Below are 115,343 nucleotides of genomic sequence, written 5' to 3'. Positions count from 1 at the left end.
AAGGCCGTTGCCCACTTCAGGAGCGCAGCGGGATCGGACAAGCAGGCCTTGCGCAACCGGCTGCGCGAACTGGCCCAGGCGCTGGTAGTGTCTGCCGAGGCGGGGCACCATTCCGGCGATACCCGCGACCTGATCCAGTTCGGCGTGAGCTACGTCGAAGCGTACCTGCACCGGACGCACTGAGGCGCTGCATCGTGCTGCAGCGCGCTGCATCGCCGGACAGGCGAGCGCATCAGACGGCCAGCGCCGGCGTGGCCTCGCCCAATATCACCACGCGGTTGCGGCCGTCGCGCTTGGCCAGGTAGAGCGCCTGGTCGCCGCCATGCAGGAAGGCGCGCAGGTCCGCGAACGGCCCGGCATCCCCGCCGCCGGCCGAACTGGTGGCAACGCCGATGCTGACCGTCAGCGTGCCGAGCGGGCTGGTCGCGTTCGGGATCTCCAGTGCCTGCACCGCATGCCGGATGGCCTCGGCGATCCTCGCGGCGCCGGCGGCCGGCGTGCCGGGCAGCAGGATCGCGAATTCCTCGCCGCCGTAGCGGCCGGCATAGTCGCCCGGCCGGCGGATCTGCTTCTGGATGCTGTCGCCGACCGCGGCCAGCGCATCGTCGCCGGCAACGTGGCCGTAGCGGTCGTTGAACTGCTTGAAGTGGTCGACATCGACCATCAGCAGCGACAGCGGCTGGCCGTCGCGCCATGCCCGCCGCCATTCCTTGTCGGCGGCGTCATCCAGCGCGCGCCGGCTGCCCAGGCCGGTCAGGCCATCGGTATTCACCATCAGGCGCAGGTGCGCCTCCATGTCGAGGCGGCGGCGCCACTGGCGCGACAGCAGCACCGCCAGCGCCACGATCAGCGCATCGACCACGGCAATCAGCCCGGCAAACCACCATGCGCGCTTGTACCAGGGGGCCAGCACGTCGTGGACCGAGAGCCCGACCACCACCATGAGCGGGAAGTCGGGCAGGCGCCGGTAGCTGTACAGCCGCCGCACGCCGTCGACCGCGGCGATGCCGATAAAGCTGCCTTCGGTGCCCCGCAGCAGCGGTGCAAAGGAAGGGCTGGCCGAGATATTGCGGCCCACCGACGCATCGTCGTAGGGGCGGCGCATGATGATGGTCCCGTCCGTGCGCAGCAGCGTCAGCGTACCGCCGCCGCCGAGGCTGACGCCATCGAACAGCTTGCGAAAGTAGTTCAGGCGCAGCGTGCCGACGACGATGCCGCGGAACGCGCCATCGGGCCCCGACACCCGCCGGCTCAGTCCGATGGACTTGTTCTGCGCGGTGAGCCGCGGCTGGAACGGCTGGCTGAGGAAGATGCCGGCGTTGGCGTCGTGCACGTGGGCCTGAAAATAGTCGCGGTCGGCAAGGTTCACGGCGCGCGGCGGCCATTGGTGCGAATCGAGCAGCAGGTTGCCGCTGGCATCGGTGGCCAGCAGCGAGCCCATGTCCTCGGCGTTGATGGAGCGGTCGAACAGCACGCGCTGGCGCAAGGCGGTCGGCAGCTGCATCACTTCCGGGTCCTGCATGGCATCGGCGACCCCGGCGATGGCGAACTGGTAGATATGCAGGTTGCGCGAGATGCTGCGCTCCAGCGTGAGCGCCAGATTGGCCGAGGCTTCGCTGGCGCCGGCCAGCGCGTCGCTGCGCATCTGGGCCAGTGCCGCGGCGCCCAGTCCGGCGATGGCAACCGCCAGGGCGATGGTCGCCGGGACGATCATCGCGGCGGGGTTCAGGCGTACGCGCAGGCGTCGTCTTGCAAGGTCGATCATGGAGGCGGGCGCTGCCGGTGCAATTTTTGCAGCATTGTAGTGCCCGCAGGTACCTCGGCCGCGCCGTGGGAAAAAATGTCACACCTGAGTTTAGCGGCCTGCAAATCGCTTCGAGGCGTGCCGAACCGGTTTCAAGTTACAAGTGCTGCCGCCTTCCGCCACCGCGATGAAGTCCTGGATCTGGCTAAGGCGCATGGCTGGCGCTCCGGGGGCGGCGTCAGTCCAGCGTGACCCCGGTGTCGGCGGTCAGCTTCAGCACCACCGGCAGGTAGGCGGTGTAGGCGCTGGCCGCCTCGGACGGCGTGTTGCCGATGGGCTCGGCGCCCATGTCCTCGATCCGCTTCGAAAACGCCGGGCTTTTCACCAGCGCGCTGACCTCGCGCCCCAGGCGGTCGATGATGGGCTGGGGTGTTTTGGCCGGGGCCATCAGCGTGATCGGCCCGGTCAGCCGGTAGGCGTCGTCGGGATAGCCGGCCTCGGCAAAGGTGGGCACGTCGGGCAGCGACCTGGCGCGGCGCGGTCCGGTCACGGCGATCGGCCGCAGCTTGCCGCCGGCAAAGTGCTGCTGCAGCGCGGTGACCGAGCCCACCGTGACGTTGACCTGGCCCGCCAGCAGGTCGGTCACCATCGGTCCCTCGCCGCGGTAGGGCACGTGCAGGATGTCGACACCATACTTCCTGGCCATGTAGGTCTGGATGGTATGCGGCTGGGTGCCCGGTCCCCACGAACCCATGCGCAGCTTGCCGGGCTCCTTCTTTGCAAAGTCGATCAGTTCGGCCACGGTCTTGACGGGCACGGTGGCATTGACCGCCAGCACGGTGCGCGCGGTGGCGATGTCGGAAATCGGGCGCAGGTCGGTGCGCGGGTCGTAGGGCAGTTTCTTGTACAGCGCCAGGTTGGCGGTGATCGGGCCGGGAATGGTCAGCAGCAGGGTGTAGCCGTCGGGCGCCGCCTTGGCCGCCTGGTCGCTGCCGATAATGCCGCCCGCGCCGCCCTTGTTCTCGACCACGATGGTCTGGCCGAGCCGCTTGCCGAGACCATCGGCCAGCGCGCGCGCCAGCGTGTCGGTCAGGCCGCCTGCCGGGTACGCCACCACCAGCCGCACGGGCTTGGTCGGGTAAGCATCTTCGGCGCCTGCGCCAGACGGCAGCAGGCACAAGGCCGCGGCGGTGATCAGCACGACACGCCGGCGGCGTGAAAAGGTGCGGTTTTTCATGTCTTGTCTCCTTTTCGAATCTGTGTCCGATGCCGGAGAACCTTATGGGCGGCACGCCGGAGGGGTCAACACGATGGCCTATATTTCCAATATGTGGAAATTGATTCCGCTTTTTGACACTCGATCACGCGCTGTCCCAGACTGGGTAAAGAGGAAAACGCCATGAACCTGCCGGTCGAACAATTCATTGCCGAACGCCGCCGCGAGGACCCGTCCTTCGGCGGCCTGCTGGCCAAGGGCTTTGCCCTGCTGCGTTGCTTTATCGACGAGCCGCGCCCGCTCGGCAACGGCGAGCTGGCGCAGCGGCTGCAGCTGCCGCGCGCCACCGTCTCGCGCATCTGCCGCACGCTGTTCGAGCTGGGCTACCTCGACTGGGATCCCAAGCTCGACAAGTACTTCGTCAGCGCCCAGGTGCTGGCGCTGGGCTATCCGTACCTGGCCGGGCTGCAGGTGCGCCACGTGGCCCGTCCGCTGATGCAGGCGCTGGCCGACCGCATCGAGGGCGCTGCGTCGATGGGCGTGGCGCACCGGCTCGACGTTACCTACCTGCAGTCCTGTACCCACAACGAGGGCACCCCGGCGCGGCCGGGAACCGGCGCCGTGCGCTCGGTGCTGAGCACGGCCATGGGCCGGGCTTACCTGTGCACCTTGTCGAAGGCGGAGTTCGAAAGCCTGATGGTGGCCGCCCGCGAGGAGCGGCCCGAGGAATACGCGGCGTTCTACGACACGCTGTGCCACAACGTGGCGCACTACCCCAAGCGCGGCTTCGCGCTCAACGAGGGCGATGCCGGCATCGGCGTGTACGGCGTGGGCGTCTATTCGCGCATCCGATACCTGAACCGCCCGCTGCTGTTCAACTGCGCCGTGCCCGGCTCGCAGGTGAAGCGCGGGATGATGGAAAAGAAGGTGGCGCCGCTGTTGATGGAGATGGTCCGCTCCATCGAGGCCGCCACCGGCCTGCGGCAGTAGCCGGCCAGGCCCGACTGAAACCATCCATAAAACAAGACCCGGAGACTGCCACATGGTTGACCTGAATTCCCTGCTGTACCCGCGTTCGATCGCGGTGGTCGGTGCTTCCACCCAGCCGGACAAGGTGGGCGGCATGCCGATCCGGCTGCTGCGCGAACTGGGCTATGGGGGGCGCGTCTATCCGGTCAACCCGTCCGCCGCCGAAGTGCAGGGCCTGCGCGCCTATGGCTCGCTGGCGGACATCGGCGAGCCGGTCGACCTGGCGATCGTGGCGGTGCCGGCCAGCGCCAGCCAGGACGTGATGGCGCAGCTGGCCGGCAACGGCACGCGCGCGGCGGTGGTCTTCACTTCCGGCTTCGCCGAAGCCGGCGAGGGCGGCGTGCGCATGCAGGACCTGCTGGCCCGCAGCGCGCGCGATGCGGGCGTGACGCTGCTGGGCCCCAACTGCCTGGGCGCGATGAACCTGCGCGAGCGCATGTTCGCCACCTTCTCGCCGATCCCGCTCAGCGGCGTGCCGCCGGTCGGCGAAGTCGGGCTGGTCAGCCAGAGCGGTGCCTTCGGTGCCTACGCCTATGCGCTGGCGCGCGAGGCGGGGCTGGGCCTGAGCCACTGGGTCACCACCGGCAACGAGGCCGGGCTGCAGGTGGCGGACGTGATCGCATGGCTTGCCAACGACCCCAACACCCGCGTGATCCTCGCCTACATCGAAGGCTGCCGCGACGGCGCGCGCCTGCGCCAGGCGCTGGCCGCGGCGCGCGCGGCGGGCAAGCCGGTGGTGGTTACCAAGGTCGGCACCACGGCGGCCGGCGCGCGCTCGGCGCAGTCGCACACGGCCAGCCTGACCGGCGAGGATGCGGTGTACCAGGCGGTGTTCGATGCCTACGGCGTGCACCGGGCCCATACGCTGGAAGAATTCTTCCGGCTCGGCTATGTGCTGTCGCGCGGCCGGCGGCCGGCGACCTGGCAACGCCCGGAAGGGAGCGGCGCCGCTGCCGCCACGCCGCTGGCGATCGTCACCGTGTCGGGCGGCGTCGGCATCATGATGGCCGATCGCGCCGAGCAGCTGGGTTTGCCGCTGCCGCCGATGCCGGACCTTGCGGCCGAGGCGCTGCGCACCGCGATCCCGTTCGCCAGCACTGCGAACCCCATCGACGTCACGGGGCAGGTGGTGGCGCAGCCGCGCGTGTTCATGGATGCCCTCGCGGGCGTCGCGCGCAGCGGCGCCTATGGCTGCGTGGCGGCCTTCCTGGCCGGCGGTGCCAATGCGCCGCGGCTGTGGCCGGAGCTGCAGCAGACCATCGGTGCGTTGAGCGAAGACACAAATGCCGCTCCGCTGCTGCTGGCCGGCATTGTCGACGACGACAAGCGCGCATGGCTGGAAGCGCGCGGGTGCCTGGTGTTCCGCGAGCCGGGTCATGCAGTGGAAGCCGTCGCCACGCTGGCGCAGGCGGCGGCGCTGGAATCCGCACGGGATACCTTGTCCGGGACCGGGCCGCGGCGCGAAGCGCGACTGCGCGGCCTGCCGCCCGAAACCACGGCGCTGTCCGAGTACGAGGCCATGGCTTTGCTCGCCGACGCTGGCGTGCCGGTGGCCCCGCACGGGCTTGCGCGCGATGCGGACGAGGCGGTGCGCATTGCCGAGGGCCTCGGCTATCCCGTGGTGGTCAAGCTGTGCTCGCGCGAGATCCTGCACAAGAGCGATGTCGGCGGCGTGGCCCTCGGCCTGGCCGATGCGCAGGCGGTGCGCTTAGCCTTCGCCCGCATGGCGCAAGCGGTCGCCCTGGCGCGCACCGGGAGCGGCGCGCCGGTGCCGTTGGAAGGCGTGCTGGTGGCGCGCATGGTGCGCGGCTGGGGCGAGGTGATGGTCGGCGTGCGGCGCGACCCGGTGTTCGGGCTGGTGGCGCTGGCCGGCATCGGCGGCACCGCGGTCGAGATCTTCCGCCAGACCGCCTGCGGGCTGGCGCCGCTGTCGCGCGCACAGGCGCGCGCGATGCTGCGCGCCAGCCGTGCCGCCGCGCTGTGCGAAGGACATCGCGGCAACCCCGACGTGGATCTCGATGCCGCCGCGCAGGTGCTGGCCACGGTGTCGCAACTGGCAGCCGGTCTGGGCGAGCGCCTGGACACGCTCGAGATCAATCCGTTCATCGTCACCGCGCAGGGGCTGGTCGCCGCCGACGCGGTGGTCACGCTTCGCCCGGACCGTCGTACTGATTCATAGCGACGGCGCGCAACGCGGTGGACAGGATGCCCGCACAGACGGGCGCCGCCCCGCGGCCAGACGCAGTACCTCAATCAAGACTGGAGACAAGCATGCAAAGGCACAAGCACTTGCCGGCGCGGCGCATCGCGCTGCGCGCGCTGGGCGCACTCGGCGCGCTCGCCGTGGCGCTCTGCGGGGTGGTATCCCCCGCGCACGCCGGCCCCAATCCCGGCCCCAATCCCGGCCCCAATCCCGGCCCCAATCCCGGCACCTATCCCGACAAGCCGATCCGGCTGGTAGTGCCGTTCCCGCCGGGCGGCGGCACCGATGTGGTCGGCCGGCTGCTGGCGGCGGGCCTGTCGAAGGAACTCGGCAAGACCGTGGTGGTGGAGAACGTAGCCGGCGCCACCGGCACCATCGGCTCCGCACAGGTCGCGCGCGCCGCGCCGGACGGCTACACGCTGGTGCTTGGCATCTCCGCCACGCATGCGATCGCACCAGCCATTTTCCCGAAACTGCCCTACGACCCGCTGCGCGACTTCGTGCCCGTCAGCCGGCTCTTCTACGGCGGCAACGTGCTGATCGCCGGCCCCGGCTTTACCGGCCGCGACCTGCCCGCGCTGATCGCCGCGGCCAGGCGCCCCGGTGCCGACCTGACCTACGGCTCGTGGGGCAACGGCTCCGGCGGCCATCTCGCCGGCGAAAGCCTCAACGTGCTGGGCGGCATCCGCCTGCGCCACATCCCCTATAAGGGCGTCAGCCCGATGCTGACCGACGTGATGGGCGGCACGCTGCCCGTGGCCATGTCCGACCTTGCCGGCACGCTGCCGCTGATCCGCAGCGGCAAGGTGAGGGCGCTGGCGGTTACCGGCTCCGAGCGTTCGCCGGCGCTGCCCGACGTGCCGACCTTTACCGAGGCCGGCGTGGCGTTCGGCGTGGACAGCTGGTTCGCGCTGTTCGCCCCCGCGCGCACGCCGGCCGAGATCGTCGACAAGCTTGAGCGCGCCACCGTCGCCGTCATGCGCGATCCCGCCATCAAGGCGCAGGCCGACGCGTTCGGCATGCGCTACAGCCCCCAGCCGCGCAGCGCCTTTGCCGCGCAGATGCGCAGCGATGTGCCAGCCTGGGCCACGCTGGTCAAGTCGAGCGGCGCGGCACAGGAATGAGCCGCACGCGTTCCCACAATTTCCGCCTATTTTTCCCGGAGCCCTGCATGAACCATCCCGCGCCACAGTTCTTCTCCGCACCCGTCTACAGCTCCAGCCAGGAAGCGCTGGTCGCCGCCGCCGCCATACCGCTGGCGATCTACGGCTATCCGCTGGTCGAAACGATCCGTACCTGCAAGCTGCAGACCGCAGTCAGCGAGGCCACCGGCTATGGCCGCGCCCCGGTCAACACGCTGTCGGCGAGCGAGCGCCAGTGGACGCATGAAGACCGCGACGTCGTCACGCCCGCCAATGACCTGCTGTATTTCTGCGGCTGGGCCAACCTGGCCGACGGGGCGGTCACGCTGCGCGTGCCGCCGCTGCCGAAGTGCGACCAACAGCGCGACCGCTACTACGTGGTGGAGCTGCTCGATGCCTGGACCAACAACTTCGAGAACCTGGGCCCGCGCACCGTGCCGGCCGAAGGCGGCACGGTGACGCTGGTCGGCCCCGGCCAGCACGCTGAAGGCGAGCATGTCGTGGCCTGTCCGACCTCGCTGGTATGGCTGCTGGGGCGCGTGCTGGTGCAGGGTCCTGACGACCTGGCCGCGGCCCATGCATTCGAAAGCGGCTTCGCGCTCGAGGCGCCGGGCAAGCCCATGCCGCAATGCGTGCGCGACTGGCGCGATACCGGCAACGAGGCGCTCGATTTCTTCCAGAACCTGTTCAATGCGTTGCGCGAGTACCCGCCCGCCGAGCGCGAGCTGGGCGCGTTCACGCTGCTGCGCAAGGCCGGCCTGAAGCTGGAGGGCGAGGTCGACGTCACGGCATTGCGCGCGGAAGTCCGCGCCGGCCTGGAGAACGCGTATCGCCAGGCCATGCAGCTGATCGAGGCGCATACGCGCAGCCAGGGCCGCAAGAGCTGGGGCTACAGCCTGAAGCTCGGCGTCTATGGCGACGACTGGCTGCAGCGCGCCTGCACCGCGATGAAGGGCCTGGGCGCGTTGCGCGCCGACGAAGCCATCTACGCGATGGCCGATTTCGATGCCGACAGCGAGCCCCTGCATGGGGCGCAGGCATACGAACTGAGCTTCCCGCCCGGCATGCTGCCGCCGGCGCAGGCGTTCTGGTCGGTCTCGCTGTACGGTGAGGGCCGCTTCTTCAGCGCCAACGAGATCGGCCGCTACGCCGTGGGAGACCGCACGCCCGGCTTGCGCATGGAGCCCGACGGCAGCCTGGTCATCCCGATCTCGCACCGGCGGCCGGAACAGGCCGAACAGGCCGACAACTGGCTGCCCGCTCCCGCGGGCCCGTTCTACCTGATCCTGCGCCTGTACCATCCCGCGCCGGCCTTTATCGCGGGCGAGTACCGCATTCCGCCGGTGCGCCGGGTTGCCTGAGGAGCGAGATTCCATGACAAAATCCGCCGATTCATCCGCCGATTCTTTCGCCGGTTCCCGACTGCCCGCGCTGGCCCGCGAGGCAGTGCTGTACACGCTGCCGCTCTACGAAATGGCGCGCATGCGCGCCGCCACCTGCCCGCGCCGCCGCCGTGAAGGCGCCTTTGCCGACGCGCGCCCCGACGGCACGCTGCGCTGGGTCAACCAGTTCTTCCACACGCGCCAGCTGCTCGGGCCGCAGCACCGGCAGGTGGTCACGCCCAACAACGACACGCTGTACAGCAACGCCTGGCTCGACCTGTCGCAGGGACCGCTGCTGCTGGAGGTGCCGGACAGCGCCGGCCGCTACTACGTGCTAGGGCTGCTCGATTTCTATACCAACCCGTTCGCCTACATCGGCAGTCGCACCACCGGCACGCAGGCCGGGCGCTTCCTGCTGCACGGTCCCGGCTGGCAGGGCGAAGCCCCGGCTGGCGCCACCGCCATCGCCTGTCCGACCGATGCGGTGTGGCTGCTGGGCCGGCTGCTGGTGGACGGCCCGGACGACCTGCCCGCGGTGCATGCGCTGCAGGACCGCTTCCGGCTGACGCTGCCGGACGGCGGCGACGCGGTGCGCGCGTACGATGTCGGCATGCAGCCCAACGAACACCTCGGCGCGTCGCCGCAGCAGGTGCGGCGCTATGCCGACGTGGTGAACCGCGCGCTGCGCGAGAACCCGCCGCCAGCAGACGAGGCGGCGACAGTGCAGGCCTTCGCCGCGCTCGGCCTCGGTGCCGCGAGCGAGGGCGTGCCGCTGAAGGAAACGCAGGTGGCGCTGCTGGCCGCTGCCATGGAGCAGGTGCTGGCCGAACTGGCCCGGCCGATGCCTTCCGCGCTGGGCGGCGGCTGGAACCTGCCGGTCGAGATCGGCGCGTCGTTCGGCACGCGCTATGCCGAGCGCGCGCAGGTGGCGCGCAACTACATCGGCGCGCTCGGCATGGAAGAGGCCATGTACATCATCGCCGATTGCGATGCGCACGGCCGCCCGCTCGACGGGAACGAGCCGCACGAGCTGGCGTTCCCCGCCGGCCAGCTGCCGCAGGTGGGCGCGTTCTGGTCGCTGACCATGTACGACAAGGGCGACTGCATGCTGGTGGAGAACCCGATCGCCCGCTATTCGCTGGGCGACCGCTCGCCGAGCCTGCGCTACGAGCCGGACGGCAGCCTGCGCCTGCACCTGGGCGCCGCGGCCCCACGCGACGCGGCGCGCCACGGCAACTGGCTGCCGGCGCCGGCAGGGCCCTTCTACGTGGCGCTGCGGCTGTACGTGCCGGGCGCGGCGCACCTTGGCAAGACCTTTTCGTATCCGGGGATCCAGGCCGTGGAGGCATGACGATGACTGCTGACAAGATATCGCGCAGGGACCTGCTGGCACGCATGCGCGACGTGATGCTGCTGGGCGCGGCGCCCGCGCTGGCGCCGCTGTCCGCGCTGGCGCAGGCGTATCCGGCGCGCACCGTGCGGCTGATCTCGCCGTATGGCCCCGGCGGGTCCAATGACACCTCGGCGCGGCTGCTGGCCGAAGCGCTGAGCCGCAAGTATGGCCAGCAGTTCGTGGTCGAGAACAAGCCGGGCGCCGGCACCCGGGTCGCCAACGAAACGCTGGCGCGCGCCGCCCCCGACGGCTACACGCTGCTGTGGGCCGCCGCGCCGTTTGCCATCAATACGGCGGCCGGGCTGCCGCAGCAATACGACATCCACAAGGATTTCGTCGCGGTCGGGCCGCGCGTGCTCGGCCCGGTGTTCCTGATCGTCAAGGCGGATTCGCCGGCGCGCTCGGTCGCGGATTTCGTCAAGCTGGCGCGCGCGAAAGCGGACGGCGTGACCTTTGCCTCGCCCGGCGCCGGGTCGGGGCCGCACCTGACGGCGGAACTGTTCGGCGCACAGGCGAAGTTCAAGGTGCTGAACGTGCACTACCGCGGCGATGCCACCGCCTACACCGAGCTGCTGGCCGGCCGGGTGGATGCCACGCTGACCGCCATCACGACGGCGCTGCCGTTTATCAAGGCGGGCAAGCTGCGGGTGCTGGCGGTTGCGTCGGAGCAGCGCACGCCGGTCTATCCCGATGCGCCCACGTTAGTCGAGCAGGGCTGTCCCGGCGTGACCGGCTACGGCTGGTTCGGCCTGATGGCGCCAGCCGGGACGCCCGCGGCGATCGTGCGCCAGCTCAACCAGGATGCCAGCGCGGTGCTGTCCGACGCGGATATGCGCAGCAAGCTGGCGGCGCTGGGATTGCAGCCCGAGCCGGGCGACAGTGCCGGATTTGCGCGGTTCATCGATGCGGAAGTGCGCAAGTGGGCCGCGGTGATCAAGGGCAATGGCGTGGTGCTGGAGTAGCGGCATGCACGCCACATGCGGGCGTGCATGTGGCGAGCCTGTTGCGTCCAGATGCGCGAGTGGAAGATGGGTAATCGCCCCGATCCGGACCATCGGATCGGTGCGCTGGTCAGCGAAGCCCATTTCGGTCCTTTCGGTCACGACTTTCCAGAGCGTGGACGAAGCCATCGCGCTGGCCCCATCTGGATCGACGTATCGGACCGGTCGGGCCACAGCTGAGTGACATGGCGAGCCATGCCCCGGGTCCCGTCCGGGACCGGGCATGGCGCTCGCGCGATGCCCGGTCGCGCCGCAACACACGTATCATGCGCGACTCGCCGGAGTCCGCTCCCGCATTTTTTCCTCCCATCGTCCCTCATGAGGTCATCCGTTCAATGCAAGCAGGTGTCATCCGAAGCAAGCGTCAGGCAACACTCATCGGGCTGATCGCGATCCTGTTATGGAGTTCGATCGTCGGCCTGATTCGTGGCGTCAGCGAAAGCCTTGGCGCAACCGGCGGCGCGGCCATGATGTATTCCGTTGCCTCGGCCTTGCTCTGGCTGACTGTCGGCTTCGTCAAGCCAGGTGAATTTCCCCGGCGCTACCTCATCTGGGGAAGCCTCCTGTTCGTTTCCTATGAGCTGTGCCTGTCCCTGTCCATTGGCTATGCCAACAGCGGCAGGCAGGCCATCGAGGTCGGCATGGTCAACTACCTGTGGCCGAGCTTTACCATGTTGTGCGCCATTGCATTCAACGGCCAGAAATCGAACCTGCTGGTCGTTCCCGGATTTGCGATTGCCGTCCTTGGCATTTGCCGGGTGCTTGGCGGCGACCAGGGACTGGACTTCGCCGGGATGGCGGCAAATATCCAGGACAACCCGCTCAGCTACGGGCTGGCCTTTGCGGGCGCCATGATCTGGGCGGCCTATTGCACCGTGACCAGCCGCATCGCCGGCGGCAAGAATGGCGTCACGCTGTTCTTCATGCTGACGGCGCTGGCGCTGTGGATCAAGTACTTCACCGGCGACGGCGGGGCAATGGTGTTCAGCTATGAGGCCATCCTGTACCTGGCGCTGGCAGCCTCCGCGATGGGGTTTGGCTACGCTGCCTGGAACGTCGGCATCCTGCACGGCAATGTCACGGTACTTGCCGGCGCCTCCTATTTCATCCCGGTCCTTTCCGCCGCGCTGGCGGCCATGCTGTTGCGCACGCCGCTGTCGATCGCATTCTGGAAGGGCGCATCCATGGTCTGCGCCGGCTCCATCCTGTGTTGGCTCGCTACGCGCGGGCAACGTGCCAGGGCACCGGCTTCGCCGGAACCGGGCGCAGCGCACGAGCGCGCCCACGGGCAGTGAAATCCATTCAATAACAGGACAAGAATATTGTTGTGCGTGTTGAGGCGCAGGCATTCGCGCAGGGCTCGGTGACCTTGTACGGGGTCTCCTCGAACCGGAACCAGCTGCTGCTGCGCACCGGGATCCGGCACTTCTTCTGAGCCGGTAATCCGTCGGGTCCTGCGCGTCAGGGATGCCAGGTCGACGGCTTTTCCAGCTGCATGGCGGGCCGCTGGCTGCCTGCCATCGCATACGACAGCTTGTTCGCGGCGTCGACCACGGTCTGCGCCAGCTCGAGCAACCGCGCTTCGCTGAGCCGGGAAGTCGGTCCCGAAATGCACATCGAGCCCAGCAGGCGCCAGTGCAATCCGAACACCGGCGCGGAGACGCTGGAGACCTCGGGTTCGCGCTCGCCGAGCGACAGGTGGAATCCGCGGCGCCGGATCATTTCATAGGGCTCGCCCGGCTCTCCCGAGAACGCCAATATGACCCGGCCGGGCGAGCCGCTGTCCAGCGGCAGTGCCGCGCCGATCCTGACGTGATGGCGGATGGCCTGCGGCCCTTCGACCCGGAGCAGGCAGGTGCGCTGCTGACCCTCGCGGATGTAGAACGAAGCGCTTTCGCCGGTCCGGATCGTCAGTTCCCGCAGGACCGGCTCCACCACTTCCTGCACATTGAACGTTGCCTGGTAGCACGCGCCCAGCCATCCCGCGGCGCGCCCCAGCCGCCAGTTGCCGTCTTCCTTCTGCACCAGGTAGTTGTCCGCCGCCAGCGTCCGGGCCAGCCGCAGCACGGTGGTCTTGTGGATGCCGGTGCGCCGGCTCAGTTCGGCCAGCGACAGGTGCGGGTCATTGACCCCGAAGGCTTCCAGCACGCGTAACGCGCGCGTCACCGCAATCACGGCGCTCGGCCCCTCATCGCCGGTTGAGGCGACCTGTGTATCACTTTTCCGGTTCATGACGCGAAATGCGGTGCACGGTATGAAACGGCATTGTATGACGTGAAACGGTCGACCACAATCCAATCACAACGAAGCCTCACAACGAAACCAGATTCGGAGACACCAATGAAGGCAATATCCCGTCGCGGCCTCCTGGCCATTGCAGGCATCCTGTTGGCATCCGCCACGGCTCATGCCGCGCCGCAGTATCCGAGCAAGCCCATCAGGGTCATCGTCCCGTTTCCCGCCGGCGGCGGCACCGACATCATCGCGCGGGAAGTGACCACTACCGTCGCCAGGTCGACCGGCTGGGTCTTTGTCGTGGAGAACAAGCCGGGGTCCGGCGGCAACCTCGGCGTGGACGCGGCAGCCAAGGCGCCTGCCGATGGCTACACCATTGCCCTGGGGCAGACCAGCAACCTTGCCATCAATCCCTCGCTGTACGAGCGGCTGCCGTACGACCCGCTGAAGGACCTTGCGCCGATCAGCCTGGTCGCTTCCGCGCCGCTGGTGCTGGTGACGCACGTCAACTCGCCGTACAAGACGATGAAGGACGCAATCCAGTCCGCCAGGGCAAAGCCCGGGTCGCTGAATTTTGCTTCGCCGGGCAATGGCACGGTGGCGCACCTCGGTGGCGAGCAACTGCAAGGCACCGCGAAAGTGAAGTTCACCCATGTGCCGTACAAGGGCGCGGCACAGGCGGTCAATGACCTGATGGGCGGGCAAGTCGACCTGTACATGGCGTCCGTGCCGACGCTGCTCGGGCATATCAAGAACAACAAGCTGCGGCCGCTCGCGGTGACCTCATCGAAGCGCCTGCAAGACCTGCCCCAGGTGCCAACCGTTGCCGAGTCGGGCTATCCCGGCTTCGAGACGGCGACCTGGTTCGGCTTCGTCGCGCCTGCCGCGACACCGAAGGAAATCGTGATGCGCCTGAATACCGAGTTCAACAAGGCGCTCAAATCCCCGGCACTCGCCAGCAAGCTGAACGAACAAGGGGCATCGGTGCTCGGCGGCACACCCGAAGCATTCACCGCGCTGATCAAGCAGGACATCGGACGCTGGGCGGCGGTCATCAAAGCCTCCGGCACAAAGCTGGATTGAGCGGCACCGTATCCAACCATTTCTCAAATTTCGCTGGAGTTCGTCATGGCTTTGCCCAACATCATCAAATCGTTCGATCGCGTACCCGCTGACATCATCGCGCGCGCCGCCAGGTTCCAGCCCGCTATCCTGTCGGATGTCGGCGGACGCCGCGGCGCCCTGCACGGCCGGATCAAGGCCCTGCGCCCGACCATGAAAGTCGCCGGTCCGGCATTCACTGTCGAAGTCCGTCCGGGCGACAACCTGATGATCCACGCAGCCCTGGCGCTTGCGCAGCCCGGCGACGTGCTGGTTGTGGACGGCAAGGGCGACCAGACCTCGGCGCTGATGGGAACCATCATGATGCATGCCGCCCGCCAGCGCGGCCTGGCGGGTGTGGTCCTCGATGGCGCCGTGCGGGACAGCCTCGAGCTGGACGACATGCAGTTCCCGGTCTTCTCGGTGGGCACGAATCCCAATGGTCCGACCAAGGAAGTCGGCGGCCGCATCGGACACCCGATTTCCGTCGGGGGCGTGACGGTGAACCCGGGCGACTATATCTGCGGCGATGCCGATGGCCTGGTCGTGGTGGAGCGCGAGAAGATCGAGGCCCTGCTCGACGCCGCGGCGAAGAAGGAAGAGGCGGAGGCCAGGCGCATCGAACAGATAAAGGAGGGCAATACCACCGCGCCGTGGCTGCTGGCATCGCTGGTGACCGCCGGCGTCCTGAAAGAGGGAGAAGCATTGTGATGAACCGGCCAGTCATTATCGTCACGGGTGCGGACCTGGCACCGGAAGCCCTGGCGCTGCTGGGCGACTATCAGGTCGTTTTCGCCGGCAGGACACCCCAGACCGCCGACCTCGTCGCGCTGGCAACGAAGCACAATCCTGTCGGCATCATCGTGCGCTATGGCGCCGTGACGGCCGAAGTCATGGACGCGGCCCCCGCCTTGCGGGTGATCTCGAAGCACGGCACCGGAACCGACACCATCGACAAGGCCGCTGCCGAGGCGCGCGGCATCAAGGTGACCGCCGCTGCCGGGGCCAATGCCGCGGCCGTTGCAGAACACGCGCTGGCGCTGATGCTTGCGTGCGCCAAGTCGGTGGTGCAACTGGACGCGCGCATGCATGCCGGCCACTGGGACAAAGCCACGCACAAGAGCCTGGAGCTGAATGGCCTGACCATCGGCCTGATTGGCCTGGGCGCGATCGGGCGGCGGTTCGCCAGAATGTGCGACGCCATCGGCATGCGCGTGATCGGCTTCGACCCGTTTGCCACGGACTTGCCGGACCATATCGAAGCCGTGCTGCTGGAAGAGATCTGGAGACGATCGGATGTCATCTCGCTGCAATGCCCGTTGACGGCCGAGAACAGGGAAATGGTCAATGCCGGCACACTGGCACAGTGCAAGCGTGGCGTGATCCTGATCAACACTGCGCGCGGCGGGTTGATCGACGAAGCGGCGCTGCTCGAAGCCGTCCGCTCGGGCCACGTCGCCGCTGCCGGCCTGGACAGCTTTGCGCGCGAGCCGATGCAGGTGCCGCATGCCTTCCAGGGAGAGCCGGGCTTCGTGCTCAGTCCGCATATCGGTGGCGTGACCAGCGCGGCCTACGTCAATATGGGTGTCGCAGCGGCGAACAATACCCTGGCGGTCCTGCGCAGGCTGGCCGAGCCGGCGCTTGGACCGCACTAGTCGCAGTACTCCCTGACAAGAACGTTCGCAAGATGGAGACAGCATGAAACAGATGAACATCGGAGCTGCGCTGCTCCGGGCGCTGGCACTTGCCGCGCTTGCCGCCATGTCGACGGCGGCGCAAGCCCAGGGGTGGCCAGCCAAGCCGGTCAAGATCGTCGTTCCTTACCCGCCTGGCGGCGCCGTGGACGCCGTCACCCGCAAGATGGCGCAGCGGCTCACCGAGCAGACGGGCCAGAGCTTCTATGTCGAAAACAAGGCAGGCGCGACCGGAACGATCGGCTCGGCCCAGGTTGCGCGCGCCGCGCCGGATGGCTACACGCTGCTCGCCAACGATACGACCTACGCGCTGTTGCCCCACATCTTCAAGTCGCTTCCTTTCGATGCCGCAAAGGACCTGCAACCTGTCGCGGCATACGTGTTCGCCCCGATGGGCGTGGTGGTCAAGGCTGACGGCAAGTACAAGACGCTGGCCGACCTGATTGCCGCGGCGAAGTCCGACGACAAGGTTTCCTACGGGTCGGGCGGGCCGGGCTCGACTCCGCATTTCGCCAGCGAAGCCTTGGGCCTCGCCGCGGGAACGCACTTCATGCATGTGCCATTCAAAGGCGCCGGCGAAGCAACCATCGCGTTGCTGAGCGGTACCGTCGACTTCCAGATGGCTTCTATTCCGGGCGTGATCGGACAGGTCAAGGGTAACAAGCTGGCGGTGCTGGCCGTCAGCGGCACGAAACGCCTGCCCGCGCTGGCCAACGTGCCCACCTTTGCGGAGGCCGGTGTCAAGGGCTACGGTGTCACCAATTTCACCGGCTTGTGGGCGCCCAAGGGCACGCCCGCCGACGTGCTGGAGCGAATCCAGAACGAGGTGTCCAAGGCGATGGCGACGCCGGACATGCAGGCCTATGCTGAAAGTATCGGTGCCGAGCCGGGCTATTGGGATGCCGGCACGTTCAGGACCGAAGTGGCCAGCAGGACCGCCTTCTGGGGGAAGGTTGCACGCGGGACGGGGTTTCAGAAGCAGTAATGGGCGCGCCGCTGCAACAGGACGATCAACAGGTGTCGAGACATGTTTCTACTGAATTCGCCGGTCATACGTGAAGCGTCGTCGTTCTCCAGCCTGCCTGCCCGCTATCGCCACCCGCGGCGAACCGAATGGTCCAGGGCGAACCAGGGAGGGCGCGAAAGCGATTCCTTCCTGGAAGGCCCCGTCTTCGACGATGCCGGCAACCTGTACGTCACCGATATTCCCAATGGCCGGATCTTCAGGATCGACCAGAAGGGCGATTGGGACCTGGTTGCCGAATGGGACGGCGAGCCCAACGGGATGAAATTCCTGAATGCAGGGTCCTTGCTTGTCACGGACTACCGCAACGGGCTGATGGAGGTTGACGTGCGAACGGGTACCGTCCGGCCGTACCTGCCGCGCCGGAATACCGAAAGCTTCAAGGGCGTCAACGACTTGACGCTGGACTCTCAGGGAAACATCTATTTCACGGACCAGGGGCAAACGGGGCTGCATGACCCTAGCGGCCGCGTGTATCGGCTGACTGGCGAAGGGCGCCTCGAACTGCTGCTTTCCAACGTGCCGAGTCCGAACGGCATCGTGCTGTCACCGGACGAGCGCTTCCTGTTCGTTGCCGTCACACGGGGCAACTGCGTCTGGCGCATGCCCTTGCAGGAGGACGGCAGCGTATCCAAGGCCGGGCAGTTCTTTACGTCATATGGTCCCAGCGGGCCGGACGGCCTCGCCATGGATGTCGATGGCCGCCTCCTTGTTGCCAATCCCGGCCTTGCCTATGTCTGGGTGCTCAATCATCGTGCCGAGCCGGTCGAGGTGATCCGTGGCACTGCTGGCCATTCGCTGACCAACGTCGCCTTCGGCGGACCCGATGCAAGCACGCTTTACGTGACCGATTCAACTGCCGGCGAGATTCTGCAGATTGGCATGTCGGTTCCCGGCGTGAGGCACCGGCACCTGGCCGGGTGAGCACCTGAGCGAGCGGACCGCGGCGTCACGGTCGACCGGCCTGGCACGCGCCGGGTTGATGAGGTAGCCGCCGCGCTACTTAAGCAATCTCTTATAGACCGGCAAAGAATCGCTGAATTTACCTTAAGTGAGCGGACGGATATCTTTGGGCGAAAGGCGTTGGTCCTGCCGCACGATTCTCCGGGTCGCTGTGCGCATGCCCACTGCCTTGCGATCAGCATTGCGGCCAAGGCGACGAGTCAGCTCAAGATGTCTCTTGCATCAGCCGCGGAACAATAAGCACAGAGGCTTCGGCGGACACGTCAGCAAGCCCGGCAAGGCGAGGAGACATGACAAGCACCACCAGTATCGGACGCCGGCGGTTCCTCAAGATTCTCGGCGCAGGCCCCGTTGCCGTCACGGCCTCGGCCCTGGGCATGGGTACGGCCTGGGCGCAGGCCCCCGCCGGCGTGCGCCCCTACAAGCTGCTGCGTGCGAAGGAGACGCGCAACAATTGCACCTATTGCTCGGTCGGGTGCGGCCTGCTGATGTATTCGCTCGGTGACGGCGCAAAGAATGCGAAACCCCGCATCTTCCACATCGAGGGGGATCCCGATCATCCGGTCAGCCGTGGCTCGCTCTGCCCCAAGGGCGCGGGGCTGCTGGACATTGTCCATTCAAAGAACCGGCTGCTGTATCCGGAATACCGCGCGCCGGGGTCGAAGGAGTGGGTGCGCATCAGCTGGGACGAAGCGACCAGGCGCATCGCCCGGCTGCTGAAGGACGACCGCGACAAGAACTTCATCGCGCGCAACGAGAAGGGCCAGCTGGTGAACCGCTGGCTGAGCTCGGGCATGCTCGCCTCGTCGGCGGCCTCCAACGAAACGGGGGTGCTCGACTTCAAGTTCGCCCGCTCACTCGGCATGCTGGCGCTGGACTGCCAGGCGCGCCTGTGCCACGGGCCAACGGTTTCGGCGCTGGGGCCGTCCTTCGGCCGCGGCGCGATGACGAACCACTGGGTGGACATCAAGAATGCCAATGTCGTCATGGTCATGGGCGGCAACCCGGCCGAGGCCCACCCGGTCGGCTTCAAATGGGTGATCGAGGCCAAGATCAAAAACAAGGCCAAGGTCATCGTCATCGATCCGCGCTTCAACCGCACGGCCTCGGTTGCCGATATCTTCTCGCCGATCCGGGCGGGGTCGGACACGGCCTTCCTGATGGGCATGGTCAACTGGCTTCTGCAGAACGACAAGATCCAGCATGACTACGTGCGCGCCTACACCAACGCGCCGCTGATCGTGCGCGAGGATTTCGGCTTCGACGAAGGGCTGTTCTCGGGCTTCAATCCCGAAAAGCTCGTCTACGACAAAGCCTCCTGGACCTATGAGCTCGACGCACGGGGAAACGCGAAACGCGATCCCTCGATGCGCCATCCGCGCTGTGTGCTGAACCTGCTGAAGCGGCACGTCTCACGCTACACGCCGGAGAAGGTCGAGGAGATCACCGGCGTCAGGAAGGCCGATTTCCTGCAGATCGCCGAGATCGTCGGCTCGTGCTCGGCGAAGGACAAGACGCTCACCTGGCTTTACGCGCTCGGCTGGACGCACCACACCGGCGGCGCGCAGATCATCCGCGGCGCGGCGATGATCCAGCTGCTGCTGGGCAATGTCGGCATGTCCGGCGGCGGCGTGAATGCGCTGCGCGGCCATTCCAACATCCAGGGCTATACCGACCTGGGCCTGCTGTCGCTGCGGCTGCCGGGCTACATGGACCTGCCCGCCGACAGGCAGCAGACGCTCAGGCAGTTCCTGGCCGATGCCACGCCGAAAGCGATGTTGCCCGACCAGGTGAACTACTGGAAAAACCTGCCGAAGTTTTTCGTCTCGCTGCAGAAAAACCTGTTCGGCAAACATGCCACGGCGGCAAACGACTGGGCCTTTGACCTGCTGCCGAAATGGGACCGCAGCTACGACATGCTGGCCTATTTCGACCTGATGTACGAGGGCAAGGTCAACGGCTACGTGGTCCAGGGGTTCAATCCGCTGGCGGCAATGCCTGACAAGAACAAGTCCTCGGCCGCGCTGTCGAAGCTGAAGTTCCTGGTGGTCATCGACCCGCTGGTGACCGAGACCTCCAACTTCTGGCGCAACGAAGGCAAGTTCAACGACGTCAGGACCGAGGAGATCATGACCGAGGTCTTCAGGCTGCCGTCGAGCTGCTTTGCCGAGGAAGACGGGACCGTCGTGAATTCGGGCCGCTGGCTGCAATGGCACTACGCGGGCCAGCAGCCGCCGGGCGAGGCGCGGCATGATCCGGCCATCCTTGGCGGCATCATGATGGAGCTGCGGCGGCTTTACGAAAAAGAGGGCGGCGCCTGCCCCGAACAGGTGTTGCACATGACCTGGGACGAGGAGACCTATCACGATCCCTGCAGCCCCCATCCCGAGGAAATGGCCAAGGAAGCCAACGGCTACGCGCTGGCGGATGTATTCGACGAGACCGGGAAAAAGATCCTGCGCAAGGGCCAGTTGCTGGATTCGTTCGCGCAACTGCGCGACGACGGCACCACCTCGAGCTACTGCTGGATCTTCACCGGCTCCTGGACCGAGGCCGGCAACCAGATGGCCAGGCGCGACAACACCGACACCGGTCTCGGCAACACGCCGGGCTGGGCCTGGTCCTGGCCCGCGAACCGCCGCATTCTCTACAACCGCGCCTCGATGGACGAGATGGGGAACCCCTGGGACCCCAAGCGCCAGATCCTGCATTGGAACGGCGAGACATGGGTGGGTGCCGACGTGCCCGACTTTCCGCTCACCGCGGCACCCGGCTCACCGATCGGACCTTTCATCATGCTGCCCGAAGGCGTGGGGCGCCTGTTCTCGGCCGGAGGCATGATCGACGGCCCTTTCCCCGAGCATTACGAGCCGGTCGAGAGCCCGATCGGGAAGAACCCGCTGCACGCAAAGGTCACCCACAATCCGACCGCACGCATCTTCCAGAACGATGCGCAGCGCATGGGCAACCGCACCGAGTTTCCCTATGTCGCCACGACCTATTCGATCACGGAATTGTTCCGCCACTGGACCAAGCACTCGCATCTGAACGCCATGCTCCAGCCCGAGCAGTTCGTCGAGATCGGCGAGAAGCTGGCCGCGGACAAGGGCATCGCCCATGGCGACACGGTGAAGATTACGACCAAACGCGGCTACATCACTGCCAAGGCGGTGGTGACCAAGCGCATGCGCACGCTCCAGGTGGCCGGGCAGGCGGTCGAGCAGATCGGCATCCCGTGCCATTGGGGCTTCGAGGGAGCGACGCGCAAGGGCTATCTCGCCAACACGCTTGCGCCTGGCGTTGGCGATGCCAATTCACAGACTCCGGAATTCAAGGCATTCCTCGTAAACATTGAAAAGATGGCGGGAGCACAGGCATGAACTCGCAGAACATCATCCGTCGCTCGGCCTCGTCGGAGCTGACACCGGCCCCTCGGATCCGTGACCATCAGATGCAAGTGGCCAAGCTGATCGACGTATCGACCTGCATCGGCTGCAAGGCGTGCCAGGTCGCCTGCAGCGAATGGAACGACCTGCGCGGCGAGGTGCAGGAGAATGTCGGCGTCTACGACAACCCGCGCGATCTGTCGCCCGACACCTGGACCCTGATGCGCTTTACCGAGCATGAGGACCAGGCGGGGAAGCTGGAATGGCTGATCCGCAAGGACGGCTGCATGCATTGCGAGGACCCCGGCTGCCTGAAGGCCTGCCCGGTGCCCGGCGCCATCGTGCAGTATGCGAACGGCATCGTCGACTTCCAGTCCGACCTGTGCATCGGCTGCGGCTATTGCGTGGCCGGCTGCCCCTTCGACGTGCCGCGCATTTCCAAGAAGGACAACAAGGCCTACAAGTGCACGCTGTGCTCGGACCGCGTCTCGGTCGGGCAGGAGCCTGCGTGCGTCAAGACCTGCCCGACCGGCGCCATCAGCTTCGGCTCGAAGGCAGAGATGCAGTCCCTCGCGGCCGAGCGCGTGGCCGAATTGAACGAGCGCGGCTTTGCCAAGGCGGGACTGTATGACCCGGCGGGGGTCGGCGGCACCCACGTGATGTACGTGCTGCAGCATGCCGATGACCCCAAGCGCTACGCGGGCTTGCCGAAGGACCCGAAGATCAGCACGGTCGTTTCGGGCTGGAAGGATGGCCTGCAACCTGGCGCGGCCGTCGTTGGCGCGGCGGCGGTCGTGGGCATGGCGGCGCATTTCATGGCGGTCGGCCCCAACACCACCGAATCGGATGGGCACCATGGCCCGGATGATGGCGCAGCATAGGCGGAGAGCGGAGATGGCGACCAACAACGATAGGATCTTGCGCACGAAGTTCGCCGAACGGCTGTGCCACTGGGCGATGGTGTTCTGCTTCTTCCTCGCTGCGGTTTCGGGTATCTCGTGGTTCTTCCCGATGGTGAGCTGGATGAGCGGATTCCTTGGCACGCCGCAGATGGCGCGGCTGCTCCACCCGTTCCTCGGCATCGCGGTTTTCGTTGGCCTTTGCTACATGTTCGTGCGCTTTGTGGGCTACAACATGCCCGCGCGCACCGACGCGATCTGGTTCCGCCGCGTCCGGGACGTGCTCCTGAACCGGCATGGTGGCGAACCGCTGCGGATAGGCAAGTACAACGCCGGCCAGAAGGTCTTGTTCTGGCTCATCATGGCTTCGATACTGGCCCTTCTGATCACCGGGCTGATCATGTGGCGCGCCTATTTCGCCGAGTATTTCCCGATTCCCGTGCTCCGCCTGGCGATCCTGGCCCATTCCGTCGCAGGGATCGGCCTGATCCTGCTGATTGTGGGGCACATCTATCTGGCCCTCTGGGTCCGCGGTTCGATCACTGGTATGGTGACGGGCTATGTTTCACGGGCCTGGGCCAGGCAGCACCATGACCGCTGGTATGGCGAGGTGAAGGCGAAAGAGGCGAAAGAGGTGGAAGCGAAGGGCCGTCGGTCATGAGCCCGCATCCGATGCCGCCAGGCGGGCTGCCATCGGGCGAGGCATCCCGGAATTTCGCGCCGCAGATCCAGCCAGACCTTGCCGGTCTTTACGGCCGCCGCGCCGCGCGCCTGCGCACGCTGGCCGAAGGCCACGATCACGCCGATTACCTGCGCTTGGCCGCCCGCGTGGCCGAGGTGCAGGCATCGCTTGTGCCCGAAGCCGGCGGATCCGGACCGGCAGGCGCCAGGGCCATTCTGCAGCAGGGGCATCTAGGTTTTCTGCTTGACCGGTTGATTGAGCGGCTTGCGCCCGATGTCCCCGCCCCGGTCGCCACGCATCTAGCGGTGCTGCGCGGCCTTCCGGACGAGGAGCGCCTCGGCGCGGCCCAGGCGCTGACCCTGGGTCGCTTCGACGCCGTCCCGGCGGCGATCGCGCCCTTCCTTTGGGCCGCGCTCTCGCTGCAACGCGCCAGCGCCGTGCGCGCCGCGCCCGTGCCCGTGCCCGGCTGTGGCCCTGCCGAGCACGCGTCTTGCCCGGCCTGCGGCAGTGCGCCTGTAGCAAGCCTGATCCTGACCGGCGATCGCCAGGGCTTGCGCTATCTGCATTGCGCGCTCTGCGAGAGCGCCTGGCACATGGTGCGGGCGAAATGCACCAACTGTGGTGCCGCTGCGGACCTTGACTACCTCAGCTTCGACACCGCCGAAGCCACGGTGCGCGCCGAATGCTGCGGCGTGTGTCACGGATACCTGAAAGTCATCTCACTGGAACGCGACCGGCAAGCCGAGGCCGTCGCCGATGATCTTGCCACGCTGGCCCTGGACCATGCCGTAACGGCGGAGGGCTATCAGCGCACCGGGTTCAATCCCTTCGCACTGCCGGCATGAGGACGGGATGCTGCCCGCTTTTTTAGCGGGCTTGTGCGGCGTCGGTGTCCGCGGTGGCGTCGCCCTCGGCGCCGTCAAGGTGCACATCGGCCATGCCGCCATTGATCCCGGGCTATGGGGGGACGCAACGGCTGCCACGGCTGGTGGGTACGACGCGGGCGCTGGATCTGATTACCTGAAGCGGGCGCACTCCGCCAGTACGGCTGCAGCCGTTGCCATGCCGGCGTCCTCGAAGCCATCGATGGCGATCTTCGAGAACGCCTGCAGGAAGTAGGCCGACTTCGCCGCAACCACGACATCGCAGGCCAGCGCGAGCGACGCGCCGCCACCCGCAGCCAGGCCGTTGACAGCCGCAACGCTCGGGACTGGCAGGCTTTGCAGCTTCATGACAAGAGGCTTGAAGTACCGCTCGACGTGAGCGCCGATATCGACGATCACGGCCGCGTGCGCGGACGCGTTGCCGCGCACCCTGAATCAAGCTGCAGACCTGCCAAAGGACCTGGATCGCCTTGACATCTTGATCGGCAATCCAGGCGCAAGTCGAACCTCAGACGCGTTCGAAGATCGCGGCAATGCCCTGCCCGCCGCCGATGCACATCGTCACCAGCGCGTAGCGGCCTTGCACCCGTTGCAGCTCGTACAGCGCCTTGACCGTGATCAGCGCGCCGGTGGCGCCGATCGGGTGGCCCAGCGAGATGCCCGAGCCATTCGGGTTGACCTTGGCCGGGTCCAGGCCCAGCGCCTTGGTCACGGCGCAAGCCTGCGCGGCGAAGGCCTCGTTGGCTTCGATCACGTCCAGGTCCGACACCTGCAGGCCGGCGCGTTCCAGCGCGATCTTCGTCGCCGGCACCGGGCCGATGCCCATGGTCTTCGGATCGACGCCGGCATGGCCGTACGAGACCAGGCGCGCCAGCGGCTTCAGGCCGCGGCGCTCGGCCTCGGCGCGCTCCATCATCACCACTGCGGCGGCGGCATCGTTCAGGCCCGAGGCATTGCCGGCCGTGACGGTGCCGTTTTCCTTGGCGAACACCGGCTTGAGCTTGGTCATGTCGTCCATGGTCGCGTCATGGCGCACGTGCTCGTCGGTGTCGAACGTCACATCGCCCTTGCGGCCCTTGCTCACCACCGGGACGATCTGGTCCCTGAAATAGCCGGCCTTGATCGCGGCGGACGCGCGGCGGTGCGATTCCAGCGCGGCTTCGTCCTGCTGCGCACGCGAAATGTCGTATTCCCTGGCCACGTTCTCGGCCGTGACACCCATGTGGATGCGGTGGAACGGGTCGTGCAGCGCGCCCAGCATCATGTCGACCAGGCCGGCGTCGCCCATGCGGGCGCCCCAGCGGGCCGCGGGCGCCAGGTACGGGGCGCGGCTCATGCTTTCGGCACCGCCGCCGATGGCGACGTTGGCATCGCCCAGCAGGATGGTCTGCGCGGCGCTGACGATGGCCTGCAGGCCCGAGCCGCACAGGCGGTTCACGGTCAGCGCGGGCGCGTTGATCGAAACCCCGCCGTTGACCGCGGCAACGCGGCCCAGGTACATGTCGCGCGGCTCGGTCTGGATCACGTTGCCGAACACCACGTGGCCGACGTCGTCGCCGGATACCTGCGCGCGGGCCAGCGCCTCGCGCACCACCAGCGCGCCCAGTTCGGCCGGCGCCACGTCCTTCAGGCTGCCGCCAAAGGTCCCGATCGCGGTACGGACACCGCTCACCACTACGACTTCACGCGTCATGCTCTAAATCTCCAATAGAAGGGGGCAAGTAACGATTACTTGCTGTAGACGTACACGCCGCGGCCGGTCTTGCGGCCCAGGTAGCCGGCAGCCACCATCTCGCGCATCAGCATTGCCGGACGGTACTTCGGATCGGCGAATTCGGTGTACAGCACTTCCATCACGGCCAGCATGGTGTCCAGGCCGATCATGTCGGCCAGCGCCAGCGGGCCGATCGGGTGGTTGCAGCCCAGCTTCATGCCTTCGTCGATCTCTTCGGGCGAGGCCAGGCCTTCGCCCAGCACGCAGAAGGCTTCATTGATCATCGGGCACAGGATGCGGTTGACGACGAAGCCCGGGCTGTTCTTGACCGTGATCGGGTACTTGCCCAGTTCCTTCGCCAGCGCTTCCACGGCGGCGTGGGTGGCGTCGCTGGTCTGCAGGCCGCGGATCAGTTCGACCAGGGCCATCACCGGCACCGGGTTGAAGAAGTGCATGCCGATAAAGCGGCCGGCGCGCGAGGTCACCGCGGCCAGCTTGGTGATCGAGATCGACGAGGTGTTGGACGCGATGATCACGTTCTCGCCGACGATGCCGTCGATCTGCCTGAGGATCTTGACCTTCAGGTCGTAGTTCTCGGTGGCGGCCTCGATCACGATGTCGGTGGCCTTGAGGTCGTCATACGACGTGCTGCCCTGGATGCGCGCCAGCGCATCGGCCTTCTGCGCCTCGGTCAGCTTTTCCTTCTTGATCAGCCGGTCCAGGCTGCCCGCCACGGTGGCCACGCCCTTCTGCACCGCGGCGTCGCTGATGTCGACCATCACCACGTTCAGGCCGGCCACTGCGCAGGCCTGGGCGATGCCATTGCCCATGGTGCCGGCACCGACGATGCCTACTGTCTTGATTGCCATGTCTTAACGCCTTAGGGTTTGAGAGTTTTGAAGTGTCTGGTGGAGTTGAGGCCATGGAGCTGCGGGCACAGCCCAGCCTGTCAACATAGCGTGCGATCGCAGTCACCGGATCGGGCGCTGCCTGGATGGCACGCACAGATTGCATGCAGGACGCCGTCGCGGACGTCGAAGCCGATGGAGGGCGGCACGGAATAAGCTGACGCAGGCCGCCGGCGGTCGCTATGTCTGGTGATCGTAGCGCCGCGGGGAGCGTTCGACACTACCCGAACCTGCCCATTCGTTGACAATTTCTGCCGCTTTTCCCGCAATGCGAAGCCGATTGCAACTGAGGCAGCCGGACGTCTGCCTTCAGTTTTGTCAGCCGATCAGGGGCAGGCACTTGCCAGGGCGCGTCGGTAGCCCGCCCGACCAGGAGCCACGCTACGCCGGATGCTCGGTCAGCCAGTGCCTGGCGATGTCTTCCCGGCGGCAGATCCACACGGCGTCATGGCCGCGTACGTCGTCAAGGAAGCGTGCCAGCGCCATGGCGCGCGCCGGATGGCCGCTGATGCGGGGATGCAGACCGACGCTCATCATCTTCGGCGCGCGCGCCCCCTCGTGCCACAACTGGTCAAATGCATCCCGCAGCGAGCGGTAGAAATCTTGCCCCGAGGCAAAGCCGTCAGGCAGCAGATAGCGCGCGTCGTTGTTGACCAGCGTATACGGGATTGCCAGCAGCGGTGGGGCGCTGCAGAGCCAGTACGGCAGGTCATCGTTGTAGGCATCCGAGCTGTAAAGGAACCCGCCTTCCTCATGGACCAGGCGCCGCGTGTTGGCGCTGACCCGCCCGGTGTACCAGCCTACCGGCCGCCTGCCGCAGGTGCGTTCGATTGCCGCGATGGTCAGGCGGATATGGCGCCGCTCCTCATCTTCCGGGACGTCCCGATAATCGATCCAGCGATAGCCATGCCCTGCAACCTCGTGTCCTGCCGCACTCAGTGCCTGTCCGATCCGCGGATTGAGCTCCAGCGCGCGACCGGCCGCGAACGCGGTCAGCGGCAGGCCGCGCTCGGCGAACAGATCCAGCAACCGCCAGACGCCGGCACGCGCTCCATACTCGTACATGCTTTCGACGCTCCAGTCGCGCCCGGCCTCACGCGGCGGCCGTCCGGGCAGTTCGTGCAGGTACGCTTCGGAGCGCATATCGCCGTTGAGGATGCACGATTCCGCGCCTTCCTCGATGTTCAGCACGAACTGCACCGCCACGCGCGAGCCGCCGGGCCAGCGTGGATGGGGCGGGGAGCCGCCGTAGCCGGCGAGGTCGCGTGCCTGCATCATCCCAGCTCGAAGGTAGTAATGCCGAAGATGCGCTTGTGCACCAGGCCCGGCGCAGGCCCCAGATACATGCGCGCGCAGCCGAAGACTTCCGCCATGCCGTGCCGATGGGCCAGCGCCATGGCCGCGGGGTGGTTTTCCGGGACATCGAGGAACAACGGGCCACCCGACGCAAAGGCGGCCAGGCGTTCGTAAAGCGCTTCGGCCGCTTCGGCGTCGTCGGCAAACAGCGGCCCGATCTTGCAGCCTTCCCCGCACCGGCGCACCACGCCGAATCCGCCCAGCCGTCCCTGTCGCAGACAACCGAGCGCAAGCCCATCCTCCTGCCGGATCCATCCGCGCAGGAAGGTCTCGCGCGCGGCGGGAAAGCACGTGCGGTCGTATGCCAGCACGTCGTCGAAGGGCACCGCTTCCAGCGGGACGATCACGTCATCCGGGCGCGACGCGTCCGGCGAGAGGGGCGATTGGGGCGGGCTATCCGGTACCTCGGCACGAAAGCGCAGATTGCGATGGGAGAAAACGAAGCCACCCCTGGCGTAGTAATCCTGCATCGCGAAAACGCCATCCAGCCCGATGGTGGCTCCGGGCCGCAGGCGGGCAATCAGCCGGTCTCGGCGCGCATGCCACAGCGCGTTGCCCAGTCCCCGGCCGCGAAAGGCCGGACGGACGATAAAGAAACCCATAAAGCCGAACGCGCCGCCGTAGGACGTGATCGCGCCGCCGCCGATCAGCTCCCCATCCAGCTCGGCTGCGATGAAAGCATCCGGATCCGTGGCCCAGAACAGCGCCGCGTCGTGAAGGCCGGGGTTCCACCCCTCGGTTGCCGCCCAGCCGATCAGTTGATCAAGCTCGGCGCGCGTCATGTTCCGAATCACCAGGTCGCCTGACATCGCAATCTGCTCCGTTGGCCGAGTCGCGGACTGCCGTTGCCGCGGCAGTCGCACCTCGTCACTTCAGGTCTATGTGTCTGGATGATAAGGCGCGTTCTCCGCTGTGGGAGCAACGGGTGGCAGTCCCTCGGTCGATGGGTGACCGGTAAAGCATGCGCCAGTCTTTTTAGTGACTTGGCTAGCCCAGTGTGTCCAAAAGGCCGCCTGCGGGCGGCCGCCTCCGTTGTGCCGTTGCTTTCCCGCATACGCACTATTACCTAATGCTGCGTTGCGACAATTCCTTTGCTACAATTCGGGAAAACCCCATGAGGGTAATCCCGCAGCAACAAGCAAGGAAGGAAGCCATGAACACCCAATCCGATATCAAGCTGACCGATCAACTGGAACGCGACCTCATCGAGCGCGAGCTCGGCAAGCAAAGCCTGGGCTTCGTGCATGACGCCAAGCGCGCCATCGCCGCGGTGCAGGAAGTCATCGCGCGCCTGCAGTCGCAAGCCCGCAAGGCCAAGGTCGTCTACGCCAACGGCTAAGCAGTTTCCAGCGGTATTGCAGTACCCGCGGCCCTGGTGGCTGCGTTGTAGAACCGGCCAGACGCGCGCCCGCCACGGGCAAGACGCGGCCGGTTTTGTTTTGCCTGCTCGCTTTACGCAAGGCAGGTCGACGTGCCTTGTGAGCAACTCTGACAAGGCTTGCCAGACCTTTTCGTTTTGTCGTGGCGCGGCCAAAGGCTATCTTGGATGCCTTTGCAGAACCGTCCGCGACCATGCCCCCGCTTGTCCTTATGTGCCTGCTGATCACTTACGTGGTCTGGGGTACGACCTATCTGGCGATCCGCTTTACGCTGGAGAGCTTTCCGCCGCTGTTCATGACGGGTACGCGCTTTCTATGCGCGGGCCTGCTGCTGGCCGCCTGGCTGGCGTGGCGCGGCACGCCGATGCCGTCGTGGCGGCAGCTGCGCAACTGCGCGGTGCCGGCGCTGTTCCTGCTGGTAGGCGGCATGGGATTGACCGCGATGGCCGAGCAGACCATCTCGTCGGGCGCGACCACGGTAATGATCGGCTCGATGCCGATCTTTGCGCTGATCTGGGCGGCCTGCTTCGGCCAGCGCCCCAAGTGGTACGAGTATGTGGCGATTGCGATCGGCAGCGCGGGCATCGTGGTGCTGACCGCGGGGGCGGAATTCCGCGTCAGCGCGGGTGGCGTGGTGGCGCTGATGCTGGCGGTGGCGAGCTGGTCGTTCGGCTCGCAGCTGGTGCGCCGGCTCGAACTGCCGCAGGGCGCGGCGGCCTTTGCCGCGGAGATGCTGATCGGCGGGGTGGTGCTGATGGTGCTGTCGGCGCTGCGGCAGGAGCCATGGCCGGTGTCGCTGGGGTCGATCAGCGCGCAGGCCGGCTGGGCCTGGGTCTACCTGGTGGTGGCGGGCTCGCTGGTGGCGTTCTCTGCCTATATGTACCTGGTGGCGACGGTCGGCCAGACGCTGTCGACGAGCTATGTCTACGTCAATCCGCCGGTGGCGCTGGCGATGGGCGCCTGGCTGGGCGGCGAGGTGATCGCGCCGCAGACGCTGTACGCGGTGGTGCTGATCCTGCTTGCCCTGGCGGTGCTGAGCGTCGGCACGCTGCGCACGGCGCGGGCGCAGGCGGCTGCCTGAAGCGCCCTGGCCCGCAAGCTCAGCTGCCGGACTGCTCCTGGATCCAAAGCGACAGCCTCACCTTGTAGGCCTGCTGGATATGGCGCCGGGCAATCTGCTCGGCCTGCGCCGGATCACGCTTTTCCAGCGCTTCGACCAGGGCGGTGTGCTCTTCATAGGAGCTGCGCGCGCGGCCGGGCACCGCCAGCGTGGTGCGCCCCAGCAGCGCCATCGATTCGTGCAGCGAGCGCAGGTTCTTCAGCAGGTAGCGGTTGTGGGCGCAGCGGTGCAGGGTTTCGTGGAACAGCCGGTTGTTCTGCGCGAGCCGGTCCGGATCGTCGGCGAACGCGAGGTCGCGCTCGACGATATCGCGCAGCAGCGAAATCTCCACATCGGTGGCATGGCGTGCGGCCAGCGCCGCGGCGGTGCCTTCCAGCACCTCGCGCATCACGTACAGCTCGCTGACCATGCTGGCGTCGAGCTGCGTCACCATCATGCCCCGGTTGGGCTCGTTGACCACCAGGCCTTCCGATTCCAGCCGCGACAGCGCTTCGCGCACCGGGGTGCGCGACAAGCCCAGCGATTCCGCCAGTTCCACTTCGCGCAGCCGGGTGCCGGGAGATAGCTGCCCCGCCTGGATGGCGGCGCGCAGTTGCTGGTAGGCACGCTCCGAGCGCGGGAGCGATGCAGCCTGGCCGCCTTCGGCGGCACCGGCAAACTCTTGAGAAATCATGTGAGGCTGGCTGGTGCGGTTTGACTGTCGTAGCCAGCCATCATACCCGCTCAAGCGCGCCTGACATCACGGCGCCGCAATATCCTGCAAAGCGGCGCCGGCTGGCGGCTGCGCCGGGGGCGGGCTTTTGACTGGGGCTTACGACGGAGGCTTACGCCTGGGGCGGGTGGTACTGGTACAGCCATGTCTCGGACAGCGGCTTGCCGTCCAGGCGCAGGAACAGGCGGATGTCGACCGGCCCCTTGCCATCGGTGGTCAGGTCGAACTGGGCGCGCCAGTGGCCGGGCACGTTGTTGGGCACGGCTTCGGTGAAGACATAGGAGAAGGTGCCGCGCGAAGCGGTCAGCACGGCTTCGGGCTTGACGCCGAACGGCAGCTTTTCCAGCGGCGCGCCCTTGAACTCGACCATGAACTTGCGCACGCCCTTGGGCCTCGGCTGGCCGGGCTGGCCGCCGTTGCCCAGGCGCGTGGCCACGCAGCGCGCCAGCGGCGACGGGTTCGGTTCGTCGGCCTGCCAGTGCAGGCGGTAGCGCAGGCGGTAGGTGGCGCCGGCCTTGGCGGGCGCCTTGGGCACCCACATGGCGACGATGTTGTCGTGGATCTCGTCGTCGGTGCGCAGCTCGACCAGTTGCACGGCACCCGCACCCCAGCCGTCGCGCGGCTCGACCCACAGACTCGGGCGGCGTTCGTAGTTGACGCCGTCCTGGTAGTGGTCGAACAGGCGGTCGCGCTGCAGCAGGCCGAAACCCTTGGGGTTGTCGTCGGAGAATGCCGATGCCGTGGTCTGGGGCGGGTTGTTGAGCGGGCGCCAGATATGCTCGCCGGCGCCGTTCCAGATGGCCAGGCCGTCGGAGTCGTGGACTTCCGGGCGCCAGTCGGTGATGCCCTTGATGCTTTCCGAGAACCAGTACATCGAGGTCAGCGGTGCCAGTCCCAGCCGCGCGACGTCCTTGCGCAGGAACAGCGCGCATTCCACGTCCATGATCACGGCCTTGGCGCGCTGCATCACGAAGCGGTAGGCGCCGGAGATGCTGGGGCCGTCGAGCAGGGCGTAGACCGTGACGGTATCGCCGTTGCCTTCCGGGGTCTCGAACCAGAAATGGGTGAAGGCGGGGAATTCCTCGGGCTTCCCGGCCTCGGCCACGTCGATGGCGATGCCGCGCGCCGACAGCCCGTACTGGTACAGGTCGCCGATGGCGCGGAAGTAGGAGGCGCCCAGGAAGGCGACCCAGTCGTTCTTGCGCCAGTCGCGCGTCTTCTGGTCGCCGAGGCGGCTTTCCTGGAAACGGAAGCCCGCGAAGCCGCTGCCGGGCGGCAGCTTGTGCGCGGGGCTGTCGGCCGGCATGTCGAAGTAGGCATCGTCATAGACGATCTCGCGCGCGCGCCCGCCGCCGCCCTTGGCGCGCTCGATCACATGCATGCGCACCGGGGTGCGGAAGTAGGTGCCGAGGTGGAAGAAGGTGACGGGGAACTGGCCCGGGCCGTTGGCAAACAGCGCATCGTCGGTGCGGAACCGGATCTTGCCGTGGGCATCGTAGTCGATGCGCGACAGCACGTCCGCAGGCGGCGAGGGCGGGGGCGCATAGGGCTTGGCAGCCAGCGCGCGCGCCCGCTCGATCAGGGCGTCGAAGCCGAACGGCTGCGCCTCGCCGAGCTTGATCCGGCTGGCCGCCAGCACCGATGGGGTAATGCCCAGCGCGGCCAGGGCGGCTGAGGCGGTGGCGGAGACCAGCAGGGTTCGGCGGTTCATCATGTGGCGAAAGCGTCCTTTTTTTGTCCGAGGGTTGAGCAGAACTCTAAAAGACGGCGTTTCCCGGGAAAAGTTCGGACACCGTCTGTTACAGCCTGCTGCGGCACAAGATTCACATTGTGCCGCCTGACGCTCAGTGGGCTTCGCCGCGCGCGCGCCGCGCGTGGCGCCGCTGCCGCGCCAGCATGTTCAGCCCTTCCACCGCGGCCGAGAACGCCATCGCCGTATAGATGTAGCCCTTCGGCACATGCGTGCCGAGCCCTTCGGCGATCAGCGTCATGCCGATCATCATCAGGAAGGCCAGCGCCAGCATCACAATGGTCGGGTTGCGGTTGATAAAGTTGGCCAGCGGCGTGGCGGCGAACAGCATCGCCATCACAGCGGCGATCACCGCTACGAACATGATCTGGACATGCTCGGTCATGCCAACCGCGGTGATGATGCTGTCGATCGAGAACACCAGGTCGAGCACCAGGATCTGGCCAATCGCGGCGGCAAAGCTGTGCGCCACCTTGCCGGTGCCATTGTGTTCGCCTTCCTCGCCGGCGGTGACGTGGTGATGGATCTCTCGGGTGGCCTTCCATACCAGGAAGGCGCCGCCGGCGATGAGGATCATGTCGCGCCACGACAGCCCCTGGCCAAGGATCGTGAAGACCGGTTCGGTCAGCTTGACGATGACGGCGATGGTGGCCAGCAAGCCAAGGCGCATCAGCAGCGCCAGGCTGATGCCGACCTTGCGCGCCTTCTCGCGCATCTCTGCGGGCAGCTTGTTGGTCAGGATCGAAATGAAGATCAGGTTATCGATCCCCAGCACGATTTCCATGGCCACCAGCGTGGCCAGAGCCGCCCAGGCGGCGGGGTCCTGCAGCAAAGCCAGCGACGATTCCATCAGTGGGCTCCGGTGTTGGTAAGCAACCGGCGCCCGGGCATCGTTCCAGGCGCACGAAGCTTCATGTTAGCGCAGCGCCGCTTGCCTAAATGTGTCCGCAAAGATAAAGGTTGTTTTGCGGCTCAGTGGAATATAGTATGTGATATATCAAAAAATCCAATCGAGCCATCAAGGAGACAGCAAATGAAAGTGTGTATCTACGGCGCGGGCGCCATCGGCGGCTATGTCGGGGCGCAGCTTGCGCGCGCGGGGGCCGATGTCAGCTTCGTCGCGCGCGGCCCGCACCTGGCGGCGATGCAGGAACACGGCGTGCGGCTGCTGATCGACGGCGAGGAGCGCGCGGCGCGAGTGCGCTGCACCAGCGATCCGCGCGAACTGGGGCCGCAGGACTACGTCTTCATTACGCTTAAGGCGCATTCGGTGCCGGGCGTGGTAGACCTGATCCAGCCGCTGCTGGGTCCGGAAACCGCGATCGTGACCGGCGTCAATGGCATTCCTTACTGGTATTTCTACAAGCACGGCGGCGAGCTGGCGGGATCGACGCTGGAAAGTGTCGACCCGGGCGGCCGGCAATGGCGCGGCTTCGGGCCGGAGCGCGCGATCGGCTGCGTGGTCTATCCGGCTGCCGAAATCATCGCGCCCGGCGTGATCAAGCATGTGTATGGCAAGAAATTCCCGCTGGGCGAGCCGGATGGCAGCCGTTCGGCCCGCGTGACCCGGCTCAGCGAAATGATGATGGCGGCCGACCTGGAGGCGCCGGTGCGCGACAACATCCGCGACGAGATCTGGCTGAAGCTGTGGGGCAACCTTTGCTTCAACCCGATCAGCGCGCTGACCCATGCCACGCTCGATGTCATTACCTCGGACCCGGCCACGCGCGCGCTGTCGCGCCAGATGATGGTGGAGGCGCAGGGCATTGCCGAGCGCTTCGGGGTCAAGTTCCGCGTCGACGTGGAGCGGCGCATCGACGGGGCGGGAGCGGTTGGGGCGCACAAGACCTCGATGCTGCAGGACCTGGAGGCGGGGCGCGCCATGGAAATCGATCCGCTGCTCACGGTGGTGCAGGAAATGGGCCGGCTGGTCGGGCAGCCGACGCCGATGTGCGACGCCGTGCTGGGTTTGATCAAGCAGCGCGACTCGATGGCCAAGCTCGCGGCGTAACCGCTGGCGTTGGCTGGTGACGGGAGCGGCTATGGGTCTGGCCCTCCCGCCCGAGCGGGCGGCGCCCATGTTGCGCCTGGCCCGCTTTTGGGCAAGAAATGGCAAGACGATTGTGATATACCATATACGACAGACCGCGCACGCTGACGGTGCCGATGCATGACCGCAACGTATTGCTTGATGCATTTTCGTAATGAGTCGGGCGTTTTGCTAAGCTGTGCGGAAATGCGGCGGGCAGCCATTCCGGCCGCCGCGCCACCGGTCTCACACGAGCATATTCCATGTCTGCGCAACCACAATCCATCGTCCAGCCCAACGGGCTGACCTTGTCAGTGCAACCGATCAACGCCGGCGCGAGCCTGCGCGACCAGGCCTATGCCATGTTGCGGCAGGCCATTGCCGACGCCGATATCTACCAGTCGCACGACGAGATCCGGCTCGACGAACGAGTGCTGAGCGAAGCCATGGGCGTCAGCCGCACGCCGATCCGCGAAGCCATGACACTGCTGGAGCAGGAAGGCTTCCTGCGCACCGTGCCGCGCCGGGGCATCTACATCATGCGCAAGACCAAGCGCGAGATCGTCGAGATGATCCAGATGTGGGCGGCGCTGGAGAGCATGGCGGCGCGCCTTGCCACGCAGAATGCCACCGACCAGGAAATCGCCCAGCTGCGACGCATGTTCGACAGCTTCCGCGATTCGACGCCGGCGGAACATATCGAGGAGTATTCCGACGCCAATATCGCGTTCCACCAGGCAATCGTGCAGCTGTCCAGGTCGCAGATCATCATGGACACGATCCGCAATATCTTTATCCATGTGCGCGCGATCCGGAAGATGACGATCTCGCAGAGCGACCGGGCGGCAAGGTCGATCGTGGATCACCTGCGCATCATCGAGGCGCTGGAGAAGCGCGATACCGAACTGGCCGAGCGGCTGGTGCGGCAGCATTCGCTGGACCTGGCGGACTACGTGGAGAAGCACTGCGACTTCCTCGACTGAGGCGAGCAGGGCAGGGCAAAACGGCGGACTTCGGTCCGCCGTTTTTGTTTTGTGCAGGCATCGATGCATTTCGCCAGATGGTATGTGATATATCAATGTGAGAATCCAGTGCCGATGTCTGCGGCATCGCCCGCACTAAGCGTCTCTTTTTCTGCTTATGCTGCGGCGCATCGTCGATATTTCTGCTGCGACTGCCAATCTCCTCTTGCTCTCTTCTGATATATCACATACCGTATGTCATCAAGAGCTACAAAATCAGCGGTTAAAAGGAGACTTTCGCAATGGAAACCAAGGCACTGCAAGGTGTTCGCATCCTGGACATGACCCACGTCCAGGCAGGCCCGTCGGCCACGCAGCTGATGGCGTGGCTGGGCGCGGACGTGATCAAGGTGGAGATGCCCGGCCGCGGCGACATTACCCGCAGCCAGCTGCGCGACGTGCCCAACGCCGACAGCCTGTACTTCACCATGCTCAACTCCAACAAGCGCAGCCTGACGCTGAACATGAAGACGCCCGAAGGCAAGGCGCTGCTCGAAGACCTGGTACAGCGCAGCGACGTGCTGATCGAAAACTTCGGGCCCGGCGTGCTGGCGCGCGCCGGCTTCGACTGGGAGCACCTGCAGGACCTGAATCCGCGGCTGGTCTATGCGTCGATCAAGGGCTTCGGCCCGGGGCCGTACGCCGACTGCAAGGCGTATGAAAACGTGGCGCAGTGCATGGGCGGCTCGGCCTCGACCACCGGCGATGCCGAAGGCGTGCCGACCGTGACCGGCGCGCAGATCGGCGACTCGGGCACCGGCATCCATTGCGTGGTCGGCATCCTGGCCGCGCTGCTGCAGCGCGAGCATACCGGCCGCGGGCAGCGCGTGGAGGTGGCGATGCAGGATGCGGTGTTGAACCTGTGCCGCGTCAAGCTGCGCGACCAGCAGCGCCTGGACAACGGCCCGCTGCGCGAGTACCCGAACCAGGAGTTCGGCGACCACGTGCCGCGCGCCGGCAATGCCTCGGGCGGCGGCCAGCCGGGCGCGGCGCTGCGCTGCGCACCGGGCGGCCCCAATGACTACGTCTACGTCATCATCCAGCCGCAGGGCTGGGAACCGCTGATGCGCCTGTGCGGCCGCGAGGACCTGATCACCAACCCGGACTACGCCACGCCCGAAGCGCGCCTCAAGCACCTGGCCGACTGCTTCGCCGTGATCGAGAAATGGACCAGCAAGGTCAGCAAGTTCGACGTGATGGCCGCGCTCAACGAGGTGGATGTGCCGTGCGGACCGATCCTGTCGATGAAGGACCTGATCGAGGACCAGTCGCTGTACCAGCGCGGCTACCTGGTCGAGCTGGAGCATCCTCAGCGCGGCAACTACGTGCAGCTGGGCTGCCCGATCACGATGTCGGCATCGCCGGTGGAGGTGGAGCGCTCGCCGCTGCTGGGCGAGCATACCGACGAGATCCTCGAATGGCTGGGCCGCACGCCCGCGCAGATCGCGGCGATGAAGCTGGCCGGGGCGGTATGAGGCGGTAGCCCGGGAGCGGGTGTGTGAGCGTACCGATGTCATTCCCGCGCATACCCCCCGGGGCACGTGGGCGGGAATCCAGCGACGTCTCTTGAAGTCACTGGGTTCCCGCCTGCGCGGGAACGACGGGCGGACGCGCCAGCCCTGATCTCATTCCCATTTCCCTTTACAAGATCCTGCAACCGATATCGGCGCAGGCAGGCCCGCCTTTGCCTGCGCAAGGAGCATTGCCGTGCAAACCTGGATACGCTTTCGCCGCGCCGACGGCAGCATCGGCCATGGCCGTCTCGATGGCCCTGACCAGAATCGCGTGGTCGAATACGATAGCGACGGTTTCAACCATCCCGCGCCCACCGGCGCCGTGCACGAGCGCGCCGCGCTGACGCTGGTCGCGCCATGCCAGCCCGGCAAGGTGGTGGCGCTGTGGAACAACTTCCACGCGCTCGCCCGCAAGCTGGAAAAGCCGGTGCCGACGCACCCGCTGTTCCTGATCAAGCCGGCATCGTCGCTGGCCGGCCCTAACGACGCCGTGCAGCGCCCCAAGAGCTACGACGGCAAGATCGTCTACGAGGGCGAGCTTGGCATCGTCATCGGCAAGAAGGCGCGCAATGTGCCGGTGTCGGAGGCCGGCGACCATATCTTCGGCTACACCATCGTCAACGACGTGACCGCGGCCGAGCTGATCGCCGCCGATCCCAATTTCCCGCAATGGACGCGCGCCAAGGGTTTCGACACCTTCGGCTGCGTCGGCCCGGCCATCGTCACCGGCTTTGACTGGCGCGCCGCCAGCGTAGTCACGCGGCTCGACGGCGTAGAGCGGCAGAACTATCCGCTGTCGGACATGATCTTCTCGCCGGAAGAGCAGGTCAGCCGCATTTCGCAAGACCTGACGCTGATGCCCGGTGACGTGATTGCCGTCGGCACCTCGCTGGGCGTGGGTTCGATGAAAGACGGCGCCGTGGTGGAGGTGTCGATCGCGGGCATCGGCTCGCTGGTCAACCACGTGCGCGGCTGAGCGCGACCCAACCCAAAACTCGATACGGTGAATGCCATGCCAATGACGATCGGTGTGCCCCGCGAGGTCCACCCGGGCGAGCGGCGCGTTGCCGCCACCCCGGACTCGGTCAAGGAACTGCTCAAGCTCGGCTACCAGGTCGCGGTAGAGACCGGCGCGGGCCAGGAGGCTTCGTTCTCGGACGACGACTACCGCGCCGCCGGCGCCGCCATCGTCGATGCGGCAAGCCTGTGGGCGTCGGTCGACGTGGTGGTCAAGGTGCGCCCGCCGCAGGTCCACCCCAGCCTGGGCGTGGAAGAGGCGGCGCTGCTGAAGAAGCATGCCACGCTGATCGGCTTTGTCTGGCCGGCGCAGCAGATGCCGATGCTGGAGCGGCTGGCGCAGCGCGGCGCCACGGTGCTGGCGATGGATTGCGTGCCGCGCATCTCTCGCGCGCAGAAGCTGGATGCGCTCAGCTCCATGGCCAATATGGCGGGCTACCGCGCGGTGATCGAGGCCGCGCATGCCTTCGGCCGGCCCTTTGCCGGGCAGATCACCGCCGCGGGCAAGATCCCGCCGGCGCGCGTGCTGGTGATCGGCGCGGGCGTGGCGGGGCTGGCGGCGATCGGCGCGGCGCGCAGCCTGGGCGCGGTGGTGCGCGCCTTCGACACGCGCCCGGTGGTGCGCCAGCAGATCGAGAGCCTGGGCGCCGAATTCCTGACCGTCGAGATCGAAGAAGACGGCAGCGGCAGCGGCGGCTACGCCAAGGAGATGAGCCCCGCCTTCATCGAGGCGGAGATGCGCCTCTTTGCCGAGCAGGCGCGCGAAGTCGACATCATCGTCACCACCGCGCTGATCCCCGGCAAGCCGGCGCCGAAGCTGCTGGAAGCCGGGACGGTCGGGCTCATGCGTGCCGGCAGCGTGGTGGTTGACCTGGCCGCCGAGCAGGGCGGCAACTGCGTACTCACCGTGCCGGGCGAAAGCGTGCGCCGCGGTGGCGTGACCATCATCGGCTATACCGACCTGCCGAGCCGGATGGCGGCGCAGTCGAGCCAGCTCTACGCCACCAATATCCGCCACCTGCTGACCGAGCTGACGCCGGGCAAGGACGGCCAGCTCGTGGTCAACATGGACGACGAGATGATCCGCGGCGCCACGGTGCAGCACCAGGGCGCGGTGACCTGGCCGCCGCCGCCGCTGACGGTGGCGATACCGCAGCAGCAGGCGCCGGCCGCGTCGCCGCCGGTGGAGGCGGAAGCCCCCCCGCCGCGCAACCGCACCGGAGTGACGCTGGTCGCGCTGGGGCTGGCGGCGATTGCCCTGCTCGCCCTCGGGGCAGTGGCGCCGCCCGCGTTCATGGCGCACTTCACCGTGTTCGTGCTGGCGATCTTCGTCGGCTACCAGGTGGTGTGGAACGTCACCGCCGCGCTGCACACGCCGCTGATGAGCGTGACCAATGCCATCAGCGGGATCATCGTGGTGGGGGCGCTGGTGCAGCTGGGCAAGCCGTCGCTGCTGACGGCGGTGATCGCGGGCTGCGCGGTGCTGGTTGCGACCATCAACATCGCCGGCGGCTTCCTGGTCACGCAGCGCATGCTGAAGATGTTCCAGCGCGACTGAATACAAAGGCAAAGGAGACCGAGCCATGCCTTCCGGCATCAGCAATATCGCTTACCTTGGCGCCAGCGCGCTGTTCATCCTCAGCCTGAGCGGGCTGAGCCATCCTGCCACCGCCAAACGCGGCAACCTGTTCGGCATCGCCGGCATGGTGATCGCGGTGGTGACCACCGTGCTGGCCGGCACGCCCGACGGCGTTCCCATCATCATCGGCGCGATGCTGGCGGGCGGCATCGCCGGCGCGGTGCTGGCCAAACGCGTGGAGATGACGCAGATGCCGCAGCTGGTGGCGGTGCTGCACAGCTTCGTCGGGCTGGCCGCGGTGCTGGTCGGCTACGCCAACTACCTGGAGCCGACCACGCTGGCCGGCGCGGAGAAGGCGATCCATGAGGTCGAGACCTACCTCGGCATCCTGATCGGCGCGGTCACCTTTACCGGCTCGATCATCGCCTTCCTCAAGCTGCAAGGCACCATGGGCGGCAAGCCGATGCTGCTGCCGGGCCGCCACGTACTCAATGCCGGGGCGCTGGCGGTGTGCGTGTGGCTGGGCTATGCCTTCCTCAGCGCGCCGGATGTGCAGCAGGGGCTGGTGCCGCTGGCAGCGATGACGGTGATCGCGCTGCTGGTCGGCGCGCACCTGGTGCTGGCCATCGGCGGCGCCGACATGCCGGTAGTGGTGTCGATGCTGAACAGCTACTCCGGCTGGGCGGCCGCGGCGACCGGCTTCATGCTGGGCAACGACCTGCTGATCATCACCGGCGCGCTGGTGGGGTCGAGCGGCGCCATCCTCAGCTACATCATGTGCAAGGCCATGAACCGCAAGTTCCTGTCGGTGATCCTGGGCGGCTTCGGCGCGGTGCAGGCGCAGGGCGCGGCGGCGGAGCAGGGCGAGGTGCTGCCGGTATCGAGCGAGGAAGTCAGCAGCCTGCTCAAGGATGCCAACGAGGTCATCATCGTGCCCGGCTACGGCATGGCGGTGGCGCAGGCGCAGGGCACCATCAGCGAGATCGCGCGGCGGTTGCGTGCGCAGGGCGTCAACGTCCGCTTCGGCATCCACCCGGTGGCCGGCCGCTTGCCGGGGCACATGAACGTCCTGCTGGCCGAGGCGCGCGTGCCGTACGACATCGTGCTGGAAATGGAAGAGATCAACGACGACTTCGAGAAAGCCGACGTGGTGCTGGTGGTCGGCGCCAACGACATCGTTAACCCGGGTGCGCTGGAGGACCCTGCCAGTCCGATTGCCGGCATGCCGGTGCTAGAGGTGTGGAAGGCCAAGACCGTGGTGGTGTCCAAGCGCAGCATGGCAGCGGGCTACGCGGGGGTCGACAACCCGTTGTTCTACAAGGACAACACGCGGATGTGGTTTGGCGACGCCAAGGGCAGTGTCGATGCGCTGCTGCGACAGCTGGAGGAAACGCCGGCGTAGGGGTTTTCCACGGGCGGGGATGCCACCGGTGGTCCTCGATGCCATCCCTGCACCCAAATTCATGCCATTTCCGCGATATATAAACAGTCATGAATAGATACGATAAAAAACTTTAAGCCAAGACTAATTAAGCCTCAGTTAGCATCAATCCACAGATTCATGCTGCAACAAAGCCAGGCGCCGCTGTGGGCCAGGGGCAGGCATGAGAAGTTGAGGATCCCGCAAGTCATTTCAGAAGGCCTTAAAGCGCCTCAAAACGTTGTATGTAATATATCTATTGGCTGGAAGTCGCAGGCTAATCGCTAGCGAATTGAACTCCTGCATCTGTGCAAAGGGAGAATGATTCCCACAGATTAAGAGTTGTGCCGATTTGAGCGCAGATAGAAGCTGGTTTGCTGCGGTGCACTGACGAAAGTTCGTCGCAGAGTAGGAAAAGAGCTTGCCGTTATCTGATATATCACATACCGTATGTCATCAAGACCGGTTGAACGAACCGGCAGAGGTTGAAGCAAGGGGATAGTCCCCGCGCACCACGAACACGAGTTCAACGAGGAGACCAAGCATGTCCGAAGTCGTAGCGAAGCGGGCCGAGACACCACCGCGGCAGACCCCCTGAAGTAGAAGAAATCCAACCCCAGTCAATTCGTATAGAAGGAAGCAACCATGGCAGAAGTTGGAAACGAGCTGCAGCGTCACGCCGCGGAAGAACATCAGGCACAGACCGATGGTTTTCATCTGGTCATCGACGCGCTCAAGCTGAACGGCATTGAAAACATCTACGGCCTGCCCGGCATTCCGGTGACCGATCTGGCTCGGCTGGCGCAGGCCAACGGCATGCGCGTCATCAGCTTCCGTCACGAGCAGAATGCAGGCAACGCGGCAGCGATTGCCGGCTTTCTCACCCAGAAGCCGGGCGTTTGCCTGACCGTGTCTGCGCCGGGCTTCCTGAACGGGCTGACGGCACTGGCGCATGCGACCACCAACTGCTTCCCGATGATCCTGATCAGCGGCTCGAGCGAGCGCGAGATCGTCGATTTGCAGCAGGGCGACTACGAAGAGATGGACCAGCTGGCCATCGCCCGTCCGCACGCCAAGGCTGCCTTCCGCGTGCTGCACGCCGAGGACATCGGTGTCGGTGTCGCGCGTGCCATTCGTGCCGCCGTGTCGGGCCGTCCGGGCGGTGTGTACCTGGACCTGCCGGCCAGGCTGCTGGGCCAGTCGATGGAAGCCGAGAAGGGCCGCAAGTCGCTGATCAAGGTGGTGGATCCGGCCCCGCGCCAACTGCCTGCGCCGGACTCGGTCGACCGTGCCGTCGCGCTGCTGAAGGGCGCCAAGCGCCCGCTGATCCTGCTGGGCAAGGGTGCCGCGTACGCACGCGCCGAAGCGGATATCCGCGCCCTGGTCGAGAAGACCGGCATTCCGTACCTGCCGATGTCGATGGCCAAGGGCCTGCTGCCCGATACGCACCCGCAATCGGCCTCGGCCGCGCGCTCGTACGTGCTGGCTGAAGCCGACGTGGTGATGCTGGTCGGCGCCCGCCTGAACTGGCTGCTGTCGCACGGGAAGGGCAAGACCTGGGGTGGCCCGAAGCAATTCATCCAGATCGACATCGCGCCGACCGAGATGGACAGCAACGTCGCCATCGCCGCGCCGGTGGTGGGTGACATCGGTTCGTGCGTGTCGGCGATCCTCGGCAAGGTCGGCAACGACTTCGCGAGGCCGCCCGCCGAGTGGCTGAACGCGGTGGATGAGCGCAAGGACAAGAACCTGGCGAAGATGGCCGAGACCCTGGCCAAGTCCAGGGATGCCGCGCCGATGAATTTCCACGGCGCGCTGAGCGTGCTGAAGGATGTGGTCAAGGCGAACCCGGGCATCTCGTTCGTCAACGAAGGCGCCAACACGCTGGACTACGCCCGTGCCGTGATCGACATGTACGAGCCGCGCAAGCGCCTGGACGTGGGTACCTGGGGCGTGATGGGCGTGGGCATGGGCTACGCGGTCGCCGCGGCGGTCGAGACCAGCAAGCCGGTGCTGGCGCTGTGCGGTGACAGTGCGTTCGGTTTCTCGGGCATGGAAGTCGAGACGATCTGCCGCTACAACCTGCCGGTTTGCATCGTCATCTTCAACAACAACGGCGTCTACAAGGGCATCGACAAGAATCCGACCGGCGGCAAGGACCCGGCGGTCACGACCTTCGTGCCGGGTGCGCGCTACGACAAGATGATGGAAGCGTTCGGTGGCGTCGGCGCCAACGTTACCACGCCGGCGGAACTCGAAGCCGCGGTGAACGAAGCGCTGCGGTCGGGCAAGCCCACGCTGGTCAACGCCGTCATCGACCCCGCTGCCGGCACCGAAAGCGGTCGCCTGACCAACCTGAATCCGCAAAGCTCGGCCAAGAAGTAATCGATCCGAATTTCACCCCCTAATCCAATAGGAGACGAAAGTGAACCTCCCACTCAACGGCATCAAGATCATCGACTTCACGCACGTCCAGGCCGGTCCCGCGTGCACGCAGCTGCTGGCGTGGTTCGGCGCAGACGTCATCAAGGTGGAACGCCCCGGTTCCGGCGATGTTACGCGCACGCAGCTGCGCGACATCCCCGATGTCGACGCGCTGTACTTCACCATGCTCAACAGCAACAAGCGTTCGCTCACGCTGGATACGAAGAAGCCGGAAGGCAAGAAGATCCTGGAACAGCTGATCCGCGAGTCGGACGTGCTGGTCGAGAACTTTGGCCCGGGCGCGCTGGATCGCATGGGTTTCTCGTGGGAGCGCATCAACGAGCTGAACCCGAAGATGATCGTGGCTTCGGTCAAGGGCTTCAGCGACGGCCACCACTATGAAGACCTGAAGGTCTATGAGAACGTGGCGCAGTGCGCGGGCGGCGCGGCCTCGACCACCGGCTTCTGGGACGGCCCGCCGACGGTGTCCGCCGCGGCGCTGGGCGATTCCAACACCGGCATGCACCTGGCCATCGGCATCCTGACCGCGCTGATCGGCCGCGACAAGACCGGCAAGGGCCAGAAGGTGGCCGTGTCGATGCAGGACGCCGTGCTGAACCTGTGCCGCGTCAAGCTGCGCGACCAGCAGCGCCTGGACCGCCTGGGCTACCTGGAAGAGTACCCGCAGTATCCGCACGGCTCGTTCAGCGACGTGGTGCCGCGCGGCGGCAACGCGGGCGGTGGCGGCCAGCCGGGCTGGGTGCTGAAGTGCAAGGGCTGGGAGACCGACCCCAACGCCTATATCTACTTCACCATCCAGGGCCACGCCTGGGAGCCGATCTGCAAGGCGCTGGGCAAGCCGGAATGGATCGACGATCCCAACTACAGCACCGCCAAGGCACGCCAGCCGCATATCTTCGATATCTTCAAGACCATCGAGGACTGGCTCGCCGACAAGACCAAGTACGAGGCGGTTGACATCCTGCGCAAGCATGACATCCCGTGCTCGCCGGTGCTGTCGATGAAGGAGATCGCCGCCGATCCGTCGCTGCGCGCCAGCGGCAGCATCACCGAGGTGCCGCACAAGGAGCGCGGCACTTACCTGACGGTGGGCAGCCCGATCAAGTTCTCCGACCTCAAGCCGGAAATCACGGGTTCGCCGCTGCTGGGCGAGCATAGCGAAGAAGTGCTGGCCGGCCTGGGCTACGGTGCGGACGACATCAAGCGCCTGCGCGAGTCCCAGGTGATCTGACGCCGCCCGCCCGGCGCATGTGCCGGGGCGTACGCCGGGGCCGCGCCAACTGCGCCGCCCCGGCGTTTTCGCTTGCAGCGCTGCCCCGTGCCGCGCTACCTTGATGGCTACATACCCCAACCGGCAATGACCGACAGAGAGGGAGTTCCCATGCCAGAACCCATCGACTACGCGCAGCTGGTGTCCGCCATCGGCGACGCCATCATCATCTCGGACGCCAAGGGCGCCATCACGCTGTGGAACCCCGCCGCCGAGCGCATGTTCGGCTACACCCAGGCCGAGGCCATGGGCCAGTCGCTCGACCTGATCATTCCCGAGCGGCTGCGCGGGCGCCATTGGGAGGGCTATGACAAGACCATGGCCACCGGCATCACGCGCTACGGCCATGACCTGCTCAAGGTGCCCGCGGTCGACAAGGACGGCAAGTCTCTGTCGATCGCCTTTACCGTGGCGCTGCTCAAGGATGACGCGGGGGCCATCACCGGCATCGTCGCCATAATCCGCGATGAAACCGTGCGCTTCCAGGAAGAGCGGGCGCTGAAGAAGCGGCTGGTCGAACTGGAAACTCAGGTCAAGGAACAGGCCTGATATCGCTGCATCCGGGCGGCCGGCTTGCCGGCCGCTTCCCGCATTTCGCTCCGTACCGCCTTGGCGTCGGCAATGCCATTGCGCGTTGTCGAAACCGCTGACTTCCGTCGACTGACTTCCCCCGGCATACCCCGCATCGTCTCCGCCGCGCGCTTTGCGCGCGCTGCGGGCTCACCCTTTGCGCGCCGTGTGCCGCACCAGCAGCGATCCCAGCGGCAGGGCCAGCCCGAAAGCCAGGTAGACCAGCGTCAGCATGCGCGGCGACAGGCGCCGCTCGAAGCCAGGCGTCAGGCGGTGCGGCGTACACGTCAGGTCCACCAGGCAGGCAAGGGCTGCCACGCCAAGACCGCCAAGCGCCAGGGTGCCCGCGGCGCCGCGCGCATGATGCCGTGCCACCGCGGTTTCATAGAACACGGCCCAGAACACCGACATCGCATGATGGATGACGTAGCCCAGCATGGTATGCCGGACCGACGGCCGGTTGGCATGCATGGCGCGTTCGCCCCAGATCCAGTGGCTGACCGCATTGACCGGCGCGAACGCACTGCCGCAATCGACGGTGCCGCCACGGGCGAGCATGCCGGTGGAGACCAGGCTGGCGCAGGTCCCGGAAATCGCCGCGCGGCGCAGGATGGTCGACGCATCCGCCGGGAAGTGCTGCCCGGTGCCGGCGGCTTCACCGGCCGGCATGTCTGTGCGGAAGTGGTGGCGAGTAGGTTCCATGTGGTGGCAGCGGTGCGGCACATGCCTGCGCTGGCCGCTGCGGAAGCGCCCGTATGGCGGCGACACCGTCATGGCAAGCGAATTTCATGCCGTCACCAAAGTGGGCTGCGCGCGCATGACGGCCGCCGCGGATCGGGTGCCGGTGATGACCGGTGTCGATGTGGTGGTCAACCCTGGTCCGGCGCGGCAAGCGAAGCAATCTCATTGCAGGGCGTAGCCCAGCGGGCTATGGTCACGAGCGCTCGGTGCCTATGCGATAAGGCGCTGCTTCAACCGCATCACGCGGATCGGCTGCGCAGGCAACTCGGTGCATTGGATCAGGCCATCCGGCCTGAAGACCTGGCTGGCCATTGGTCCGTCGTTGTCAATGGCCGCTGGCGGCTGACATTCAGGTTCGAGGGAAGAGATGCCATCGTCGTGGACTACCAGGACTACCACTGAAGGACCGCATCATGAATCGCATGCACAACCCGCCGCACCCCGGAACCGTCCTGGCCGAGTGGCTTGAAGGCGTGGACGACATGACCATCACGGCGTTTGCCGCGCATATCGGCGTAACGCGGGCAACGCTTTCGCGTATCCTCAACGGACACTCTTCGATTACACCTGACATTGCCATCAGGCTCGAAGACGCGCTGGGGGCAAGCCGCGAGATGTGGAGTGGCATGCAGATGGCCCATGACCTTTGGCTTGCGGCGCAGAAGCCTCGTCCCCGGATCAAGCGGCTGATCCGGCGGACAGTGGAAGATGCCGCTGCGTGAGCGCCGCCGCGAACGCCAAAGCCAATGTCGATGCCAATGTCGAGTCGGCAGTTCGCACCGCAATAAAAAGGCGAGGCCGCCAAAGCGCCTCGCCTGTAACCGATCGGACTGCTCAGTTGAGATGGCCGACCGCGCGCAGGTACTCGTTCTTTTTCTCGAAGATCAGCCCGCTGAGGAAGGCCGCATCATAAGCGGCGAGCAGGTGGGCGTGGTGCTCTTCAATGTAGCGGGCGACGCGGGCCTTTTCGCATTCGATGCCGCACAGCCATTCATACATCTCGGCGTCCCAGCGGAAACGCAGGCCCAGCTCGATGAAGGCGGCGTTATAGGCCGCGAGCTGCGTCTCGCGCGGGATGGGCCGGTTGTCGGTGCCGACCGTGATGGCGGCGGGGCGGCTGTCAGTCTGGACCTGGTTCATGGCTTGTCTCCTCGATACGCCGTAGCGGTGGGGTTGAGACAAGCATAGGGACGGCGAAGGATTTACGATAATTAAAGTTTCACTGCCAAACCATAATCCATTGTTTATGGATTGCTAGCCTAGGCTTCCAGTCGAATCAGTCCCTCCACGCCTGTAATCCGCTGGATCAGTCCGGCGCCTTCCTCCATCAGGAACTGCTTGAACGCAAGCGCCACCGGCGGCAGCCGCTTGTTCTTGCGATGCACAACGTACCAGTTGAGCATCACCGGAAAGCCCTCGATATCGAGCACGGCCAGCTTCCCCGCCTGCAACTCGAGCCCGACCGTATGCGCCGACAGGAAGGCGATGCCCATGTTGGCAATCACCGCCTGCTTGATGGTCTCCGTACTCTTGATCTCCATGGCAATGCGAAGGTTGGACAGCCGCCCGGCAAAGCCTTCCTGCATCGAATTCCACGTATCAGAGCCTTTTTCGCGCGAAACGAAGGCCTCGTCCGCCAATGCCGCCAGCGGGATGTTGCGCTTGCCGACCAGCGGATGGCTGGGCGCCGCGACGATGACGTAAGGGTGGGGCGCGAAGACTTCGTTGATGGTGTCCATGCCTTCGGGTGGACGCACCATCACCGCAAGGTCAGTCAGGTTGCCGGCTAGCTGGTGCAGCAATTCCTCGCGGTTGTGCACGGCAAGGTTCAGCGTCACGCCTTCATGGCGCTCCATGAACTCCGCCAGCAGCCGCGGAAAGAAATAGTCGCCGGCGCTGATCACCGCCACGTTGAGGCGCCCGCCGGAAATGCCCTTGAGTTGCGACATGGCGTCTTCGGCTTCGCGGAACTGCTGGATGATGCTGCGGCTGTAATGCAGCATTTCGTGCCCTGCCGGCGTCAGGTAGATCTTCTTGCCGAGTTGCTCGAACAGCGGCAGGCCGACATGGTGCTCCAGCTGCCGGACCTGGGTTGACACGGCCGGCTGCGTCAGGTGCAGCTCCTCGGCGGCGCGTGAAAAGCTCATATGGCGGGCGACGGTTTCAAAGACCTTCAGTTGCCGCAGCGTGGCGTTCCTCATTCAATCGTTCCGTGCAATATATAAACGGTCATCAATACAAACGATAAAAAACTTTATGCAGTCCTGATCTTAGATTCAAGTAGCATCAATCCCGGATTTGCATGCCGCAATGTCAGGCGCCGATCTCATCGCGACCAAGGGCCCACACCGAAGAGGCCCGGGAGGGTGTCCCATCCGGGACGCAGCTGGCAAGCACCAGGAGACAAGAACAGATGGCGCAATATGAAGCGGCGGCCACGCCCGCTCACGGAAATGTGAACGGCCGGGGCCTGCAGAATCGTTGGATCCCGCTCGCAATCGGCGTGGTATGCATGGGGCTGGTGGCCAACCTGCAGTATGGCTGGACCCTGTTTGTATCCCCGATGGACGCCAGGCATCACTGGGGAGCACTGGGCCCGATCGCGAAGGATTACGGGTTTGCGTCGATGCCGGTGACGCTGCTGGGGCTCACGTTGCCGCTGCTGACGATGACCTTGTCGATCGACAACCTGTGCAACGGCTTCACGCGGCCGCTGTGCGAGTTCCTGTCGGACAAGTTCGGCCGCGAGAGCGGGAATCTCGGCCAAGGTATTGCTGGCGCCAATGCGCAGGCGATTCATCACCGGGCAGGCCGAAGGCCTGCAGGTCGCGGATGCCGCCTATCTGCCACGAATCCAGAGAGAAGGAGACTAAGTTCCCCGGAAGAACGGCCTGCCTGCGTGCGGGCCGTTGCCATGACATCAGGCCAACGACCGCGCGACACCAGCAAATCCATACCCACAGCAACGATGGCTGCACACAGCCACGCCCCATCCAAGGAGACTGCCATGACCGGACCGCATGCATCGGTGCCCGCACCGCGACATCCCGCCGCGCCCGACCTCGGGTTGCGCCCGAGCCGCGCCGTGGCGTGTCAGGGAGGGCGGCCATGAATATCTCGCTGCCCCAATTGAAGGCCTTCGCCGCGGTGGCGCGGCACAAGAACTTTACGCGCGCGGCCGCCGAACTCGGCCTGACGCAGTCCGCGGTAAGCCGCAGCGTGCGCGAGCTGGAAGAAGAAATCGACCAGCGCCTGTTCGACCGCACTACCCGCCAGGTGGAACTGACCGACGCGGGCCTGCACCTGTCGCAGCGCATCTGCCACCTGATCGAAGAGGTCGAGCAGACGCTGCGCGACAGCCAGAGCGCGAGCCGCCCGTGCCAGGGGCTGGTGCAGATCGCGTCGGACCCGGTGCTCAGCTCGATGTCGTTGCCGGCTTGGCTGGCGGGCTGCCGGCAGGCGTGGCCCGCGATCGCGATCCACCTGAAGGACCGTTCGCAGGAATCTGTGCTGCAGAGCGTGCGCAGCGGCGAGGTCGACTTCGGCATCGCCACCGATCCGATTGCCGCCGATGACCTGTATTGCGAGCCGCTGTGCATCGATCCCTATCACGCGGTGCTGCCCGCGCAGCATCCGCTGGCCGCGCGCGACTCGGTAGGGTGGGGCGAGCTCAGCGATGCCAGCGTGCTGACGCTGGACCAGCAGTGCGGCGTGCAGCCGGCGGTGGAGAAGGCGCTCAGCAGCTACCACGTGCGGACCAGCTCGCTGCAGCTGCTCGGGCACTTTGCCGCGGTGTTCGGCATGGTGGCGCTGGGGCTGGGCATCGGCGTCGTGCCGTCGCGCGCGCAGGCGGGCGGGCTGAACCCGGCCGCCGTGATGCGGCCATTGCGGCCGCAGGTGACTTCGACAGTCATGCTGGTGCGGCGCAAGAGCCGGTCGCTGAAGCCCAACGCAGCCGCGATCTGGGACGCTTTGCGCGGCCTGGAGTACGAACCCCCGGCCACAGCGACCGCTGCGCGCCACGATACCACCACCGTGTGACGCATGCGGGATCGCCGTCCAACCGCTGTTGTATTGGAGCAAACTCTTTACTGATATATTACATACAGGATATTTACACATAGTGCGGCGCAGCATATAATGAAAACTCCTGACCACAACGCAACTGGAGTTTTTGAAATGGAAGTCGCACTGCTCTTCGTCCTTGGCCTGGCCGCGCTTGCCGGCGGTGTCGCCATGACCGTCATGCTGGCTACCCGCCTGCCGATGGACGTGCTGGTGACCGCGCAGGAACATGGCCGCTTTGCCGGGCTGGGATCGAGCCAGGAAAGCGACGGAGTGGGCCGCGCACGCCAGACGCGTGTCGTGCCTGCTGCCGGCGAACTGGCGTACGCCTGATCCGTGCCGGGCCGGCCCGTCCGTGCGTTCTGCGCATGGCAGGCGGGGCCCTGAGCGCGTTTGACAAGGATGTAGCGGCCGGCACCTTGTCGTAGACCCTGTCGTCTCAAGCCTGGCTTGAAGATCCTGCGGCCGCCATCTTTCCGCCCTTCGGTGCGCTGTTGTCCTGCGCGCTGTCCTGCTTCCCCGCCCCATCGTGAACCTCCCGCCAGGCTCTTATCACCGGCGCTTGCGTTCCCATCTTCCCTGACTTTCGGCTGAACCGTACCCGCATTCCGCTCCGGCATGCGAAGCGAGAGTCACGTTGGTCTGAATGTATCAAACTAGGGACTTTCCCCACCCGACCGTTTTCCCCGGTTTCCCCGGTCGCCAATCCCCGGCATGCTGATGGTTGCCCACCGGCGCGCCGATTGATGCGCCGGCTCAGGACAACTGCTTGATTTCCAAGGATTCCCGGTACCAGAGGCACGGTCTTTGATGCAACGCGCGCAATAGTGGCGCGGCAGCATCGAGCAGCCCGGCGCAGGTTGCGGACAGAGTTTGCTGCAGAGCCGCAACAAATACGCTTGACTTGGTTGATATATCACATACCGTATAGCACTAGAACGGCTAAGCTGTTCGAGACCGAGAGTCACGCAGAGGCGTCTTCAGGCGCCCAATCTTCCACCTTGGCGGCATGCCGCTATAAGGAGACATCATGGAACTGCAGCAAAGGGAGTCCACGTCGCGCTTTGCGTCGCCGTGGGTGCAATTGGTCTTCGGCGTAATCTGCATGGCAATGATCGCCAACATGCAGTACGGCTGGACGCTGTTCGTCAACCCGATCGACGATAAATACCACTGGGGCCGCACCGCGATCCAGGTGGCATTCACCATCTTCGTCGTGACGGAAACCTGGCTGGTACCGATCGAGGGCTACCTCGTCGACAAGTACGGCCCGCGCCCGGTAGTGGTGGGCGGCGGCCTGCTCTGCGCCGTTGCCTGGGCGCTGAACTCGGTGGCATCCTCGCTGCCGATGCTGTACGTCGCGGCGGCAATCGGCGGCCTGGGTGCTGGCGCTGTGTATGGCACTTGCGTGGGTAACGCGCTGAAGTGGTTCCCCAATCGCCGTGGGCTGGCGGCAGGGATCACGGCGGCCGGGTTTGGCGCGGGCTCCGCGCTGACCGTGGTGCCCATCGCCAACATGATCAAGACGTCGGGCTATGAAGCCGCGTTCCTGTGGTTCGGTCTTGGCCAGGGCCTGGTCGTGTTCATCCTGGGCATGGCCCTGTTCCCGCCGTCGGCCAAGATCCTGAGCGAGGTCAAGACCACGCTGAAGGCTGCCGCCACCTACAACGCTTCGCCGCGCGAGGTGCTGAAGTCGCCGATCTTCTGGGTCATGTACGCGATGTTCGTGATGATGGCCGCCGGCGGCCTGATGGCCACCGCCCAGCTCGGTCCGATCGCCAAGGACTTCGGCCTGCACGAGGCCCCGATCTCGATCCTTGGCCTGACCTTGCCCGCGCTGACCTTCGCACTGACCATCGACCGCGTGCTCAACGGCCTGACGCGACCGTTCTTCGGCTGGATCTCCGACCATATCGGCCGCGAACGCACCATGTTCTTTGCCTTCGGGGTCGAGGCCGTCGGTATCCTGCTGCTGTCGAAGTACGGCCACCATCCGGTTGCCTTCGTGATCCTGACCGGCGTGGTGTTCTTCGCCTGGGGTGAGATCTACAGCCTGTTCCCGGCCACCTGCGGCGACACCTTCGGGCCGAAGTTTGCCGCGACCAACGCCGGCCTGCTGTACACCGCCAAGGGCACGGCCGCGCTGCTGGTGCCGTTCTCCAGCGTGATCACGGCCGCCACGGGCAGCTGGCATGCGGTCTTCATGGTGGCCTCGGGCATGGCGGCATTGACTGCGATCATGGCGCTGTTCGTGCTCAAGCCAATGCGCGAAGCCCATGCCCGCAAGTATGTCCACGCCAATACCTCGGCACCGATGGGCTACCGTACCGTGCCGGAAGACCTGACCTGATGAAGAGAGCCTTGCGGCGCCTGCGGGCGCCGGTAGTAGCCGGGGCGGGCGGCCGCGATACCTGCACGGGCACCCGCCCCGGTAGCACAATACGAGAAAAATGAAGCACGACAGGAGGGTGGCCCGCGAGGCACCTTCCTGATCGGCCTTCCGACATCCACAAAAGATCCAGGCACCGCCATGAACCAGGTTGTCATCCCCCTTGAGGCGACCGGGCTCGGCCGGCAGCGCAAGCGCCGCCAGCCCAAGGGCCGCCAGGTCGACGCGGCCGCGCTGGCCGAAGTGCGCGTGGCGCTGGGCGACATGCCGCGCCGCCGCGACCTGCTGATCGAACACCTGCATTGCATCAACGACCGCTATGGCCAGCTTGCGATGCCCCACCTGGTCGCGCTCGCGAGCGAGCTGAGGCTATCGATGACCGAGGTGTACGAGGTCGCCACCTTCTACCACCATTTCGACGTGGTGCGCGAGGATGCGGACGGACAGATCGCGGCGCCGCCCGCGCTGACGGTGCGCGTTTGCGAGGGCATCGCCTGCGAACTGGCCGGTGCCCGCGCGCTGATCGACAAGCTGCCCGCCTTGCTCGGCACCGACGTGCGCGTGATCGCAGCCCCCTGCATCGGCCGTTGCGAGAAGGCGCCCGCGGCACTGGTCGGACAGAATCCCGTGGACGGTGCCACCGCCGACACGGTGGCCGCCGCGGTGCAGGCCGGGGCCGTGCGTCACGAGCCCGAGCCCCATATCGGCTACGGCGCGTACCGTGCAGCCGGCGGCTATGGGTTGCTGCAGTCGCTGGCCGACGGCACCCTCGATCCCGCCGCCGTGCTCTGCACGATGGAAGATTCCGGCCTGCGCGGCCTGGGCGGCGCGGGCTTCCCCACCGGCCGCAAATGGCGCATCGTGCAGAAGGAAGCCGCACCGCGCCTGATGGCCGTGAACATCGATGAAGGCGAGCCTGGCACCTTCAAGGACCGCGTCTACCTGGAGCGCGATCCGCACCGCTTCCTGGAAGGCATGCTGATCGCGGCGACGGTCGTGAACGTGTCGGCGATCTATATCTACCTGCGCGACGAATACGCCGGCTGCCGTGCGTTGCTGGCCGAGGCACTGCAGCAGCTGCGCGACGACCCGCCCATTCCCGGCCTGCCCGCGATCGAGCTGCGCCGCGGTGCAGGCGCGTATATCTGCGGCGAAGAGTCGGCGATGATCGAGTCGATCGAAGGCAAGCGCGGCATGCCGCGGCTGCGCCCGCCATATGTGGCGCAGGTGGGCCTGTTCGGCCGGCCCACGCTCGAGCACAACTTCGAGACCCTGTACTGGGTGCGCGACATCATCGAGAAGGGCGCGGAGTGGTTCGCCGCGCAGGGACGCAACGGGCGCAAGGGCTTGCGCTCGTTCTCGGTATCCGGACGCGTGAAGAAGCCGGGCGTTCACCTGGCGCCCGCGGGCATCTCCGTGCGCGAGCTGATCGACGAATACTGCGGCGGCATGCTCGACGGCCATGCCTTCTACGCCTACCTGCCGGGCGGCGCGTCGGGCGGCATCCTGCCCGCGTCGCTGGGCAATATCCCGCTCGATTTCGACACGCTGCAGCCGTACGGCTGCTTTATCGGCTCGGCCGCGGTGGTGATCCTGTCGGACCACGACAGCGCCACGCAGGCGGCGCGCAACCTGATGCACTTCTTCAAGCATGAGTCGTGCGGGCAATGCACGCCGTGCCGCACCGGCACAGCCAAGGCCCTCGACCTGATCCACCAGCCGAAGTGGGACCTCGCCGCGCTGGACGACCTGTCCGCGGTGATGCGCGATGCATCGATCTGCGGGCTGGGGCAGGCCGCGCCCAATCCCGTCGACTGCGTGATCAAGTACTTCCCGCACGAACTCGCGTGAGAGACTGACATGAATGCACTGACCCGCGCCGAACGCGCGCTTGTCGAATCCGCCGAGCCGGCCGTCACCTTCACGCTCAACGGCCGTGAAGTCACCGCGCAACCCGGCGAAAGCCTGCTCAGGGTGGCGCAGCGCGAGGGCTTCGACGTCCCGCACCTGTGCTACAAGGACGGCCTCGAAGCCGCGGGCAACTGCCGCGCCTGCATGGTCGAGATCCAGGGCGAGCGCGTGCTGGCCCCGTCCTGCTGCCGCTATCCCGCCGAGGGCATGCAGGTCCAGACCGAATCAGAACGCGCCCGCCGCGCCCAGCGCACCGTGCTGGAGCTGCTGCAGTCGGACATGCCGGAAGCGGAATACACGCGCCACAACGAACTCGACCAGTGGGCGACGAAGCTGGAGGTAGGCAAGCCGCGCTTTGCGCCGCGCGAGCGCGTGGCGGCTGACCTGTCGCACCCGGCCATCGCCGTCAACCTCGATGCCTGTATCCAGTGCACCCGCTGCCTGCGCGCCTGCCGTGACGAGCAGGTCAACGACGTGATCGGACTGGCCTTGCGCGGCGATCAGGCCCGCATCGTGTTCGACATGGACGACCCCATGGGCGCTTCCACCTGCGTCGCCTGCGGCGAATGCGTGCAGGCGTGCCCGACCGGCGCGCTGATGCCGGCGCGCGACGTGGCCCTGGCCGTGCCCGACAAGCAGGTCGAATCGGTGTGCCCGTACTGCGGCGTGGGCTGCCAGCTGACCTACAACGTCAAGGACAACCGCATCCTGTTCGTGGAAGGCCGCGACGGCCCCGCCAACCACCAGCGGCTGTGCGTGAAGGGCCGCTACGGCTTCGACTACGTGCAGCACCCGCAGCGGCTGACCGTGCCGCTGGTGCGCCGCGAAGGCGTGCCCAAGCGCGGTGATTTCGTCATGGATCCCGACCATGTGATGGACGTGTTCCGCGAAGCCAGCTGGGAAGAGGCGCTGGCGCTCGCCGGCGGCAGGCTCGCGCAGATCCGCGACACGCATGGCAAGCGCGCGCTGGCGGGCTTCGGCTCGGCCAAGGGCAGCAACGAAGAAGCCTACCTGTTCCAGAAGCTGGTGCGCACCGGCTTTGGCAGCAACAACGTCGACCATTGCACGCGGCTGTGCCATGCCTCGTCGGTGGCGGCGCTGCTGGAAGGCATCGGCTCGGGCGCGGTGTCGAATCCGGTGATGGATGTCGACAAGGCCGAGGTCGTGATCGTGATCGGCGCCAACCCGACCGTGAACCATCCGGTCGCGGCAAGCTGGATCAAGAACGCCGTGAAGAACGGCACCAGGCTGATCGTGGCCGATCCGCGCCGCTCCGACCTGGCGCGCTTCGCCTGGCGCTTCCTGCAGTTCAAGCCCGATGCCGACGTGGCGCTGCTCAACGCGATGATGCATGTGATCGTCAACGAGGGCCTGGTGGACCGCGATTTCATCGACAGCCGCACCATCGGCTTCGACGAACTGCAGCGCAACGTTGCCGCGTACAGTCCCGAGCTGATGGCGCCGATCTGCGGCATCGACGCCGAAACCATCCGCGAAGTCGCCCGGCTCTATGCAACCTCGAAGAGCTCGATGATTCTTTGGGGCATGGGCGTTTCGCAGCACGTGCACGGCACCGACAACGCCCGCTGCCTGATCGCCCTGGCGCTGATGACCGGCCAGATCGGACGGCCCGGCACCGGGCTGCATCCGCTGCGCGGGCAGAACAACGTGCAGGGCGCCTCCGACGCGGGGCTGATCCCGATGATGTATCCCGACTACCGGCGCGTCGACGATCCGGTGGCGATCGCCAGCTTCGAAGCGCTATGGGGCATGCCGCTGGACCGCCAGCCGGGCCTGACCGTGGTGGAGGTCATGCAGGCGATCGAGCGCGGCGAAGTGCGCGGCATGTACATCATGGGCGAAAACCCGGCGATGTCCGACCCCGACGCCGAGCATGCGCGCGAGGCGCTGGCATCGCTCGACCACCTCGTGGTGCAGGACATCTTCCTGACCGAGACGGCGTACCTGGCGGACGTGGTGCTGCCGGCATCGGCGTTCCCGGAGAAGACCGGCACCTTCACCAACACCGACCGCACGGTGCAGCTCGGGCGGCAGGCGCTCGACCCGCCGGGGCAGGCGCGGCAGGACCTGTGGATCATCCGGCAGATGGCGGCACAGCTCGGGCTGGACTGGCACTATGACAGCGTGGTGGACGTGTTCAACGAGATGCGGCAGGCAATGCCGAGCATCGGCGGCGTGACCTGGGAGCGGCTGGAGCGCGAACATGCGGTGACGTATCCGTGCAAGGAAGAGGGCGATCCGGGCGAGCCCGTGATTTTCACGGACAGCTTCCCGACCGAAAGCGGCCGTGGCCGTTTCGTGCCCGCGGACATCATTCCGGCGGCGGAGCGCCCTGATGCGGACTACCCGATGGTGCTGATCACCGGGCGCCAGCTGGAGCACTGGCATACCGGCAGCATGACGCGTCGCGCCGGCGTGCTCGATGCGATCGAGCCGGACCCGGTGGCGCTGGTGCATCCGCTGGATCTCGATGCAATGGGCGGCAAGCCCGGGGATGTGGTCACGCTATCGTCGCGCCGCGGCGAAGTCACGCTGTATGCGCGCGCCGATGCCGGCACGCCGCGCGGCGCCGTGTTCGTGCCGTTCTGCTACTACGAAGCGGCGATCAACAAGCTGACCAACGCGGCGCTGGACCCGTTCGGCAAGATTCCCGAGTTCAAGTATTGCGCGATCAGGATGACGGTGGGCGGGCAGGTGCCGGTGCAGTCGAGCTATGGGGGCGGGCAGATATTGGAGCCAGCATCCGTCTGACCGGAAGGATGGTGGTGTTTCGCATGGCAGGCGAGACACCACCTCGTTCCCGGGCTCAATAGTTCATCGTCACGTTGAGCATGGCTACCCGCGGATTGCCCACGGGCAACACGTTGTTGTTCAGGCCTCCCGCGTAGTACATCTTGTCGAACACGTTCTTGACGTTGAATGCCGCGCGCCAGTGCGATGCCACGTACCCGACGGCAAGATCGGCCACCGTGTAGCCCGGCACGGTGTAGTTGAAGCTGTAGCCGCGCTTGGCGCTCTCGCCGCGCAGGCCGGCACCGACATACCAGCCGGCCAGCGCCCCACGCAAGCGATACTGGCTCCAGACCGAGAAGCTGTGCCGGGGCACGCTGTTCAGCGGCTTTCCGACGTTGGCGGCCGTGGTGTCCTCGGTGACTTCGCTTGCGATGTAGGCATAGGCCGCCGACACGCTGAGGCCATTGCCGAGATCCTGTGTCAGTTCCACTTCCAGCCCGCGCGAGCGCTGTTCGCCGACGGCCATGCTGAAACCCGTATTGACCGGATCGCTGCTGAGCACATTGGTGCGTGTCAGGTCGAACGCGGCCAGCGTCAGCAGGCCGGTTTTGGCGGGCATGTCGAACTTGATGCCCACTTCGTACTGGCGCCCCTTTTCTGGCTGGAATGTGGCGCCGCTGACATCGGTGCCGGCGTTCGGCAGGAACGACGTGGCGAAGCTCGCGTACGGCCGTGCCCAGTTCGTCAGCTCGTACATCACGCCCGCGCTGCCGGTGACGGCATTGTTGTCATTCACGGAACGCGACGACGCCAGCCGGTCCGATGTGCTCGTCCGCGCCGATTCGTAGCGCACGCCGCCAGTCAAGGTCCAGCGCTCTGCAAGACGGATCTGGTCGCGCAGATAGAGGCCGACCGCATCCAGCGTATCGGTCGCGTCGAGGCTATAGGCGGACGGACAGTTGATGCTGGCGCCATAGACCGGGTTGTAGACGTTCAGCGCGGCCACGCGGCACGTCTTCTGCAGGCGGTCTTCCTTCGTATGCCGGTAGTCGACGCCGAAGGTCACGCTATGGGCATGCCCCGCAAACGCAAAGGTCCGCTGCACGTTGGTGTCAACGCCGAACGAATTCCCCGAAAAGCTCTGCTGCGTGCCACTGCGGTTCATCGACTGGCTGTTGACCGCCATCGTGCCGGCCGATACCAGCGTGCCGGTCAGCGACGATGCCTGGTAGCGCAGGTTCTGGTTCAGCGTCCAGCCGGAGTCGAAGCGGTGCGTCAGCGCGTAGCCGATGCGGTTCTGCTCGCCGTCATAAGACGGGGCATTCGGTTCGCCGATGAAGCGGTTGCTCGGCACCACGCCATTGCGGTTCGGCACCAGGGTGCCGTTCACGGGCAGGCCCTGCTGGCGCACGTAGTTGCGCTGGTTGTGGCTGGCCAGGATCGTGAAATCCGTGCGCGTGCCAAGGTCGAGCGTCAGGGACGGCGCGATCCAGCGGTTGCGATACCAGACGTAGTCGGTCGGATCGTCGCTGTTCATCAACAGCGCGTTCAGGCGGAACGCAGCCTTGCTGTCCCTGGCCAGCGGCGTTCCCACGTCGACCGTCATCTGCCGGAAGCCATAGTTGCCGACGGTAAGCCCCAGTTCGCCGAACAGTTCCGCGCGCGGACGCTTGCTGACCATGTTGACCAGGCCGCCGGGCTGCACCGCGCCGAACAGTATCGAGGCCGGTCCCTTGAGCACTTCCACGCGTTCCACGCCGAACAGTTCCTGCGCCACGCGGTTGTTGCTGTCGACGAGCAGGCCGTCGGCAAAGATCGATTCCGATGCACGCTGGCCGCGGATGATGAAGTCGTCCCAGCCGCGCCTGCCATAGGCGTTGGTGACCACGCCGGCTGAATTCTGCAGCGCGTCGCTGAGGTTCTGTGCCTGCTGGCTGTCGAGCAGGTCGCGCGTGATGACGGTGATCGATTGCGCGGCGTCGGCCGCCGATTCGCCCGACTTGGTCACGCCGGCCGCCCGCCGCGTGGCGAAACCGACGTCGGTTTGCCCGTCACTGGCGGCGCTGACCGTCACGGATGGCAGCGTGGTGAGTTCGTCGGCGGCGTGGGAGACAACGGGAGGCAGGAGCAGGGAACTGGCAGCGGCGGGTATGGCAAGACGGCGGAAAAGCATGACGGCCCAGGGCGAAAGCAACGAAAGGCCGAATAATAAATGAGAATAATTCGTATTTCTAGGGATTTGATCGGCTTATTGCCAATCGCGGCATCAGGATGCCGGAGTGGCGGCGACGGCCGTTCACATCGTGTCGTCGCGATCCTCGATCACCGAAATATCCCAGCAGGAAATAAACAGCGCAGCAATCAGAGGACCTATCACAAAGCCGTTGATGCCAAATACAGACATGCCGCCCAATGTTGATATCAGGACCACCCAGTCTGGCAACTTGGTGTCCTTGCCGACCAGGACAGGACGGAGCAAGTTGTCCACGGCGCCAATGACAAGGGTACCGATGGCAATGAGCGCGATTCCTTTCCAGGCAGGGCCCGCCAGCAAGAAATAAACCGCGGCCGGTCCCCAGACCAGCGCGGCCCCGATGGCCGGTAGCAGGGACAGAAACGCCATCAGCGTCCCCCACAGCAACACCCCGTTGATGCCCAGCAGCAGAAAAGCCACGCCGCCCAAGATTCCCTGGGCCGCGGCCACTACGACGTTACCCTTGACCGTGGCGCGGACTACGGTGGTGAATCGGCCGACCAGCCGGCGTGTGTGCGCGTCGTTCAGCGGTATCGCCTCGCGGATGCGATGGGAAATGACCGTACCATCACGCAGCAGGAAAAACACCAGATACAGCATGATGCCGATGCCGACGGCGAACTGCAGGGTGTTCTGGCCAATGGTGACAGCCTGGGCCGCCATGAACTGGCTGATCCGTGCGGCACCTTCGGTCAGTTTCGATTGCAACCCCGCTATGTCGGCTAATCCGATTTCGTTCAGCCAGTTCTCGACGGAAGCGGGCAGGGCCTGTACGGCAGTCCGAAAATACTGCCCGAAGTCCCACTGGCCAGTCTTGATCTGGTTGTAGGCATGCGCCACTTCCTGTGCGAGTGTGGCAATCATCAGGAAGACCGGAACAATGGCCAATAGCACGCAAACAAGCAGCGTCGTCAGCGCTGCGAGATTTTCCCGGTTGCCAAATCGCACCGTCAGCCTGCGTTGCATTGGATGAAACAGGATCGCCAGTATCGTGCCCCAGAGGATCGCGCTGAAGAAGGGCAGCAGTATCCAGATGAACGCAATGGTGACGGCGACCAGAAGGATGTAAAAGCCTTTCAAGTTGCGCATCGGATTGTCCATGAGTCCGGCCTGCGTACATTGCGGTAGTCGAAGCGCATTGGTGTACGTGTGCGGCCTGACGTGGGGTATGCCATGCCGGTCGCTATCCGGAGCAGATCCGTGCGCGGTCTCGAGGGGCCACGGAGGCAGCGCCCGGATTCAGGGTCGCAGAAGCACGATGCCGGTGGTGCCCTGCAACTACCCGTCGAGGTCGCCAGGAGCGTTTCCAAATGAGCTTCGCTCCATGATCCGGTGATCCCTGCCGTGGATCAGCAACTCAACCTTTGCGCGCCTGGCTTTCTCCATGCCGGTAGCGATCGCATGATCCATCGAAGTGAATCGCTGCTGGTTGCCGGAGCGTCCTTCCGCTTCGACCGCCCAGCCGTTATGGGTAGGCACGACGTGGATATTCTTGCCTGGCATGGCGCTCTCCCGGAAGTTGGCAGTATGAGTGTCTGCTCTGTCTCGCCTCCCAGGTATCGGGCGTCGTCTGACAAGGCCGTCGGATATCAGGAGAACAACACAAGCCAGAAGCGACAACGCCCGCCAGGCACCATGGCGGGCGTGCTTCATGACGGGGACAGTGCGAAGGCGGGCTCAACTCATCTTGCCGAGGATCGCCTGCATTTCGTCGACATTGAATGCCCGCAGCGTCTGCGTGCGCACGTTGCCCAGCGCGCCGACCGCCAGGCCGAAGGCGGTCATGCTGGCATCATCCTGGGCCTCGACAGTCAGCACGATGTCGTATTTGCCCAGTGTCCAGAAGATGTCTTTCATCTGCACCCCGAAACGCGCGCCCATCTCGCGCACCGCGGCGGCGCGCTTGGTGGTGTCCTTGACGGCGCGGATGCCCTGGTCGGTGAAGCTGGCTAGCACGATGTAGCGGGTCATGGCGGGACCTCCGGTAAAGGATCGATCGAACGCCGTCCCGGCTGCGCGCACGCAAGCCATCGCCGCAAGCCGGGGCAGTGGTTCAGGACTCCCCGGCGCAGCACCGGGGTGCCTGAGCAACCCCATGCCGATGCATATCGCGCGCCAGCGGCCGTGGCGCGCCGCGTAGCGGGAGATGCCGCAGGGCCGGCCGCCGCGTGGCGGCGCGATGTGTATCAGCCCTGATACAGCGGCCCGCCTCAGTCCTGCGCCGGGCCGCTATCGCCGCCGTCCGGCGTATCCAGCGCGCGCATGTTGTCCAGCAGCTTCAGCAGGTAGTGCAGCGTATGCGTCAGGTCGTTGGTCGAGAACCCGTCCAGCGCCTGCTCGTAGTACTGCCGGATCTTCGGCTGCGCCTGGTGCAGCCACACCTCGCGGCCCGGCTCGCTCATCCGCACCAGCCGCGAGCGGCGGTCGCGCCCGTCCGGCGCCAGCGTCACGTGGCCGTCCCGTTCCATCCGGCTGACCAGGCCCGACAGATTCTGGCGGCTCACCATCAGGTAGCGCGCCAGGTCGCCGACGCTCATGCCATCGGCGGCTTCCGGACGCGACAGCGCGCCCAGCACTGCCCACTGCTGCGTCGTCAGGCCTTCGGCTTCGACCGCTCGCGACCCGGTTTTATGCAACATATTTGCGCATTGGTATAGGCGAAAGAACAGCCGGTTGGCCAGTTCCGCGCGGGCGCTGGTAGGGGGTGCGCCATTTTTGTCGGGGTTAACCATAGTCATTTCCATAGTATTGATGCCTTGCGCCAGCCGTCGACCGCTCCTATTATACGTCAATATATTTACGTAATTGACGGGGCAGGTGGCGGCGGCATCGCCGGCACGATAGCACCGGAACCCTGAAAGGAGAACGGCTGTGCAAGGACTCGAAGGCAAGACGGTCATCGTGACCGGCGGTGGTGGCGGTATCGGCGGCGCAACCTGTTTGCGCTTTGCGCGCGCCGGGGCGGCGGTCGGCGTGCTCGACCTGAACCCGGAGGCAGGCGAACGCGTGGCGGCGCAGATCCGCGATGCCGGCGGCCGCGCATTGTCCGTGCGCTGCGACATTACCGATCGCGCCAGCGTCGACGCCGCGGTGGCTGCGGTGGAGCAGGAGCTGGGCCCGATCGACGTGCTGGTCAACAACGCCGGCTGGGACGTGTTCCGCCCGTTCGTCAAGACCGAGCCGGCGCAGTGGGAGCGGCTGATCGCCATCAACCTGACCGGCGCGCTGCATATGCACCACGCAGTGCTGCCCGGCATGGTGGCGCGCAAGCGCGGACGCATCGTCAATATCGCCTCCGATGCCGCGCGCGTGGGGTCTTCCGGCGAAGCGGTGTATGCCGCGTGCAAGGGCGGGCTGGTGTCGTTCTCCAAGACTATCGCGCGCGAGCATGCGCGCCACGGCATCACCGTGAACGTGGTGTGCCCGGGGCCGACCGAGACCGCGCTGTTCGAAGACTACAAGCAGGGCGCGGGCAACCCCGAAAAGCTGGTGGAAGCCTTCACCCGCTCGATCCCGCTGGGCCGCATCGGCCAGCCCGACGACCTGCCCGGCGCGGTGCTGTTCTTTGCCGGCGACGACGCGTCGTTCATCACCGGACAGGTGCTGAGCGTGTCGGGCGGCCTGACCATGAACGGCTGAGCGCAACCCATCCCGAACTGACAACGGAGACCACCATGCAATACGAAGACATCCGCTATGAAGTGCGCAACGGCGCGGCCTGGATCATCATCAACCGCCCGGAAAAGATGAACGCCTTCCGCGGCCGCACCTGCGACGAACTGATCCACGCCATCAACCGCGCCGGCTATGACCGCGAGATCGGCGCCATCGTGCTGGCAGGCGCCGGCGAGAAGGCCTTCTGCACCGGCGGCGACCAGTCCGCGCATGAAGGCCAGTACGACGGCCGCGGCACCATCGGCCTGCCGATGGAAGAGCTGCACAACGCCATCCGCGACGTGCCCAAGCCGGTGATCGCGCGCGTGCAGGGCTATGCCATCGGCGGCGGCAACGTGCTGTGCACGATCTGCGATTTCACCATCGCCTCGGACAAGGCGGTGTTCGGGCAGGTTGGCCCGCGTGTCGGCTCGGTCGATCCCGGCTATGGCACTGCGTTCCTGGCTCGCGTGGTCGGCGAGAAGAAGGCGCGCGAGATCTGGTACCTGTGCCGCCGCTATCCCGCCGCCGAGGCGCTGGCGATGGGGCTGGTCAATGCCGTGGTGCCGCACGAGCAGCTCGACGCCGAAGTGCAGAAGTGGTGCGACGAGATCCTGGAAAAGAGCCCGACCGCGATCGCCATCGCCAAGCGCTCGTTCAATATGGACACCGCGCACCAGGGCGGCATCGCCGGCATGGGCATGTACGCGCTCAAGCTCTACTACGACACCGAGGAATCGCGCGAGGGCGTGCGCGCCTTCCAGGAAAAGCGCAAGCCTGACTTCCGCAAGTACGCGAAGTGAATGGAGCCAGCGGAGACAGCCATGAATCCCTACCTTGACGAAGACCTGTCGGCGCTGGCCGAACATGCCCGCCGCTTTGCCGACGCCCGCGTCGCGCCCGGCTACCTGGAGCGCGACCGCACCCGCGTGCTCGACCGCGCGCTGATGCGAGAGATGGGCGAGATGGGCTTTATCGCGCCCGAGCTGCCGGAACAATACGGCGGGCAGGGCATGGGCTCGCTCGCGGCCGGTGTGATCCACGAAGCGGTGGCGCGCGCCGACCTGAGCCTGTCGTATATCAACCTGCTGGCCTCGCTGAACGGGCAGATCCTGGCGCATCACGCGCGGCCAGAGATCGCCGGCCCATGGCTGCAGCGCCTGACGCGCGGCGAAGCGCTGCTGGCGATCGCGCTGACCGAGCCGCGCGGCGGCTCGGACGCGGCCAGCCTGCGGCTGCGCATGGAACGCGATGGCGACCACTATGTGCTCAACGGCGAGAAGACCTCGATCTCCGCCGCCGACCAGGCCGATGCCGCGGTGGTGTTCGCACGCAGCGGTTCGGTCGAGGCGGGCGCGCGCGGCGTGTCGGCGCTGCTGGTGCCGATGGACCTCCCGGGCATCACGCGCAACCGCTTCGACTGCCACGGCCAGCGCGCCATCGGACGCGGCTCGATCTTCTTCGAGAACGTGCGCGTGCCGGCGAGCCATCTGCTCGGCAAGGAGGGCGAAGGCTTTGTGCAGGTGATGCAGGGCTTCGATTTCTCGCGCGCGCTGATCGGCCTGCAGGTGCTGGCCGTGGCGCAGGCGGCGCTGGACGAGACCTGGGCCTACGTGGCCGAGCGCCAGGCCTTCGGCAAGCCGCTGTCGGCGTTCCAGGGCGTGTCGCACCCGCTGGCAGACTTCGAGACCCAGGTGCAGGGCGCGCGCCTGCTGTGTTTGCAGACGCTGTGGCTGAAGGACCGCGGCCTGCCGCATACCGCCGAAGCCGCCATGTGCAAGTGGTGGGCGCCCAAGCTGGCGTACGACGTGGTGCACCAGTGCCTGCTGTCGTTCGGCCACGGCGGCTATGACCGCGGCGTGATGGAGCAGCGCCTGCGCGACGTGCTCGGCTTCCAGATCGGCGACGGCACCGCGCAGATCATGAAGACCATCATCGCGCGCACACGCGCGGGGCGCGAAGCGGTACCGGCCTGACGCGCGCCCGACGCAACGACTGGCAGCACACAACAACGAGGAGACCGCCATGGATTTCGACGCCGTACTGATCGCGCCGCGCCGTGCCGCCAGCATTGCCGCCGGGCACTGGCAGGACCGTACCATCAACGACTATCTTGCCGAGTGCGTACGTGAGCGGCCCGACGCCCCCGCGTTGACCGCGCTCAGCATCGATCGTCAACACGTGACGCGCTTCACCTGGCAGCAGCTGGAGCGCATGGCCGACCGCGTGGCGGTGGGCCTTTCCCGCCTCGGCATCGTGGCCGGCGACGTGGTCTCATGCCAGCTGCCCAACGGCTGGCACCTGAGCGTGCTGTACCTGGCCTGCGCGCGCCTGGGCGCGGTGCTCAACCCGGTCATGCCGATCTTCCGCGAGCGCGAGCTGTCGTTCATGCTGGCGCACGCCCGGAGCAAGGTGGTGGTGGTGCCGAAGTTGTTCCGCGGCTTCGACCATGCGCAGATGCTGCGGGGTTTGCGTGAAGGGTTGCCTGCGCTGCGCCATATCGTCGTGGTGGATGCCGACGGCGACGACAGCTTCGAGGCGCTGCTGAGCGGCCCGTCCTGGGAAGACGCAGCCGATGCCGCCACCATCCTGCAGTGCAGCCGCCCGGGCCCGGACGACGTCACGCAGCTGATCTACACCTCCGGCACCACCGGCGAGCCCAAGGGCGTGATGCATACCGCGAACACGCTGTTCTCCAACATCGTCGCCTATGCCGGCCGGCTGCATCTCACCGGCGACGACGTGGTGCTGATGGCGTCGCCGATGGCACACCAGACCGGCTTCATGTACGGCCTGATGATGCCGGTGGTGCTGGGCGCGCATGCGGTGCTGCAGGACATCTGGGACCCGGCCCGCGCCGCCGCGCTGATCCGCGACGAGGGCGTGACCTTCACCATGGGCTCCACGCCTTTCCTCACGGACCTGGCGCGCGTGGTGGCCGAGTCCGGCGCGCCGGTGCCGAGCCTGCGCATCTTCCTGTGCGCGGGCGCGCCGATTCCGGGTGCGCTGGTCGAGCAGGCACGGCAGGCGCTGGGCGCGAAGATCGTATCGGCATGGGGCATGACCGAGAACGGCGCGGTCACCACGACGCTGCCGGAGGACAGCGACGAACGCGCGTCCACCACCGACGGCCGCCCGCTGCCCGGCGTGGCGATCCGGGTGGTCGATGGCACCGACACGGACGTGCCTGTCGGCGAGACCGGCCGGCTGCTGGTGCGCGCCTGCTCCAATTTCGGCGGCTACCTGAAGCGCCCGCAGCTGAACGGCACCGATGGCGATGGCTGGTTCGACACCGGCGACCTGGCCCGGCTCGATGCCGAGGGGTACCTGCGCATCGCCGGCCGCAGCAAGGACGTGATCATCCGCGGCGGCGAGAACATCCCCGTGCTGGAGGTCGAGACCTTGCTGTACCGCCATCCCGCGGTGGCGCAGGTGGCGATCGTCGCCTATCCCGACGAACGGCTGGGCGAGCGTGCCTGTGCCTTCGTGGTGCCGCGCGCCGGGCATGACTTCGATCACGCGGCGATGGTGGAATGGCTCAAGGGGCAGAAGATGGCGCTGCAGTACATCCCGGAAAAGCTTGTCGTGCGCGATGCGTTGCCGGCGACGCCGGCGGGGAAGATCCAGAAATTCAGGCTGCGCGATCTGTTGCGGGATGCGCTGTAGCACGATGCGCTAACCGTTGGTTTGCTCCCCGCTCCCGCTTGCGGGAGAGGGGCCGGGGGAGAGGGGCCGGGGGAGAGGGGCCGGCGCGTGTCAAGCGCGCTTACCGTAACTCCCGCGTTGCCGCGCCAAGCGCCTCGCCAAACAACTCACCCACCAGATCCACCTCAGCCTCGTCAATGACCAGCGGCGGCAGGAACCGCACCGTCGCCCCATGGCGCCCGCCCAGCTCGACGATCAGCCCGCGCTGCAGGCATTCGCGCTGCATGGTACGCGCGAAGTCGCCATCGGCGGGGTACGCGCCGACCACGTCAGGGTCGGCACGCTCATCCACCAGCTCCACCCCAAGCATCAGCCCGCGCCCACGCACCTCGCCAATTGCGGCGAAGTCCGACTGCAGCTCGCGCAACCGTGTCGCGAGCCGCTGCCCCATGCCCTCGGCATGCGCCACCAGCCCTTGCGCAGCGATAGTGCGGATGGTGGCCGAGCCCGCCGCCATCGCCAGCTGGTTGCCGCGGAAGGTCCCGGCATGCGCGCCCGGCTGCCAGGCGTCGAGCGCGCCGTCGTAGATCACCACCGACATCGGCAGCCCGCCGCCGATCGCCTTGGACAGCACCAGCACGTCCGGCACGATGCCGGCATGCTCGAACGCGAAGGTGTGCCCGGTGCGGCCCAGCCCGGTCTGCACTTCGTCCAGCACCAGCGCGATGCCTCGCTCGCGCGTGATGCGGCGCAGTTCGCGCAGCCAGCGTGCCGGCGCGGGAATCACGCCGCCTTCGCCTTGCACCGCTTCTACCACCACCGCTGCCGGCGGCAACACGCCGGACTCGGGATCGGACAGCATCTGCCCGATATAGCGCAGCCCGGCATCGATGCCGGCTTCGCCGCGCAGGCCGAAGGGGCAGCGGTAGTCATACGGATAAGGCAGGAACTGCACGCTGGCGCCGAGCGCGCCCAGCGGCGCCTTGGGCCCCAGGTTGCCCATCAGCGCCAGCGTGCCGTGGGTCATGCCATGGTAGCCGCCGGCGAAGCTCAGCACGGTGTGGCGGCCGGTGGCGGTCTTGGCCAGCTTGAGCGCGGCTTCGATGCCGTCGGCACCGGTCGGGCCGCAGAACTGGATGCGCGCGCGCGCGGCGAACTCGTCCGGCAGCAGGCCGAACAGGTCGTCGATAAAGCGGTCCTTGACCGGCGTGGCCAGGTCCAGCGTATGCAGCGGCAGGCCGCTGTCGAGCGTGTCGCGCAGCGCGCGCACCACCGCCGGGTGGTTGTGGCCGAGCGCGAGCGTGCCGGCACCCGCCAGGCAGTCGATGAAGAGCTGGCCGCTGGTGTCGCGCAGGTACACGCCGTAGCCCTGTTCCAGCGCCAGCGGGATGCGGCGCGGATACGAGCGGGCGTTGGATTCGCGGGCGCACTGGCGCTGCAGGTAGGCATTGTCGTCGAGCCGGATCGGCGCTTGCCGGGCAAAGGCGCCGGCCGAGAACGGCGCGGGTTGGCCATGGGCGAGCGTGGCGAGCGAGGGAGGCGTCATGGTGTCGTTCCTAGCGGAGGGCGTTGATACAGGGGCGTTGGGGGCGTTGACTGCAAGGACTGGATCAAGGGTTGGCGCTGGCGCACCGCGGCGGGTATTGCCGTTGCACGACGCGCACCGCCGCGAGCGGCGTGGCCAGGCATGCCACATAGCGCGAACCGCCGCCGGCATCGTGCAGATACCAGACACCCGCGCCGGCGCGCGCCAGCGGCGGCACGCATCCGGCGCTGCCGGGCGGCGCCACGCGCACCGCTTGCGGCGACGCCGACAGGCCGGTGCCGAGCGCCTTGCTGCACGCTTCCTTGGCGGTCCAGAGCCGCAGGAAGCCGAGCATGGCGTGCTCCGGCTGCCGCTGCGCCAGCCCGGCAAGCCAGTGCATTTCATCGGGCGCGCAGGCGACGGCGGCGCTGTCGCGCCAGTCCGCCCAGGCCATGCCGGCACGCCAGGCTTCGATGTCGATGCCGACCGGCGCGCGCGACAGCGCGATCACCGCGCGCGCGCCGCTGTGGCTGACGTTGAAGTGCAGGGGCGGGTTCTCCGGGGCCGTGGCCAGCACGGGCTTGCCGAAGGCGTTGGCGGCCAGCGGGACGGCGGCGGGCGGCAGGGCCAGGCAGCCGCCCAGCAGCGTGCGCAAGGCCGCGCGCGCCGCGGTAAAGCGGTTGCGGTCGGCGGCCTGGCGAAACGCGGCGGCGCGGGCGTGCTCGTCAGCAGAAAGCACGGTGGGATCCACCGGCGCATCGGCCGCCACGTGCCACACGTGGATGTCGCCGTGCGACGGTGCGGCGAAGTCAGGCAAGCGCATGGCCGGCTTCTCCGCTGAGCGGCGCGGTGCCAAGCACTGCCTGCGCAACGGCATCCAGCACCGCGGGCGCCGCGTCGTGCAGGAAGAAGTGCCCACCCGCGAAGACCTGCTGGCGGCAATCGTGCAGGGTTTCGTCGCGCCAGGCTGCCAGCGTGGCGGGCGGCGCGTGGACATCGTCCTGGCCGCCCAGCACGGTGATCGGGCAGCCCAGGCGCGGGCCGCGGACGTAGCGCCAGCGCTCGCACAGCGCGATGTCGGCACGCAGCACCGGCAGGAAGAACGCCAGTGCTTCCGGGGTTTCGCGGATCTCGGCCGGCATGCCGCCCATCCCCGCGATGACGTCGGCGAAGGCGCCGTCAGGCAGCGTGCTGAACGGCGGCCGCGCCGACGGCAGCGCCGGCGCGCCTCGTCCGGACACAACCAGCGCCGTGGGCGCAAGGCCGTGCACGGTTTCGAGCACGCGCGCGGTTTCGAAGCCGAGCAGGGCGCCCATGCTGTGCCCGAACAGCGCAAAGCGCGGCGCCTCGGTGCGCGCCGCGCGTGCGATCGCCGCCGCCAGCGCCGCGGCCAGTTCCTCGATCGAAGCCGCATGCGCCTCGGCCGTGCGCATGCCGCGTCCGGGCAGGTATACCGGCGCCAGCTCCACCTGCGCGGGCAGCGCGTCGCGCCACCCGTGGTACGCGGTATGGCCGGCGCCCGCATAGGGCAGGCAGTACAGGCGCACGCGCGTAGCCTCTGCATTCGTGGCATCGCCTGCCCGTCCGGGCATCACGGCAAACCAGCGCTCGCGCCCAGGCTGCGGCGCGCTCATGCGCCAGCCAGCGCGCGCTGCAGGCTGAGCGGGCGCATGTCGGTCCAGACCGTGTCGATATGGGTCAGGCACTCGTCGCGATTGCCCTGGAATCCGGTGCTTTTCCATCCTGCCGGGACGGGCTTGTAGTCGGGCCAGATCGAGTACTGGCCTTCTTCATTGCGGACGACGTGGAAACGCGTGTCGGGGTGGTCCCAGCTCATGGCAATGCTCCTTCTGGTGGTGTGGAAACGCCATCGCGGCGCCGGCAAGCAAGTCCGCCGCGATGGCGTCGCGAACGTTCGCGATGATTCGTCGGTCAATATCGTAAATGATAATGATTTGTATTTCCATTCGTAAATTATTCCGCTACACTCGCTTCACACTTTCAATGTGCAGACATGGTTCGCGAGGCTGCCCCCGTTGGCCTCCATTGACTCCCAGGCCGCAACCGGCCTCGCGAACGCACCCGTAGAGGCAACAGGGATATGGACACGACCAGTACCATCGCCGACCTCAGGGCGGACCACCGCGCCGCTGCCGGCGTGGCTACCGCCGCAACCTCAGCCACCTCGGCAAGCAACGCCGGGGCAGGCGGACTGCGTATCGCCCCGCTGTCCGCGCAAGGCGCGCTGCCGCTGGTGGTCAAGCCGGACGGCGGCACCGACTGGCGCGGCCAGTTCCATGCCATGGCGGCGATTGCCGCCGAGCAGTTGCCGCGCGTCGGCGGCGTGCTGTTCCGTGGCTTTCATTTCGATGACGACACCGCGTTCCGCGCCTTCGCCAGCGCCTTCGGCCATCCGCTGCTGAGCTACGAGTTCGGCTCCACGCCGCGCTCGCAGGTCAGGGAGGGCGTCTACACCTCGACCGAATACCCGGCGCACCAGGTGATCCCGCTGCATAACGAGCAGTCGTACACGCTGCAGTGGCCGATGAAGATCTGGTTCCACTGCGTGCAGCCGAGCGAATCCGGCGGCGAAACGCCGATCGCCGACAGCCGCCTGGTCTACCAGCGCCTCGACCCAGCCATCCGCGAGCGCTTTGCGCAACGCCGGCTGATGTACGTGCGCAACTACGGCAACGGCCTCGACCTGAGCTGGCAGCGCGCCTTCAACACCGAAGACCGCGCGCAGGTGGAGCGCTTCTGCCGCGCGCAGCGGATCGAGTTCGAATGGAAGCCCGACGGCGAGCTGCGCACGCGCCAGCTGTGCCAGGCGGTCGCGCGCCATCCCGTGACCGGCGAGATGGTGTGGTTCAACCAGGCCCACCTGTTCCATGTGTCCAACCTGGCGCCGCACGTGCGCGAGACCTTGCTGGACGTGGTCGGCAGCGTCGACGAACTGCCGCGCAACGTCGTCTACGGCGACGGCGCACCGCTGGAAGACGATGCGCTGGCCTCGATCCGCGCCACGCTGGACCAATGCACGGTGCGCTTTCCCTGGCAGCAGGGCGACGTGCTGATGCTCGACAACATGCTCGCCGCCCACGGGCGCGGCACCTTCACCGGCGCGCGCCGCGTGATCGTCGCCATGGCCGAGCCCGCGCCGCCCGGACTGGGCTGAGGCGCGTTTCCCGTCTGATCACTCCTGGCCGGGCTGGCTGCGCCTGCCCGGCGGGGACCTGTCATCTCCAACGCTTTCGCCATGTCGTCTTCCGAAGCTCCCTTGCCGGCCGAAACTGGCGCCCTGATGCGAACCCTGCGCGCCGAAGGCGTGCGCCTGCGCCTGCATGACGGGCGCTGGCGCGTGGCTGGCGACAGCGCGGCCGGCACCGATGCGCAGCAGGCCGCGGCCGGGCTGCTGGCAACCCGCGCCGCCGAGGCCGATGCGTGGCTGGCCGCGCATCCCGGCTACTTCGACCGCTATCCCGCCGGCCCCGGCCAGCTCGCGCTGCTGGCGTTTCATCGCCGCCATCCGCACAGCGCCGCCTACAACATGGTGTTCGCGATCGAGGTGCCGGCTGGCCTGCGCTTCGAGCTGCTCGAACAGGCGGTGCGCCACGTGGTGGACTGCCATGAGGCGCTGCATAGCGGCTTTATCGAGGAAGACGGCGAGATCGTGATGGCACGCCCCGCGGGCTTTGCCGCGGAGGTGTCGCTGACGCGTGCCGACGGCCTCGATGAAGCGGGCCTGCACGCCTGGTTCGAGCGCGAAGCCGACGAACCGTTCGACCCCGATGCGGGGCAGGTCTGCCGTTTCCGCTTCCTCGTCTCGCGCCAGCCGGGCGGCGCCGACCGCATGTGGATGTGCGCGGGCATGCACCATATCGCCGGCGACTACCTCGGGTTCGAGCTGGTCTGCGACCAGATCTTCGCCACCTACGAGGCGCTGTGCGCCGGCGCAGCGCCGATGGCGTCGCAAAGCGGCCGCTACCGCGACTGGCTTGCGCGCCAGCGGCAACTGCTGGCAGGCCCGCGCGGCGCTTCGCTGCGCGCGTACTGGGAGGGCGTGCTTGAAGACGCGCCCGCGGCGCCGGCGATGCCCGGCACGCTGGACGCGGAATCGCGCCACCGCGGCGCCGAACTCGAATTCCGCCTCACGCCGCAGCAGACGGCAGGCCTGCGCGAGCTGGCAACGCAGCTGGAAGTCAGCCTCTTCGTGGTGATGCTGGCGCTGTTCAAGACGGTCGTGCACCGCGCCAGTGGCGAGGACGATTTCCTGATCGGCACGCCGACGGCGGGGCGATCAGGCGCACAGTCCGCCGACCTGATCGGCTTTACGCTGAACACGGTGCCGCTGCGCGCAGACTTCTCCGCCAATCCGGCCTTTGCCGCGGTGGTGCGCGACTGCGCCCGGCAGATGCGCGGCGCGCTGCGCCACCAGCAATATCCGCTGGCGCGCATGGGCGGGGAGGGGCCGCTGTTCCGGCATATGACCACCTTCGTGCCGGTGGGGCCGCGCAACGTGCTGGGCCGCTACCTGGTGCGCGAATACCTCGCCACCCAGCGCGGCGCAGCCAACGACATGAACCTGCGCTGGCAGGACGAGGGCGATCGCCTGCGCGGGCAATGGCGCTATGACGCCGACCGGTTCGACGCGCAGTCCGTCCAGCGCCTGATCGCCACGCTGCGCGCTGCGGTGGATGCTGTGCTCGACAACGCCGACGCGCGTGTCGGGGACCTGCCGCTGTATGAGGCGGCGGTGCTCTCCGATATGCGCGCTGGCCGCATCGAGCGGCACGCCACCGCGCTGGCGGCCTTCGAGGCCGGCGTGCGCGCGCATCCCGGGCGGCTCGCCGTCGATGCCGCCGATGCGCAATGCAGCTACGCCGCGCTCGATCGCGCCGCGACCGCGCTCGCCGCAAGCCTGCGCGACGGTGGCGTCCGGCCCGGCGATGTGGTCGGCCTGCTGCTGCCGCGCGGCGCGCGCATGGCTGCCGCCATGCTTGGCGCATGGAAGGCCGGCGCCGCCTTCCTGTGCCTGGACGCCGGCATGCCCGCCGCGCGGCTGGCGCAACTGGCCGCCGATGCGTGCCTTGCCGCCGTGGTGGGCGAGGGCGAGCGGCCGCAGTGGCTGGCGCAATCCACGCCGGGCGCAGCCTGGCATGTGTCCTCGCTCGCGAGCGAGGACACAACCGGCGCTGCCGCATGGCCCGCCGCCGCTCCGGCACAGCCCGCCTACCTGATCTACACCTCCGGCTCGACCGGCACGCCCAAGGCCGTGGTGGTCACGCAAGGCAACCTCGCGCATTACGCCGCCGGCGTGCTGCGCGCGCTGGCGCTGCCGGCAGGGTCGTCGCTGGCGTCGCTGTCCTCGGTGACGGCCGACCTCGGCCACACCGCATGGTTCGGCGCGCTGCTCGGCGGCCACACGCTGCGCGTGCTGGACGACGCGCTGGCGGAAGACCCCGAAGCGCTTGCCGAAGCCCTGGCAGCGCGGCCGGTCGATTGCCTGAAGATCGTCCCGACGCACCTGCGCGCGCTGCTGGCGGTGGCCGATCCCGTGCGGCTGGTGCCGCGCCAGTGCCTGGTGTTCGGCGGCGAGGCGCTCGACGCGGCGCTGGTGGCGCGCGTGCAGGCGCTGCGCCCGGCATGCCGCGTGGTCAATCACTACGGCCCCACAGAAGCCACGGTGGGGTGCCTGACGCATGCGGTGCCTGACGCCGCTGTGGCGGGTCCAATTCCCGTCGGCCAGCCGCTTGCCGGCGTCAGCGCCTGCGTGCTCGACCGCCACCTGAACCGCGTGCCGCGTGGCGCGGTGGGCGAGCTCTATATCGGCGGCGCCGGCGTCGCCAGCGGCTACCTGCGCCGCCCCGCGCTGACCGCCGAGCGTTTTGTGCCGGACCCGTTCCAGCCGGGCGGCCGCTTGTACCGGACCGGCGACCGCGTACGCATGGACGAAGACGGCGCCATCGTCTTCCTCGGCCGCGCCGACGCACAGGTCAAGATCCGCGGCTTCCGCGTCGAGCCGGGCGAAGTCGAAGCATGGCTGCGCCAGGCGCCGGGCGTGCGCGATGCCGTGGTGCTGGCGCTGCCGTCGCCGGCGGGCGAGGGGCTGCGGCTGGTCGCCTACCTGGTGGCCGACGCCGGCCTGGATCTCGATACCCTGCGCACCACCATGTCCGCCGCGTTGCCGGCGCCGATGCTGCCTGCCGCGTTCGTTGCGTGCGACGCCTTCGCGCGGCTGCGCAACGGCAAGGTCGATCGCAAGGCGCTGCCGCCCGTGCCCGGCGAGGCCGCGGCACCGGCGCAACCGGCACCGGGCGACGAGACCGAGGCGACGCTGGCGCGCCTGTGGGCAGGCGTGCTCGGACGCGAAAGCGTGGGCGCCGACGGCAACTTCTTCGCGCTCGGCGGCGATTCCATTCTTGGACTGCAACTGGTCGCGCAGGCGCGCAAGGCGGGCCTGCCGCTGACGCCCAGGCTGCTGTTCGCGCATCCCACGCCGGCGGCGCTGGCTGCCGTGCTGCGTGCGAACGCGGCGCCAGCCGCCGCACAGGCGGCCGCCATCGAACAGATGCTGGCGGGACTGTGGCGCGAAATCCTGCAACGCGAGCAGATCGACCGCGATGCGGATTTCTTCGCGCTCGGCGGCGATTCCATCCTGGCGCTGCAGATCGTCGCCAGGGCGCGCGCGCAGCAGCTGGTGCTCGCGCCCAGGGACCTGTTCGCGCACCCGACGCTGGCACGCCTGGCGGTCCATCTCGCCGCGCGCGAGAAAACTGCCAGCGCAGCCGGAACGCCAGCGGCTGCGCAGCCCTTTGCGCTGAGCGGCTGCGACACGCAGGCGCTGGAGCGTCTGCGCAGCCAAGGGGGCGACATCGAAGATGCCTATCCGCTGTCGCCCCTGCAGGAAGGCCTGCTGTTCCACCACCTGCGCGATGGCGGCAACGGTGCCTACGTCAACCAGCTGGTGCTGCAGGTCGAGGGTCCGCTCGACACCGAACGCATGGCCGCCGCCTGGCAGGCGCTGCTGGACGACCACCCGATCTTGCGTACCACCTTTGCCGCGGCAGGCGAAGCGGGCGGCGACCGCGCGCTGCAATGCGTGCATGCGCGCGCAAAGCTACCCGTGACAGTGGAAGACTGGCGCGGGGCCGGCGCGCAGGCGGCGCGGCTGGCGGAGTGGTGCCATGCCGACCGCTCGCGCGGCTTCGATCCCGCCGAGCTGCCGCTGATGCGGCTGGCGCTGCTGCGCACCGGCGACGCGGGCTGGTGGCTGGTCTGGAGCCGGCACCACCTGATCGTCGACGGCTGGGGCTCGGTGCAGCTGCTCGACGAGGCGCTGGCCCGCTATGCCGATCCGGCACATGCCCCAACGCCGCGCCGGCCGTACCGCGACTACATCGCCTGGCTCGCGGCACAGCCCGCATCCGCGCGGCAGGCCTTCTGGCGCGCTGCATTCGCCGGCCTGGCCGGCCCGACAGTGCTGCCGGGCATCGCACCCGCCAGCGCCCACGGGAAAACCGCGCCGCTTTGCCGTGACCTGATCCTGCCGGCCGGCCTCGACGCCAGCCTGCGCGCGCTGGCCGCGGCGCACCGCGTCACGCTCAACACCGTGATGCAGGCCGCGTGGGGCATCGTGCTGTCGCGCCACGCCGGCAGCGACGATATCGTCTTCGGCGTGACCTCGGCCGGCCGCCCCGCGGGCCTGGAAGGCGCCGAGCGCATGCTGGGCGTGTTCATCAACACGCTGCCGTTGCGGCTGCGTCCGCAAGGCGCGCTGGCGGTGGCGGACTACCTGCAGGCGACCCAGCACGCCGCCGTGGCGATGCGCGAGTTCGAGCACGCCGCGCTCGCGGAGATCCAGGCTGAGTCCGGCATCGGCGGAGCCCTGTTCGATACGCTGATGGTGTTCCAGAACCTGCCCGACCTGGGCCACCGCGCGCGCGAGGTGGCCGGCCTGCGCCTGCGCCAGCATGACAACATCGAGCAGACCCACTACGGCCTGACGCTGGAGGTCATGCCCGACAGCCGCTTCACCATCCGCTTCACCTGCGATGCCTCGCGTGTGCAGGCGCACCGGCTGGCGCAATGGATGGACGCCTACGCCGCCGTGCTGGCGTCGCTGGCCGCCGGCATCGCGCACGTGGGCGCCGCCGACATGCTCGATGGCGCCACGCGCGCCAGGCTGCAGGCATGGAGCGCGAGCGACGACACCAGCGTGACGCTTGCCGCCTTGCAGGACGACTACGTGCGGCGGGTCGCGCGCCAGGTGGCTGCGCATCCGCGGCGTGTGCTGGCCCGCTGCGGCGCCGGGACGCTGACCTATGGCGACTGGTGGGAGCGCGCCGGCCGCGTCGCCAGCGGCCTGCGCGCCGCCGGCGTGCGCCCGGACGATCTCATCGCGGTGCTGCTGCCGCGCGGGCTGGACTGGCTGGTCGCGCTGGCCGGCATCCTGCGCGCCGGCGCGGCGTGGGTGCCGCTCGATGTCAGCCATCCCGCGGCACGCTGGCAGCAGGTGCTGGCGCAGGCCAAGGCAGCACAGGTCCTGACGGATGCATCCGGCGTGGCCGCGCTGGCCGCCGCCGGCATTGCCGGCGCCACGACGCTGCCCGCATTGGAAGCCGGGGCGGCGCCTGCGCCCGACCTGCCCGCGCATCCCGCGCAGCTCGCGTACGTGCTGTTCACCTCCGGCTCGACCGGCGTGCCCAAGGGCGCGATGGTCACGCGCACCGGCATGCTCAACAACATGCTGGCCAAGGCCGTGCCGCTGGGGCTGGGCGAGGGCGACGTGATCGCCCAGACCGCGCCGCCTTGCTTCGACATCTCGGTCTGGCAGGCGCTGGCCGCGCCGGTGTTCGGCGCAGGCGTGGAGATCATCGGCGACGACGTGGTGCGCGATCCGGCCGCACTCACCGCACTGCTGGCGCAGCGTGGCGTGACGCTGTTCGAGCCGGTGCCGTCGCTACTGCAGGCCATGCTCGACTGCCAGGACGCCGAGGGCCGCGCGGCGCCGCTGCCCGCGCTGCGCTGGGTGTTGCCTACCGGCGAGGCGCTGCCGCCTGCCACCGCGCTTGCCTGGCTGCGCCGCTATCCGGGCGTGCCGATGATGAACGCCTACGGGCCGGCGGAATGCTCGGATGACGTGGCGTTCCACCCCCTGCGCGCCGGCGCGCTGGCGCAGGCGGCACAAGCCACCGATACCGTGCCGATCGGCCGCCCCACCGCCAATGCCGTGCTGCAGGTGCTCGATGCCGACGGCAATCTTGCCGCGCCCGGCATGGTGGGCGAGATCGCGGTGGCCGGTGCCGGCGTCGGCCGCGGCTATCTGGCCGACCCGCGCCGCACCGCGGCGGCCTTTGTGCCCGATCCGACCGGCGCGCCGGGCAGCCGCCGCTACCTGACCGGCGACCTCGGCCGCTGGCGCGAAGACGGCGTGCTCGAATACATCGGCCGCAAGGACTTCCAGGTCAAGCTGCGCGGCTACCGCATCGAGCTGGGGGAGATCGAAGCCGTGCTCGCCGCGCATCCGGCGGTGCGCCACGCGCTGGTGACGGTGCACCGTGCCGCCGGCACCGAATGGCTGACCGCGTACTGGCAGCCCCAAGCCGGCCGCGCGCAGTCCGCGCATGGCGTCCTGGAAGCCGAGTTGTCTGCCAGCGTCGCCGCGCGGTTGCCCGCGTACATGGTGCCGTCCGCATGGGTGTGCATGCCGTCGTGGCCGCTCAATGCGAACGGCAAGATCGACCGCAAGGCGCTGCCCGCGCCGCAGGTCGTGGCGCAGGAGGGCGCACCGCCTGCCACGCCCGCCGAGCAAACCGTCGCCGGCATCTGGGAAGCGCTGCTGCCGGGCGCGCGCGTCGGCCGCGACAGCGATTTCTTCCGCCTGGGCGGCCATTCGCTGATCGCCACGCGCGTGGTGGCGCGGCTGCGCGCCGCCGGCCATGCGCAGGCCACGCTGCGCGATGTCTTCGAGGCGCCGGTGCTGCGCGACTTCGCCGCACGGCTGGATGGCGCCACGCCAGCGGTGGTGATGCCCGCGCTGGTTCCAGTACCGCGCTCCGCGCGCATGCCGGTATCGCTGGCGCAGCAGCGGCTGTGGCTGGTCGAACGCCTGCAGGGCAACGCCGCAGCGGCCTACAACATGGCCGGGGCGCTGCGCCTGCGCGGGCCGCTGGACCTGGCCGCGCTGCGCCAGGCGCTGGCAGCGGTGGCGGCGCGCCACGAGATCCTGCGCACCGCCTATCCCGACGACGATGGCGAACCCTACGCACGCATCGATGCCGCCGCCGACATCGGCCTGTCCCTGATCGACCTGCAGGCGCTCGCGCCCGAAGCGCGCGAAGCGGCACTGCGCGAGGCCATGCGGGAGCACGCAGCGCGCCCGTTCGACCTCGGCCACGCGCCGCTGTGGCGCACCACGCTGCTGCGCTGCGCGCCGCGGGAACACGTGCTGCTGGTCGCCATGCACCATCTGGTGTCGGACGGCTGGTCGGTCGGTCTGCTGGTCAACGAGATCACCCGCGGCTACCGGCACGCGCTGGCGCCGGAACAGCTCGCGCCGCTGCCGCCGCTGGCGCTGCAATACGCCGACTATGCCGCGTGGCAACGCGACTGGCTGCGCGGCGCCGCGCTGGAGCGGCTCACCGCTTACTGGCGCGGCGCGCTTGCCGGCGCACCGGCGGCGCTGGCATTGCCGGCCGACCACGCCCGCCCGCCAGTGGCGCGCATGGAAGGCGACGCCGTCGCGCTGCGGATCGACGGCGGGCGCATGGCGCAGGTGCATGCGCTGGCGCGCGCCGAGCAGGTCACGCCTTTCATCGTGCTGCTGGCGAGCTTCCAGTGCTGGCTGCACCGCGCGACCGGCATGGACGACCTGTTGCTCGGCACCGACGTCGCCGGCCGGCACGACGCCGCGCTCGAGCCGCTGATCGGCTTCTTCGTCAACGTGCTGCCGCTGCGCTCGCGCCGCATCGCCGGCGCCAGCTTCCGCGACGTGCTGGCGGCATGCCGGCGCGACGTGCTGGCCGCGTTCGAGCATGAGGGCTTGCCGTTCGACCGCATCGTCGAGGCGGCGGGCGTGCAGCGCGACCGCAGCCGCAACCCGCTGGTGCAGGCGCTGTTTGTGCTGCAGAACACGCCGGCCGGACAGTTGGGCATGCCTGGCGTGGAGGCCGGCATGCTGCCGCCCATCGAGCGCACGTCGAAGTTCGACATGGCGCTGTTCCTGGAGCCCGAGAGCGAACAGGAAGCGGCGCCGCTGCGCGGCGACTGGGTCTTTGCCAGCGCGCTGTTCGAATCCGCCACCGTGGCGCGCTTTGCCGCCGAATGGCTGGCCACGCTGGCAGCGCTGCTGCGCGCGCCGGACCAGCCCGCCGACCGCGTCAGCGCACACGCCCCGGGCGCCGCGCGCCTGTCCCAACCGAAACCCGAGGAGTCCCGAACCATGGATACCAGCCAACGCATGGCGGCCAAGCTCGACCAGCTCAAGTCGCTGGCCCGGCCGCGCCCGGCCGCGGCCGCTGTGCCAGAGGCGGCCGTTGCCGACCCCGCCAGCCAGGTGCGGCTGCGCCCGCTGCGCGCAGGCGAAGTCTTCCCCATCGTGATCGAGCCGGTAGTGCCGGGCCTGGACCCGGTGGCGTGGGCCGCGCGCTCGCGCGAGCTGGTCGGCGCGACGCTGCACCGGCACGCCGGCATTGTCTTCCGCGGCTTCGACCTGCCCAACCCGCAGGCCTTCGAAGCCTTCGCCGAAGCCATGCACCCGGGCCTGTATGGCAGCTACGGCGACCTGCCCAAGAAGGAGGGCGGGCGCAACACCTACCGCTCCACGCCTTACCCCGAGCGCCAGATGATCCTGTACCACAACGAAAGCGCGCACCTCGAGCGCTGGCCGCGCAAGCAGTGGTTCTTCTGCGAGCTGCCCTCTGCCGTGGGCGGCGCCACGCCGATCGTCGACTGCCGCGAACTGCTGCGCCGCCTGCCGCCCGCGCTGGCCGAGGAGTTCGCCAGCAAGCAGCTGATGTACGTGCGCACCTTCACGCCGCGGCTGGACGTGGACTGGCGCGACTTCTACAAGACCGGGGACCGCGCCGAGGTCGAGGCGCGCTGCCGCGCCGCCGGCATCGACTGCCGCTGGCTGGACGGCGACGTGTTGCAGACGCGCACCGTATGCCCGGCCATCGTCAGCCACCCGGTCACCGGCGAGCGCAGCTTCTTCAACCAGGTGCAACTGCACCACGTCTCGTGCCTGGAGGCCGACGTGCGCGAAGACCTGCTCGAGATGGTCGGCCTGGAGCGCATGCCGCGCCACGTGATGTTCGGCGACGGCACGCCGATTCCCGACGAGGCCATGGCGCTGATCGGCGAGCTGTATGAAGCCTGCGCCGTGCGCTTCGACTGGCAGCGCGGCGATGTGGTGATGCTTGACAACATGCTGGCCGCGCATGCGCGCGATCCCTATGAAGGCCCGCGCAAGATCGTGGTGGCGATGGGCGACATGTTCGACCGCAAGCAGCCGGACGCCCAGCTTGTCGCCGCGCGCCCGCAGGAGAACGTGGATGCCTGAGATGCACGACGCCTGGAGTCCGACTCCCGAACAACAGGCCGCCTGGCGGCAATGGCGCAATGCGCCCGCGCCGCACGCGCACGTGGCGCGCATCGCGCTGGCTTGCCAGCCAGAGCCAGCCGCGGTGGACGCCGCGCTGGCCGTGCTGCGCAAACGCCATGACGTGCTGTGCATGGCTTATATCGACGATGGCAGCCAGCCGGTGGCATGCGTGCCGCAGGGCGCCAACGGCGCGGCCACCATCATCGTCGCGGACGGCGACGCGCTGGCGCTGCCGGCGCTCGATCCGGCGCGGGGCGACGTGCTGCGCGCCTGCCTGTGCCCGCTGGCCAGCGGCGGTGCCACGCTGTGGCTGCTGGCCAGCCCGCTGGCGGCAGACCGAAGCAGCGTGCTGCGCCTCGCCGAAGCCCTGCGCGCCGCCCTGGAAACCACCGCCGCGGACGACGCCGAGCCGCCGCTGCAATACGCCCAGTATGCCGACTGGCAGGCGGGCGCGTGCCTGGGCGAGGACGGTACCGGCGACGCCGGCCGCCGCTACTGGCAAGCTCAGGCGGCCGGGCTGCCCGCGCCGCTGCGCTTGCCCGACGCGCTCGCTGCTGCCTCAGCCACGCCCGCCGAAAGCTGGCGCCACACGCTGCACGCCGCGCACCGCCAGGCGCTGGACGCGACCGCGCGCCAGCTCGGCAGCACGCCCGAGCGCGTGCTGCACGCCGCATGGTGGAGCATGCTGGCGCGCCTGTGCGCGCAGCCGGCATTCAGCGCCACATGGCTGCACGACTGCCGCCGCGATTACGGCGTGATGGCCGGCGCCGCCGGCGTGTTCGTCAAGGCGCTGCCGCTTGGCGTGCAATGGGATGACGAAGCCAGCCTGCGCAGCCACTGGCAGGCGTGGCTGTCGACGCTGGATGGCCACGCCGCGTGGCAGGAAGCGTGGCTGCCCGGTGATGCCGGCCCGCGCATCGGGTTTGCGGTATCGCCATTGCCCGCCGACGGGATCGCGCTGGCCAGTCCGGCGTGGCCGGGCTTCGATTTGGTGTGCGAGGCACTGGACGACGGTCAGGGCATGGCCGCGCTGGCGCTGCATGCGCAAGCCGGCGCGCTGCATCCGCGCGTGGCGCCATGGCTGCTGTCCCATCTCGCCGCGCTGATCGGCGCGCTGCCCGCCGCACTGGATGCGCCGCTGCCGTCGCTGTGGTGGCCGTCCGACGATACCTTGCGCGTGCCGCAATGCTGGACCGGCGACATGCCGGCAGCGGCGGGCGACTCGCTGCTGCACCGCATCGCAGAGCATGCACGCAACACGCCGGCGGCGCCCGCGCTGGATGCCGCCGATCTCGCACTCGACTATGCCGGCCTGCAGCGCACGGTGCACGCCGCCGCGCAACGGCTGCGCGCGCTCGGCGTCGGCCCCGGCACGCGCGTGGCGCTGGCATTGCCGCGCAGTGGCGCGCTGGTGGCCAGCCTGCTGGCGGTATGGGCCGCCGGCGGCGCCTATGTACCGCTCGATCCGGCCTGGCCGCAGGCGCGGCGCCGCAGCGTGCTGGCGCAGGCAGCGCCGGTGCTGACGATCGCGCAGCAGGCGTCGGCGGACGACGAGACCGTGGTCAGTGCCGATGCGTTGCTGGCCACGGCGGCGTCAGCAGCAGAGGCTGCGGTCACTGTCGATCCTGGTGCCGCCGCCTACGTGCTGTTCACTTCCGGCTCCACCGGCGAACCCAAGGGCGTGGTGATTGGCCACGCGCAGATCAGCCACTACACCGCGGCGGCTTGCGATGCGCTGTCGCTGTCGTCGTGCCAGCGCTTCGGCCTGACGTCGTCGGTAGCCGCGGACCTCGGCAACACCACGCTGTTCGCCGCGCTGTGGCAGGGGCGCTGCCTGGTGGTGGCCGGCGATGACGACATGGCCCACCCCGCGGCCTTTGCCCGCTACCTGCGCGGCCGCGCGGTCGATGCCATCAAGATCGTGCCGTCGCACCTGGCGGCGCTGCTGGAAACGGAAGCGCCCGCGGTGCCGGCCACCGTCATCCTTGGCGGCGAGCCGCTGCCGGCCAGCCTGGTCGGCACGTTGCGCCGCCACGCGCCCGGCTGCCGCATCTTCAACCACTACGGCCCGACCGAAACCACCATCGGCGTGATGGTCCATGCGCTGGGCGCAGACATGCCGGCTTGGGCAGGCGGCAACGCACCGCTTAGCCGCGCGCTGGGTGCGACCCGCGTGCGCCTGCTCGACGATGCGCTGCGGCCGGTGCCGGCCGGTGTAGCCGGGCAGCTTTACGTCGGCGGCCCGCAACTCGCACACGGCTACTTGGGCCGGGCGGACCTCGATGCGGCGGCGTTCGTCGACGGTCCCTTCGTTGCCGGCGAACGGCTGTACCGCACCGGCGATCTCGCGCGCGCCACGCCCGCCGGGCTGCAACTGCTGGGCCGCGCCGACCAGCAGGTCAAGATCCGCGGCATCCGCGTCGAGCCCGCGGAGGTCGAAGCCGCGCTGCTGGCGCAGCCGGCGGTCGCGCAGGCAGCGGTGTGCGCAGTGGCGGGACCCGGCGGCGAGGCTGTGCTGTGTGCCTTCCTCGTGCCGGCAGCCGGCAGCGGCATCGACGCCGCCGCGCTGCGCCACACGCTGGCCGCGATGCTGCCTGACGCGATGGTGCCGGCGCGCTTCGTCCCGCTGCCCGCGCTGCCGCGCCTGCCCAATGGCAAGACCGACCGCGTCGCGCTGCGCGGACTGGTTCCCGCCGACAGTGCGCCAGCTCCGGTCGCAGCGCCGGCATCGGACGCGGTGGAAGCCCTGGTGTGCGCGTTGATGGCCGGGTTGCTGGAACAGGGCCAGGTCGACCCGCATGCCGATTTCTTTGCCCTCGGCGGCCATTCGCTGCTGGTGATCAAGCTGGTCGCGCGGCTGCGCCGCCGGCTGCAGGTGGAGATTGCCCCCGGCCTGTTGTTCGACCATCCGACCGCGCATGCGCTGGCCGCTGCCGTCAGGCAGGAAGCTGCGGACGATGACCTCGACAAGCTGGCGCACATGGCACTGGCCGCTGCTGCACCGCATGCGCAGGCCGTGGTGCCGGCGTAATCGCTCCCTGAAATCCATTGACAGGTCCCGCCCCCATGTCAGACGCATTGAGTACCGCGCACGCGCAAGTCGCCGCGCAAGTCGCCGAGCGCTTCGCCCGGCTGGAGCCGGCGCAGCGCGCCGCCTTCCTGGCCGCGCTGCACGGCAAAGGCGTGGCGTTTTCCACGCTGCCCATCGTGCCCGCGCCGCGCACTGGCGCGCTGCCGCTGTCGTACGCGCAGCAGCGCCTGTGGTTCCTGCAGCAGCTTGAGCCCGCCAGCACCGCCTATCACATGCCGGGGGTGTACCGGCTCGAAGGCCCGCTCGACGCCGCGGCGCTGCGCCGCGCGTTCGCGCAGGTCGGCGCGCGCCATGAAGTGCTGCGCACCACGTATCCGATCGATGCTGCCGGTGTCGCCTGCCAGCAGGTGCATGAAGACCTGCCACCGGCCTTTGATGCCATAGACGCCATCGACGCCGATCCGGACGGCCTCGACGCCACCGTCGCGCGCGTAGTCCATGAGCCGTTCGATCTCGCCGCCGGACCGCTGTGGCGTGTCGCGCTGATCCGCGAGAGCGCGCAGTCGCACGTGCTGGTGGTGGTGCTGCACCATATCGTCGCCGACGGCGCGTCGATCGTCCGCCTCGTCGCCGAACTGGCCGCCTGCTATGCCGGCACTCAAGCCGGCACGCAAGCCGGCCTGCCGCCATTGCCGGTCCAGTACGCCGACTATGCCGCCTGGCAGCGCAACTGGATGGAGGCCGGCGAGGCCGAGCGCCTGCTCGGCTACTGGCGCGAACGCCTGGGCGACAGCGCGGGCGCGGCGCTCGACCTGCCCGCCGACCGCCCGCGCCGCGCCGCGCGCAGCGGCGAGGGCGCCGAGCACGTGTTCACCATCGCCGCCGCCGTGGCCGCAACGTTGCGCGCGCTTGCCGCCTCGCGCCATGCAACGCTGAACATGGCCCTGCTGGCCGCCTACGCGGTGCTGCTGGGCCGCTATACCGGCCAGTCCGACCTGCGCATCGGCGTGCCGGTGGCGAACCGCCAGCGCAGCGAGACCGGGGCGCTGATCGGCTGCTTCGTCAACATGCAGGTGATGCGGGCGGAGGTCGACCCGGAGCAGCCGTTCGCCGACCTGCTGGCGCGGCTCGCCGCGCAGGCCGCCGCGGACCAGGCGCACCAGTCGCTGCCGTTCGACCTGCTGGTCGAGGCGCTGCAGCCCGACCGCAGTCTCGGCCAGCCCGCATTGTTCAACGTCACCTTCGACCATCGCACCGCCAGCGCGGCGGCTCTGCCGCAACTGGCGGGGCTGCGCGTGACGCCGCTGGAACTGCCGGTCACCACCGCGCGCTTCGAGCTGAGCCTGGCCACGGCCGAGCTGGCCGATGGCAGCCTGTGCGGCCGCATCGCCTACGCCGCCGACCTGTTCGATGCCGCCACGGTCGCGCGCATGGCGGGGCATTATGTGCGCCTGCTGCAGGCCTTCGCAGCCGATCCTGCGACCACGCCCGGCACCGCGGTGCTGCTCGCCGACGCCGAGCGCGCCGCGCTGGCACGCTGGAGCCAGCCCGACTGCCCGGCAACGCCGTTCGTGGCCGTGCATGCGCAGGTGGCCGCGCACGCGCGCCGCGCGCCCGCTGCGCCAGCAGTGCTGTATGGCGACGACGTCCTGACTTATGGCGAGTTTGAACGCCAGGCCAACCGGCTTGCGCACCGGCTGATCGCGCAAGGCATCGGTGCCGAATGCCGCGTCGGCGTGGCGCTGAACCGTTCACCGCGCATGCTGGTGGCGCTGATGGCGGTGCTCAAGGCCGGCGCCTGCTTCGTGCCGTTCGATCCCGCCTATCCGGCACGGCGCCTGCTCGACATGCAGCAAGACGCTGCGCCGCGGCTGCTGCTGACCGAGCGCGCGCTGCGCGATGCCTTCCCGGTCGCGCCGGACCTGCCAGTGCTGCTCTTGGACGACGGCGACGATGCCTCGTGGCCCGACCACGACCCAGCCGTGACGATCCATGCCGGGCAGCTGGCCTACGTGATCTACACCTCCGGCTCGACCGGCCGGCCCAAGGGCGTGGCCGTGGCACACGGGCCGCTGGCGATGCACGTGGTCACCACCGCCGCGTGCTACGACATCACCGCGGCCAGCCGCGAACTCCATTTCCTCTCGTTCAGCTTTGACGGCGCGCATGAGCGCTGGATGGTGCCGCTCGCCAGCGGCGCCAGCATCGTGCTGCGCGACGACACGCTGTGGAGCGTCGAGCAGACCTACGCCGCGCTGCGCCGCCACGCCGTCACGCACGCGGGCTTTCCGCCGCGCTACCTGCACCAGCTGGCCGCGTGGGCCGAGGCGCAAGGCGACCCGCCGCCACTGTGGCTCTACTCCTTCGGCGGCGAGGCCATGCCGCGCGCGGGCGTGGAACGGCTGACGCAGGCGCTGCGGCCGCAGCACATCATCAACGGCTATGGCCCGACCGAAACCGTGGTGACGCCGCTGGTGTGGAAGGCCGCAGCGGACGAAGCCGCCGCGCAGGTGAGCGGCGCCTATGCGCCGATCGGCAGGCCGGTCGGCACGCGCAGCGCGCACGTGCTGGACAGCCGGCTCGAGCCGGTGCCCGTCGGCGTGCCGGGCGAGCTGTACCTCGGCGGCGAAGGGCTGGCGCGCGGCTACCTCGGCCGCGCCGGCATGACCGCCGACCGCTTCATTCCGGATCCCTTCGGCGCGCCCGGCGCGCGCCTGTATCGTACCGGCGACCTGGTGCGCTGGCGCCCGGATGGCTGCATCGAATATCTCGGCCGGCAGGACCACCAGGTCAAGATCCGCGGCTTCCGCATCGAACTGGGCGAGATCGAGGCGCACCTGCTGGCCCAGCCCGGCGTGCGCCAGGCGGTGGTGCTGCCGCACGAGACGCCGGCCGGCACGCGGCTGGTTGGCTACGTGGCCGCGCCGGCCACCGTGCACGCCGAAGCGCTGCGCAGCGCGCTCGCCGCGGCCTTGCCCGACTACATGGTGCCGGCCGCGGTGCTGCGCCTCGACAGCCTGCCGGTCACGCCCAACGGCAAGCTCGACCGGCGCGCGCTGCCCGAGCCGCAGTGGCAGGCCGAGGCCGCCTACGCCGCGCCGGTGTCGGCGCCGGAGCGGATGCTGGCGGCGGTGTGGGCCGACGTGCTCGGCATCGCGCAGGTGGGCTTGCACGACAACTTCTTCGCGCTCGGCGGCGACTCGATCCTCAGCCTGCAGATCGTCGCGCGTGCCCGCCTGCAGGGCTGGCGGCTGACGCCGCGGCAGGTGTTCGAGCACCAGACCGTGGCCGCGCTGGCGCAGGTGGCACAGCGCGTGGACGTGGCGGCGGAGGATGCCGCCAATGACGCGGCGGAACATGGCGCGGCGCCGCTGACGCCGGTGCAGCGGGCTTTCCTTGGCCAACCGCTGGCCGCGGCCGCGCGCAACCGCTTCAACCAGTCGGTACTGTTGCGGTCCGGTTCGGCCATCGACACGGCGGCGTTGACAGCCGCGCTGGCGGACGTGGTTGGCCACCACGCAGCGCTGCGCTTCCGCTTCAGCCATGCCGATGACGGCTGGCACCAGCAGGCCGTTGTGAAGGCCGCCGACGCGTTCGTGTTGACGACGGCCGAAGCGCCCGATGCAGCGGCCATCACCGCTGCGTGCGACGCCGAGCAGGGAAAGCTGGATATCGAGCAGGGCCCGCTGCTGCGCGCACTTCAGCTACGCGTCGCGGATGGCAGCGAGCGCCTCTTCCTGGTCTGCCATCACCTGGTGGTGGATGGCGTGTCGTGGCGCATCGTGCTGGAAGACCTGCAGGCGGCATATGCCGCGCGGCTGGCCGGGCAGGCGCCGGCGCTGGCACCGGTGGGCGCCAGCTATGCCGCATGGAGCCGCACGCTGGCTGGCCCGGCGCGCGCCGTGTTTGCCGGCGAAGGCGCCTACTGGCAGGCAGTGGCTGAAGGCGGCCTGGATCTGCCGGGCGATGTGTTCGACGCTTCGGAGCCTCGCCCGGATGGCGCCTGCACGGCCAGTTTCGCCCTCGACGCGGCCACTACCGACGCATTGCTGCGGCGCGCCCACGCTGCCTACCGCACCGGCGTCAACGACCTGCTGCTGGCAGCTTTTGCGCGCGCGTTGTGCGCTTTCACCGGCTGCGACGAGATCCGCATCCATGTCGAAGGGCACGGGCGCGAAGCCGAGGCAGCCGGCACGGCGCTAGACCTCAGCCGCACGGTGGGGTGGTTCACCAGCATCTGGCCGGTGCGCCTGGCCAGCGTCGATAACCTTGGCGACACCATCGCCGGCGTCAAGGAAGCCCTGCGCGCGGTGCCGCGGCGAGGACTGGGCTATGGCGTGCTCGGGACCGCCGTGGCGGCGCCGCAGGTGCTGTTCAACTACCTGGGCCAGTTCGACGGCAGCCTGCGCGCCGGGGCGGGCGGCTGGCAGGTGGCGGCGGAGGACACCGGCAGCGGCGTGTCCGCCGCGATCCCGTTGCCGGCACCGCTGGCCTTCGACGGCCGGGTCCAGCATGGCTGCCTGCAATTCCGCTGCACGTATCGCGGCGGCCAGTTCCGCGAGGCCACCATCGAGGCGCTGCTGGCGCGCATCGCCCAGGCCCTTCGCGACGTGGCATCGCATTGCGTGGCGCAATCCGCCGTGCGGCTGACGCCGTCGGACATGCCGGCCAGCGGCCTGTCGCAGGCGCAGCTGGACGCGCTGGCGCTGTCCGCAGACGAGATCGAGGACATCTGGCGGCCGACGCCGATGCAGCGCGGCATGGTGCGCCATGGCACGCGCCATCCGGGCTCGCCGGCGTACATGGTGCAGGTGCAGGCGACCATGGACGGGCTCGACGCCGAGCGCATGATCGCGGCATGGCGGGCCGCGCTGCGGCGCCATCCGGTGCTGCGCGCGCGCGTGGCCTGGCTGCCAACGCCCGGCGAGGCCGAGCCCCTGCTGGTGGTGCCGGCGCAGGCGCAACTGCCTGTCACCCGCCATGACTGGCGCGGCCGCAGCAGCCCGGCGCAGTCCGCCGCCGACGATATGGAATGGCAGGCGCTGTGCGAGGCTGAATTCCGCCAACCGTTCGACCTGTGCCGCGCACCGCTGATGCGGCTGACGCTGGTGCGCATCGCCGACGATGCCTGGCGCTTCCTCTGGACCTGGCACCACTTGCTGCTCGATGGCTGGAGCATGTCGCGGCTGCTGGGTGAAGTGCTGCGTGGCTACGACGGGGAACTGCCCGCCCAGGCGGCATCGTCGCTGCGCCGCTACGTGGCGTGGCAGCAGGCGCAGCCCGGCGCGGACGAGCATTGGCAAACGCGGCTCGCGCCGCTGCAGCGTCAGCCGGTACGGATCACGCGCGAGATCGCGCCGGCGCAGCGCGGCCAGCGCGGCCAGCATATGGGCGCCGTCGAGCATGTGGTGCAAGCCGGCGCGCTGCGCACGCTGGCCGCCTTTGCCAGCCGCCAGCATATCACTGTCAACACGCTGGTGCAGGCCGCCTGGCTGCTGGCACTGCGCCAGGCCACCGGTGCCCGCACCGTCGGCATGGCGGTGGTCGGTTCGGGGCGCTCGGCGGAGCTGCCCGGCATCGAAGACATCATGGGCCTGCTGGCCAGCACGCTGCCGCTGGTGCAGGACCTGCCCGACACGCTGCGAGTGGCCGACTGGCTACCGGCGCTGCAGGCGGACAACCTGGCCCTGCGCGAAACCGAGCACGCGCCGCCGGCGTGGCTGCAGTCCTGGGCGGCCGGCAGCGACGACACGGCGCAGGCGCCGTTCGACACCATGCTGATCTACGAGAACTACCCGGTCGACAGCACGCTGCGCCAAACCGAGCGCGGCGCGCTGCGCTTCAGCGACGTGGGCAACCGCGGCCAGATGAGCTATCCGGTGACCGCCATCGTGATCCCCCGCGAAACGCTGACATTGCGCGTGGAATACGACACGGCCGCGCTTGACGACGCCGCGGCGCGGGAGTTCGCGCGGCATTGCCTGGCGCTGCTGCTCGCGCTGCCCGCACTGGCCGATGCCACGCTGGCCGAACTGCCGGCACGCGTAGCCAGCGCCAGCGAGGGCGGGGCGAGTGCGCTGGCTGCATAGGCGGAGATGGTTTCAGCTCGGCAGCAGGCGGCGCGGGCAGTCCCCGCACAGCGGGAAGCCGTGCAGCCGGTAGCGCAGGCAGCACAGCCGGCGCAGCCACAGCGTGGTGGTGGTGCCGTCGCGGGTGACGCGGTGCGCGCGCATCGGCGCATGCAGCGGGTTGTCGCGGCCGTCGGGGCGCGTGCGGGTGTCCATCAGCCACGCGGCATCTTGCGCCAGCGTCGCCTCGGTGGCCGGCAGGCCCGGCTGCAGCAGGGCGGGCGCGTGGCGGAACACCTCGGCGACGACGGCACCGGCATTGGCCCACAGCAGCCGCGGCGACGCGCCGCTGGCCGCGGCGAGCGCCTGCACCAGCGGCGCCAGCAGGTCGTCCAGCAGCGGGCCGTAGCGCTGGTGCGGCGGCGCCCGGTGCAGCGCCTCGCCGCCATGCGGCAACAACAGCGTCACGGCGCGGCCGCGCCGGTCGGCCCGGATCGCGGCGTCGCGCAGCGGCAGCACGTGGTGCGCCAGCGCGGCGGCGGCCACCACGCCGGGCAGCAGCGACGAGAAGCCATGCCGCGCCCAGACCGAGCCGGTCACGCGCGAGTCGATGCTGCCGTGGTGCGCGGCGCTGAGCTGCAGCGCACGCGCGAGGGGGGCCGGCGGGCGAGGAGCCGAGCGCGGCAATGGCGATGTCCGCAGGCGCGGGCGGGCCGGCCGCCACGGCTTCGGCGTATTGGCGCAACGGCCCCGGAAACAGTTCAAGCAACAGCGGTAGCGGTAGTAGAGCAGACAAGAGGCAGCCCTGAACGGCGTTGTATTTGTGCATCCAACGCCATCTTTCAAGTTGAAGATGAGAATGATTATCAGGTATATTCGCAATTGCATTTGTAGAGACAACCCCGTACCCGGGCGCTTTCCTGACCGGCAGCCGTGGCAGCGCGGCGGTGGCGAAGCGCTTGCGGCCATGCCGGGTCCACGGCGGGCCAGCGCGGGTCGAGGCAGCCAGGCCACCGGCGCCTGCATCGCCGCTCCGGAGAAGACCCGATGACGCAGCCCGATTTGACGATTCGAGCGCGCGCCGCGCACGGCCCGGCGCCGCTCTCCTTCGCCCAGCAGCGGCTGTGGTTCCTGCAGCGCTACGCGCCGGACAGCACCGCCTACAACCTGGTGCGCGCGTGGCGCCTGCACGGGCCTCTATCGGCGCCGGCGCTGGAGCGGGCGCTGGCGCTGGTGACGTCGCGCCACGCCGTGCTGCGTACCCGATTCTCGTCCGGCGACGGCGAGCCGTGCCAGCTGGTCAGCGATATGGCGAATATGGCGCCACCCGTGCAGTGGCTCGACCTGCCGGCAGGCGAGGTCGACGCGCTGCTGCGCAGTGAAGCCGCGCGCGTGTTCGACCTGCACGCCGCCGCGCCTTTCCGGGTCACCGTGGCCCGGCTAGATGACGGCGCCCATGTGCTGGTCATGGCCATGCACCACATCGTTTCCGACGGCTGGTCCAATCCGATCCTGGCGCGCGACCTGGCATGCGCTTATGGCGCCGCGCTGGATGGCACCGACCCGGGCTGGACACCGTTGCCCGTGCAATACGCGGACTATGCCGCCTGGCAGCGCGAGCGCCTGGCCGGCCCCGCGCTCGACGCCGCGCTGGCTCGCTGCGCGCAGCGGCTGGGCACGGCCATTCCCGCGCTGGAACTGCCGCTCGACGCGCCGCGTCCGGCGCGCCTGGCCGGCAAGGGCGGGCGCATCCGCTGGACGCTGTCGGATGGCGTGGCGGCGGCGCTGCGGGACTACTGCAGCGGCACCGCCGGCGGCGGCCGCACCACGCCGTTCGCCGTGCTGCTGGCGGCCTGGCAAGCGCTGCTGGCGCGCTACAGCGGCCAGTCCGATTTCGCGGTCGGCGTGCCCAACGCCGCGCGCACCCACGAAGAACTCGACGAACTGGTCGGCTGCTTTATCAACACCCAGGTCTATCGCGCGCGGCTGGCGCCTGGCCTGACCGGCCGCGCGCTGTGCCAGCAGGTGCGCGACGACGCCCGCGCCGCGCTCGACCATGCCGACCTGCCGTTCGAATTGCTGGTCGACAAGCTCGCACCGGCGCGCGACCCCAGCCGCACGCCGGTATTCCAGGCGCTGTTCAACCTGCAGATGGGCGAAGCCGCGTCGCTTGCGCTGCCCGGCCTGCAGGCGAGCGCACTGCCGGTGCCCGACGACAGCGCCAAGTTCGACGTTACGCTCGACCTGCAGGCCAGCGCGACGCGCGTGCTGGCCACGCTCGAATTCGATGCCGAGCTGTTCGCCGAAGCGACGGCGCAACGCATGGCCCGGCACTATGAGCAGCTGCTCGGCGCGATGCTGGCGGCTCCCGACGTGCCGCTCGGCGCGCTGCCGCTGATGGACGCAGGCGAGCGCGCCCGGACGCTGGCTAGCGCCAACGACACTGGCCTGGCCCTCGACGCCGCCGACGACGTGGTGGCCCGCATCGCCCGCGCCGCCGCGGCCACGCCGGATGCCATCGCCATCACCGACGGCAGTGCCAGCCTGACCTATGCGGAGCTGGAAGCCGGCGCCAACCGCATCGCGCACTGGCTTGCCGGGCAGCAGGTGCGCACAGACACCCTGGTCGGCGTCTGCCTGCCGCGCACGCCGGCGCTGGTGGCGGTGCTGCTCGGCATCCTCAGGGCGGGCGCCGCCTACCTGCCGATCGACGCGCATCATCCGCCCGCGCGGAACGCCCACATCCTGCGCCACGCCAGCCCGCGCCTGATCCTGGCGGCGGCAGGCACGCGTGCCGCGCTGGGCGACAGTGCCGGCGTGGTGCTGGTCGACGGCGACACGCCGCCGTGGCATGCGGCGCCTGCGATCGCCCCGGCGCTGGATTGCCATCCGGCGCAGCTCGCCTACACGCTCTACACCTCCGGTTCGACCGGCACGCCCAAGGGCGTGCAGATCTCGCGCGCGGCCTTTGCCAACTTCCTGCGCGCGATGACGCCGGTGGTGCCGATGGACGGCAACGACCGCCTGCTGGCGGTGACCACGCTGGGCTTCGATATCGCGGGGCTGGAACTGTTCCTGCCGCTGGCCAGCGGCGCCCGCGTGGTAATCGCCACGCGCGACGACGCGCGCGATCCGGCGCGGCTGGCGGCGCTGATGTCCGCCCATGGCATCACCGTGATGCAGGCCACGCCCGCCACCTGGCAGATGCTGGTCACGCAGGCCACGCCCGCGCGGCAGGGCCTGCGCGTGCTGTGCGGCGGCGAGGCGCTGGGGCGCGAGCTGGCGACTGCGCTGCTGGCGCGCGGCGCCGAGGTCTGCAACGTCTACGGCCCGACCGAGACCACGGTCTGGTCCGCCGCACATGCGCTGGCGGGCGAGGGCGCAGGCATGCCCGCGTGGGCGGTGGCGCCGGTCGGGCATCCGATCGCCAACAACCAGCTTTACGTGCTGGACGCGCGCCTGGAGCCGGTGCCCGCAGGCGTGGCCGGCGAGCTCTACATCGGTGGCGCCGGGCTGGCGCGCGGCTATGCCGCCGATCCGTCGCGCACCGCCGCGGCGTTCGTGCCCAACCCGTTCCATCAAGGCTCGCCCGGCGCCATGGCGGGCGACCGCCTCTACCGCACCGGCGACCTGGCGCGCAAGCGTGCCGACGGCATCGTCGAGTTCCTCGGCCGCCGCGACCACCAGGTCAAGGTGCGCGGCTTCCGCGTCGAGCCAGGCGAGGTCGAGGCGGTGCTGGCCGCCTGCCCGGGCGTGCGGCACGCCGTGTGCGTGGCCCGCCCCGGCCCCGATGGCATGGCGCGGCTGTGCGCCTACTACGTGGCGGGGGCGCACGCGACCGACGACGCCATCCTGGCCCGCCTGCGCGAGCAACTGCCCGGCTACATGGTGCCGTCCAGCCTGACGCGCCTCGACGCGCTGCCGCTCAACGCCAACGGCAAGGTCGACCGCCAGGCGCTGCCGGAGCCGGCAGCGCCGCGCGCCGCGGTCGCGCTGTCGACGCCGACCGAGCACGCGCTGGCCGGGCTGTGGTGCGCGGTGCTGGGCGTGACCGAAGCCGGCGCCGATGACGACTTCTTCCTGCTGGGCGGCCACTCGCTGCTGCTGGTGCGGCTGCAGACCCGCATCCGCGAGCAGATGGCGTGCGAGCTGGCGCTGCCGGCGCTGTTCGCCGCGCCGGCGCTGCGCGACATGGCCGCGGCGATCGACCAGGCCGGCCGGCGCGATGCCGATGCCGACCTGGCCTTCATGAACGACCTGCTGGAGACCCTGTGAACCTGTTCCTGTCATTGCGCCGCCGCTTCGGCGGCCTGCTGTTGCTGGCGCTGGCCGCGGGTACCTGCAGCGCGCTCGCCGGCATCGCGCTGATCGCCGGGATCAACCGCATGATTGCCGCGCCGGCAGGGCTGGAAGTCATGGAGGCCGGCCGCATCGGCATCCTGCTCGGCCTGCTGGCGGTGCTGTTCGGCTGCGGCTTCGGCTCGCAGGCGCTGCTGACCGCGCTGGGCCACCGCGTGGTCTACGACATGCGCATGCGCATGCTCAAGCGCGTGCTCGATACCGATGTCGAGCGCCTGGAAGCGATCGGCGGCCCCACCGTCTATGCCACGCTGACCAAGGACATCGCCTCGATCGGCATGGCCTTCAATCGCGTGCCGTTCGTGTTCTACAACGGCGTGCTGGTGGCGGGCGGGCTGCTGTACCTGGGGTGGCTGTCGTGGCAACTGTTCGTGCTCGGCGCCGCGGTGCTGGGCGGCGGCGTGCTGCTGGCGCAGCGCTGGGTGCTGCGCATGCGCGGCCTGATGAAGGCCGTGCGCGACACCGACGACCGCCTCTACGCCGGCTACCAGGGCGCCATCGACGGCCGCTATGAACTTGCGCTGAATGCCTGGCGCAAGCAGGGCTTCTACCAGCGCGACTTCGAGCCCGCCGCCGAGTTTGCGCGCGCGCATGAAGTGCGCGCCGACCGCTACTGGGTGCTGAGCCTGTCGTTCACCGCGGCGCTGATCCTGGGTCTGGCCTGCGCGATCTTTATCGCGGGCGATGCGCTGGGCATTGCCCGCGAGCGCATCACCGCCTTCGTGCTGGTGCTGATGTTCCTGCGCATGCCGCTGAATGACCTCGTCGGCACGCTGCCGATCCTGATGACCGGCAACGTCGCGCTGCGCAAGATCGACACGCTGCGGCTGGCGCCGTACACGGAAGACTTCGCGCTGCTGCATGCCAGCCACAACGCGACGGTGCCGGCTCCGGGCATGCCGCTGCTGGCGCTGCAGGACGTGCGCTACGACTACCCCGGGCAAGGCGACGAGCGCGGCTTCCGGCTGGGCCCGGTGTCGCTGACGCTGGTCGCCGGCGAGACCGTGTTCATCGTCGGCGGCAACGGCAGCGGCAAATCGACGCTGATGAAGCTGCTGGCGGGCCTGTACCAGCCCACGGACGGCAGTGTCTCGCTGGCCGGCGCGGCAGTGGGTGCGGCGCAACTGCCCTGGTATCGCAGCCATTTCGCCACGGTGTTCTCCAACGCGCACCTGTTCGCGCGGCTGGTGGGTCCGGACGGCAAATTCGATGCCGCGGTGGCCAATGCCTTCCTGAAGCGGCTGCACATGGACCACAAGGTCGCGATCCGCGACGACCTGCTGTCGACCACGCAGCTGTCGCAGGGCCAGCGCAAGCGGCTGGCGCTGCTGGCGGCCTACGTCGAGGCACGGCCGGTGCTGCTGCTGGACGAATGGGCCGCCGACCAGGACCCGGTATTCCGCGCCTACTTCTATGAATCGCTGCTGCCGGAACTCAAGCGCAGCGGCAAGACCATCGTCGCGGTCAGCCACGACGACCGCTATTTCCACGTGGCCGACCGCGTGATCCGCTGCGACAGCGGCGTGATCCGCGCCGACAGCGCCAGCGCCGGCATCGACGCCGGCAACAACCAACAACAGGCCGCCGCATGACGCGCGCCAACATTCAGAGGGAGTCAGCTCAAATGCAAAGCAACGCGTCTTCGATGACCCACGCCGTCGCCGGCCAGCCGTGGTCGTCCGATTCCACAGCAGCCTCCGCCATCCTGCAAAGCCGCTGGGACGGTGCGACGCTACAGCTCAGCCTGCACGGCGCGCCGCTGCAGGCGTGGCAGTTCACGCCGGGCGCGCAGCCCCGCATCGCGCTTGCCGGCACCGCGCCGGACCACCCCCTGGCACGCGCCGCCACCTTCGCCGCCTGCGAAGCAGCGCTGGCGCGCACGCCTGCCGCCGAAGCGATCGCGCTGGACGTACCCGACGCCCTGGCCGCCGCGATGCTGCGCGAAGGCAGCGCCGTACGCGATGCCAACGGCCAGCTGGTTTCGCGCGTCGAGCAGTTGTGGCAGCTGCCGGCGCTGTGGCACACCGGCACCTCGGGCCGCGATTTCCCGCTGCAGTACGCCATGAGCGCGGGCAAGCGCCATCCGCTGCGCGCGCCCAAGCCGGGCGGCCAGGTCTATGCGCGCCATATTCCCTGGCTAAACCAGGTGTTCTCGATGCGGGTAGCCGACCTCGATGCCGACCTGCAGTGCTTCCATGGCTGGATGAACGACCCGCGCGTGGCGGTGTTCTGGCAGGAGGAGGGCGACCTCGCCAGGCATCGCGGCTACCTGCAGGCGCAACTCGACGACCCGCACACCATCCCGCTGATCGGCTGCCTGGACGGCAAGCCCTTCGCCTACTTCGAGGTGTACTGGGCCAGGGAAAACCGCATCGGCCCGTACTACGACGCCGATGACTTCGACCGCGGCTGGCACGTGCTGATCGGCGACGGCGAGATCCGCGGCAAGGCGTACATCAGCGCCTGGCTGCCGTCGCTGATGCACTACATCTTCCTCGACGATCCGCGCACGCAGCGCATCGTCGGCGAGCCGCGCATCGACCATGTGCAGCAGATCCGCAACCTGGACCGCTCCGGCTTTGCCAAGGTCAAGGCCTTCGACTTCCCGCACAAGCGCGCCATGCTGGTGATGCTGCTGCGCGAACGCTTCTTCGGCGAGCGCCTGTGGGTGCCGCAGGAAGAGGCGCCGGCGCAAGCCTGCGCAGCACTTGCAGCACTGGCTGCCTGAACCCGCCGCGCAAGGAGACCCCAATGCTCTACCCAGCTTCGACCTTCGCCGCGAACGGTGCCCGCGTGGATACCGGCACACCGCCTGTGCTCGACCTGCTCGGCATCGGCTTCGGCCCGTCCAACCTGGCGCTGGCCGTTGCGCTGCGCGAGATGCTGCCGCAGCAGGCGCCGTTCCGCTTCGGCTTTATCGAGAAGAAGCCCGGCTTTGTCTGGCACGGCAACATGCTGCTCGACAACAGCCGCATGCAGATCTCGTTCCTGAAGGACCTGGTCACGATGCGCAACCCGGCCAGCCGCTACACGTTCATCAACTACCTGCACGAGCGCGAGCGGCTGCTGGATTTCATCAACACGCGCACCTTCTACCCGAGCCGCTACGAGTTCAACGACTACCTGTCGTGGGTGGCGGCCGACTTTGCCGACAGCTGCCACTATGGCGAGGAAGTGGTGTCGGTCGAGCCCGAGAGCGCCGGCGCGAATAGCGGCAATGGCGCACTGGCATGCCTGCGCGTGACCTCTCGCGCGGCGGACGGCGCGCTGACGGTGCGCCGCGCGCGCAACGTGGTGGTCAGCGTGGGCGGCGCGCCCAGCATTCCCGATACCTTCGTGCCGCTGCGCGGGCATGCGCGTGTGTTCCATTCGTCGAACTACCTGGAGTCGCTGGAGCGGCTCGGGCAGTCGGGACCGGTGCGGCGGGTCGCGGTGATCGGCTCGGGGCAGAGCGCCGCCGAGATCTTCCTCGACCTGCACGGCCGCGAAGGCAGTATCGAGGTCGACCTGGTCAGCCGGGCGCCGGCGCTCAAGCCGGCCGATGACAGCCCGTTCGTCAACGAGATCTTCAACCCGCGCTATATCGACTACCTGTTCTCGCGCGCGCCCAACGAGCGCGAGCAGCTGCTGAGCGAATTCGGCAACACCAACTACGCGGTGGTCGATACCGACCTGATTGAAGCCATCTATGAAGTGCTGTACCAGCAGAAGGTCACCGGCAAGGTGCGCCACCGCCTGCTGGCCGGCTGCGAGGCGCGCCACGCCGAGGCCGACGCCGACGGCGTGCGGCTCGACATCGCGCGCCGCGACGACGGCGCGCACCAGCTGCAGCGCTATGACGCGGTGATCCTCGCCACGGGCTACCGGCGCGAGCTGCACCAGTCGCTGCTGGCGCCGCTGGCGTCTTACCTGGACGACGCCAGGGGCTTCCAGGCCGACCGCGACTACCGGCTGCAGATGGCGCCGGGCTGCCAGGCCGGCGTGTTCCTGCAGGGCTGCTGCGAAGCCACGCACGGGCTGTCGGACACGTTGCTGTCGGTGCTGGCCGTGCGCGCGCAGGAGATTGTCGCGGCGGTGCTCGGCACTGGCGAGGGCGAAGCACGCGTGATGGCGCCGGAGCCGCCGCGAAGCCGCCCCGCGCGGGTGGCGCATGCCGGCGCGCACTGAATACAAGAACAAGAGCGCGCAGCGGCGGCGGGCCATTCGTCCGCCGGCCGGTGCGCATGGCCAGTTTCTTTAACACAACAGAGCAGGGGAGTAAGAAGGGCATGAAACACAGCAACAGACGCGCGAACGCACGCGCGCGGGCAGCGCGGAACGGGGCCGCAATGTCGTGCCGCCGCATCGCCATGCGCTGGATCCCGGCCGCGGTCGGCCTGGTCTTCAGCGCATCGGCTTTGGGGCAGGAAGCCACCACGGGGACCACGCCCGCCACCGCCGCTGCCGCCACGGGCAGCGCCGCACGCCCGGTAGAGCCCGCACTGCCCGCGGTGACAGTCAACGGCGCGCGCGAAAACCCGATCAACCCGCCGACCACGGCCGGCAGCAAGGTGCCGCTGACCGCGCGCGAAGTCCCGCAGTCGGTGACCGTGGTCAACAGCGAGCGCATCCGGGAGCAGAACCTGGTGACGCTGGAAGATGCGCTGGCGCAGGCCACCGGCGTGTTCGTGGAGAAGCGCGACCAGGAACGCACCATCTACTATTCGCGCGGCCTGGAGATCGACACCTTCCTGCTGGACGGCGTGCCGACCAAGTATGACTGGCGCAACACCGTGCAGCCCGACCTGTCGATGATCGACCGCGTCGAAGTGCTGAAGGGACCGTCCGGCCTGCTGTCCGGCGCCGGCAAGACCGGCGGCGCGATCAACCTGGTGCGCAAGAAGCCCACGCGCGAGACGCAGGTGCAGGGGGCGCTGTCGGTGGGGTCGTGGAACAACTACCGCGCCGAGATCGACGCCGGTGGTGCGCTGAACGCCGACGGCACGCTGCGCGCGCGCCTGACCGGCGCGTTCCAGGACAAGGACTCGTTCATCGACAAGGCCAATATGCGCACCGGCGCGCTCTATGGCGTGGTCGAATACGACATCACGCCCAGCACCATGGTGACGGTGGGCGCGAACTACCAGGACTCGGAAGGCCGGCAGCCTTGGACGCTGCCGGCCTACTACAACCCGGTCACGCGCCAGGCGAGCCTGCTCGACGTGCCGCGCTCGACCTACCTCGGTGCCGACTGGAACAGCGACCACTTCTATACCACCTCGGCCTTTGCCGAGCTGGAGCATAAGTTCGACAGCGGCTGGCAGGTCAAGGGCGCGCTGCGCTACCTCAACAACCAGATGCATCGCGAGCAGGCGTATGCGTACGCGCCGGTCATCCCGGGCGTGAACACCACCACGCTGTTCGCGGCCAAGCAGACCTATACGCAGGAGCAGACCAGCTTCGACGTCTATGCCAACGGTCCGTTCTCGCTGTTCGGGCGCCGGCACAAGGCGCTGATCGGCTTCAATTTCTCGGATTCGGAGCGGCGCGACCCGCGGTACTCGTCGACACCGTTCTCGCAGGTCGTGAACATCTTCAGCCCGCGCAGCGACTTCGCCAAGCCGGTCTTCACGCCCAATGGCTCGGGCACCACGACCAGCACCCGGCAATATGGCGTCTACGGCGACGCCCGCTTCTCGCTGCTGGATCCGGTGACGCTGGTGCTGGGCGGGCGCCTGAGCTGGTGGGATATCAATGCGCGCCAGTACACGCCGACCGCCAGCGTGACCAAGCAAGACAACATCAACGCCAAGTTCACCCCGTTCGCCGGGCTGATCTACGACTTTACCGAGCACTGGTCGGCCTACGCGAGCTACGCCGAGATCTTCCAGCCGCAGGACGAGTATTTCACCGCCAGCGGCAACCTGGTCAATCCGATCAAGGGCAAGCAGTATGAAGTGGGCCTGAAGGGCGAGTTCTTCGAAGGCGCGCTGAACACCTCGGTGGCGCTGTTCCAGGTGCGCGAGACCGGCCGCGCCACGGTCGACTACGTCAACACCACCAACCCGAGCAACCCGTTCTACGTTTCGCAGGGCGAGACCAAGAGCCAGGGCTTCGAGCTGGAGGCCAGCGGCCGCATCACGCCGAACTGGACCGTCTACGCCGGCTATACCTTCAACGTCACGACCGACCTGCAGGACCGCACCGGCCAGCTCAACACGGCGTTCTCGGCGATCGCGCCCAAGCACCTGTTCAAGCTGTGGACGCAGTACCGCCTGCCTGGCGACTTCAAGCGCTGGCGCATCGGCGGCGGCATGACCGCGGTCAGCCACGTGCAGAACACCGCGCTGTTCCCGGCACCGATCGGCGCGGTCACGCTGCGCCGTGGCGGCTATGCGACCTTCGATGCGGCAATCGGCTATGACTTCAACAAGCATGTCTCGGCCGATCTGAACCTGACCAACCTGTTCGACCGCAGCTACTACGCGCGGATCAACAACCCGCGCGAAGGCAACATCTGGGGCCAGCCGCGCGCGGCGATGTTCACCGTGCGCATGAAGATGTAAGCGCAATGCCGGCGTGGCGTTGCGGCAGGCCCGCACCCCTACGCCGGCCGCGTGTTGCAGGATATTCCAATGACCAATAGTCCCTCATCCCTGCCGTCGCGCGGCGCCATGGTCCCGGCGCTGGCGATGACCGCCCGCGCGCTGGCCGCGCTGGCCGGCAGCTACGCATTTACCTGGGGCGTCACCGCCGGTGGCGCCGTGCTTGGCTGGCGCCTCGGTTTGGCGCGCAGCGAAGCGGTGCTCTGGTTTTCGATGTTCGCCTTCCTGCTGTTCCCGATGATGTCGCTGTGGGCGCTGGTGACGCGGCGGCTGTGGCGCACGTGGCTGGTGCTGCTGGCGGGCGCGGGCATCGGCGCGGGCGTGGCGCAATGGCTCGGGGAGCGGCTCGCGTGAGCAAGACCCTACGCAAGAACAATGGCCGCGCCGCGGCGAACAAGACCGCCGCCCACGAAGGCGGGCTGCGCCAGGCGATGACCTGGGCGCATACCTGGATCGGCGTGCTGCTCGGCGGCGTGCTGATGGTGGCCTTTTTTATGGGGTCGGTCGCGGTATTCGACCGGGAAATCGACCGCTGGATGATGCCGGCCACGCGCATCGAGGCCGCGCCGCCCGTCATCGATATCGACACCGTGGTGCCGCGCGCCGTGGACGCGCTGGCTGCGGGCAAGCCGCTGCGCGAATGGGCCGTGACGCTGCCCGAGGCGCGCACGCCGGTGATGATCGCGCGCGTGCGCTATGCCGCGGCCGGCGGGCAGATCCGCCTGGCCGACCCGCGCACCGGCGCGCTGCTGCCGGATGTCGGCACGCTGGGGGCATCGTCCTTCTTCTATCCGCTGCACTACAACCTGCACCTGCGCGTGTGGAACATCGGCTATTGGCTGGTGGGGCTGGCGGCGATGGCGATGCTGGCGGCGATTGTGTCCGGCGTGATCGTGCATGTGCGCATCTTCCGCGATTTCTTCACCTTCCGGCCGCGCAAGCAATTGCAGCGCAGCCTGCTCGACCTGCACAACCTGACCGGCGTGCTGGCGCTGCCGTTCCATGCGGTGATTTCCTTCTCCGGCATCTGCATCGTCTACATGATCCTGATCCCGGCCGGCATCGACGCGCTGTACCAGCAGCCCAATGCCTTCTACGAACAGGCCGTATCGGGCTATTCGCGACCGGCTGCGGGCATGGCCGCGCCGCTGGCGCCGCTCGGGCCGATGGTCGAGGCCGCGCGAGCGCGCTGGGGCGGGGCGGCGCCGGCGGCGATCCGCGTCTGGAACCCGGGCGACGCCAACGCGGTGGTCAAGGTCAGCCGCTCGGTGGGCGACCGCGTCAGCCTGGCGGACGACGCCGCCTACTTCGACGGCGCCAGCGGGGCGCTGCTGCACCACGTGCCGCTGCAGCCCGCGGCGACTACGCAGCGCTTCCTGACCGGCATGCACTTCATCGCCTTCGACCACTGGCCGCTGCGCTGGCTGTATTTCCTTGGCGGTCTGGCCGGTTGCGTGCTGATTGGCACGGGGCAGCTGTACTGGCTCGACAAGCGCCATGCGCGCCATGGCGAGCGCGGCGTGCGCCTGGCCGCCGCGGTCACCGCGGCCATGACGACCGGGCTGGTGATCGCGATGCTGGCGATGATGGTGGCCAATCGCCTGCTGCCGATGACGCTGCCGTCGCGCGAGTTCATCGAGGCGGGGTTGTTCTTCCTGGTCTGGCTGGCCACGGCCATCCACGCGCGCGTGGCGATGCGGCCAGGCAGCCGCACGCTGGTGCCGTGGCGGCAGCAATGCCTGGCGATCGCCGTGCTGGCGCTGGCGGCGCCGGTGTGCAACGGCCTGACCACCGGCGACTGGCTGCCGCTGGCGCTGGCCCGCGGGCAGTTTGCCGTGGCGGGTGTCGATATCGCGCTGCTGCTGACCGGCGCGCTCACCCTGACGACGGCACGCCGCGTCGGGCAAGTGGAAGCGGCCCGGTCGGCGGCTGCATCAGACCTGAAGGAGGCAGAGCATGCCGAACGCGCTTGACCACCTGTTGCTGATCGCGCTGGCGCTGTGCGCGTATGGCGCCTTCGTGCTGTTTGCCTGCGCCACCGAGCGGCACTGGAACGAGCTGTCGGGGCAGGGCGGCGATTTGCCGGATCGGTCGCGCCGGCGCCTGCGCGGCGCGGCCTGGGCGCTGGTGGCCCTGGGCGCCGCGGCCGCGCTGCCGGCCAACGGCGCAGGCTTTGGCGTGCTGCTGTGGGCGCTGGCGATGATGGCCGGTGCGATGGCGGTCGCTTTCACGCTCACGTGGCGGCGCGGCTGGCTGCAGCCGGTCGCGCGCGCGGTGCTGGCAAGGCTGCGGATCTGAGCCGGGGCTGGATGCGGGCGGCGCTACGTCACCCGTCGGTAATAATGCAATTAACCGCCTGAAATCCGTACCATCCGCCAGCGCGCAAGCGCGTGCCTGCCGGCAACGAATGGTCCAGGGCTCAGCGGTGTGTACCCGAATAGGCGGTACGTTGCATCGGCAGGAAACGAGCAAGCCAGTGCCGCCAGCCGCGCGCACCGGCCGCTCCCGTCCTGCAGCGCGTGACACGCACGCTGGCCCGGGTGATGGCGTAGAGATCTACGGTGCCAGCCTCCGGCACCGTAAACGATTCGCTGGCGGCGAGGGAAGTGTCTTTCGGATCGCCGTCACGGATCAGCCATAGCTCGCCCTCGGTGCAGCGCACCGCGACGTGCTCGCCCGGATCGGCCACCAGCCGCAGCGAACTGCGTGCGGGCAGGGTGGCGGTCATATCGTTGCTTACCAGGAACATGATGTCCTCCGGATTCAGTTCACTGCGAGGGCGGCCGCCGGGGCTGTCACTGTGCCCGCGGCCCTGGGCCGGACAAAGGCGGCGATCCGGTCGATCACGGCGGAGTCCTGCAGGATGCGGCGATGGCCGAGCCCGTCGGTGGTGACCAGCTCGGCGCCGGGCCAGGCGCCGGCGATTGCGGCCCCGTCTTCCCAGCGCACCTCCTTGTCGCCGCGGTCGTGGATCACCAGCGTCGGCGGCACCGGTCGCGAACGCCCGATCTCCGGTACGTTGAACGCCGACCACGGCATGCCGAGCCAGCGCTCGCTCTGCCGCTGCATGCGTGCCAGGACCGCTGGCGCAATGCCGAGCTGCCAGGCCAGCGCCGCGCACGCGGCGTGCATATCGGCGGGCGAACCGACCAGCACCGCCGCGCGTGCCGGCAGGCCCTCGCGCAGCGCCAGCGCCGTGGCCGCGCCGCCGAGCGAATGCGCCACCACGGCGTGAACCGGCCCGGCATGCCAGGCGGCGGCAAGCAACGAACGCGACATTTCCAGCACCGAGGTCTGCGCCGCGCCGCGCGTGCCCGCATCGGAAGCGCCATGCGACAGCGCATCGAAGGCCACCACGCGCATTCCGGCTGCGACCAGGCTGTCGGCCACCGCATGCCATTGCCCGGCATGGCCGCCCCAGCCGTGGGCGAGCAATACCACCGGACCGGAGTCGCCCCAGCGGTAGACGCGCACCCTGCGGCTGGGCCCGTGACCGGTCACCAGGGCCCAGTCGCTGCGGGCGCTGTCCAGGAAGCGGCGGGCCGCCGACGTCAGGGCGGCGCGCGGCGGCGAGAACCAGAGGCGCTCGAGCGCACGCGCGGTCGCGGATGGCGATACCAGGCTGCCCGCCTGCCAGCGCAGCCGCTGCCAGCCGGGTAGAGCGGCGGGTACGTTACCCGCTGGCCTGGCATTGGGGGCAGCGGCGGCGGAAGTCGCCGGGGAAGGGGAAGAGACTGCTTGCGTCACGACCTGCACCTCCAATCGGTTGCTGGATTGGCGCGGCATCATCGGAGCCGGTGCCAGCCGGCGGCTTTCCGCGCGCATTTTTAGGACCGACCAGTCGTGCTTTTTTTGGTATAAAAAAGCGGCCGGAAGGTTGTTGCCCGCCGGCTGGATAGTGCCGGCGCCAATGTTGTTTCGTGGTGTTTCCGTTCAGACCTGCGTCGCGCCCTCGGTGGCGCGTGCCACCAGGGCGCCAAACGCACGCCGCGCCATGGCTTCGGCGTCGGCGCGGCCGAGCAGCTTGAACGACTGCTGGAACGCCATGCCGATGCCGGACAGTTCGAAGGCAAATTGCCGCGGCTCCACGCTCGTGCCGAACTGGCCTTCGTCGACCGCATCGGCCGCCATGCGTGCCACGGTGCTGTGCCAGTCTTTCAGCGATTGCACCACCAGGTCCCGGATCGTGCCCGGCCGGTCGCGGTATTCCTGCCCCAGCGCCATGAACAGGCAGCGGCCCTGCGTCACCGTCCCGCCCAGCCACTCCAGGTAGCCCTCGAACATGGCCTGCAGCCGCGGCATGCCGCGCGGGTGGCGCATTGCCGGCCGCACCACGATTTCGCCGAAGCGTTCGATGGCGAGGTCCAGCACCGCCTGCTGCAACGCCTCCTTGGACTTGAAGTGCGCATACAGGCCGCTCTTGGACATATTGGTGTCCGCGGCAAGCGTGGCCAGCGAGAGCTGCTCGAAGCCGACCTTGGTTGCGGTATCGAGCGCCTGCTGGATGATGGCGTGGCGGGTGAGTTGTCCCTTTTGCATGCAGTGGAGAATAGCACGACCGGTCGGTTTGTCAACGAAACCGGATGCATGGTAGTTGCCCCGACTTGCGAAGTTGTGCAGCGAAGGCCATAACGTCGTACACAGAGCGTGTGACGTCAACGCAAACCGCCAAGGGTCGTTAGTCTCCCTGCGTTGCGACGATGTTGTGCAGGATGCGGCCTTTTGCCTTCCGTTTGCCGGCCGGGGCAAGAGGCGAATTGCGGACTTGGAAGAAATCTGCACAAAGTGTTTCGGCGGTTACATACGGAACGCTTTGCGTGCTCTATACTCGAATGCACGTCCGCGCACTTTTTTTCACTGGTGACTGGAGACCGACATGAACAGTACAGCCGTGCCAAGAGGCGCTAGCGAACCGTTCCGGCAACTGCGGGCGCTGCGCCGCGCGCGCAAGCTCAAGCAAGAGGACGTCGCCCGAAAAGCGGGCATCTCGCGGGAAGCCTACCTGCGGGCAGAATCGGGGCAAGCCGATCCCCGCATGTCGACATTCCTCGCTGCCTGCGAGGCGCTGGGCCTGGAAGTGGTGCTGGCCCCGCAGCATCTCGCAGCAGATGTCAACGCCTTTATCGCCAGCCGCAATGGCGGCGTGACGGCAGCCTCGATGGCCGGCCAGCCGGCCGCCGGCGGTGCGCAGGCACCCGCCGCGGCACCGGCGCAGGGCGGCGGCTTCGGCTCCGGCACGGGCGAAGGCCACAAGCCGGTCTGAACCGGCCGCTGCCTGGCCGGCCACGTCTGCACGGGCCGGCGCAGGCGGATGGCGTTCCAGACCACCATCCCGCAACCGGCGCGGCGCGGCCCTCGCTCCGCGCCGGTTGTCATCGACCGGGCGCTGCTAGCGCCGCCCGGCGCCTCTATCACGCCGCCGCGGTCCTGCGCGCGGTAATTGCCTGCATTTTTCTACCCGACTTCATTAACTGCCGCGTCCAAGCCTGACGCGCGTTGAAGGCCACACTTTTCCATTTTTCCGGTTCCGGCCTACAACTCCAGTGGGTGCGCCACCTTGCGCATTCGCCGAGACGGGTTTGACACGCCTGTCTTGCGAGATTACGATATGGTAAATCAATTACGGATTACGTAATTCCGTACCGAACTCACCCAGACCGGCAGGGCCCGCCAAAGGGTCCCCGGGGCGCCAGCGCAGCGCCGCATGGAGACGCCGTGGATACCACCACCAACCCGCAACGCACCTTCGCGTACCAGCCTGGCGCCGAGCAACGCTCGCAGCCGGCGGCTGCGCATGCGATCCGTCCCGTCGCGGTGGTGGGCGCCGGGCCGGTCGGACTCACCGCGGCGATCGACCTGGCGCAGCGCGGCGTTCCCGTGGTCGTGCTGGATGACGACGACACGCTCGCCGCCGGCTCGCGCGCCATCTGCTTTGCCAAGCGCACGCTGGATATCCTGGACCGCCTCGGCTGCGGCGAACGGGTCGCGGCCAAGGGCGTCAGCTGGCATGTCGGCAAGGTGTTCTTCGGCGACGAGCAGGTGTACCGCTTCGACCTGCTGCCAGAGGCCGGCCATCGCCGGCCGGCCTTCGTCAACCTGCAGCAGTACTACCTGGAAAGCTTCCTGGTCGAACGCGCCGCCGAACTGCCCGGCATTGAACTCCGCTGGCGGCATCGCGTCACCGGCGTTGCGCCAGCCCAGGACAACGTCGCGCTGACGGTCTCGACGCCTGATGGGGACTACGTGCTGCAAGCGCGCTATGTGGTGGCCGCCGATGGCGCCCACAGCGCGGTGCGCCAGGGCCTTGGCCTGGAAAGCAAGGGCCGCGTGTTCCACGACCGTTTCCTGATCGCCGATGTGAAGATGGCGGCGCCGTTCCCGGCCGAGCGCTGGTTCTGGTTCGACCCGCCGTTCAACCCGGGCCGCTCCGCGCTGCTGCACCGGCAGCCCGACGATGTCTGGCGGCTCGATTTCCAGCTGGGCTGGGACGCCGACCCCGAAACCGAGAAGCAGCCCGGGCGCGTGATCCCGCGCATCCGCGCCATGCTGGGCGATGGCGTGGCCTTCACGCTGGAATGGGTCAGCGTCTATACCTTCTGCTGCCAGCGCATGGATGCCTTCCGCCACGGCCGCGTGCTGTTCGCCGGCGATGCCGCGCACCGCGTCTCGCCGTTCGGCGCGCGCGGCGCCAACAGCGGCGTTCAGGATGCCGAGAACCTGGCGTGGAAACTGGCACTGGTGCTGGCCGGCCGCGCTGGCGACGCCTTGCTCGACAGTTATGCCAGCGAGCGCGAGGCCGCCGCCGACGAGAACATCCGCCACTCGACGCGTTCCACCGATTTCATCACGCCCAAGAGCGCCGTGAGCCGCACCTTCCGCGATGCCGTGCTGCGCCTCGCGCGCCGTCACGCGTTTGCGCGCCAGCTGGTCAATAGCGGCCGGCTGTCGCTGCCCACGGTGCTGGCGGATTCGCCGCTCAACACGCCGGATCGCGATGTGTTCGCGGGCGCGATGGTGCCCGGTGCGCCGTGCGCGGATGCGCCGCTGCGGCGCCACGGCGAGGCGCAGCCGGGCTGGCTGCTCGGCGAACTGGGCGAACTGGGCAACGCCTTCACGCTGCTGGTCTTTGGCGACGGCAGCGAGATCCCGGACGATGCGCGCCGCCGGCTGGCAATGGCCGCGGTGCCGGTGCGCCTGCTGTTCGTGGTGCCGCCGGGCCAGCCGGCTGCACCGCCCGATGGCCCGCGCCATGTGAGCGACGCCGAAGGCCTGGCTGCGCGCCGCTACGACGGCCGCCCGGGCACCTGCTACCTGATCCGTCCCGACCAGCACGTCTGCGCCCGCTGGCGAACCTTTGATGCCGAAGCCGTGCAGGCCGCGCTGTTGCGCGCCCTCTGCCTGCCAGCCAACGGCCGGATGCACTAGAAGTCCCTGAACCCCGACCGACACCGCAACGCTGACGACACCATGAACCTCACGCACACCCAGCTCGCCGAGCACGGCTACATGTCCGGCTTCGCCAACGAATTCGCCACCGAGGCGCTGCCCGGTGCGCTGCCCGTGGGCCAGAATTCGCCGCAGCGCGCGCCCTATGGCCTCTATGCCGAGCAGCTGTCCGGCAGCGCCTTCACCGCGCCGCGCGCGCACAACCGCCGCTCGTGGCTGTACCGCATCCGCCCGGCGTCGATGCACCAGCCGTTCACGCTGGTCGAGCAGTCGCGTTTCCTGAGCCGTTTCGACCAGGTGCCGCCGTCGCCCAACCAGATGCGCTGGAGCCCGCCCGCGATGCCGTCGGTGCCGACCGACTTCGTCGACGGCATCGTCACCATGGCCGGCAACGGCGGCCCGGAAGCGATGAGCGGCTGCGGCATCCACCTGTACCTGGCCAACCAGTCGATGCAGGACCGCTTCTTCTACAACGCCGACGGCGAGATGCTGATCGTGCCGCAGCAAGGGCGCCTGCTGATGGTGACCGAGCTGGGCCGCCTGGAAGTGGAACCGCAGGAGATCGTCGTGATCCCGCGCGGCGTGCGTTTCCGCGTAGAGCTGCCGGATGGCGAGGCGCGCGGCTATATCTGCGAGAACTACGGCGCACTGTTCAAGCTGCCCGACCTGGGCGTGATCGGCTCCAACGGCCTGGCCAACCCGCGCGACTTCCTGTCGCCGGTGGCCAGCTATGAAGACCGCGAGGGCGATTTCGAGCTGGTGGCGAAGTTCCAGGGCAACCTGTGGCGCGCCGCGATCGGCCATTCGCCGCTGGACGTGGTGGCCTGGCACGGCAACTACGCGCCGTACAAGTACGACCTGCGCCGCTTCAACACCATCGGTTCGATCAGCTTCGACCACCCGGACCCGTCGATCTTTTTGGTGCTGCAATCGCCGTCGGACACCCCGGGCGTGGACACCATCGACTTTGTCATCTTCGGGCCGCGCTGGCTGGCGATGCAGGATTCGTTCCGCCCGCCCTGGTTCCACCGCAATATCGCCAGCGAATTCATGGGCCTGATCACCGGCGTCTACGACGCCAAGGCCGAGGGCTTCGCACCGGGCGGCGCCAGCCTGCACAACTGCATGAGCGGCCACGGGCCCGATGCCGAGACCTTCGAGAAGGCCAGCGCCGCCGATACCTCGACGCCGCACCACATCGAGAACACCATGGCGTTCATGTTCGAGACGCCGGGCGTGATCCGCCCGACGCCGTACGCGGCGCAGTCGGCCTCGCTGCAGCAGGAGTACTACACCTGCTGGCAAGGCCTGAAGAAGCATTTCAACCCGAACGTCCGCTGAACCCGACAAATCCTGGAGTGAACCAATGACCGCCCCCCAAACCAGCTGGATCGACAGCGCCAACGACGGCCAGACCCACTTCCCGCTGCAGAACCTGCCCTACGGCGTGTTCTCCGTCAAAGGCCAGTCGCCGCGCGTCGGCGTCGCCATCGGCGACCAGATCGTCGACCTGGCCGCGCTCGATGATGCCGGCCTTCTGCCCGCCGCAGCAAAGGGCACTTTCGCCGGAACGACCCTGAACCGCTTCATCGCCCTCGGCAAGCCCGCCTGGACCGAAACCCGCAAGCGCCTGACCGCGCTGCTGTCCGGCGAAGACGCAGCGCTGCGCGACAACGCAGCGCTGCGCGACAAGGCGCTGGTGCCGATGTCCGCCGCGGCGCTGCACCTGCCGGTCGACATCCCCGGCTACACCGACTTCTATTCGTCGAAGGAACACGCCACCAACGTCGGCCGCATGTTCCGCGACCCGGACAACGCGCTGCTGCCCAACTGGCTGGAAATCCCCATCGGCTATAACGGCCGCGCCAGTTCGGTGGTGGTGAGCGGCACGCCGCTGCATCGCCCGAACGGCCAGATCAAGCTGCCGAACGAAGCGCGCCCGGTGTTCAGCGCCTGCCGCAAGCTGGATTTCGAACTGGAGATGGGCTTTATCGTCGGCAAGGAGTCGGCGCTGGGCGAGCCCGTCAGCACGGCCGACGCGCCGGCGCATATGTTCGGCATGGTGCTGCTCAATGACTGGAGCGCGCGCGATATCCAGCAGTGGGAATACGTGCCGCTGGGGCCGTTCAACAGCAAGGGCTTCGGCACTTCGATCTCGCCGTGGGTGGTGACGATGGACGCGCTGGAACCGTTCCGCCGCGACAATCCCGAGCAATCGCCGCAGCCGCTGGCGTACCTGCAGCAGCAGGACAAGAACGCCTATGACATTGCGCTGGAAGTCTCGCTGCAGCCGGAAGGAGCGCCCGCGCCGAGCACGATCTGCCGCACCAACTTCAAGGCGATGTACTGGACCATGGCACAGCAGCTGGCGCACCACACGGTGTCGGGCTGCAATGTGCGCGTGGGCGACCTGATGGGCTCGGGCACGATCTCGGGTACCACGCCGGACTCCTACGGCAGCATGCTGGAGCTGACCCGCAATGGCGCCGAGCCGGTGACGCTGGCCGACGGCAGCCAGCGCGGCTTCCTGCAGGACGGCGACAGCGTGATCATGACCGGCTACTGCCAGGGCGAGGGCTACCGCGTCGGCTTCGGCACGGTCTCGGGCAAGATCCTGCCCGCTCGCTAAGGGTCGTCTGCCGGCACTTCAGCCGGCGTGCGAGCCATGCCGGGCGGCATCGAGAATCACCGCTGCCCGGCCTGACAGCAAGCTCCGCCCGTCCGCGCTGACGGTGAAGGCGTACAGCACGCTGGCGCCTTCGCCGCTGACGCGCCGCGCTTCGACCAGCAGCGGCGCGTCGATATCGTCCAGCCTCTCCACCAGCAGTTCGAGCTTGCGCACCGACGCCAGGTAGCCGGAGCGCGGGCGCGAAGGGCTGTCTTCCTGCGCCGCCAGCAGCGCGCCGTGCACGGCCATCGCCTGTGCCGCGTATTCGATGCCGCAGACCGCCGCGAGCCGTCCCTGCGCCCGCAGCGGGTTGTCCGCCCGCGCATGCGTGCCGGACACGCAACGCACCACGTTTTCATCCCAGTCCAGCACACCGTCGAGCAGGCACATCGTGCCCTGGTGCGGAATGCGCGCCGCAATCCAGTCGCGGTCGCGCACGAAGGCGGGCAGCTTCACGGCGTCAGGCCCTGGTCACGGTGCCGAGGCTGGCCACATTGGCCCGGATCTGCAGCCTGTCGAGGTAATCGAGCACCACCGTGCCGGTGTCGCCGCGTGCGATGGCGGCCAGCAGCGGCAGCGCGCGCGCGGCCGGTGCCGACTTGCGCAGCGCTTCCAGCGCGGCATCCGGCATCGTATCGGCGCCGGCCTGCGTCAGCGAGACCTCGATCTGCGCCAGCGTCTGCGGCGTGGGCTGCGGCGTCATCAGCAGCGCCACACCGAACGGGTCGGGGATGAGCCGATGGCTGTGCAGCGGCTCGGGGTAGCCGGTGTCGTAGGCAATCAGCAGGCAGGGCTCGGCATCTCCCGCCACCTGCAGCGCGCATTCGAGCAGGCCGGCGCCGAAGCTGCCGTCCATCGCGCACAGCACGTTGGAGGTGCGCATCGCCCCGGCCGCGATCGCCCAGTAGCCGGCGGTGGCGTTGTGGACGGAGTTGTGGAAGCGCGTCGGCGACATCAGCGGATCCGGCTCGGCCAGCGCTTCGCAGATCGCGTGGAAATTGTGGCCGTCGGCGCTCGACGAGGTAAAGATCGTCGGCAGCTGCGCGGCATCGAGGCCGCTGGCGGCGACGGCCTGCTGGCCCACGCCCAGCGCCAGGCGCACGGTCGGGCCGGTGCGCCGGCGCTCCGCGGGCGGCAGCCCTGCGGGCGGCGGCAGTTCGGTCGGCGCGTGCGTGTAGGACGCGCGGCCCGCCAGCACTTCGCGCGCTGCGTCCCAGCCACTCATGCCCGGGCCGAGCAGGCCGATGCTTTCGATAAAAACGGGGTGCAAAGCGGGTTGCGGCATGGCGCTGGCTCAGTGAAACGCCGCGTCCGCGCGCGCGAACAGCAGGCTGCAGTTGGAACCGCCGAAGCCGAATGCATTGCTCATGGCATAGCGCAGCGGCGCGTCGCGGCTCATAAGCTGGTAGTTCACGCCCAGCGCCGGATCCGGCTGCGTGGTGTTGATGCCGGCCGGCAGCAGGCCATGGCGCAATGCCAGGGCGCAGATCACGGCCTCCAGTGCGCCGGCGGCGCCAAGCGCATGGCCGGTCGCGCCCTTGGTCGAACTGCATGGCGTACCGGGCAGCACCGCGGCCATGGCCAGCGCCTCGGCGGCGTCGTTGCTGCGCGTGGCGGTGCCATGCAGGTTGACGTAGCCGACCTGTGCGGCAGCGATGCCGGCGCTGGCCAGCGCCTGTTCCATCGCCAGGCGGGCACCGAGCCCTTCCGGGTGCGGGGTCGACATATGGTGGGCGTCGCTCGACTCGCCGATGCCGGCCAGCAGGATGGCATCGGCATCCGGCGCATCCGGGGCGCGCTCGAGCAGCCCGAAGGCCGCGCCCTCGCCAATCGAGATGCCGTTGCGCGCGACGTCGTACGGGCGGCACGGCTGCGCCGACAGCAGCTCCAGCGAATTGAAGCCATACAGCGTGGTGTGGCACAGCGAATCGACGCCGCCGACGACGGCCGCGTCGATCAATCCTGCTTCGATCATGCGCCGGGCCGAGCTGAAGACCTTGGCGCCGGACGAGCATGCCGACGAAACCGCCGCTGCCGGGCCGCCAACGCCGAGATACTCCCGCACGAAGCCCGGCAGGGAATAGGGGTTGTGCGTGCCGCCGTAGTGGAAGCCCGCCGGCAGCGCACCGGTATCTGGATCGCGCTGCCGATAGCCCAGTTCCGTCTGCAGCACGCCGGCGGTGCTGGTGCCGAGAAAGACACCGATGCGGTCCGCGCCATAGCGCGCCGCGGCCTCGCGTACGCGTTCGGCGAAATGGTCTGCTTCCAGCCCAAGCCATGCCAGGCGGTTGTTGCGGCAGTCGAAGTGCGACAGGTGCGCAGGCAGCGTCACCGCATCCAGTCCGGGTACTTCACCGACATAGGTGTCCAGGCGCACGTCGCCAAACTGGCACGGAGCCAGGCCGCCACGCCGCGCGCGCAGTGCCGACAAAGTCGCGTCTGCGCCGGTACCGATGCAGCTGGTGGCCGTGAAGTGGGAAAACAGTAGCGGAGACAAGGCTTTGCGGAATCTTGGGGGTGGTCTAATTGTAACAAGCCGGGGCCGGTCAGTTTGTCGGCGACTGTCCGGTACCGCTGTCGGCATGCCCTGATTCCATCGCTGCGCACAGCGTCACGCAGCGCAGGCCCGCCCGGTCGATGGCGGCAAGCAGGGGCGGCAGCACCGTCGTGCAGTGCGGATTGCCGGCCGGATCGAAGCCGGGATTGCCGTCATGCAGCAGCAGGATGTCGCGGCCCGCGAGTTTGCCGGTCAGGCGTTGTTCCACGCGCGCCGCGATGTCGCCGGAGCGGGTATCGAAGCCGCGTCGCGTCCACGCCGCCAGCTGGAGCCCGAGGCGGCACAGCACCGGTTCCAGGAACGGGTTGCGCAGCCCGGCCGGCGCGCGGAAGAAGCGCGGCGCCTGCCCGGTGAGGTCGCCCAGCACCTGCTGCGCCGCGCCGATGTCGCGCAGCATCCGGCCCGGTCCGAAAACGGAGAAATGCAGGCGGTGATGCATGCTGTGGTTTTCCACCGCATGGCCGCGGCGCACGATCTCGCGCACCAGCGCCGGATGCGCCGCGGCGCGCTCGCCGACGCAGAAGAAGGTGGCGCGCGCGCCGTGCCGGTCGAGCAGGTCGAGCACGCGCGGCGTCAGCGCCGGATTGGGACCATCGTCGAAGGTCAGCGCGACGCAATCCTGTGCCGACGGCGGCAGCCGCAGCAGGTTTGGCCCCAGCCACGTGCTGCGCGGCCACAAGCCGCCGGCGCACATCGCCGCGTGGGTGGCGGCAATGCCTGCCAATGCGGGGACGATGCTGCCGGGATGCGTGAGCATGGCGCCGATGCCGGCCACGTGGACCGCGGCTGCGCCATACAGCAGCGGGCTGGGGCGCCACGGGCGGCTTGGCGGCGTGTCGTGCCAGGCGCCGCCGGATGCGGAAAAGCGGTTCATGTCGTACTCCCGGCCTGACCGGTCCCGGCATTTCCGGCATTGCCGGAGGTGGCGGGCCGCGCCAGGATTGCCGAGAACCACAGCGCCAGGATGGCGCCGGGGCCGACTGTCAGGCCGAACGCCCGCAGCAATGGCAGGCTCGACAGCGCCAGCAGGCCGAAGGCGGACACCGTCGTCAGGTTTGCGAGCAGCAGGGAGACCAGCGTGTGCGGCGAATGGGCCGCGCCAGGCTGGCCCGCTGAAGCGCCATTGAAGAATAGCGCGTAGTTCGAGCCGACTGCCACCAGCAGCAACAGGCCCACCAGGTGCAGCAGCGTCAGCGGCTGGCCCAGTGCGGCCAGCCCGCCCAGCACGACCACCGCGGCGGCCGCCAGCGGCAGTACCGTGGCCGCCACGCGGCGCGGCGAGCGCAGCGCGATCGCCAGCAGCGCCAC

General features: G+C 68.2%; 88 protein-coding genes and 1 pseudogene (2 of these 89 running past the window's edge). 57 read left to right on the top strand and 32 right to left on the bottom strand.

Features of this window, described 5'->3' with window-relative positions; genetic code table 11:
- Positions 1–183 carry the 3' end of a YihY/virulence factor BrkB family protein gene (locus E0W60_RS02695; RefSeq protein ID WP_133094361.1) on the top strand. Its footprint begins 1,086 nt before the window's first position, so the window shows 183 of its 1,269 coding nt (coding positions 1,087–1,269); its start codon lies off the left edge, out of view; the stop codon is at positions 181–183.
- Between the two features lie 49 nt (positions 184–232).
- Here E0W60_RS02695 and E0W60_RS02690 read toward each other — a convergent pair whose 3' ends face one another.
- Together E0W60_RS02690 and E0W60_RS02685 are read right to left on the bottom strand one after the other, a co-directional pair.
- Entirely contained in the window at positions 233–1,765 is a 1,533-nt protein-coding gene (locus E0W60_RS02690; RefSeq protein ID WP_133094362.1) for a sensor domain-containing diguanylate cyclase, read from the bottom strand.
- A 217-nt stretch (positions 1,766–1,982) separates the two neighbouring features.
- On the bottom strand, positions 1,983–2,981 hold the full coding sequence (locus E0W60_RS02685) for a Bug family tripartite tricarboxylate transporter substrate binding protein (protein WP_135702936.1): 999 nt from the start codon (positions 2,979–2,981) through the stop codon (positions 1,983–1,985).
- A gap of 162 nt (positions 2,982–3,143) precedes the next feature.
- On the opposite strand from E0W60_RS02685, the gene E0W60_RS02680 reads away from it, so the two are divergent.
- The 7 genes from E0W60_RS02680 to yddG all read left to right on the top strand — a co-directional run bounded on the left by E0W60_RS02680 (position 3,144) and on the right by yddG (position 12,405).
- Positions 3,144–3,950, top strand: coding sequence for an IclR family transcriptional regulator (locus tag E0W60_RS02680; RefSeq protein WP_133094364.1), 807 nt, complete (start codon positions 3,144–3,146; stop codon positions 3,948–3,950).
- A gap of 52 nt (positions 3,951–4,002) precedes the next feature.
- Positions 4,003–6,168: an acetate--CoA ligase family protein gene (locus tag E0W60_RS02675; protein WP_135702935.1), complete on the top strand. Its 2,166-nt coding sequence runs from the start codon at positions 4,003–4,005 to the stop codon at positions 6,166–6,168.
- 92 nt (positions 6,169–6,260) lie between these two features.
- A complete protein-coding gene (locus E0W60_RS02670) occupies positions 6,261–7,316 on the top strand; it encodes a Bug family tripartite tricarboxylate transporter substrate binding protein (protein WP_135702934.1) in 1,056 nt (351 codons plus the stop codon).
- Between the two features lie 47 nt (positions 7,317–7,363).
- Complete coding sequence (locus E0W60_RS02665; protein WP_135702933.1) at positions 7,364–8,695, top strand: DUF1254 domain-containing protein; 1,332 nt, start codon at positions 7,364–7,366, stop codon at positions 8,693–8,695.
- Between the two features lie 13 nt (positions 8,696–8,708).
- Positions 8,709–10,067 (top strand): DUF1254 domain-containing protein, encoded by a 1,359-nt coding sequence (locus tag E0W60_RS02660; RefSeq protein ID WP_135702932.1) that lies wholly within the window; start codon positions 8,709–8,711, stop codon positions 10,065–10,067.
- Positions 10,068–10,069: 2 nt separating this feature from the next.
- A complete protein-coding gene (locus E0W60_RS02655) occupies positions 10,070–11,071 on the top strand; it encodes a tripartite tricarboxylate transporter substrate binding protein (RefSeq protein ID WP_135702931.1) in 1,002 nt (333 codons plus the stop codon).
- A gap of 389 nt (positions 11,072–11,460) precedes the next feature.
- Positions 11,461–12,405: an aromatic amino acid DMT transporter YddG gene (yddG, locus tag E0W60_RS02645; protein WP_135703955.1), complete on the top strand. Its 945-nt coding sequence runs from the start codon at positions 11,461–11,463 to the stop codon at positions 12,403–12,405.
- 166 nt (positions 12,406–12,571) lie between these two features.
- On the opposite strand, the gene E0W60_RS02640 is transcribed toward yddG, so the two are convergent.
- Entirely contained in the window at positions 12,572–13,342 is a 771-nt protein-coding gene (locus tag E0W60_RS02640) for an IclR family transcriptional regulator (protein WP_133094370.1), read from the bottom strand.
- A gap of 108 nt (positions 13,343–13,450) precedes the next feature.
- Between E0W60_RS02640 and E0W60_RS02635 the strand changes: the two genes are divergently transcribed.
- From E0W60_RS02635 to fdhE, 9 genes are all read left to right on the top strand, one after another.
- Positions 13,451–14,428, top strand: a complete 978-nt coding sequence (locus E0W60_RS02635) for a Bug family tripartite tricarboxylate transporter substrate binding protein (RefSeq protein WP_135702929.1) — start codon at positions 13,451–13,453, stop codon at positions 14,426–14,428.
- A gap of 45 nt (positions 14,429–14,473) precedes the next feature.
- Entirely contained in the window at positions 14,474–15,157 is a 684-nt protein-coding gene (locus E0W60_RS02630; protein ID WP_135702928.1) for an RraA family protein, read from the top strand.
- Complete coding sequence (locus tag E0W60_RS02625) at positions 15,157–16,101, top strand: NAD(P)-dependent oxidoreductase (RefSeq protein ID WP_135702927.1); 945 nt, start codon at positions 15,157–15,159, stop codon at positions 16,099–16,101. The genes E0W60_RS02630 and E0W60_RS02625 overlap by 1 nt, the downstream gene beginning before the upstream one ends.
- 43 nt (positions 16,102–16,144) lie before the next feature.
- The gene (locus E0W60_RS02620; RefSeq protein ID WP_135702926.1) at positions 16,145–17,125 is read left to right on the top strand and encodes a Bug family tripartite tricarboxylate transporter substrate binding protein; all 981 of its coding nucleotides are present in this window, start codon (positions 16,145–16,147) and stop codon (positions 17,123–17,125) included.
- Between the two features lie 42 nt (positions 17,126–17,167).
- Positions 17,168–18,088 carry an SMP-30/gluconolactonase/LRE family protein gene (locus tag E0W60_RS02615; RefSeq protein ID WP_135702925.1) on the top strand — a complete coding sequence of 307 codons (921 nt, stop codon included), beginning with the start codon at positions 17,168–17,170 and terminating at the stop codon, positions 18,086–18,088.
- Positions 18,089–18,417: 329 nt separating this feature from the next.
- Complete coding sequence (gene fdnG, locus E0W60_RS02610; RefSeq protein WP_135702924.1) at positions 18,418–21,507, top strand: formate dehydrogenase-N subunit alpha; 3,090 nt, start codon at positions 18,418–18,420, stop codon at positions 21,505–21,507.
- A complete protein-coding gene (fdxH, locus tag E0W60_RS02605) occupies positions 21,504–22,394 on the top strand; it encodes a formate dehydrogenase subunit beta (protein ID WP_135702923.1) in 891 nt (296 codons plus the stop codon). Before fdnG ends, fdxH begins: the two co-directional genes overlap by 4 nt.
- Positions 22,395–22,407: 13 nt before the next feature.
- Complete coding sequence (locus E0W60_RS02600) at positions 22,408–23,073, top strand: formate dehydrogenase subunit gamma (RefSeq protein ID WP_135702922.1); 666 nt, start codon at positions 22,408–22,410, stop codon at positions 23,071–23,073.
- Positions 23,070–23,939 (top strand): formate dehydrogenase accessory protein FdhE, encoded by an 870-nt coding sequence (gene fdhE, locus E0W60_RS02595; protein WP_135702921.1) that lies wholly within the window; start codon positions 23,070–23,072, stop codon positions 23,937–23,939. The genes E0W60_RS02600 and fdhE overlap by 4 nt, the downstream gene beginning before the upstream one ends.
- Before the next feature lie 171 nt (positions 23,940–24,110).
- Here fdhE and E0W60_RS02590 read toward each other — a convergent pair whose 3' ends face one another.
- The 5 genes from E0W60_RS02590 to E0W60_RS02570 all read right to left on the bottom strand — a co-directional run bounded on the left by E0W60_RS02590 (position 24,111) and on the right by E0W60_RS02570 (position 28,765).
- Entirely contained in the window at positions 24,111–24,377 is a 267-nt protein-coding gene (locus tag E0W60_RS02590; protein WP_431189863.1) for an enoyl-CoA hydratase-related protein, read from the bottom strand.
- A 109-nt stretch (positions 24,378–24,486) separates the two neighbouring features.
- Positions 24,487–25,671, bottom strand: coding sequence for a beta-ketothiolase BktB (gene bktB / locus E0W60_RS02585; protein WP_135702920.1), 1,185 nt, complete (start codon positions 25,669–25,671; stop codon positions 24,487–24,489).
- Between the two features lie 35 nt (positions 25,672–25,706).
- Positions 25,707–26,561: a 3-hydroxybutyryl-CoA dehydrogenase gene (locus tag E0W60_RS02580; RefSeq protein ID WP_135702919.1), complete on the bottom strand. Its 855-nt coding sequence runs from the start codon at positions 26,559–26,561 to the stop codon at positions 25,707–25,709.
- A gap of 420 nt (positions 26,562–26,981) precedes the next feature.
- A complete protein-coding gene (locus tag E0W60_RS02575; RefSeq protein ID WP_218959532.1) occupies positions 26,982–27,878 on the bottom strand; it encodes a polysaccharide deacetylase family protein in 897 nt (298 codons plus the stop codon).
- Positions 27,875–28,765 carry a GNAT family N-acetyltransferase gene (locus E0W60_RS02570; RefSeq protein WP_135702918.1) on the bottom strand — a complete coding sequence of 297 codons (891 nt, stop codon included), beginning with the start codon at positions 28,763–28,765 and terminating at the stop codon, positions 27,875–27,877. Before E0W60_RS02570 ends, E0W60_RS02575 begins: the two co-directional genes overlap by 4 nt.
- Before the next feature lie 344 nt (positions 28,766–29,109).
- On the opposite strand from E0W60_RS02570, the gene E0W60_RS02565 reads away from it, so the two are divergent.
- Both E0W60_RS02565 and E0W60_RS02560 read left to right on the top strand, forming a co-directional pair.
- Positions 29,110–29,295, top strand: coding sequence for a hypothetical protein (locus tag E0W60_RS02565; protein ID WP_135702917.1), 186 nt, complete (start codon positions 29,110–29,112; stop codon positions 29,293–29,295).
- Between the two features lie 233 nt (positions 29,296–29,528).
- Positions 29,529–30,416 carry an EamA family transporter gene (locus E0W60_RS02560; protein ID WP_133094385.1) on the top strand — a complete coding sequence of 296 codons (888 nt, stop codon included), beginning with the start codon at positions 29,529–29,531 and terminating at the stop codon, positions 30,414–30,416.
- A 19-nt stretch (positions 30,417–30,435) separates the two neighbouring features.
- Here E0W60_RS02560 and E0W60_RS02555 read toward each other — a convergent pair whose 3' ends face one another.
- The 3 genes from E0W60_RS02555 to E0W60_RS02545 form a co-directional block, all read right to left on the bottom strand.
- Complete coding sequence (locus E0W60_RS02555) at positions 30,436–31,128, bottom strand: GntR family transcriptional regulator (RefSeq protein WP_133094386.1); 693 nt, start codon at positions 31,126–31,128, stop codon at positions 30,436–30,438.
- A gap of 151 nt (positions 31,129–31,279) precedes the next feature.
- A complete protein-coding gene (locus E0W60_RS02550; protein ID WP_135702916.1) occupies positions 31,280–32,881 on the bottom strand; it encodes a glucan biosynthesis protein in 1,602 nt (533 codons plus the stop codon).
- Between the two features lie 130 nt (positions 32,882–33,011).
- Complete coding sequence (locus tag E0W60_RS02545) at positions 33,012–33,767, bottom strand: TerC family protein (RefSeq protein WP_133094388.1); 756 nt, start codon at positions 33,765–33,767, stop codon at positions 33,012–33,014.
- A gap of 183 nt (positions 33,768–33,950) precedes the next feature.
- Between E0W60_RS02545 and E0W60_RS02540 the strand changes: the two genes are divergently transcribed.
- The 9 genes from E0W60_RS02540 (at position 33,951) to E0W60_RS02500 (ending at position 45,762) form a co-directional block, all read left to right on the top strand.
- Complete coding sequence (locus E0W60_RS02540; RefSeq protein ID WP_133094389.1) at positions 33,951–34,928, top strand: 2-dehydropantoate 2-reductase; 978 nt, start codon at positions 33,951–33,953, stop codon at positions 34,926–34,928.
- Positions 34,929–35,209: 281 nt separating this feature from the next.
- Positions 35,210–35,929 (top strand): GntR family transcriptional regulator, encoded by a 720-nt coding sequence (locus E0W60_RS02535; protein ID WP_029047003.1) that lies wholly within the window; start codon positions 35,210–35,212, stop codon positions 35,927–35,929.
- Between the two features lie 281 nt (positions 35,930–36,210).
- The gene (gene frc / locus E0W60_RS02530) at positions 36,211–37,443 is read left to right on the top strand and encodes a formyl-CoA transferase (protein ID WP_135702915.1); all 1,233 of its coding nucleotides are present in this window, start codon (positions 36,211–36,213) and stop codon (positions 37,441–37,443) included.
- 232 nt (positions 37,444–37,675) lie between these two features.
- Complete coding sequence (locus tag E0W60_RS02525; protein ID WP_135702914.1) at positions 37,676–38,458, top strand: fumarylacetoacetate hydrolase family protein; 783 nt, start codon at positions 37,676–37,678, stop codon at positions 38,456–38,458.
- Between the two features lie 36 nt (positions 38,459–38,494).
- Entirely contained in the window at positions 38,495–40,057 is a 1,563-nt protein-coding gene (locus E0W60_RS02520; RefSeq protein ID WP_133094392.1) for a Re/Si-specific NAD(P)(+) transhydrogenase subunit alpha, read from the top strand.
- Positions 40,058–40,082: 25 nt separating this feature from the next.
- Positions 40,083–41,480 (top strand): Re/Si-specific NAD(P)(+) transhydrogenase subunit beta, encoded by a 1,398-nt coding sequence (pntB, locus tag E0W60_RS02515; RefSeq protein ID WP_133094393.1) that lies wholly within the window; start codon positions 40,083–40,085, stop codon positions 41,478–41,480.
- Between the two features lie 663 nt (positions 41,481–42,143).
- Positions 42,144–43,883, top strand: a complete 1,740-nt coding sequence (gene oxc, locus E0W60_RS02510; RefSeq protein WP_135702913.1) for an oxalyl-CoA decarboxylase — start codon at positions 42,144–42,146, stop codon at positions 43,881–43,883.
- A gap of 40 nt (positions 43,884–43,923) precedes the next feature.
- Positions 43,924–45,174 carry a formyl-CoA transferase gene (gene frc / locus E0W60_RS02505; RefSeq protein WP_133094395.1) on the top strand — a complete coding sequence of 417 codons (1,251 nt, stop codon included), beginning with the start codon at positions 43,924–43,926 and terminating at the stop codon, positions 45,172–45,174.
- Between the two features lie 150 nt (positions 45,175–45,324).
- Positions 45,325–45,762, top strand: a complete 438-nt coding sequence (locus E0W60_RS02500; RefSeq protein WP_133094396.1) for a PAS domain-containing protein — start codon at positions 45,325–45,327, stop codon at positions 45,760–45,762.
- 171 nt (positions 45,763–45,933) lie between these two features.
- Here E0W60_RS02500 and E0W60_RS02495 read toward each other — a convergent pair whose 3' ends face one another.
- Complete coding sequence (locus E0W60_RS02495) at positions 45,934–46,485, bottom strand: hypothetical protein (RefSeq protein WP_240745820.1); 552 nt, start codon at positions 46,483–46,485, stop codon at positions 45,934–45,936.
- 70 nt (positions 46,486–46,555) lie between these two features.
- Between E0W60_RS02495 and E0W60_RS36935 the strand changes: the two genes are divergently transcribed.
- Both E0W60_RS36935 and E0W60_RS02485 read left to right on the top strand, forming a co-directional pair.
- Positions 46,556–46,702: a hypothetical protein gene (locus tag E0W60_RS36935; RefSeq protein ID WP_165971461.1), complete on the top strand. Its 147-nt coding sequence runs from the start codon at positions 46,556–46,558 to the stop codon at positions 46,700–46,702.
- 235 nt (positions 46,703–46,937) lie between these two features.
- On the top strand, positions 46,938–47,246 hold the full coding sequence (locus tag E0W60_RS02485) for a HigA family addiction module antitoxin (RefSeq protein ID WP_135702911.1): 309 nt from the start codon (positions 46,938–46,940) through the stop codon (positions 47,244–47,246).
- A gap of 112 nt (positions 47,247–47,358) precedes the next feature.
- Here E0W60_RS02485 and E0W60_RS02480 read toward each other — a convergent pair whose 3' ends face one another.
- Both E0W60_RS02480 and E0W60_RS02475 read right to left on the bottom strand, forming a co-directional pair.
- Positions 47,359–47,664: a LysR family transcriptional regulator gene (locus E0W60_RS02480; RefSeq protein WP_133094398.1), complete on the bottom strand. Its 306-nt coding sequence runs from the start codon at positions 47,662–47,664 to the stop codon at positions 47,359–47,361.
- A 119-nt stretch (positions 47,665–47,783) separates the two neighbouring features.
- On the bottom strand, positions 47,784–48,725 hold the full coding sequence (locus tag E0W60_RS02475; protein ID WP_135702910.1) for a LysR family transcriptional regulator: 942 nt from the start codon (positions 48,723–48,725) through the stop codon (positions 47,784–47,786).
- 389 nt (positions 48,726–49,114) lie between these two features.
- Between E0W60_RS02475 and E0W60_RS38285 the strand changes: the two are divergent.
- The 6 genes and pseudogenes from E0W60_RS38285 to fdhF all read left to right on the top strand — a co-directional run.
- Positions 49,115–49,300: pseudogene (locus E0W60_RS38285) on the top strand (oxalate/formate MFS antiporter); the annotation flags it as partial.
- A gap of 332 nt (positions 49,301–49,632) precedes the next feature.
- Entirely contained in the window at positions 49,633–50,565 is a 933-nt protein-coding gene (locus E0W60_RS02465; RefSeq protein ID WP_135702909.1) for a LysR family transcriptional regulator, read from the top strand.
- A 138-nt stretch (positions 50,566–50,703) separates the two neighbouring features.
- Positions 50,704–50,922, top strand: coding sequence for a hypothetical protein (locus E0W60_RS02460; protein ID WP_135702908.1), 219 nt, complete (start codon positions 50,704–50,706; stop codon positions 50,920–50,922).
- 697 nt (positions 50,923–51,619) lie between these two features.
- Positions 51,620–52,939 (top strand): oxalate/formate MFS antiporter, encoded by a 1,320-nt coding sequence (gene oxlT / locus E0W60_RS02455; RefSeq protein WP_133094403.1) that lies wholly within the window; start codon positions 51,620–51,622, stop codon positions 52,937–52,939.
- Positions 52,940–53,119: 180 nt separating this feature from the next.
- Positions 53,120–54,829 (top strand): NADH-ubiquinone oxidoreductase-F iron-sulfur binding region domain-containing protein, encoded by a 1,710-nt coding sequence (locus E0W60_RS02450; protein WP_135702907.1) that lies wholly within the window; start codon positions 53,120–53,122, stop codon positions 54,827–54,829.
- A 9-nt stretch (positions 54,830–54,838) separates the two neighbouring features.
- Positions 54,839–57,661, top strand: coding sequence for a formate dehydrogenase subunit alpha (fdhF, locus tag E0W60_RS02445; protein WP_135702906.1), 2,823 nt, complete (start codon positions 54,839–54,841; stop codon positions 57,659–57,661).
- Positions 57,662–57,716: 55 nt separating this feature from the next.
- On the opposite strand, the gene E0W60_RS02440 is transcribed toward fdhF, so the two are convergent.
- From E0W60_RS02440 to E0W60_RS02420, 5 genes are all read right to left on the bottom strand, one after another.
- Positions 57,717–59,816: a TonB-dependent siderophore receptor gene (locus tag E0W60_RS02440; protein WP_135702905.1), complete on the bottom strand. Its 2,100-nt coding sequence runs from the start codon at positions 59,814–59,816 to the stop codon at positions 57,717–57,719.
- Between the two features lie 123 nt (positions 59,817–59,939).
- Positions 59,940–60,998: an AI-2E family transporter gene (locus tag E0W60_RS02435; protein WP_167884547.1), complete on the bottom strand. Its 1,059-nt coding sequence runs from the start codon at positions 60,996–60,998 to the stop codon at positions 59,940–59,942.
- Positions 60,999–61,175: 177 nt separating this feature from the next.
- Positions 61,176–61,400, bottom strand: coding sequence for a DUF2188 domain-containing protein (locus E0W60_RS02430; protein ID WP_133094407.1), 225 nt, complete (start codon positions 61,398–61,400; stop codon positions 61,176–61,178).
- Between the two features lie 174 nt (positions 61,401–61,574).
- Positions 61,575–61,868 (bottom strand): GYD domain-containing protein, encoded by a 294-nt coding sequence (locus tag E0W60_RS02425; protein WP_133094408.1) that lies wholly within the window; start codon positions 61,866–61,868, stop codon positions 61,575–61,577.
- A gap of 239 nt (positions 61,869–62,107) precedes the next feature.
- Positions 62,108–62,629, bottom strand: a complete 522-nt coding sequence (locus E0W60_RS02420; RefSeq protein WP_135702904.1) for a MarR family winged helix-turn-helix transcriptional regulator — start codon at positions 62,627–62,629, stop codon at positions 62,108–62,110.
- Between the two features lie 139 nt (positions 62,630–62,768).
- Here E0W60_RS02420 and badH point away from each other — a divergent pair, with 139 nt between their 5' ends.
- From badH to aliA, 4 genes are read left to right on the top strand one after another with little or no spacing between them, the layout of a single operon-like run.
- Positions 62,769–63,536, top strand: a complete 768-nt coding sequence (badH, locus tag E0W60_RS02415) for a 2-hydroxycyclohexanecarboxyl-CoA dehydrogenase (protein WP_133094410.1) — start codon at positions 62,769–62,771, stop codon at positions 63,534–63,536.
- Positions 63,537–63,571: 35 nt separating this feature from the next.
- Entirely contained in the window at positions 63,572–64,354 is a 783-nt protein-coding gene (badI, locus tag E0W60_RS02410) for a 2-ketocyclohexanecarboxyl-CoA hydrolase (protein ID WP_133094411.1), read from the top strand.
- A 21-nt stretch (positions 64,355–64,375) separates the two neighbouring features.
- Positions 64,376–65,527, top strand: a complete 1,152-nt coding sequence (gene aliB / locus E0W60_RS02405) for a cyclohexanecarboxyl-CoA dehydrogenase (protein WP_135702903.1) — start codon at positions 64,376–64,378, stop codon at positions 65,525–65,527.
- 49 nt (positions 65,528–65,576) lie between these two features.
- Positions 65,577–67,217 (top strand): cyclohexanecarboxylate-CoA ligase, encoded by a 1,641-nt coding sequence (aliA, locus tag E0W60_RS02400; protein ID WP_135702902.1) that lies wholly within the window; start codon positions 65,577–65,579, stop codon positions 67,215–67,217.
- Positions 67,218–67,317: 100 nt separating this feature from the next.
- Here the strand turns inward: aliA and E0W60_RS02395 are convergent, their stop codons facing one another.
- The 4 genes from E0W60_RS02395 to E0W60_RS02380 form a co-directional block, all read right to left on the bottom strand.
- On the bottom strand, positions 67,318–68,742 hold the full coding sequence (locus tag E0W60_RS02395; RefSeq protein WP_135702901.1) for a diaminobutyrate--2-oxoglutarate transaminase: 1,425 nt from the start codon (positions 68,740–68,742) through the stop codon (positions 67,318–67,320).
- A 64-nt stretch (positions 68,743–68,806) separates the two neighbouring features.
- Entirely contained in the window at positions 68,807–69,544 is a 738-nt protein-coding gene (locus E0W60_RS02390; RefSeq protein WP_167884546.1) for a 4'-phosphopantetheinyl transferase family protein, read from the bottom strand.
- Positions 69,531–70,355, bottom strand: a complete 825-nt coding sequence (locus tag E0W60_RS02385) for a thioesterase II family protein (RefSeq protein WP_135702899.1) — start codon at positions 70,353–70,355, stop codon at positions 69,531–69,533. The genes E0W60_RS02390 and E0W60_RS02385 overlap by 14 nt, the downstream gene beginning before the upstream one ends.
- A complete protein-coding gene (locus E0W60_RS02380; protein ID WP_133094417.1) occupies positions 70,352–70,558 on the bottom strand; it encodes an MbtH family protein in 207 nt (68 codons plus the stop codon). The genes E0W60_RS02385 and E0W60_RS02380 overlap by 4 nt, the downstream gene beginning before the upstream one ends.
- Here E0W60_RS02380 and E0W60_RS36930 point away from each other — a divergent pair.
- The 5 genes from E0W60_RS36930 (at position 70,557) to E0W60_RS02360 (ending at position 90,442) form a co-directional block, all read left to right on the top strand.
- On the top strand, positions 70,557–70,694 hold the full coding sequence (locus E0W60_RS36930; RefSeq protein ID WP_167884545.1) for a hypothetical protein: 138 nt from the start codon (positions 70,557–70,559) through the stop codon (positions 70,692–70,694). The two genes, E0W60_RS02380 and E0W60_RS36930, sit on opposite strands and share 2 nt — an antisense overlap.
- 128 nt (positions 70,695–70,822) lie before the next feature.
- Complete coding sequence (locus tag E0W60_RS02375) at positions 70,823–71,896, top strand: TauD/TfdA family dioxygenase (protein ID WP_135702898.1); 1,074 nt, start codon at positions 70,823–70,825, stop codon at positions 71,894–71,896.
- 126 nt (positions 71,897–72,022) lie between these two features.
- Complete coding sequence (locus E0W60_RS02370; protein ID WP_135702897.1) at positions 72,023–81,280, top strand: non-ribosomal peptide synthetase; 9,258 nt, start codon at positions 72,023–72,025, stop codon at positions 81,278–81,280.
- Positions 81,273–84,353, top strand: coding sequence for an amino acid adenylation domain-containing protein (locus tag E0W60_RS02365; protein WP_167884544.1), 3,081 nt, complete (start codon positions 81,273–81,275; stop codon positions 84,351–84,353). Before E0W60_RS02370 ends, E0W60_RS02365 begins: the two co-directional genes overlap by 8 nt.
- 35 nt (positions 84,354–84,388) lie before the next feature.
- Positions 84,389–90,442, top strand: coding sequence for a non-ribosomal peptide synthetase (locus E0W60_RS02360; RefSeq protein WP_135702895.1), 6,054 nt, complete (start codon positions 84,389–84,391; stop codon positions 90,440–90,442).
- A 12-nt stretch (positions 90,443–90,454) separates the two neighbouring features.
- On the opposite strand, the gene fhuF is transcribed toward E0W60_RS02360, so the two are convergent.
- Positions 90,455–91,108 carry a siderophore-iron reductase FhuF gene (gene fhuF, locus E0W60_RS02355; RefSeq protein ID WP_167884543.1) on the bottom strand — a complete coding sequence of 218 codons (654 nt, stop codon included), beginning with the start codon at positions 91,106–91,108 and terminating at the stop codon, positions 90,455–90,457.
- A gap of 360 nt (positions 91,109–91,468) precedes the next feature.
- Between fhuF and E0W60_RS02350 the strand changes: the two genes are divergently transcribed.
- The 8 genes from E0W60_RS02350 (at position 91,469) to E0W60_RS02315 (ending at position 103,662) form a co-directional block, all read left to right on the top strand.
- Positions 91,469–94,696: a non-ribosomal peptide synthetase gene (locus E0W60_RS02350; protein ID WP_135702893.1), complete on the top strand. Its 3,228-nt coding sequence runs from the start codon at positions 91,469–91,471 to the stop codon at positions 94,694–94,696.
- Positions 94,693–96,372, top strand: coding sequence for a cyclic peptide export ABC transporter (locus E0W60_RS02345; protein WP_135702892.1), 1,680 nt, complete (start codon positions 94,693–94,695; stop codon positions 96,370–96,372). Before E0W60_RS02350 ends, E0W60_RS02345 begins: the two co-directional genes overlap by 4 nt.
- A 53-nt stretch (positions 96,373–96,425) precedes the next feature.
- Positions 96,426–97,508, top strand: a complete 1,083-nt coding sequence (locus tag E0W60_RS02340; RefSeq protein ID WP_240745818.1) for a GNAT family N-acetyltransferase — start codon at positions 96,426–96,428, stop codon at positions 97,506–97,508.
- A 23-nt stretch (positions 97,509–97,531) separates the two neighbouring features.
- The gene (locus tag E0W60_RS02335; RefSeq protein ID WP_135702891.1) at positions 97,532–98,947 is read left to right on the top strand and encodes a lysine N(6)-hydroxylase/L-ornithine N(5)-oxygenase family protein; all 1,416 of its coding nucleotides are present in this window, start codon (positions 97,532–97,534) and stop codon (positions 98,945–98,947) included.
- 161 nt (positions 98,948–99,108) lie between these two features.
- Positions 99,109–101,325 carry a TonB-dependent siderophore receptor gene (locus tag E0W60_RS02330; RefSeq protein WP_167884542.1) on the top strand — a complete coding sequence of 739 codons (2,217 nt, stop codon included), beginning with the start codon at positions 99,109–99,111 and terminating at the stop codon, positions 101,323–101,325.
- 69 nt (positions 101,326–101,394) lie between these two features.
- Positions 101,395–101,718 carry an iron uptake protein gene (locus E0W60_RS02325; RefSeq protein WP_135702889.1) on the top strand — a complete coding sequence of 108 codons (324 nt, stop codon included), beginning with the start codon at positions 101,395–101,397 and terminating at the stop codon, positions 101,716–101,718.
- Entirely contained in the window at positions 101,715–103,337 is a 1,623-nt protein-coding gene (locus tag E0W60_RS02320) for a PepSY-associated TM helix domain-containing protein (protein ID WP_167884541.1), read from the top strand. Before E0W60_RS02325 ends, E0W60_RS02320 begins: the two co-directional genes overlap by 4 nt.
- Complete coding sequence (locus E0W60_RS02315; RefSeq protein ID WP_135702887.1) at positions 103,321–103,662, top strand: DUF3325 family protein; 342 nt, start codon at positions 103,321–103,323, stop codon at positions 103,660–103,662. The genes E0W60_RS02320 and E0W60_RS02315 overlap by 17 nt, the downstream gene beginning before the upstream one ends.
- Before the next feature lie 121 nt (positions 103,663–103,783).
- Here E0W60_RS02315 and E0W60_RS02310 read toward each other — a convergent pair whose 3' ends face one another.
- The 3 genes from E0W60_RS02310 to E0W60_RS02300 form a co-directional block, all read right to left on the bottom strand.
- Positions 103,784–104,113 (bottom strand): DUF2917 domain-containing protein, encoded by a 330-nt coding sequence (locus tag E0W60_RS02310; protein ID WP_133094430.1) that lies wholly within the window; start codon positions 104,111–104,113, stop codon positions 103,784–103,786.
- A gap of 14 nt (positions 104,114–104,127) precedes the next feature.
- A complete protein-coding gene (locus E0W60_RS02305) occupies positions 104,128–105,111 on the bottom strand; it encodes an alpha/beta fold hydrolase (RefSeq protein WP_135702886.1) in 984 nt (327 codons plus the stop codon).
- Positions 105,112–105,297: 186 nt separating this feature from the next.
- Positions 105,298–105,903, bottom strand: a complete 606-nt coding sequence (locus tag E0W60_RS02300; protein WP_135702885.1) for a TetR/AcrR family transcriptional regulator — start codon at positions 105,901–105,903, stop codon at positions 105,298–105,300.
- Between the two features lie 337 nt (positions 105,904–106,240).
- Here E0W60_RS02300 and E0W60_RS02295 point away from each other — a divergent pair, with 337 nt between their 5' ends.
- From E0W60_RS02295 to fahA, 4 genes are all read left to right on the top strand, one after another.
- Positions 106,241–106,627: a helix-turn-helix domain-containing protein gene (locus E0W60_RS02295; protein WP_133094433.1), complete on the top strand. Its 387-nt coding sequence runs from the start codon at positions 106,241–106,243 to the stop codon at positions 106,625–106,627.
- Between the two features lie 452 nt (positions 106,628–107,079).
- Positions 107,080–108,789, top strand: coding sequence for an FAD-dependent oxidoreductase (locus E0W60_RS02290; protein ID WP_135702884.1), 1,710 nt, complete (start codon positions 107,080–107,082; stop codon positions 108,787–108,789).
- A 42-nt stretch (positions 108,790–108,831) separates the two neighbouring features.
- A complete protein-coding gene (gene hmgA, locus E0W60_RS02285) occupies positions 108,832–110,151 on the top strand; it encodes a homogentisate 1,2-dioxygenase (RefSeq protein ID WP_133094435.1) in 1,320 nt (439 codons plus the stop codon).
- 25 nt (positions 110,152–110,176) lie between these two features.
- Complete coding sequence (fahA, locus tag E0W60_RS02280; protein ID WP_135702883.1) at positions 110,177–111,439, top strand: fumarylacetoacetase; 1,263 nt, start codon at positions 110,177–110,179, stop codon at positions 111,437–111,439.
- An 18-nt stretch (positions 111,440–111,457) separates the two neighbouring features.
- On the opposite strand, the gene E0W60_RS02275 is transcribed toward fahA, so the two are convergent.
- The 5 genes from E0W60_RS02275 to E0W60_RS02255 all read right to left on the bottom strand — a co-directional run.
- Complete coding sequence (locus tag E0W60_RS02275; protein ID WP_371704068.1) at positions 111,458–111,868, bottom strand: 3-hydroxylacyl-ACP dehydratase; 411 nt, start codon at positions 111,866–111,868, stop codon at positions 111,458–111,460.
- Positions 111,869–111,938: 70 nt separating this feature from the next.
- Entirely contained in the window at positions 111,939–112,763 is an 825-nt protein-coding gene (locus tag E0W60_RS02270; protein WP_135702882.1) for a beta-ketoacyl synthase chain length factor, read from the bottom strand.
- 9 nt (positions 112,764–112,772) lie between these two features.
- Entirely contained in the window at positions 112,773–113,975 is a 1,203-nt protein-coding gene (locus E0W60_RS02265; RefSeq protein ID WP_135702881.1) for a beta-ketoacyl-[acyl-carrier-protein] synthase family protein, read from the bottom strand.
- Positions 113,976–114,024: 49 nt separating this feature from the next.
- Positions 114,025–114,909, bottom strand: coding sequence for a polysaccharide deacetylase family protein (locus E0W60_RS02260; RefSeq protein WP_135702880.1), 885 nt, complete (start codon positions 114,907–114,909; stop codon positions 114,025–114,027).
- A protein-coding gene (locus E0W60_RS02255) for an MMPL family transporter (protein ID WP_135702879.1) crosses the window boundary here: on the bottom strand, positions 114,906–115,343 show its 3' portion. The gene runs 2,043 nt beyond the window's last position; the window shows 438 of its 2,481 coding nt (coding positions 2,044–2,481); its start codon lies off the right edge, out of view; its stop codon occupies positions 114,906–114,908. The genes E0W60_RS02260 and E0W60_RS02255 overlap by 4 nt, the downstream gene beginning before the upstream one ends.

Source organism: Cupriavidus oxalaticus, assembly GCF_004768545.1.
Taxonomy (GTDB): Bacteria; Pseudomonadota; Gammaproteobacteria; order Burkholderiales; family Burkholderiaceae; genus Cupriavidus; species Cupriavidus oxalaticus_A.
Note: the sequence above shows the minus strand (reverse complement) of the source record. Positions and strands in the feature narration are given on the sequence as shown.

What these genes read in the sequence shown, in the direction of transcription:
- E0W60_RS02690 (WP_133094362.1), bottom strand. Translation starts at nt 1,765, where the DNA reads ATGATCGACCTTGCAAGACGACGCCTGCGCGTACGCCTGAACCCCGCC.
- E0W60_RS02685 (WP_135702936.1), bottom strand. Translation starts at nt 2,981, where the DNA reads ATGAAAAACCGCACCTTTTCACGCCGCCGGCGTGTCGTGCTGATCACC.
- E0W60_RS02680 (WP_133094364.1), top strand. Translation starts at nt 3,144, where the DNA reads ATGAACCTGCCGGTCGAACAATTCATTGCCGAACGCCGCCGCGAGGAC.
- E0W60_RS02675 (WP_135702935.1), top strand. Translation starts at nt 4,003, where the DNA reads ATGGTTGACCTGAATTCCCTGCTGTACCCGCGTTCGATCGCGGTGGTC.
- E0W60_RS02670 (WP_135702934.1), top strand. Translation starts at nt 6,261, where the DNA reads ATGCAAAGGCACAAGCACTTGCCGGCGCGGCGCATCGCGCTGCGCGCG.
- E0W60_RS02665 (WP_135702933.1), top strand. Translation starts at nt 7,364, where the DNA reads ATGAACCATCCCGCGCCACAGTTCTTCTCCGCACCCGTCTACAGCTCC.
- E0W60_RS02660 (WP_135702932.1), top strand. Translation starts at nt 8,709, where the DNA reads ATGACAAAATCCGCCGATTCATCCGCCGATTCTTTCGCCGGTTCCCGA.
- E0W60_RS02655 (WP_135702931.1), top strand. Translation starts at nt 10,070, where the DNA reads ATGACTGCTGACAAGATATCGCGCAGGGACCTGCTGGCACGCATGCGC.
- E0W60_RS02640 (WP_133094370.1), bottom strand. Translation starts at nt 13,342, where the DNA reads ATGAACCGGAAAAGTGATACACAGGTCGCCTCAACCGGCGATGAGGGG.
- E0W60_RS02635 (WP_135702929.1), top strand. Translation starts at nt 13,451, where the DNA reads ATGAAGGCAATATCCCGTCGCGGCCTCCTGGCCATTGCAGGCATCCTG.
- E0W60_RS02630 (WP_135702928.1), top strand. Translation starts at nt 14,474, where the DNA reads ATGGCTTTGCCCAACATCATCAAATCGTTCGATCGCGTACCCGCTGAC.
- E0W60_RS02625 (WP_135702927.1), top strand. Translation starts at nt 15,157, where the DNA reads ATGAACCGGCCAGTCATTATCGTCACGGGTGCGGACCTGGCACCGGAA.
- E0W60_RS02620 (WP_135702926.1), top strand. Translation starts at nt 16,145, where the DNA reads ATGAAACAGATGAACATCGGAGCTGCGCTGCTCCGGGCGCTGGCACTT.
- E0W60_RS02615 (WP_135702925.1), top strand. Translation starts at nt 17,168, where the DNA reads ATGTTTCTACTGAATTCGCCGGTCATACGTGAAGCGTCGTCGTTCTCC.
- fdnG (WP_135702924.1), top strand. Translation starts at nt 18,418, where the DNA reads ATGACAAGCACCACCAGTATCGGACGCCGGCGGTTCCTCAAGATTCTC.
- fdxH (WP_135702923.1), top strand. Translation starts at nt 21,504, where the DNA reads ATGAACTCGCAGAACATCATCCGTCGCTCGGCCTCGTCGGAGCTGACA.
- E0W60_RS02600 (WP_135702922.1), top strand. Translation starts at nt 22,408, where the DNA reads ATGGCGACCAACAACGATAGGATCTTGCGCACGAAGTTCGCCGAACGG.
- fdhE (WP_135702921.1), top strand. Translation starts at nt 23,070, where the DNA reads ATGAGCCCGCATCCGATGCCGCCAGGCGGGCTGCCATCGGGCGAGGCA.
- bktB (WP_135702920.1), bottom strand. Translation starts at nt 25,671, where the DNA reads ATGACGCGTGAAGTCGTAGTGGTGAGCGGTGTCCGTACCGCGATCGGG.
- E0W60_RS02580 (WP_135702919.1), bottom strand. Translation starts at nt 26,561, where the DNA reads ATGGCAATCAAGACAGTAGGCATCGTCGGTGCCGGCACCATGGGCAAT.
- E0W60_RS02575 (WP_218959532.1), bottom strand. Translation starts at nt 27,878, where the DNA reads ATGATGCAGGCACGCGACCTCGCCGGCTACGGCGGCTCCCCGCCCCAT.
- E0W60_RS02570 (WP_135702918.1), bottom strand. Translation starts at nt 28,765, where the DNA reads ATGTCAGGCGACCTGGTGATTCGGAACATGACGCGCGCCGAGCTTGAT.
- E0W60_RS02565 (WP_135702917.1), top strand. Translation starts at nt 29,110, where the DNA reads ATGAACACCCAATCCGATATCAAGCTGACCGATCAACTGGAACGCGAC.
- E0W60_RS02560 (WP_133094385.1), top strand. Translation starts at nt 29,529, where the DNA reads ATGCCCCCGCTTGTCCTTATGTGCCTGCTGATCACTTACGTGGTCTGG.
- E0W60_RS02555 (WP_133094386.1), bottom strand. Translation starts at nt 31,128, where the DNA reads ATGATTTCTCAAGAGTTTGCCGGTGCCGCCGAAGGCGGCCAGGCTGCA.
- E0W60_RS02550 (WP_135702916.1), bottom strand. Translation starts at nt 32,881, where the DNA reads ATGATGAACCGCCGAACCCTGCTGGTCTCCGCCACCGCCTCAGCCGCC.
- E0W60_RS02545 (WP_133094388.1), bottom strand. Translation starts at nt 33,767, where the DNA reads ATGGAATCGTCGCTGGCTTTGCTGCAGGACCCCGCCGCCTGGGCGGCT.
- E0W60_RS02540 (WP_133094389.1), top strand. Translation starts at nt 33,951, where the DNA reads ATGAAAGTGTGTATCTACGGCGCGGGCGCCATCGGCGGCTATGTCGGG.
- E0W60_RS02535 (WP_029047003.1), top strand. Translation starts at nt 35,210, where the DNA reads ATGTCTGCGCAACCACAATCCATCGTCCAGCCCAACGGGCTGACCTTG.
- frc (WP_135702915.1), top strand. Translation starts at nt 36,211, where the DNA reads ATGGAAACCAAGGCACTGCAAGGTGTTCGCATCCTGGACATGACCCAC.
- E0W60_RS02520 (WP_133094392.1), top strand. Translation starts at nt 38,495, where the DNA reads ATGCCAATGACGATCGGTGTGCCCCGCGAGGTCCACCCGGGCGAGCGG.
- pntB (WP_133094393.1), top strand. Translation starts at nt 40,083, where the DNA reads ATGCCTTCCGGCATCAGCAATATCGCTTACCTTGGCGCCAGCGCGCTG.
- oxc (WP_135702913.1), top strand. Translation starts at nt 42,144, where the DNA reads ATGGCAGAAGTTGGAAACGAGCTGCAGCGTCACGCCGCGGAAGAACAT.
- E0W60_RS02500 (WP_133094396.1), top strand. Translation starts at nt 45,325, where the DNA reads ATGCCAGAACCCATCGACTACGCGCAGCTGGTGTCCGCCATCGGCGAC.
- E0W60_RS02495 (WP_240745820.1), bottom strand. Translation starts at nt 46,485, where the DNA reads ATGGAACCTACTCGCCACCACTTCCGCACAGACATGCCGGCCGGTGAA.
- E0W60_RS36935 (WP_165971461.1), top strand. Translation starts at nt 46,556, where the DNA reads ATGGCAAGCGAATTTCATGCCGTCACCAAAGTGGGCTGCGCGCGCATG.
- E0W60_RS02485 (WP_135702911.1), top strand. Translation starts at nt 46,938, where the DNA reads ATGAATCGCATGCACAACCCGCCGCACCCCGGAACCGTCCTGGCCGAG.
- E0W60_RS02480 (WP_133094398.1), bottom strand. Translation starts at nt 47,664, where the DNA reads ATGAACCAGGTCCAGACTGACAGCCGCCCCGCCGCCATCACGGTCGGC.
- E0W60_RS02475 (WP_135702910.1), bottom strand. Translation starts at nt 48,725, where the DNA reads ATGAGGAACGCCACGCTGCGGCAACTGAAGGTCTTTGAAACCGTCGCC.
- E0W60_RS02465 (WP_135702909.1), top strand. Translation starts at nt 49,633, where the DNA reads ATGAATATCTCGCTGCCCCAATTGAAGGCCTTCGCCGCGGTGGCGCGG.
- E0W60_RS02460 (WP_135702908.1), top strand. Translation starts at nt 50,704, where the DNA reads ATGGAAGTCGCACTGCTCTTCGTCCTTGGCCTGGCCGCGCTTGCCGGC.
- oxlT (WP_133094403.1), top strand. Translation starts at nt 51,620, where the DNA reads ATGGAACTGCAGCAAAGGGAGTCCACGTCGCGCTTTGCGTCGCCGTGG.
- E0W60_RS02450 (WP_135702907.1), top strand. Translation starts at nt 53,120, where the DNA reads ATGAACCAGGTTGTCATCCCCCTTGAGGCGACCGGGCTCGGCCGGCAG.
- fdhF (WP_135702906.1), top strand. Translation starts at nt 54,839, where the DNA reads ATGAATGCACTGACCCGCGCCGAACGCGCGCTTGTCGAATCCGCCGAG.
- E0W60_RS02440 (WP_135702905.1), bottom strand. Translation starts at nt 59,816, where the DNA reads ATGCTTTTCCGCCGTCTTGCCATACCCGCCGCTGCCAGTTCCCTGCTC.
- E0W60_RS02435 (WP_167884547.1), bottom strand. Translation starts at nt 60,998, where the DNA reads ATGGACAATCCGATGCGCAACTTGAAAGGCTTTTACATCCTTCTGGTC.
- E0W60_RS02430 (WP_133094407.1), bottom strand. Translation starts at nt 61,400, where the DNA reads ATGCCAGGCAAGAATATCCACGTCGTGCCTACCCATAACGGCTGGGCG.
- E0W60_RS02425 (WP_133094408.1), bottom strand. Translation starts at nt 61,868, where the DNA reads ATGACCCGCTACATCGTGCTAGCCAGCTTCACCGACCAGGGCATCCGC.
- E0W60_RS02420 (WP_135702904.1), bottom strand. Translation starts at nt 62,629, where the DNA reads ATGGTTAACCCCGACAAAAATGGCGCACCCCCTACCAGCGCCCGCGCG.
- badI (WP_133094411.1), top strand. Translation starts at nt 63,572, where the DNA reads ATGCAATACGAAGACATCCGCTATGAAGTGCGCAACGGCGCGGCCTGG.
- aliB (WP_135702903.1), top strand. Translation starts at nt 64,376, where the DNA reads ATGAATCCCTACCTTGACGAAGACCTGTCGGCGCTGGCCGAACATGCC.
- aliA (WP_135702902.1), top strand. Translation starts at nt 65,577, where the DNA reads ATGGATTTCGACGCCGTACTGATCGCGCCGCGCCGTGCCGCCAGCATT.
- E0W60_RS02395 (WP_135702901.1), bottom strand. Translation starts at nt 68,742, where the DNA reads ATGACGCCTCCCTCGCTCGCCACGCTCGCCCATGGCCAACCCGCGCCG.
- E0W60_RS02390 (WP_167884546.1), bottom strand. Translation starts at nt 69,544, where the DNA reads ATGCGCTTGCCTGACTTCGCCGCACCGTCGCACGGCGACATCCACGTG.
- E0W60_RS02385 (WP_135702899.1), bottom strand. Translation starts at nt 70,355, where the DNA reads ATGAGCGCGCCGCAGCCTGGGCGCGAGCGCTGGTTTGCCGTGATGCCC.
- E0W60_RS36930 (WP_167884545.1), top strand. Translation starts at nt 70,557, where the DNA reads ATGGCAATGCTCCTTCTGGTGGTGTGGAAACGCCATCGCGGCGCCGGC.
- E0W60_RS02380 (WP_133094417.1), bottom strand. Translation starts at nt 70,558, where the DNA reads ATGAGCTGGGACCACCCCGACACGCGTTTCCACGTCGTCCGCAATGAA.
- E0W60_RS02375 (WP_135702898.1), top strand. Translation starts at nt 70,823, where the DNA reads ATGGACACGACCAGTACCATCGCCGACCTCAGGGCGGACCACCGCGCC.
- E0W60_RS02370 (WP_135702897.1), top strand. Translation starts at nt 72,023, where the DNA reads ATGCGAACCCTGCGCGCCGAAGGCGTGCGCCTGCGCCTGCATGACGGG.
- E0W60_RS02365 (WP_167884544.1), top strand. Translation starts at nt 81,273, where the DNA reads ATGCCTGAGATGCACGACGCCTGGAGTCCGACTCCCGAACAACAGGCC.
- E0W60_RS02360 (WP_135702895.1), top strand. Translation starts at nt 84,389, where the DNA reads ATGTCAGACGCATTGAGTACCGCGCACGCGCAAGTCGCCGCGCAAGTC.
- E0W60_RS02350 (WP_135702893.1), top strand. Translation starts at nt 91,469, where the DNA reads ATGACGCAGCCCGATTTGACGATTCGAGCGCGCGCCGCGCACGGCCCG.
- E0W60_RS02340 (WP_240745818.1), top strand. Translation starts at nt 96,426, where the DNA reads ATGACCCACGCCGTCGCCGGCCAGCCGTGGTCGTCCGATTCCACAGCA.
- E0W60_RS02335 (WP_135702891.1), top strand. Translation starts at nt 97,532, where the DNA reads ATGCTCTACCCAGCTTCGACCTTCGCCGCGAACGGTGCCCGCGTGGAT.
- E0W60_RS02330 (WP_167884542.1), top strand. Translation starts at nt 99,109, where the DNA reads ATGTCGTGCCGCCGCATCGCCATGCGCTGGATCCCGGCCGCGGTCGGC.
- E0W60_RS02325 (WP_135702889.1), top strand. Translation starts at nt 101,395, where the DNA reads ATGACCAATAGTCCCTCATCCCTGCCGTCGCGCGGCGCCATGGTCCCG.
- E0W60_RS02315 (WP_135702887.1), top strand. Translation starts at nt 103,321, where the DNA reads ATGCCGAACGCGCTTGACCACCTGTTGCTGATCGCGCTGGCGCTGTGC.
- E0W60_RS02310 (WP_133094430.1), bottom strand. Translation starts at nt 104,113, where the DNA reads ATGTTCCTGGTAAGCAACGATATGACCGCCACCCTGCCCGCACGCAGT.
- E0W60_RS02300 (WP_135702885.1), bottom strand. Translation starts at nt 105,903, where the DNA reads ATGCAAAAGGGACAACTCACCCGCCACGCCATCATCCAGCAGGCGCTC.
- E0W60_RS02295 (WP_133094433.1), top strand. Translation starts at nt 106,241, where the DNA reads ATGAACAGTACAGCCGTGCCAAGAGGCGCTAGCGAACCGTTCCGGCAA.
- hmgA (WP_133094435.1), top strand. Translation starts at nt 108,832, where the DNA reads ATGAACCTCACGCACACCCAGCTCGCCGAGCACGGCTACATGTCCGGC.
- fahA (WP_135702883.1), top strand. Translation starts at nt 110,177, where the DNA reads ATGACCGCCCCCCAAACCAGCTGGATCGACAGCGCCAACGACGGCCAG.
- E0W60_RS02275 (WP_371704068.1), bottom strand. Translation starts at nt 111,868, where the DNA reads ATGTGCCTGCTCGACGGTGTGCTGGACTGGGATGAAAACGTGGTGCGT.
- E0W60_RS02270 (WP_135702882.1), bottom strand. Translation starts at nt 112,763, where the DNA reads ATGCCGCAACCCGCTTTGCACCCCGTTTTTATCGAAAGCATCGGCCTG.
- E0W60_RS02260 (WP_135702880.1), bottom strand. Translation starts at nt 114,909, where the DNA reads ATGAACCGCTTTTCCGCATCCGGCGGCGCCTGGCACGACACGCCGCCA.